This window comes from Variovorax sp. RCC_210, from assembly GCF_041355175.1.
Taxonomy (GTDB): domain Bacteria; phylum Pseudomonadota; class Gammaproteobacteria; order Burkholderiales; family Burkholderiaceae_C; genus Variovorax.
Window position 1 is genome coordinate 1,303,854 of sequence record NZ_JBFUPJ010000001.1, and the last position, 111,559, is coordinate 1,415,412.

106 protein-coding genes and 1 tRNA gene (2 of these 107 only partly in view) are annotated in these 111,559 nt (G+C 67.5%); 52 read left to right on the plus strand and 55 right to left on the minus strand.

The window, feature by feature from the left end; all coding sequences use genetic code 11:
• On the minus strand, positions 1–1,161 hold the 5' portion of the coding sequence (locus AB6807_RS06125; protein WP_371083893.1) for an ATP-dependent DNA helicase. It extends 1,290 nt beyond the left edge of the window; 1,161 of the gene's 2,451 nt are visible here — the first part of the coding sequence; its start codon is at positions 1,159–1,161; its stop codon lies beyond the left edge, outside the window.
• 156 nt (positions 1,162–1,317) lie between these two features.
• On the opposite strand from AB6807_RS06125, the gene AB6807_RS06130 reads away from it, so the two are divergent.
• From AB6807_RS06130 to AB6807_RS06185, 12 genes are all read left to right on the plus strand, one after another.
• On the plus strand, positions 1,318–4,830 hold the full coding sequence (locus AB6807_RS06130) for a response regulator (protein ID WP_371083894.1): 3,513 nt from the start codon (positions 1,318–1,320) through the stop codon (positions 4,828–4,830).
• Complete coding sequence (locus AB6807_RS06135; RefSeq protein ID WP_371083895.1) at positions 4,827–5,732, plus strand: protein-glutamate O-methyltransferase CheR; 906 nt, start codon at positions 4,827–4,829, stop codon at positions 5,730–5,732. The genes AB6807_RS06130 and AB6807_RS06135 overlap by 4 nt, the downstream gene beginning before the upstream one ends.
• Entirely contained in the window at positions 5,729–6,334 is a 606-nt protein-coding gene (locus AB6807_RS06140) for a chemotaxis protein CheB (RefSeq protein ID WP_371083896.1), read from the plus strand. The genes AB6807_RS06135 and AB6807_RS06140 overlap by 4 nt, the downstream gene beginning before the upstream one ends.
• Complete coding sequence (locus AB6807_RS06145) at positions 6,324–7,595, plus strand: ATP-binding protein (RefSeq protein WP_371083897.1); 1,272 nt, start codon at positions 6,324–6,326, stop codon at positions 7,593–7,595. Before AB6807_RS06140 ends, AB6807_RS06145 begins: the two co-directional genes overlap by 11 nt.
• 73 nt (positions 7,596–7,668) lie before the next feature.
• Positions 7,669–8,028 carry a response regulator gene (locus tag AB6807_RS06150; RefSeq protein WP_116907642.1) on the plus strand — a complete coding sequence of 120 codons (360 nt, stop codon included), beginning with the start codon at positions 7,669–7,671 and terminating at the stop codon, positions 8,026–8,028.
• 223 nt (positions 8,029–8,251) lie between these two features.
• Complete coding sequence (locus AB6807_RS06155; protein WP_371083898.1) at positions 8,252–8,995, plus strand: FadR/GntR family transcriptional regulator; 744 nt, start codon at positions 8,252–8,254, stop codon at positions 8,993–8,995.
• A 123-nt stretch (positions 8,996–9,118) separates the two neighbouring features.
• Positions 9,119–9,949 (plus strand): ABC transporter substrate-binding protein, encoded by an 831-nt coding sequence (locus tag AB6807_RS06160; RefSeq protein ID WP_116907640.1) that lies wholly within the window; start codon positions 9,119–9,121, stop codon positions 9,947–9,949.
• A gap of 31 nt (positions 9,950–9,980) precedes the next feature.
• Entirely contained in the window at positions 9,981–10,646 is a 666-nt protein-coding gene (locus AB6807_RS06165; RefSeq protein ID WP_116907639.1) for an amino acid ABC transporter permease, read from the plus strand.
• The gene (locus AB6807_RS06170; protein WP_371083899.1) at positions 10,646–11,305 is read left to right on the plus strand and encodes an amino acid ABC transporter permease; all 660 of its coding nucleotides are present in this window, start codon (positions 10,646–10,648) and stop codon (positions 11,303–11,305) included. The genes AB6807_RS06165 and AB6807_RS06170 overlap by 1 nt, the downstream gene beginning before the upstream one ends.
• Positions 11,305–12,072, plus strand: a complete 768-nt coding sequence (locus AB6807_RS06175) for an amino acid ABC transporter ATP-binding protein (RefSeq protein ID WP_371083900.1) — start codon at positions 11,305–11,307, stop codon at positions 12,070–12,072. The genes AB6807_RS06170 and AB6807_RS06175 overlap by 1 nt, the downstream gene beginning before the upstream one ends.
• A 46-nt stretch (positions 12,073–12,118) precedes the next feature.
• Positions 12,119–13,330 carry a D-mannonate dehydratase ManD gene (manD, locus tag AB6807_RS06180; protein WP_116907636.1) on the plus strand — a complete coding sequence of 404 codons (1,212 nt, stop codon included), beginning with the start codon at positions 12,119–12,121 and terminating at the stop codon, positions 13,328–13,330.
• Between the two features lie 11 nt (positions 13,331–13,341).
• Positions 13,342–14,844 carry a mannitol dehydrogenase family protein gene (locus AB6807_RS06185; RefSeq protein ID WP_371083901.1) on the plus strand — a complete coding sequence of 501 codons (1,503 nt, stop codon included), beginning with the start codon at positions 13,342–13,344 and terminating at the stop codon, positions 14,842–14,844.
• A 17-nt stretch (positions 14,845–14,861) separates the two neighbouring features.
• Here AB6807_RS06185 and AB6807_RS06190 read toward each other — a convergent pair whose 3' ends face one another.
• The 5 genes from AB6807_RS06190 to AB6807_RS06210 all read right to left on the minus strand — a co-directional run bounded on the left by AB6807_RS06190 (position 14,862) and on the right by AB6807_RS06210 (position 20,212).
• Complete coding sequence (locus AB6807_RS06190) at positions 14,862–15,212, minus strand: hypothetical protein (protein WP_371083902.1); 351 nt, start codon at positions 15,210–15,212, stop codon at positions 14,862–14,864.
• Between the two features lie 5 nt (positions 15,213–15,217).
• On the minus strand, positions 15,218–16,678 hold the full coding sequence (locus AB6807_RS06195) for a DUF1501 domain-containing protein (protein ID WP_371083903.1): 1,461 nt from the start codon (positions 16,676–16,678) through the stop codon (positions 15,218–15,220).
• Positions 16,679–16,700: 22 nt separating this feature from the next.
• Entirely contained in the window at positions 16,701–18,518 is a 1,818-nt protein-coding gene (locus tag AB6807_RS06200) for a DUF1800 family protein (RefSeq protein ID WP_371083904.1), read from the minus strand.
• Between the two features lie 237 nt (positions 18,519–18,755).
• Positions 18,756–19,106 carry a hypothetical protein gene (locus AB6807_RS06205; RefSeq protein WP_371083905.1) on the minus strand — a complete coding sequence of 117 codons (351 nt, stop codon included), beginning with the start codon at positions 19,104–19,106 and terminating at the stop codon, positions 18,756–18,758.
• 158 nt (positions 19,107–19,264) lie between these two features.
• Complete coding sequence (locus AB6807_RS06210) at positions 19,265–20,212, minus strand: adenylate/guanylate cyclase domain-containing protein (protein WP_116907631.1); 948 nt, start codon at positions 20,210–20,212, stop codon at positions 19,265–19,267.
• A 438-nt stretch (positions 20,213–20,650) separates the two neighbouring features.
• Between AB6807_RS06210 and AB6807_RS06215 the strand changes: the two genes are divergently transcribed.
• Positions 20,651–20,896, plus strand: a complete 246-nt coding sequence (locus AB6807_RS06215) for a hypothetical protein (protein ID WP_371083906.1) — start codon at positions 20,651–20,653, stop codon at positions 20,894–20,896.
• A gap of 69 nt (positions 20,897–20,965) precedes the next feature.
• Here the strand turns inward: AB6807_RS06215 and AB6807_RS06220 are convergent, their stop codons facing one another.
• From AB6807_RS06220 to AB6807_RS06255, 8 genes are all read right to left on the minus strand, one after another.
• Positions 20,966–21,958, minus strand: coding sequence for an LD-carboxypeptidase (locus AB6807_RS06220; protein WP_371083907.1), 993 nt, complete (start codon positions 21,956–21,958; stop codon positions 20,966–20,968).
• Entirely contained in the window at positions 21,955–23,082 is a 1,128-nt protein-coding gene (gene tadA / locus AB6807_RS06225; protein WP_371083908.1) for a tRNA adenosine(34) deaminase TadA, read from the minus strand. Before tadA ends, AB6807_RS06220 begins: the two co-directional genes overlap by 4 nt.
• The gene (locus AB6807_RS06230; protein ID WP_371083909.1) at positions 23,072–23,308 is read right to left on the minus strand and encodes a hypothetical protein; all 237 of its coding nucleotides are present in this window, start codon (positions 23,306–23,308) and stop codon (positions 23,072–23,074) included. Before AB6807_RS06230 ends, tadA begins: the two co-directional genes overlap by 11 nt.
• A 1-nt stretch (position 23,309) precedes the next feature.
• Positions 23,310–23,942 (minus strand): FMN-binding negative transcriptional regulator, encoded by a 633-nt coding sequence (locus AB6807_RS06235; RefSeq protein ID WP_371083910.1) that lies wholly within the window; start codon positions 23,940–23,942, stop codon positions 23,310–23,312.
• A gap of 47 nt (positions 23,943–23,989) precedes the next feature.
• Positions 23,990–24,700 carry an ankyrin repeat domain-containing protein gene (locus AB6807_RS06240; protein WP_371083911.1) on the minus strand — a complete coding sequence of 237 codons (711 nt, stop codon included), beginning with the start codon at positions 24,698–24,700 and terminating at the stop codon, positions 23,990–23,992.
• Positions 24,700–25,227, minus strand: coding sequence for a heme-binding protein (locus tag AB6807_RS06245; RefSeq protein WP_116907624.1), 528 nt, complete (start codon positions 25,225–25,227; stop codon positions 24,700–24,702). Before AB6807_RS06245 ends, AB6807_RS06240 begins: the two co-directional genes overlap by 1 nt.
• Positions 25,228–25,381: 154 nt before the next feature.
• A complete protein-coding gene (locus AB6807_RS06250; RefSeq protein WP_371083912.1) occupies positions 25,382–26,020 on the minus strand; it encodes a response regulator transcription factor in 639 nt (212 codons plus the stop codon).
• Positions 26,017–27,507, minus strand: coding sequence for a sensor histidine kinase (locus tag AB6807_RS06255; RefSeq protein ID WP_371083913.1), 1,491 nt, complete (start codon positions 27,505–27,507; stop codon positions 26,017–26,019). Before AB6807_RS06255 ends, AB6807_RS06250 begins: the two co-directional genes overlap by 4 nt.
• Before the next feature lie 62 nt (positions 27,508–27,569).
• Here AB6807_RS06255 and AB6807_RS06260 point away from each other — a divergent pair, with 62 nt between their 5' ends.
• On the plus strand, positions 27,570–28,658 hold the full coding sequence (locus AB6807_RS06260; protein ID WP_371083914.1) for a DUF72 domain-containing protein: 1,089 nt from the start codon (positions 27,570–27,572) through the stop codon (positions 28,656–28,658).
• Between the two features lie 16 nt (positions 28,659–28,674).
• Here the strand turns inward: AB6807_RS06260 and AB6807_RS06265 are convergent, their stop codons facing one another.
• From AB6807_RS06265 to AB6807_RS06295, 7 genes are all read right to left on the minus strand, one after another.
• Positions 28,675–29,166, minus strand: coding sequence for a RidA family protein (locus AB6807_RS06265; RefSeq protein WP_371083915.1), 492 nt, complete (start codon positions 29,164–29,166; stop codon positions 28,675–28,677).
• 86 nt (positions 29,167–29,252) lie between these two features.
• Complete coding sequence (locus AB6807_RS06270; protein ID WP_093122176.1) at positions 29,253–29,573, minus strand: non-heme iron oxygenase ferredoxin subunit; 321 nt, start codon at positions 29,571–29,573, stop codon at positions 29,253–29,255.
• Between the two features lie 34 nt (positions 29,574–29,607).
• The gene (locus AB6807_RS06275) at positions 29,608–30,591 is read right to left on the minus strand and encodes a tripartite tricarboxylate transporter substrate binding protein (RefSeq protein WP_286515945.1); all 984 of its coding nucleotides are present in this window, start codon (positions 30,589–30,591) and stop codon (positions 29,608–29,610) included.
• A complete protein-coding gene (locus AB6807_RS06280; protein WP_116907618.1) occupies positions 30,588–30,956 on the minus strand; it encodes a chorismate mutase in 369 nt (122 codons plus the stop codon). Before AB6807_RS06280 ends, AB6807_RS06275 begins: the two co-directional genes overlap by 4 nt.
• Positions 30,957–30,967: 11 nt before the next feature.
• The gene (locus AB6807_RS06285; RefSeq protein WP_371083916.1) at positions 30,968–31,450 is read right to left on the minus strand and encodes an aromatic-ring-hydroxylating dioxygenase subunit beta; all 483 of its coding nucleotides are present in this window, start codon (positions 31,448–31,450) and stop codon (positions 30,968–30,970) included.
• Positions 31,447–32,709 carry an aromatic ring-hydroxylating dioxygenase subunit alpha gene (locus AB6807_RS06290; RefSeq protein WP_371083917.1) on the minus strand — a complete coding sequence of 421 codons (1,263 nt, stop codon included), beginning with the start codon at positions 32,707–32,709 and terminating at the stop codon, positions 31,447–31,449. The genes AB6807_RS06285 and AB6807_RS06290 overlap by 4 nt, the downstream gene beginning before the upstream one ends.
• 51 nt (positions 32,710–32,760) lie before the next feature.
• The gene (locus AB6807_RS06295; protein WP_371083918.1) at positions 32,761–33,759 is read right to left on the minus strand and encodes a 2Fe-2S iron-sulfur cluster-binding protein; all 999 of its coding nucleotides are present in this window, start codon (positions 33,757–33,759) and stop codon (positions 32,761–32,763) included.
• Positions 33,760–33,888: 129 nt separating this feature from the next.
• On the opposite strand from AB6807_RS06295, the gene AB6807_RS06300 reads away from it, so the two are divergent.
• On the plus strand, positions 33,889–34,803 hold the full coding sequence (locus AB6807_RS06300) for a LysR family transcriptional regulator (RefSeq protein WP_116907615.1): 915 nt from the start codon (positions 33,889–33,891) through the stop codon (positions 34,801–34,803).
• A gap of 36 nt (positions 34,804–34,839) precedes the next feature.
• Here AB6807_RS06300 and AB6807_RS06305 read toward each other — a convergent pair whose 3' ends face one another.
• On the minus strand, positions 34,840–35,988 hold the full coding sequence (locus AB6807_RS06305) for a PepSY-associated TM helix domain-containing protein (RefSeq protein ID WP_371083919.1): 1,149 nt from the start codon (positions 35,986–35,988) through the stop codon (positions 34,840–34,842).
• Complete coding sequence (locus tag AB6807_RS06310; RefSeq protein WP_371083920.1) at positions 35,975–37,981, minus strand: TonB-dependent receptor; 2,007 nt, start codon at positions 37,979–37,981, stop codon at positions 35,975–35,977. Before AB6807_RS06310 ends, AB6807_RS06305 begins: the two co-directional genes overlap by 14 nt.
• 155 nt (positions 37,982–38,136) lie before the next feature.
• On the opposite strand from AB6807_RS06310, the gene AB6807_RS06315 reads away from it, so the two are divergent.
• Positions 38,137–39,093, plus strand: a complete 957-nt coding sequence (locus AB6807_RS06315; protein WP_371083921.1) for a helix-turn-helix transcriptional regulator — start codon at positions 38,137–38,139, stop codon at positions 39,091–39,093.
• A gap of 39 nt (positions 39,094–39,132) precedes the next feature.
• Here AB6807_RS06315 and AB6807_RS06320 read toward each other — a convergent pair whose 3' ends face one another.
• Positions 39,133–39,594, minus strand: coding sequence for a 2'-5' RNA ligase family protein (locus tag AB6807_RS06320; protein ID WP_371083922.1), 462 nt, complete (start codon positions 39,592–39,594; stop codon positions 39,133–39,135).
• A gap of 345 nt (positions 39,595–39,939) precedes the next feature.
• On the opposite strand from AB6807_RS06320, the gene AB6807_RS06325 reads away from it, so the two are divergent.
• Positions 39,940–40,557, plus strand: coding sequence for an outer membrane beta-barrel protein (locus tag AB6807_RS06325; protein ID WP_371083923.1), 618 nt, complete (start codon positions 39,940–39,942; stop codon positions 40,555–40,557).
• Positions 40,558–40,607: 50 nt separating this feature from the next.
• Here AB6807_RS06325 and AB6807_RS06330 read toward each other — a convergent pair whose 3' ends face one another.
• Complete coding sequence (locus tag AB6807_RS06330) at positions 40,608–41,282, minus strand: nitroreductase (protein ID WP_371083924.1); 675 nt, start codon at positions 41,280–41,282, stop codon at positions 40,608–40,610.
• Positions 41,283–41,570: 288 nt separating this feature from the next.
• Positions 41,571–42,446, minus strand: coding sequence for a LysR family transcriptional regulator (locus AB6807_RS06335; RefSeq protein ID WP_371083925.1), 876 nt, complete (start codon positions 42,444–42,446; stop codon positions 41,571–41,573).
• A gap of 122 nt (positions 42,447–42,568) precedes the next feature.
• Between AB6807_RS06335 and gstA the strand changes: the two genes are divergently transcribed.
• Entirely contained in the window at positions 42,569–43,174 is a 606-nt protein-coding gene (gene gstA, locus AB6807_RS06340) for a glutathione transferase GstA (protein WP_371083926.1), read from the plus strand.
• A gap of 240 nt (positions 43,175–43,414) precedes the next feature.
• Here the strand turns inward: gstA and AB6807_RS06345 are convergent, their stop codons facing one another.
• The 6 genes from AB6807_RS06345 to guaB all read right to left on the minus strand — a co-directional run bounded on the left by AB6807_RS06345 (position 43,415) and on the right by guaB (position 49,286).
• Complete coding sequence (locus AB6807_RS06345) at positions 43,415–44,365, minus strand: nucleotidyl transferase AbiEii/AbiGii toxin family protein (protein WP_371083927.1); 951 nt, start codon at positions 44,363–44,365, stop codon at positions 43,415–43,417.
• Positions 44,349–45,170, minus strand: coding sequence for a type IV toxin-antitoxin system AbiEi family antitoxin domain-containing protein (locus tag AB6807_RS06350; RefSeq protein ID WP_371084158.1), 822 nt, complete (start codon positions 45,168–45,170; stop codon positions 44,349–44,351). The genes AB6807_RS06345 and AB6807_RS06350 overlap by 17 nt, the downstream gene beginning before the upstream one ends.
• Before the next feature lie 250 nt (positions 45,171–45,420).
• Entirely contained in the window at positions 45,421–47,037 is a 1,617-nt protein-coding gene (gene guaA, locus AB6807_RS06355; protein WP_371083928.1) for a glutamine-hydrolyzing GMP synthase, read from the minus strand.
• Between the two features lie 10 nt (positions 47,038–47,047).
• Positions 47,048–47,482, minus strand: a complete 435-nt coding sequence (locus AB6807_RS06360) for a type II toxin-antitoxin system VapC family toxin (protein ID WP_165840264.1) — start codon at positions 47,480–47,482, stop codon at positions 47,048–47,050.
• A complete protein-coding gene (locus AB6807_RS06365; RefSeq protein WP_116907605.1) occupies positions 47,479–47,727 on the minus strand; it encodes a type II toxin-antitoxin system Phd/YefM family antitoxin in 249 nt (82 codons plus the stop codon). Before AB6807_RS06365 ends, AB6807_RS06360 begins: the two co-directional genes overlap by 4 nt.
• 89 nt (positions 47,728–47,816) lie before the next feature.
• Positions 47,817–49,286, minus strand: a complete 1,470-nt coding sequence (gene guaB, locus AB6807_RS06370; protein ID WP_116907604.1) for an IMP dehydrogenase — start codon at positions 49,284–49,286, stop codon at positions 47,817–47,819.
• 138 nt (positions 49,287–49,424) lie between these two features.
• Between guaB and AB6807_RS06375 the strand changes: the two genes are divergently transcribed.
• Entirely contained in the window at positions 49,425–49,943 is a 519-nt protein-coding gene (locus AB6807_RS06375) for a DUF4124 domain-containing protein (RefSeq protein ID WP_371083929.1), read from the plus strand.
• A 15-nt stretch (positions 49,944–49,958) separates the two neighbouring features.
• Here AB6807_RS06375 and AB6807_RS06380 read toward each other — a convergent pair whose 3' ends face one another.
• Both AB6807_RS06380 and AB6807_RS06385 read right to left on the minus strand, forming a co-directional pair.
• Positions 49,959–50,303 (minus strand): RnfH family protein, encoded by a 345-nt coding sequence (locus tag AB6807_RS06380; protein WP_371083930.1) that lies wholly within the window; start codon positions 50,301–50,303, stop codon positions 49,959–49,961.
• Between the two features lie 16 nt (positions 50,304–50,319).
• Positions 50,320–50,766 (minus strand): type II toxin-antitoxin system RatA family toxin, encoded by a 447-nt coding sequence (locus AB6807_RS06385; protein WP_371083931.1) that lies wholly within the window; start codon positions 50,764–50,766, stop codon positions 50,320–50,322.
• 63 nt (positions 50,767–50,829) lie between these two features.
• On the opposite strand from AB6807_RS06385, the gene smpB reads away from it, so the two are divergent.
• The 6 genes from smpB to AB6807_RS06415 all read left to right on the plus strand — a co-directional run bounded on the left by smpB (position 50,830) and on the right by AB6807_RS06415 (position 55,187).
• Positions 50,830–51,306 carry an SsrA-binding protein SmpB gene (gene smpB / locus AB6807_RS06390; RefSeq protein WP_371083932.1) on the plus strand — a complete coding sequence of 159 codons (477 nt, stop codon included), beginning with the start codon at positions 50,830–50,832 and terminating at the stop codon, positions 51,304–51,306.
• Positions 51,307–51,403: 97 nt separating this feature from the next.
• Positions 51,404–51,781, plus strand: coding sequence for a hypothetical protein (locus AB6807_RS06395; protein ID WP_116907599.1), 378 nt, complete (start codon positions 51,404–51,406; stop codon positions 51,779–51,781).
• A 32-nt stretch (positions 51,782–51,813) separates the two neighbouring features.
• A complete protein-coding gene (locus AB6807_RS06400; RefSeq protein ID WP_371083933.1) occupies positions 51,814–52,329 on the plus strand; it encodes an RNA polymerase sigma factor in 516 nt (171 codons plus the stop codon).
• Positions 52,330–52,339: 10 nt separating this feature from the next.
• On the plus strand, positions 52,340–53,158 hold the full coding sequence (locus tag AB6807_RS06405) for an anti-sigma factor (protein WP_371083934.1): 819 nt from the start codon (positions 52,340–52,342) through the stop codon (positions 53,156–53,158).
• A 90-nt stretch (positions 53,159–53,248) separates the two neighbouring features.
• On the plus strand, positions 53,249–53,641 hold the full coding sequence (locus AB6807_RS06410; RefSeq protein ID WP_116907596.1) for an ATP-binding protein: 393 nt from the start codon (positions 53,249–53,251) through the stop codon (positions 53,639–53,641).
• A gap of 103 nt (positions 53,642–53,744) precedes the next feature.
• A complete protein-coding gene (locus tag AB6807_RS06415; RefSeq protein WP_371083935.1) occupies positions 53,745–55,187 on the plus strand; it encodes a hypothetical protein in 1,443 nt (480 codons plus the stop codon).
• 124 nt (positions 55,188–55,311) lie between these two features.
• Here the strand turns inward: AB6807_RS06415 and typA are convergent, their stop codons facing one another.
• The 11 genes from typA to AB6807_RS06470 form a co-directional block, all read right to left on the minus strand.
• Positions 55,312–57,150, minus strand: coding sequence for a translational GTPase TypA (gene typA, locus AB6807_RS06420; protein WP_116907595.1), 1,839 nt, complete (start codon positions 57,148–57,150; stop codon positions 55,312–55,314).
• Positions 57,147–58,115: a tRNA pseudouridine(55) synthase TruB gene (truB, locus tag AB6807_RS06425; RefSeq protein ID WP_371083936.1), complete on the minus strand. Its 969-nt coding sequence runs from the start codon at positions 58,113–58,115 to the stop codon at positions 57,147–57,149. The genes typA and truB overlap by 4 nt, the downstream gene beginning before the upstream one ends.
• Before the next feature lie 2 nt (positions 58,116–58,117).
• A complete protein-coding gene (gene rbfA / locus AB6807_RS06430; RefSeq protein WP_093122236.1) occupies positions 58,118–58,489 on the minus strand; it encodes a 30S ribosome-binding factor RbfA in 372 nt (123 codons plus the stop codon).
• A gap of 21 nt (positions 58,490–58,510) precedes the next feature.
• Positions 58,511–61,519, minus strand: a complete 3,009-nt coding sequence (gene infB / locus AB6807_RS06435; RefSeq protein WP_371083937.1) for a translation initiation factor IF-2 — start codon at positions 61,517–61,519, stop codon at positions 58,511–58,513.
• Positions 61,520–61,543: 24 nt separating this feature from the next.
• Positions 61,544–63,037, minus strand: coding sequence for a transcription termination factor NusA (nusA, locus tag AB6807_RS06440; RefSeq protein ID WP_116907592.1), 1,494 nt, complete (start codon positions 63,035–63,037; stop codon positions 61,544–61,546).
• A 16-nt stretch (positions 63,038–63,053) separates the two neighbouring features.
• Positions 63,054–63,701 (minus strand): ribosome maturation factor RimP, encoded by a 648-nt coding sequence (rimP, locus tag AB6807_RS06445; protein ID WP_371083938.1) that lies wholly within the window; start codon positions 63,699–63,701, stop codon positions 63,054–63,056.
• Between the two features lie 176 nt (positions 63,702–63,877).
• A complete protein-coding gene (locus AB6807_RS06450; RefSeq protein WP_371083939.1) occupies positions 63,878–65,077 on the minus strand; it encodes a YbfB/YjiJ family MFS transporter in 1,200 nt (399 codons plus the stop codon).
• A 16-nt stretch (positions 65,078–65,093) separates the two neighbouring features.
• Positions 65,094–66,725: an ABC transporter ATP-binding protein gene (locus AB6807_RS06455; protein ID WP_371083940.1), complete on the minus strand. Its 1,632-nt coding sequence runs from the start codon at positions 66,723–66,725 to the stop codon at positions 65,094–65,096.
• On the minus strand, positions 66,725–67,744 hold the full coding sequence (locus tag AB6807_RS06460) for an ABC transporter permease (protein ID WP_371084159.1): 1,020 nt from the start codon (positions 67,742–67,744) through the stop codon (positions 66,725–66,727). Before AB6807_RS06460 ends, AB6807_RS06455 begins: the two co-directional genes overlap by 1 nt.
• 70 nt (positions 67,745–67,814) lie before the next feature.
• The gene (locus AB6807_RS06465; RefSeq protein ID WP_371083941.1) at positions 67,815–68,855 is read right to left on the minus strand and encodes a microcin C ABC transporter permease YejB; all 1,041 of its coding nucleotides are present in this window, start codon (positions 68,853–68,855) and stop codon (positions 67,815–67,817) included.
• 39 nt (positions 68,856–68,894) lie between these two features.
• On the minus strand, positions 68,895–70,715 hold the full coding sequence (locus AB6807_RS06470; RefSeq protein ID WP_371083942.1) for an extracellular solute-binding protein: 1,821 nt from the start codon (positions 70,713–70,715) through the stop codon (positions 68,895–68,897).
• Positions 70,716–70,752: 37 nt separating this feature from the next.
• Between AB6807_RS06470 and fabI the strand changes: the two genes are divergently transcribed.
• A complete protein-coding gene (gene fabI / locus AB6807_RS06475) occupies positions 70,753–71,535 on the plus strand; it encodes an enoyl-ACP reductase FabI (RefSeq protein WP_116907586.1) in 783 nt (260 codons plus the stop codon).
• Positions 71,536–71,599: 64 nt separating this feature from the next.
• Positions 71,600–72,442 (plus strand): DNA ligase, encoded by an 843-nt coding sequence (locus AB6807_RS06480; RefSeq protein WP_116907585.1) that lies wholly within the window; start codon positions 71,600–71,602, stop codon positions 72,440–72,442.
• Between the two features lie 25 nt (positions 72,443–72,467).
• Here the strand turns inward: AB6807_RS06480 and AB6807_RS06485 are convergent, their stop codons facing one another.
• On the minus strand, positions 72,468–74,765 hold the full coding sequence (locus tag AB6807_RS06485) for an arginine/lysine/ornithine decarboxylase (RefSeq protein WP_116907584.1): 2,298 nt from the start codon (positions 74,763–74,765) through the stop codon (positions 72,468–72,470).
• A 214-nt stretch (positions 74,766–74,979) separates the two neighbouring features.
• On the opposite strand from AB6807_RS06485, the gene AB6807_RS06490 reads away from it, so the two are divergent.
• The 5 genes from AB6807_RS06490 to AB6807_RS06510 all read left to right on the plus strand — a co-directional run bounded on the left by AB6807_RS06490 (position 74,980) and on the right by AB6807_RS06510 (position 77,550).
• Positions 74,980–75,405, plus strand: a complete 426-nt coding sequence (locus AB6807_RS06490) for an NfeD family protein (protein WP_371083943.1) — start codon at positions 74,980–74,982, stop codon at positions 75,403–75,405.
• A 33-nt stretch (positions 75,406–75,438) separates the two neighbouring features.
• Positions 75,439–76,368, plus strand: coding sequence for an SPFH domain-containing protein (locus AB6807_RS06495; protein WP_116907582.1), 930 nt, complete (start codon positions 75,439–75,441; stop codon positions 76,366–76,368).
• A 25-nt stretch (positions 76,369–76,393) separates the two neighbouring features.
• A tRNA-Ser gene (locus tag AB6807_RS06500) sits at positions 76,394–76,484 on the plus strand.
• A gap of 220 nt (positions 76,485–76,704) precedes the next feature.
• Positions 76,705–77,061 carry a hypothetical protein gene (locus AB6807_RS06505; protein ID WP_116907581.1) on the plus strand — a complete coding sequence of 119 codons (357 nt, stop codon included), beginning with the start codon at positions 76,705–76,707 and terminating at the stop codon, positions 77,059–77,061.
• A gap of 99 nt (positions 77,062–77,160) precedes the next feature.
• Positions 77,161–77,550 carry a response regulator gene (locus tag AB6807_RS06510; protein ID WP_116907580.1) on the plus strand — a complete coding sequence of 130 codons (390 nt, stop codon included), beginning with the start codon at positions 77,161–77,163 and terminating at the stop codon, positions 77,548–77,550.
• A gap of 96 nt (positions 77,551–77,646) precedes the next feature.
• Here the strand turns inward: AB6807_RS06510 and AB6807_RS06515 are convergent, their stop codons facing one another.
• The 4 genes from AB6807_RS06515 to AB6807_RS06530 form a co-directional block, all read right to left on the minus strand.
• Entirely contained in the window at positions 77,647–78,861 is a 1,215-nt protein-coding gene (locus tag AB6807_RS06515) for a branched-chain amino acid ABC transporter substrate-binding protein (protein ID WP_116907579.1), read from the minus strand.
• Positions 78,862–78,995: 134 nt separating this feature from the next.
• Positions 78,996–79,400 (minus strand): hypothetical protein, encoded by a 405-nt coding sequence (locus AB6807_RS06520; RefSeq protein ID WP_116907578.1) that lies wholly within the window; start codon positions 79,398–79,400, stop codon positions 78,996–78,998.
• Between the two features lies 1 nt (position 79,401).
• Positions 79,402–79,842, minus strand: coding sequence for a DNA polymerase III subunit chi (locus tag AB6807_RS06525; RefSeq protein ID WP_371083944.1), 441 nt, complete (start codon positions 79,840–79,842; stop codon positions 79,402–79,404).
• Positions 79,839–81,416: a leucyl aminopeptidase gene (locus AB6807_RS06530; RefSeq protein WP_371083945.1), complete on the minus strand. Its 1,578-nt coding sequence runs from the start codon at positions 81,414–81,416 to the stop codon at positions 79,839–79,841. Before AB6807_RS06530 ends, AB6807_RS06525 begins: the two co-directional genes overlap by 4 nt.
• A 21-nt stretch (positions 81,417–81,437) precedes the next feature.
• Here AB6807_RS06530 and lptF point away from each other — a divergent pair, with 21 nt between their 5' ends.
• The 6 genes from lptF (at position 81,438) to AB6807_RS06560 (ending at position 86,687) form a co-directional block, all read left to right on the plus strand.
• Positions 81,438–82,559: an LPS export ABC transporter permease LptF gene (gene lptF, locus AB6807_RS06535; protein ID WP_116907576.1), complete on the plus strand. Its 1,122-nt coding sequence runs from the start codon at positions 81,438–81,440 to the stop codon at positions 82,557–82,559.
• Complete coding sequence (gene lptG, locus AB6807_RS06540) at positions 82,556–83,668, plus strand: LPS export ABC transporter permease LptG (RefSeq protein ID WP_371083946.1); 1,113 nt, start codon at positions 82,556–82,558, stop codon at positions 83,666–83,668. The genes lptF and lptG overlap by 4 nt, the downstream gene beginning before the upstream one ends.
• Positions 83,665–84,048 (plus strand): sirohydrochlorin chelatase, encoded by a 384-nt coding sequence (locus tag AB6807_RS06545; RefSeq protein WP_371083947.1) that lies wholly within the window; start codon positions 83,665–83,667, stop codon positions 84,046–84,048. The genes lptG and AB6807_RS06545 overlap by 4 nt, the downstream gene beginning before the upstream one ends.
• A gap of 62 nt (positions 84,049–84,110) precedes the next feature.
• On the plus strand, positions 84,111–85,052 hold the full coding sequence (locus tag AB6807_RS06550) for a CysB family HTH-type transcriptional regulator (protein ID WP_013541245.1): 942 nt from the start codon (positions 84,111–84,113) through the stop codon (positions 85,050–85,052).
• Positions 85,053–85,208: 156 nt separating this feature from the next.
• On the plus strand, positions 85,209–86,375 hold the full coding sequence (locus tag AB6807_RS06555; RefSeq protein ID WP_371083948.1) for a pyridoxal phosphate-dependent aminotransferase: 1,167 nt from the start codon (positions 85,209–85,211) through the stop codon (positions 86,373–86,375).
• 153 nt (positions 86,376–86,528) lie between these two features.
• Positions 86,529–86,687 (plus strand): DUF3309 family protein, encoded by a 159-nt coding sequence (locus AB6807_RS06560; RefSeq protein WP_093122295.1) that lies wholly within the window; start codon positions 86,529–86,531, stop codon positions 86,685–86,687.
• A gap of 81 nt (positions 86,688–86,768) precedes the next feature.
• Here the strand turns inward: AB6807_RS06560 and hrpA are convergent, their stop codons facing one another.
• On the minus strand, positions 86,769–90,551 hold the full coding sequence (gene hrpA / locus AB6807_RS06565; protein ID WP_371084160.1) for an ATP-dependent RNA helicase HrpA: 3,783 nt from the start codon (positions 90,549–90,551) through the stop codon (positions 86,769–86,771).
• Positions 90,552–90,897: 346 nt separating this feature from the next.
• On the opposite strand from hrpA, the gene argA reads away from it, so the two are divergent.
• Both argA and AB6807_RS06575 read left to right on the plus strand, forming a co-directional pair.
• Positions 90,898–92,244: an amino-acid N-acetyltransferase gene (gene argA / locus AB6807_RS06570; protein WP_116907571.1), complete on the plus strand. Its 1,347-nt coding sequence runs from the start codon at positions 90,898–90,900 to the stop codon at positions 92,242–92,244.
• Positions 92,245–92,279: 35 nt separating this feature from the next.
• On the plus strand, positions 92,280–92,918 hold the full coding sequence (locus AB6807_RS06575) for a LysE family translocator (RefSeq protein ID WP_371083949.1): 639 nt from the start codon (positions 92,280–92,282) through the stop codon (positions 92,916–92,918).
• A gap of 35 nt (positions 92,919–92,953) precedes the next feature.
• Here the strand turns inward: AB6807_RS06575 and AB6807_RS06580 are convergent, their stop codons facing one another.
• Positions 92,954–93,961: a zinc-dependent alcohol dehydrogenase family protein gene (locus tag AB6807_RS06580; RefSeq protein WP_371083950.1), complete on the minus strand. Its 1,008-nt coding sequence runs from the start codon at positions 93,959–93,961 to the stop codon at positions 92,954–92,956.
• Positions 93,962–94,056: 95 nt separating this feature from the next.
• On the opposite strand from AB6807_RS06580, the gene AB6807_RS06585 reads away from it, so the two are divergent.
• The 8 genes from AB6807_RS06585 (at position 94,057) to AB6807_RS06620 (ending at position 103,141) form a co-directional block, all read left to right on the plus strand.
• Positions 94,057–94,947: a LysR family transcriptional regulator gene (locus AB6807_RS06585; RefSeq protein WP_371083951.1), complete on the plus strand. Its 891-nt coding sequence runs from the start codon at positions 94,057–94,059 to the stop codon at positions 94,945–94,947.
• A 31-nt stretch (positions 94,948–94,978) separates the two neighbouring features.
• Positions 94,979–96,187, plus strand: a complete 1,209-nt coding sequence (gene dapC / locus AB6807_RS06590) for a succinyldiaminopimelate transaminase (protein WP_371083952.1) — start codon at positions 94,979–94,981, stop codon at positions 96,185–96,187.
• A gap of 67 nt (positions 96,188–96,254) precedes the next feature.
• Complete coding sequence (gene dapD, locus AB6807_RS06595) at positions 96,255–97,088, plus strand: 2,3,4,5-tetrahydropyridine-2,6-dicarboxylate N-succinyltransferase (RefSeq protein WP_371083953.1); 834 nt, start codon at positions 96,255–96,257, stop codon at positions 97,086–97,088.
• Positions 97,089–97,152: 64 nt separating this feature from the next.
• Positions 97,153–98,301 (plus strand): PilT/PilU family type 4a pilus ATPase, encoded by a 1,149-nt coding sequence (locus tag AB6807_RS06600; protein WP_371083954.1) that lies wholly within the window; start codon positions 97,153–97,155, stop codon positions 98,299–98,301.
• 25 nt (positions 98,302–98,326) lie between these two features.
• Positions 98,327–99,505, plus strand: coding sequence for a succinyl-diaminopimelate desuccinylase (gene dapE / locus AB6807_RS06605; RefSeq protein WP_116907565.1), 1,179 nt, complete (start codon positions 98,327–98,329; stop codon positions 99,503–99,505).
• On the plus strand, positions 99,502–100,446 hold the full coding sequence (prmB, locus tag AB6807_RS06610) for a 50S ribosomal protein L3 N(5)-glutamine methyltransferase (RefSeq protein ID WP_371083955.1): 945 nt from the start codon (positions 99,502–99,504) through the stop codon (positions 100,444–100,446). Before dapE ends, prmB begins: the two co-directional genes overlap by 4 nt.
• A gap of 148 nt (positions 100,447–100,594) precedes the next feature.
• Entirely contained in the window at positions 100,595–102,619 is a 2,025-nt protein-coding gene (locus AB6807_RS06615; RefSeq protein ID WP_371083956.1) for an ABC-F family ATP-binding cassette domain-containing protein, read from the plus strand.
• A gap of 18 nt (positions 102,620–102,637) precedes the next feature.
• Positions 102,638–103,141, plus strand: a complete 504-nt coding sequence (locus tag AB6807_RS06620; RefSeq protein WP_116907562.1) for a hypothetical protein — start codon at positions 102,638–102,640, stop codon at positions 103,139–103,141.
• 187 nt (positions 103,142–103,328) lie between these two features.
• Here AB6807_RS06620 and AB6807_RS06625 read toward each other — a convergent pair whose 3' ends face one another.
• Entirely contained in the window at positions 103,329–103,568 is a 240-nt protein-coding gene (locus AB6807_RS06625) for a transcriptional regulator (RefSeq protein WP_371083957.1), read from the minus strand.
• Positions 103,569–103,660: 92 nt separating this feature from the next.
• Here AB6807_RS06625 and AB6807_RS06630 point away from each other — a divergent pair, with 92 nt between their 5' ends.
• Complete coding sequence (locus AB6807_RS06630; protein WP_371083958.1) at positions 103,661–104,353, plus strand: helix-turn-helix domain-containing protein; 693 nt, start codon at positions 103,661–103,663, stop codon at positions 104,351–104,353.
• Between the two features lie 198 nt (positions 104,354–104,551).
• Here the strand turns inward: AB6807_RS06630 and AB6807_RS06635 are convergent, their stop codons facing one another.
• Positions 104,552–105,112, minus strand: a complete 561-nt coding sequence (locus AB6807_RS06635; RefSeq protein ID WP_116907559.1) for a fasciclin domain-containing protein — start codon at positions 105,110–105,112, stop codon at positions 104,552–104,554.
• 337 nt (positions 105,113–105,449) lie between these two features.
• Between AB6807_RS06635 and AB6807_RS06640 the strand changes: the two genes are divergently transcribed.
• From AB6807_RS06640 to AB6807_RS06650, 3 genes are read left to right on the plus strand one after another with little or no spacing between them, the layout of a single operon-like run.
• Complete coding sequence (locus AB6807_RS06640) at positions 105,450–106,994, plus strand: efflux transporter outer membrane subunit (RefSeq protein ID WP_371083959.1); 1,545 nt, start codon at positions 105,450–105,452, stop codon at positions 106,992–106,994.
• A gap of 45 nt (positions 106,995–107,039) precedes the next feature.
• Positions 107,040–108,209: an efflux RND transporter periplasmic adaptor subunit gene (locus AB6807_RS06645; RefSeq protein ID WP_371083960.1), complete on the plus strand. Its 1,170-nt coding sequence runs from the start codon at positions 107,040–107,042 to the stop codon at positions 108,207–108,209.
• Between the two features lie 10 nt (positions 108,210–108,219).
• Positions 108,220–111,327 carry an efflux RND transporter permease subunit gene (locus AB6807_RS06650; RefSeq protein WP_371083961.1) on the plus strand — a complete coding sequence of 1,036 codons (3,108 nt, stop codon included), beginning with the start codon at positions 108,220–108,222 and terminating at the stop codon, positions 111,325–111,327.
• Between the two features lie 84 nt (positions 111,328–111,411).
• On the opposite strand, the gene AB6807_RS06655 is transcribed toward AB6807_RS06650, so the two are convergent.
• Positions 111,412–111,559: the 3' portion of a putative bifunctional diguanylate cyclase/phosphodiesterase gene (locus AB6807_RS06655; protein ID WP_371083962.1), read on the minus strand. It continues 1,994 nt past the right edge of the window; the window shows 148 of its 2,142 coding nt (coding positions 1,995–2,142); the start codon falls outside the window, past its right edge — the gene reads right to left on this strand; the stop codon is at positions 111,412–111,414.

Sequence of the window (111,559 nt, forward strand, 5' to 3'; positions counted from 1 at the left end):
CACGCGCCAGTCGGCGTCGCGCATGGTGGCGTACAGGAAGGCGCTGCTGTCGAAGTAATAGTTGTAGTCGCCCACGATGGCGTCGGCCCAGTGCGTCATTTCCTGCGCGAGGAAATAGGGGCACACCTCGTGCACCAGGGCGATGTCGCGCAGCGCCTGCCGGTCGAGCCAGGCCACCTGCGCGGCCTGCTCGCGCGCGGCGGGCAGGCGGTCGTAGAAGCCGCGCGCCAGCGGGCAGGCGTCGCCGTGGCAGGCGCGGTCGGGGTACTCGCACACCTTCTCGCGCGCCGCGAGCTCCAGCACGCGCAGGCGGCCGGCGCCCTGCCCCTTGTCGAGCACGCGCAGGGCATCGAGCGCCACCGGGCGGCCCGAGGTCTTGGCGGTGAGGAAGAAGACCTTGTCGATCTTCTGCGCCGCGCGCGCCTTCAGCAGCGGAAACAGCGTGGCCAGCGTCTTGCCGATGCCCGTGGGCGCCTGCGTCATGAGGCAGCGCCCGCCCACGCCGGCGCGGTACACGGCCTCGGCCAGTTCGCGCTGGCCGGCGCGAAAGCTGCGGTACGGGAACTCGAGCTGCGCCAGGGTCTGGTCGAGCGCGGCGCGGTGGCCGGCCTCGCTCGCGGCCCAGGCGCTGTAGCGCGCGCACAGCGCCTCGAAGTGTTCGCGCAGTGCGTCGCGGGTGTGGTGCTCTTCGAGCACGGTTTCATCGCCGGTGGCCAGGTCGAGGTACACCAGCGCCACGGTCATGGCGGCGTGGCCGTCCAGCTCGCACAGCATCCAGCCGTAGCTGCGGGCCTGGGCCCAGTGCAGTGCGCGGTGGTTGCCGCGGATGGCGTCGAAGTCGCCGCGGAAGGTCTTGATTTCTTCCACGCGGGCCTCAATCACCTCGCTCCCCCTGCCCCGGCGCAGCTCGTAGCCGTCGGCCCGGCCGCGCACCCGCAGCGTGCCGCAGGTGGTGTCCAGCGCCACCTCGCTTTCGTAGCCGTCGCCGCGCCGGTGCTGCACCAGCGCGTGGCCGGCCATGCCCTCCTGGGCGCTGGGCGCGGGCACGAAGCGCAGGTCGAGGTCGCCCGCCTTCGCGCCGAAGGCGCACAGCGCCTTGACGGAAACGACGTGGGTCACGGCAACGGGCGCCGCGGGCGGGTTGGAAAAGGCAGTACCCATTGCGGGCCATTTCTGGCGTGGACTGTATGGATTTACAGTATAGCCAGCCCTGCCGAAGGGCAGTACCCCTGTTTCTTGCCCTGTCGGGGCCTTCTCCGACAGGGCGACCGGCGTTTTTCGGCAAAACTTGACAAGTTTTGCTTACAAATGCGTCCGATGAATACACCCACTGCGATCGACCCCGAAGACTTTGAACGCCTGCTGAGCCGCAACATCAAGCTGCCCCTGATCGGCGGCGTCTTCGGCGCCGTGGTGTTCGTCGGGCTGATCCTGTTCCTGCTCAACACCATCGGCTGGGTCGAGCATACCGACCGCGTTACCCGCGCGGCCAGCGAACTGCAGCGCCAGAGCATCGACATGGAAACCGGCATGCGCGGCTTCCTGATCACCGGCGACGAAAGCTTCCTGGAGCCCTACCAGAGCGCCCTGCCCCGCATGAAGGGCGACACCGCCGCGCTGCGCGCGCTGGTGGCCGACAACCGCCAGCAGGTGGAGCGCGTCGACCGCATCGCGGGCATCCAGGCGACCTGGCAGGAATTTGCCCGCAGCCTCATCGCCGCGCGCCGCGCCGGCGAAGACGCCCAGGCGCAGGTGCGGCTGGGCCGCGGCAAGCGGCTCACCGACGACATGCGCACCGAATTCAACGCGCTCATGGACACCGAGCAAACGCTGCGCTTCCAGCGCAACAACGACGCCAACCGCACCGCGTGGTGGACGGTGGGGCTGTTCCTGCTGTTCACGGTCGGCTTCACCGGGCTGGTGGCGTACTTCGGGCGGCGCCAGCTGATGCGGCTGTCGGACAGCTACGACGTGGTGCTGAAGGAGCAGGCCGCCCATGCGGAACGGCTCGCGCACGAAGCCTGGCTGCGCAGCGCGCAGACCGAGCTGGTGGGCGAACTGGTGGGCGAGCTGAGCGCGCCCGACATGGGCCGCAAGATACTGGCGTTCTTCTCGCGCTACCTGGGCACGGCGGTCGGCGCCATCTATGTGCGCGAGCGGCACGGCCCGCTGCGCCGGGCGGCGAGCTACGGCTTCTCCAGCGCGGCGGAAGCCACGCCGCAGGTGTTCTCCCCCACCGAGAGCCTGATCGGCCAGGCCGCGGCCGAGCGCCGCCGCATGCTGATCGACCCGGTGGACGCCGACTACCTGAAGGTCAACTCCGGCCTGGGCCAGATGTCGCCCAAGGCGGTGCTGCTGCTCCCGGTGACCGACGGCGGCATGGCCAACGGCGTGGTCGAGCTCGGCCTGCCGGGCCCGCTGGACGAGCGCGGCAACCAGCTGCTGGACGTGGTGGCCGACGACATCGGCACCTCGCTGGCGGCCGCGCGCTACCGCGAGCAGCTGCAGGACGTGCTGGCCGAAACCCAGCAGCTGAACGAAGAACTGCAGGTGCAGCAGGAAGAACTGCGCACCGCCAACGAAGAGCTCGAAGAGCAGTCGCGCGCCCTGCGCGCCTCGCAGGCCATGCTGGAGAACCAGCAGGCCGAGCTGGAGCAGACCAACAGCCAACTGTCCGAGCGCACCGAGGCGCTCGACCAGCGCAACACCGCGCTGCGCCGCGTGCAGCGCGACCTCGAAGACCGCGCCGACGAACTGCAGCGCGCCAGCCGCTACAAGTCGGAGTTCCTGGCGAACATGTCGCACGAGCTGCGCACGCCGCTGAACAGCGCGCTCATCCTGGCCAAGCTGCTGGGCGACAACCCGCAGGGCAACCTCTCGCCCGAGCAGGTGAAGTTCGCGGACTCCATCTACTCGTCGGGCAACGACCTGCTGGTGCTGATCAACGACATCCTGGACATTGCCAAGGTCGAGGCCGGCAAGCTGGAGGTGGTGACCGAAGACATGTCGCTCGCCAAGCTGGCGCAGAGCCTGGAGAGCACCTTCAGCCCGCTGGCGATGCAGAAGAACCTGAGCTTCCGCCTCGAGATCGGGGCCGACGCGCCGGCCACGCTGGTCACCGACCGCCAGCGCGTGGAACAGATCCTGAAGAACCTGCTGTCGAACGCGCTGAAGTTCACCGACCGCGGCGAAGTGGCCGTGGTGGTCTCGCCCACGGCGGACGGCGGCGCGGCCTTCGCGGTCTCCGACTCGGGCATCGGCATCGACGCCAAGCAGCACGAGCTGATCTTCGAGGCCTTCCGCCAGGCCGACGGCACCACCAGCCGGCGCTACGGCGGCACCGGGCTGGGGCTGTCGATTTCGCGCGACCTCACGCAGCTGCTGGGCGGCACGCTGACGGTGCAGAGCACGCCGGGCCAGGGCAGCACCTTCATCCTGCAGCTGCCGGCGAAGGCGCCGCAGGCTTCGGGGGCGTCTTCGTCTACATCGAACTTTCCTTCGTCATCGAATTCGTTCGCGCCCGCTGCGCACTCGGTCGTCTACACGCCCAAGGCCGTGCCCACGGCCCCGCTGGCACCGCAGGCGCCCTCCCCGGTGCCCGCCCCGCAGTTCGCCGACGACCGCACCATTCCGCGCGACCAGGTGCGCCGCGTGCTGGTCATCGAGGACGAACCGCAGTTCGCGCACATCCTCTACGACCTGGCGCACGAGCTGGGCTATCGCTGCCTGGTGGCGCACGGCGCGGCAGACGGCTTCGATCTGGCCACGCAGTTCCTGCCCGACGCCATCCTGCTGGACATGCGCCTGCCCGACAGCACCGGGCTGGACGTGCTTCAGCGCCTGAAAGATTCGCCCCACACGCGCCACATTCCCATCCACGTGGTGTCGGCCGCCGAGAACGCGCAGGGCGCGGCGCTGCAGATGGGCGCCATCGGCTACGCGCTGAAGCCCGCCACCCGCGACGAGCTCATGAAGGTGTTCGGCCGGCTGGAAGAAAAGCTCACGCAGAAGGTGAAGGTGGTGCTGCTGGTGGAAGACGACGAGCTGCAGCGCGAGAGCGTGATCCGCCTCATTGGCGACGACGACATCGAGATCGTGGCGGTGGGCTCCGGCGAAGAGGCGCTGGAGCTGCTGCGCACCCGCGTGTTCGACTGCATGATCACCGACCTGAAGCTGCCCGACATGCAGGGCAGCGAGCTGCTCAAGGCCATGGCGGCGGAAGAGATCGTGTCGTTTCCGCCGGTCATCGTGTACACCGGGCGCAACCTCACGCGCGACGAAGAGACCGAGCTGCAGCGCTATTCGCGCTCCATCATCATCAAGGGCGCGCGCTCGCCGGAGCGGCTGCTCGACGAGGTGACGCTGTTCCTGCACAAGGTGGAGGCCGAGCTGTCGACCGAGCGCCAGGGCATGCTGAAGACGGCGCGCGGGCGCGACCGCATCTTCGAGGGCCGCACCATCCTGCTGGTGGACGACGACGTGCGCAACATCTTCGCGCTGACCAGCGCGCTGGAAGCGCGCGGCGCCATGGTCGAGATCGGCCGCAACGGCCGCGAGGCGCTCGAAAAGCTCGACCAGGTGAGCGACATCGACCTGGTGCTGATGGACGTGATGATGCCGGAGATGGACGGCCTGGAGGCCACGCGCCGCCTGCGCGCCAACCCGCGCTTCGAGAAGATGCCCGTGATTGCCATCACCGCCAAGGCCACCAAGGACGACCGCGAGCAGTGCCTGGCCGCCGGCGCCAACGACTACCTGGCCAAGCCGGTGGACCTGGAGCGCCTGTTCTCGATGCTGCGCGTGTGGATGCCGAAGATGGAGCGCCTATGACACCACCCCCTGTCAACCGACCGCCCCTGCCCGCGCCGATCTCCCCCGTGTCCTCGTCCGGCCTGCCCCCCACGCCGCCGCACCCGCTGAGCGACACCGAGATCGAGCTGCGCCTGCTGATGGAGGCCATCTACCTCAAGTACAGCTACGACTTCCGCAACTACACCGTGGCCTCGCAGAAGCGCCGCGTGCTGCATGCGCTCGACCAGCTCGGGCTGCCCAGCATCTCGGCGCTGCAGGACAAGGTGCTGCGCGACCCGGCGCTGTTCGGGCGGCTGCTGCAGTTCCTGACGATTCCGGTGAGCGAGATGTTCCGCGACCCGGCGTACTTCCTGGCGCTGCGCCAGCACGTGGTGCCCATCCTGCACACCTACCCTTCGGTGAAGGTGTGGGTGGCCGGCTGCAGCACCGGCGAAGAGGTGTTCTCGCTGGCCATCCTGCTGCGCGAAGAAGGCCTGCTGGCGCGCACGCAGATCTACGCCACCGACATCAACCCGGCCTCGCTCGAGAAGGCACGCCAGGGCATCTTTCCGCTGGAGGCGATTCGCGGCTACACCACCAACTACCAGCGCGCGGGCGGGCGCAGTTCGTTCTCCGACTACTACACCGCCGCCTACGACGCCGCGCGCTTCGACCCCTCGCTGTGCGCCGACGTGATCTTTGCCGACCACAGCCTGGCCACCGACAGCGTGTTCGCCGAAACGCAGCTGGTGTCGTGCCGCAACGTGCTCATCTACTTCAACCGCCAGCTGCAGGACCGCGCGCTCGGGCTGTTCCACGAGTCGCTGTCGCACCGCGGCTTTCTCGGGCTGGGCTCGAAGGAAAGCATCGACTTCTCGGGCTACTCCGACCGCTTCGACACGCATGCGCGCGCCGAGCGCATCTACCGCAAGCTGGCATGAGGAAACGCCTGCGTTCGTCCATCCAGAAGCGCGTGGACGCGGTGGTGCTGGGCGCCTCGGCCGGCGGCATCGACGCGCTGTACACGCTGCTGCACGAGTTGCCCGCCACCTGGCGGCTGCCCATGGCGGTGGTGCTGCACCTGCCCGAGGACCACGAGAGCCACCTGGCGGAGATCTTCGCGCAGCGCCTGCCCATCGCGGTGCGCGAGGCCGCCGACAAGATGCCGCTGGCCGGCGGCAGCCTGTACTTCGCGCCGCCGGGCTACCACCTGTCCATCGAGCGCGAGCGCACCTTTTCGCTCAGCTGCGAACCGCCGGTGCTGTTCTCGCGCCCGTCGATCGACGTGCTGATGGGCTCCGCCGCCGATGCCTACGGCCCCGCGCTCGCGGGCTTCCTGCTGACCGGCGCGAACTACGACGGCGCCGAAGGCCTCCACCGCATTCACCTGGCCGGCGGGCTCACCGCCGTCCAGGAACCGACAGAAGCACAGATTCCCACCATGCCCCAAGCCGCCATCGCGCGCCACGCTCCCGACTACGTGCTCCCCTTGCGCGAACTGCGCGAGCTGCTGCTCCAACTGGAGACCGCCCATGAACATTGACATCGAAAGCAAGCTGCTGATCGTCGATGACCTGCCGGAAAACCTGCTGGCGCTGGAGGCGCTCATTCGCGCGCCGGGCCGCGTGGTGTACCGCGCGGCCTCCGCCGAGGCGGCGCTGGCGCTGCTGCTGGAGCACGAGTTCGCGCTGGCCATCGTCGACGTGCAGATGCCGGGCATGAACGGCTTCGAGCTGGCCGAGCTGATGCGCGGCACCGAGCGCACGCGCCACATTCCCATCATCTTCGTGAGCGCCGCGGGCCGCGAGCTGAACTACGCCTTCCAGGGCTACGAGAGCGGAGCGGTCGACTTTTTACACAAGCCGCTGGACCCGCACGCGGTGGTCAGCAAGGTGAACGTGTTCGTCGACCTGTACCGCCACCGCAAGGCGCTGCGCCACGAGATGGAGTCGCTGGCCGCCGCGCACCGCAAGCAGGAAGAGCTTGTGCAACAGCTGCAGCACACGCAGGGCGAGCTGGAGCGCGCGGTGCGCATGCGCGACGACTTCATGTCGATGGTGTCGCACGAGCTGCGCACCCCGCTGAACACGCTGTACCTGGAGGCGCAGCTGCGCCAGCTGCACCTGTCCAAGGGCAACCTCGCGAGCTTCGCGCCCGAGCGGCTGCCCGCCATGATCGAGCGCGACCAGCGGCAGATTCGCAACATGGTGCGCCTCATCGACGACATGCTCGACGTGACGCGCATGCGCCGCGACGCGCTGTCGATACAGACCAAGCCGGTGGACCTGGCCGCGCTGTCGCGCGCGGTGGTCGAGAACCTGCACCAGCAGGCCGAGGCCGCGGGCTCGGTCATCACGCTGCATGCGCCGGCCGAGCTGCGCGGCGTGTGGGACGAGTTCCGCATCGAGCAGGTGCTGACCAACCTGCTGACCAACGCGCTGCGCTATGGCGGCGGCAAGCCTGTGGAGATGGTGGTGCGCCAGATCGACGAGACTGGCAAAAACGGCGGCAGCGCAGGCGTGGCGCAGGTGGCCGTGCGCGACCAGGGCATCGGCATCGCACCCGAAGACCAGGGCCGCGTCTTCGAGCAGTTCGAGCGCACCGCCGACAGCCACAAGCATGCGGCCGGCCTGGGGCTGGGGCTGTACATCACGCGCAAGATCGTGAGCCTGCACGGCGGGCGCATCGGCGTGCAGAGCGCGCCGGGCGAAGGCTCGCGCTTCGTGGTCGACCTGCCGCTGGACGCGACGGACGCCACCGAAGTGCAAGGCAGCGACAAAGAGAAGGAAGGCACGCAAACGTAGGCATGCTCCTACCGCGGCGCCCGCGCGGCGCCGCGATACTGCTCCATTCGACTTACTTGAAAGAGAGCTCTCCGTGAATGTGCTGATCGTCGACGACAACGAAGCGGCGGCCGACCTGTTGCAGGAACTGCTGACGCTGCAGGACCACACGGCGCGCTGCACCTACACGGCCCGCCAGGCGCTGGAAGCAGCGGCCAACGAAAGCTTCGACGCCGCCCTGATCGACCTTACGCTGCCCGACCTGCCCGGCACCGAAGTCGCGCGGCAGCTGCGCGCGAGCACGTCGCCGGGCACGCCGAAATTGCTGGTGGCCATTTCGGGCTTCTCGCAGCAGGACGCCGGTGGCCAGTCGGCCGCGGGCCTGTTCGACCACCACCTGCAAAAGCCGATCGACATCGACAAGCTCGATCGCATCCTGGCCCAGACGCTGTAGCGCAGCGCAGCGCCGCAGGCCTCAGCGTCAACGCGAGGCTGGCGCTTCTTTTCTCCCCCCGCTTTTCCTTCTGATCGCAGCGACGCGCCAGCCGTCGCGGCGCGAGCCGTCGCGGCGCGAGCCGTCGCGGCGCGAGCCTGCGCGCCTGCGTGGGCGGCTTTGCCCTACTGGTAAACCAGAGGCCATAAATTGGTGAACCACTTTTAAACTGGCTCACCAAATCATGGCGACCCTCACTGAAACCCCCACCGCGCCCAACGCTCCAGCGACCGAGCTGGAGTCCGACCGCTCGTACCAGAAGCTCGCGGCCCGCATCGCGGAGCTGATCGCCGGCGGCGAATTCAAGGTGGGCGACCGCCTGCCGTCGGAGCGCGCGCTGGCCGAGCGCTTCAACGTGAGCCGCACGCTGGTGCGCGAGGCCATCATCGTCCTGGAGATCCAGGGCGCGGTCGAGGTGCGCGGCGGCTCGGGCATCTACATCAGCGCGCCGGCCACGGGCACGGCCGCGGCGCCCGCCTCCGCCTACACGCTGTCGCCCGGCCCGGGCCCCTTCGAGCTGCTGCGCGCGCGCAGCCTGATCGAGGGCGAGATCGCCTCGGTGGCCGCGGAAAACCGCAAGGACAGCGACATCGACCGCATCTACGCCGCGCTGGCCGCGATGCGCGAGCACATGCAGGACAAGGCGGCCAACGAGGCGGCCGACCGGCTTTTTCACCTGCGCATTGCCGAGTCGACCGGCAACAGCGTGCTGCTGCAGATGGTGACCGGCCTGTGGGACCACACGCGCGCGCCGATCTGGTCGCAGATGGAGGCGCACTTTCACACGCCCGAGCTGCGCCGCGCCTCGCAGGACGACCACCAGCGCGTGTTCAACGCGCTGCTCGAGCGCAACCCCGCCGAGGCCCGCGCCGCGATGCGCGCGCACATCGACCGAGTGATCGCCGAGTTCGCGCAGGCATGGCGCTGAGCCTCACGGCGCTGTCGCCACCCCGTGCCTTTTGCGCCCCTGCCGCACCCGCGCCCCGCCCGCTTTTTTCCTTGTGTTTTCCCTCCGCCCGATCCGGGTGATACCTAGAACTGGAGACTGAAGATGACGACTACGAAGACCCTGCTCGCCGCCTTGCTGGCCGCGGCGTTCGTCGGCCAGGCCGCCGCGCAGACCGTGCCGCTGCCGGCGCCCGGCACCAGCGCGCGCATCGACGCCATCAAGAAGTCGGGCGTGCTGCGCGCGGCCGTGCTGTCGAACCCGCCGTGGCTGGTCGAGAACACCACCGGTTCGGGCGACGCCTGGGCCGGCCCGGCCTGGCTGCTGGCCAACGAAGTGGCCAGGCAGCTCGGCGTGAAGCTGCAGGCCGTGCCCGTGTCGCACGAGACCAAGGTGCCGGTGCTGGCGTCGAACCAGGCCGACATGACCATCTCGCCGCTGTCGGTCACGCCCGAGCGGCTGAAGGTGGTCGACTTCGTGACGTACTCGCGCACCGCGCTGTGCGTGTTCGGCCGCGCCGACAACCCGAAGGTGGCCAACGCCAAGTCGATCGACGAGTTCAACAACCCGAACATCACGGTGGCCTACTTCACCGGCGGCGGCGAAGAAAACTGGGTGAAGAAGCGCTTCCCCAACGCCAAGCTGCGCGGCGTGTCCACCGCCGGCACCGCGGCGCCGGTCGAAGAGATCATGGCCAAGCGCGCCGACATCACGCCCATCAACCGCGTGCCATGGCAGGCGCTGAACCGCAAGGTGAAGGGCCTGAAGGCGCTGCCCGAAGGCAACAACTGCCAGGACTCCGCCGAGATGGCCACGCCCATCGGCCTGGCCATCGACAAGAACCAGCCCGAGTACCTGAACTGGCTCAAGGCCGTGAACGACCAGATGAAGCCCAAGCTGGACGCGGACGAGGCCCGCATCATCAACGCGATGTGACCTGCGGCCCCGGCCGCAGCCATTCGACTTCATGGATCTCGACTTTTCCCCCCTGCTCGACAGCTGGCAGTACCTGCTCGGCGGGCTGGGCGTCACGCTGCTGCTGTCGGTGCTCACCGCCGTCGGCGCGCTGGTGCTCGGCACCGCGCTGGGCCTGGGCCGCGTCTACGGCGCGGCCTGGCTGCGCATACCCATCGTGTTCTACATCGACACCCAGCGCGCCATTCCGGTGCTGGTGATCCTGGTGTGGTTCTATTTCGCGGTGCCCATCCTCACGGGCATCAGCTTTCATCCGTTCTGGGCCGCGCTGATGGCGCTCACGCTGCACATTGCCGCCTACGTGGCGGAGATCGTGCGCGCGGGCATCGAGTCGATCCGGCCCGGGCAGATCCGCGCGGCGCTGGCGCTCGGCATGTCGCGCGTGCAGATCGTGCGCAAGGTGGTGCTGCCGCAGGCGCTGGTGCGCATGCTGCCGGCCTTTGGCTCGGTGCTGTCGATCACCATCAAGGACACGGCCATTGCCACGGTGATTGCCGTGCCCGAGCTCATGAAGCGGGCCGAAACCATCGCGGGCCAGAGCTACCGGCCCATCGAGGTGTTCACGGTGGTGATGGCCATCTACTTCATCATCTTGTTCCCCGGAACACGGCTGATCGATGCGCTGTACAAGCGCGTTGCGCACCTGGGGAGGTCGTGATGAACCTCGACTGGAACATTGTCTGGGTGCACCGCTACGACCTGCTGCACGGCGCCGGGCTGACGGTGCTGCTCACCGTGCTGACCATGCTGGTGGCGGTGCCCGCGGGCATCGTGCTGGCGCTGATGCGGCTGTCGAACAGCAAGGTGCTGGCCGGCGCGAGCCAGGTGTTCGTGGAATTCTTTCGCAACCTGCCGCTCATTTTGGTCGTGTACTGGGCCTTCTACGTGATGCCGGTGCTGATGCACATCGAGTTCTCGGCTTTCACCACCGGTCTGGTGGCGCTGTGCCTGAACGTGGCGGCCTACAACGCGGAGACCTTTCGCGCGGGCATCAACTCCATCCGCAAGGGCCAGATGGAAGCGGCCATCGCGGTCGGCATGAGCCGCTGGCAGGCCATGCGCAAGGTGGTGATCCCGCAGGCCTGGCGGCGCGTGCTGCCGGTGCTGGCGAGCACCTGGGTGTCGCTGTTCAAGGACACCTCGCTGGTGTCGGTGATCGCGGTGGGCGAGCTGGCGCACGTGGCGCTGCAGATTCGCTCGTCGAGCTTTCGCGTGCTGGAAATGCTCACGGCCATGGCCGTCATCTACTGGCTCATGGGCTACCCGCAGGCCAAGCTGGTCGACTGGATACAGAAGAAATTCGAGGTCAAGGAATGATGAACGGCGAACGCAAGTCCGCGGGCCAGGCGCCCGTGGTGGTGTACGACAACGTGCGCAAGCTGTACGGCAGCTTCGTGGCGCTCGACGGCGTGACGGTGCAGGTCAACAAGGGCGAGGTGATGTGCCTCATCGGGCCCTCGGGCTCGGGCAAGTCGACGCTGCTGCGCTGCACGAACGCGCTGGAGGCCATCGACGGCGGGCGCGTGCTGATCGACGGCGTGCCGCTGCCAACCGACGAGCGCGCCGCGCGCAAGGTGCGCCAGCGCATGGGCATGGTGTTCCAGAACTTCGAGCTGTTCCCGCACAAGAACGCGCTGGACAACGTGGCCATGGGCCCCGTCACCGTGCTGGGCATGAGCGAGGCGCAGGCGCGCGAGCGCGCGATGAAGCTGCTCGAGAAGGTGGGCCTGGCCAACAAGGCGCTGAATTTTCCGAGCGGGCTTTCGGGCGGCCAGCAGCAGCGCGTGGCCATCGCGCGCGCGCTGGCCATGGAGCCCGAGGTGATGCTGTTCGACGAGCCCACCTCGGCGCTGGACCCCGAGACCATCGGCGAAGTGCTCAACGTGATGAAGAAGCTGGCAGACGAGGGCATGACCATGGTCGTGGTCACGCACGAGATGGCCTTTGCCAAGAGCGTGGCCGACTGGGTCGTGGTGTTCGACCACGGCAAGGTGGTCGAGCAGGGGCCGCCCCGGCAGATCTTCGAGGCGCCCACGGCCGAGCGCACGCGCGACTTCCTGGGCCACCTCGGCTGGCACGGCTGACACAGCCAGGCGCCACCCACCCTCTCCCCACACAACGACACACACCATGAAAATCACCAATGCCCGCGTCATCGTCTGCAGCCCGGGCCGCAACTTCGTCACCCTGAAGATCGAGACCGACGAGGGCCTCACCGGCATCGGCGACGCCACGCTCAACGGGCGCGAGCTGTCGGTGGCCGCGTACCTCACCGAGCACGTCATTCCCTGCCTGATCGGGCGCGACGCGCACCAGATCGAGGACATCTGGCAGTACCTGTACAAGGGCGCCTACTGGCGCCGCGGCCCGGTCACCATGACCGCCATCGCCGCCGTGGACACCGCCCTGTGGGACATCAAGGCCAAGGCCGCCAACATGCCGCTGTACCAGCTGCTGGGCGGCAAGAGCCGCACCGGCGTGATGGTGTACGGCCACGCCAACGGCCGCGACATCGAGCAGACCGTGGACGAGGTGCTGCGCTACAAGGAAGAAGGCTACCTGGCCATTCGCGCGCAAAGCGGCGTGCCGGGCCTGGAGAAGGTGTACGGCGTGGGCCGCGGCACCATGTTCTACGAGCCGGCCGACGCCGACCTGCCCAGCGAGCACGACTGGTCGACCGCCAAGTACCTGGCGCACACGCCCAAGCTGTTCGACGCGGTGCGCAGCGCCGTGGGCCCCGACATCCACCTGCTGCACGACGTGCACCACCGGCTGACGCCCATCGAGGCCGGGCGGCTGGGCAAGTCGCTGGAGCCCTTCAACCTGTTCTGGATGGAGGACGCCACGCCGGCCGAGAACCAGGACGCCTTCAAGCTCATTCGCCAGCACACCACCACGCCGCTGGCCGTGGGCGAGATCTTCAACAGCATCTGGGACTGCAAGGACCTGATCCAGAACCAGCTGATCGACTTCATCCGCACCACGGTGGTCCACGCGGGCGGCATCACGCAGCTGCGCCGCATTGCCGACCTGGCCTCGCTCTACCAGGTGCGCACGGGCTGCCATGGCGCCACCGACCTGTCGCCGGCGTGCATGGGCGCGGCGTTGCACTTCGATTTGTGGGTGCCCAACTTCGGCATCCAGGAGTACATGCGCCACACCGACGAGACCGACGCGGTGTTCCCGCACGCCTACAGCTTCGCCAACGGCATGCTGCACCCGGGCGAGGCGCCGGGCCACGGCGTGGACATCGACGAGAAGCTGGCCGCCAAGTACCCGTACCAGCGCGCCTACCTGCCGGTGAACCGGCTGCAGCACGACGGCACGCTCTGGAACTGGTGAGCGTGCGAGACATGGCGCGCCTTCACCCCGACACCCTCGCCCACCTGCCCGCTGGCGTCGAACGGCCCCGCTACCGGCGCGACGCGCTGCAGGCCGGCATCGTGCACCTGGGCGTGGGCGCCTTCCACCGGGCGCACATCGCGGTGGTCAACGAGGCCGCGCTGCACGCGAGCGCCGACCTGCGCTGGGGCACGGTGGGCGTGTCGCTGCGCGCGGCCGACACGCGCGATGCGCTGCGCCCGCAGGCCGGCCTCTACACCCTTGCCCTGCGCGACGCGGCCGACGACGGCAGCCCGCGCGAGGCGCTGCAGGTGGTCGGCAACCTGCTCGATGTGCTTGTGGCGCCCGAAAACCCGCAGGCCGTGCTGGCGCGCATCGCGCACGCCGACACGCGCATCGTGAGCCTCACGATCACCGAGAAGGGCTACCACCACGACCCGGCCACCGGCGCGCTGCGGCTGGACGCACCCGACATCGTTCACGACCTGGCCCACCCCGGAGCGCCGCGCACCATGCCCGGCTTCGTCGTGCATGCGCTCGCCCTGCGCCGCGCGCGCGGGCTGGCGCCGCTCACCGTGCTGTCGTGCGACAACCTGCCCGCCAACGGCGACACGACGCGCGGCATCGTGCTGGCGTTCGCGCATGCGGTGGACGCCGGTTTGCGCGACTGGATCGCCGCGCACTGCACCTTTCCGAATTCGATGGTCGACCGCATCGTGCCGCGCACCACCGACGCCGACCGCGCGCGCATCTCGGAGCGCCTGGGCGTCGACGACGCGTGGCCGGTGATCGGCGAACCCTTTCTCGAATGGGTGGTGGAAGACAGCTTCGCCAATGGCCGGCCCGACTGGACCGCGGGCGGCGCCCGCTTCGTCGCGCATGCGCAGCCCTATGAAAAGCTCAAGCTGCGCATGGTGAACGGCGCGCATTCGGCGCTGGCCTACCTGGGCGCGACGGCGGGCTTTCGCACGGTGGACCGCGCCATGGCCGAGCCCGCGCTGCGGGCGTTCATCGACGCGCTGATGCGCGAAGAAATCGCGCCCACGCTGCCGGCCATGGAAGGGCTGGACCTGGACGCCTACCGCACGCGGCTGCTGCAACGCTTTGCGAACCCCGCGCTGCAGCACCAGACGAAGCAGATCGCCATGGACGGTTCGCAGAAGCTGCCGCAGCGTTTGCTAGGCACGGTGCGCGACCGGCTGGCCGCGGGGCGGCCCATCGACCGGCTCGCGCTGGCCGTGGCCGGATGGCTTCACTACCTGCGCGGCGTGGACGAGACCGGTGCCACGCACGAGATACAAGACCCGCTCGCTTCAGCGTTGGCGCAGCGTTTGGCGCAAGCCGGTGCGGCTTCGTCGATGCAGGACCGGGTGGCGTTCTTCACCGGCTTCGCGCCGGTGTTCGGGGAGCTGGGGAGCGAGCCGCGTTTCGTGGCGGCTGTGGCGCGCGCGCTCGGCGTGCTCGAAGCCCACGGCGTGCGTGGCGCCCTTGCCGCCAGCGAGCCGAACGCCTGAGCGTTCAGCCTTCCAGTTCAGCGGCTCCTGCTGCGCCTCGAATAGCTGCGCATGGCCTCGTAGCGGTACACACGAAAGCCGTCCTTCTGCAGGAAGCTCACCGGCTCCCAGCCGCGGGCCAGCGCGGTGTCGGTGATCTGCGCCATCTGCACGCCCAGGTAGTCCTGCAGGCTGTCGGACACGGCAAGCTCGAACTTGCGCAGCTCGCGGTCCAGCGCCTCGATGGCCGCGATGGCGGCCTCCACGTTGCCGAAGGGGCGCACGTGCGTCACCGGGTTGCTGCGCACCATGCTGCGCGGTGCCACGGGCTCCGCGCCAAAGTTGACGCTGGCGCCGCCGTCCATGCCGTTCAGGCCGCCGATGCTCATCGATGTCATTCCATGAACCCCATGTTGCGCAGGTAGGTCTGGCCGCTGGGCGCGGTCACGTTGTTGAAGTTCTTCAGGTTGGGCAGGATGCCGTCGAGCTCCGCATCCGGCACGCCGAACCACCGCGCCAGCGTGGCGGCGTACTGGTCGACCGAGGTGGTCGGCAGCAGCCGGCCCTGGCCCACGTGCCACTGGTCGTCGTCGGCGGCGCTGCTGCCCACGCTCACCGGTGGGGCCGTGCCGTACAGCGCCTTGCCCTGCACCGCGCCGCCGACCACGAAGTGGTGGCTGCCCCAGCCGTGGTCGGACCCGTTGCCGTTGCTCGACAGCGTGCGGCCGAAGTCCGAGGCGGTGAAGGCCGTGACACTTTTCTCGATCTTGAACAGCTCCATCTGCCGCTGGAACGCGGCCATGGCGTACGACACGCGCTTCATCAGGCCGCCCTGCTTCGTGTCCAGGTCGTCGTGCAGGTCGAAGCCGCCCATCGACACGAAGAACACCTGGCGCTTGACGCCCAGCGAGGCGCGCCCGCGAATCAGGCGCGCGACCATCTTGAGCTGGTTGGCCAGGTAGTCGTTGCCCGAAAAGGTGGCGTTCAGGTCGTCCGCCATGATGGCGCTGGTGATCTTGCCCTCGGCGCTGGTCGCGCGCGCGGTGACCTTGTTGTATTCGTTCTCCAGCGTGTGGCCGCGCGGCTGCTGCGCAAGCTGCTGCATGGCCGCCTTCACCGCCGACGAGCCGTACACGTTGCCGCTGGCCGTGCTCACGCTGTTGATGCGCACCGCGCCGCCGGTGCCCACCTGGTATTGCTGCGCCTCGTCGCCCGACAGGAACACGGTGTTGCCCGACACCGAGATGCAGGTGAACAGCGATGCGTTCTTCTGCCCCGACAGCACCAGGTCGCCCAGGTTGCCGCCCCAGCCGATGGTGGAGCCCTCGGGCGACGACGACTGCCACACCGACTGCTGGTCGTTGTGCGAGAACAGCTTGGGCGGAACCGGGTAGTCGCGGCGGTTCGAGCCGTTGTACTGGGCGCGCGTGAGCGGCTTGACCAGCGGGCCGACGTTCATCTGCACCGCCATCTTTCCCAGGTCGAACAGCGCGGCCAGTTCGGTCATGGACGGGTTCAGCGCGTACTTGCGCCCGCCCGGCAGCGCCACCGTGGGCTTGAGCTCGGTCTTCGCCAGGTCGGCATCGAACGGCAGCGCGATGGCGCCGCGAATGTCGCGGTACTTGGCGTAGCTGTCGGCGTCGTAGTTGACGAGCGTGTTGGCGTAGTCGTTGCCGCCGTACATGAAGACGCACACCAGCGCCTTGTAGTCGTCGGCGGGCGCGCCCTGCGCGGCGGCTTCGCCCATGGCGGCGAGGTTGAGCGCGAAGGGCGTCGCGGTGCCCGCGATGGCCAGGTGGCCCGCGCGGCGAAGGAAGGCGCGGCGGCTGTGTTCCGCAGGGTTGATCAGGTACATGTGCGTCTTGCTCCCGCGTTCTTTATTTCTGCACGAGGTATTCGGGCGAGCCCATCACCAGCAGCACCCCGGCGCACACCAGGCTCAGCCGACCGGCGTCGGTGCTCGGGTTGGCCAGCGGCGGCTGCGACAGCGCGCCGGCAATCAGCGCCACCGTGGCGGCCGAGAGCTGGTTGGCCGCCAGCAGCAGGTTCAGCCGGCGCACCAGCGCGGCCGGGTCGCCGGCCAGCGCGCGCTCGTTCACGTAGGTGGCCATCACGTCCTGGTTGTCGAAGCCGCTCGGCAAGATGCGCTGCAGAAAGTTGAGGTAGCCGCCCACGCTGGTCTCGTTGACCAGCTGGAACTCGGGCGCCACCATCTTGTTGCTGGCAATGGCGGTCGCGGGGGGCACGTAGCCGGGTCTGAAGAAGTTGAACACCGAGGGCGAGCGCAGCGGGCTCTGGCCCAGGTCCTGGCTGCTGTCCGAGGTATTCCTGATGTTCCACGTGTCGCCGGTGGAGCGCACGCCGAACGTGCGGCCCCATTGCACCAACCGCAGCATGGGCTCGCGCAGGTGCCCGAAGTTGGCGTCGGCCAGGCCCGCGGGGCCGCGCGCCTCGTCGTCGAGCAGCACGGCCGCGAACACGCTCTTCATGTCGCCGCGCACGCCCGCGCCGTTGTTGGCGAACACGTCGGATACGCGCTTCAGGTACGCCGGGCTGGGGTTGCTCGTCACCAGCCGCTGGATCAGCTGGCGGCCGATGAAGGGGCCGACGTTCGGGTGGTTGAAGAGCGCGTCGAGCGCCGTCTTCAGTGCCTCGGGGCCGGCCGTGCCGGCGGGCACCGTGGTGCCCAGGAAGCGCGCCTCGAGCATCGAATGGTTGCGCGCGGTGAACGCCATGGGGCGCGTAGTCCACTGGTTGCTCTCGATGGTGTAGCTGGCGCCCTCGGGGCGAAAAGCGTTGAACTCCGCCGTGCGAATGTCGAGGTTGTAGCCGGTGAACACGCGCGCCAGGTTCGACACGTCGCTCTGCACGTAGGTCTCCTGCGGCTGGCCGTCGGCGCCGGTCTTCAGCGAGCCATCGGAGTTCAGCTGGTACAGCCCGATGGTCATCAGCTGCATCACCTCGCGCGCGTAGTTCTCGTCGGGCTGGCGGCCCGAGTTGTCTTCCTTGCGGTTGTCGCGCGTGTTCAGGTAGAAGCCCATCGCCGGGTTGAGCGTGACGTCTTCCAGCAGCTGGCGAAAGTTGCCGGTGACGCCGCTCACCAGCATGTCCCAGTACTGCGCCATCATGGCCGTGGGCCAGCTCGAGCCGATGTCGGTGGACGAGACCACGAAGATCTCGCTGAACGCCAGCGCCATGCGCTTGCGCACCGGGTCGGCCGAGGTCATGAGCTGGCGCCAGGCCATGGCGTCGACATCGACCTTGCCGTAGGGCTTGCTGTTGACCCACTCCCATGCGGTGGGCTCGCGCGGCGCGCCGAACTGCTCGGCCAGCCACGGCATGTAGCCCTTGGCGCGCACGTCGGCGATGTCCTTGTCCGACGCAGCGAACTGGGCTTGAAGCAGGAAGCGCGCGGCCTCCTCGTCGGTCTTGGCCTGCGGGTAGTGGTACGGGCCGGTGTCGATCTGCACCGGGTCGACCGCGGCCTCGGGCGCGGCGCCTGCGCCGGGGAGGAACACGCCGCCGGCACTGCCTCCGCCCCCGCCGCCGCCGCCACCACAGGCGGCCAGCGCGGCAGCCATCGAAAAGACGGCCGCGGCCTTCACGGGCTGTGAAGCGTCGGCCTGCCCTGCCTGCGCCGGCCGGGCTGCCTCCATGGCCAGGTCTTCGCCGGCCTCCAACTGTTCTTCCACCATGTACCTCGCTCCTGCGGCGCTCCAACGCCGGTCGGAGCACACAAGGCAAGCCGCATGCCTTCGAGGTGACCCATGGGAAACGCGGACTCCGGTATGCAAAACGGGCCGACGAGCCACACAAATGTGAATTAATGTGACTTTTTCGTCACCTCCTGAAACAAAAATGGCATGCCAGGCGGCATGCCATCGTTTCAGCAATCGCTCAGCCGACGAGGCGGCGAGCAGGTGCTACCGGGTTCAATCGCGCTCGTCGTCCCAGGCGTTCGGCGGACGGTACGGGTAGCCGGGCCCGTAGTACACGCGGCCGGGCGGCGGTGCGTAGACCGGTGCGGGCCGGTAGTACACCGGCGGCGGCGGACGGTAATAGACCGGCGGCGGTGCCTCGTAGTAGATGGGTGCCGGGTACGGGTACACCGGCTGCGGCGCGTAGTAAGGCTGCGGGTAGGCGCCGACGGCCAGGCCGGGCGTGCCGATCTGCACCGACCAGCTTCCGCGCGCGCTGGCCGCGCCGGCGGACAACAGCGCACCGGCCGCGACCGCGCCGATCGCGAGCCATTTGAAAACAGAAGACTGATGTTGGATGTTCACTGAGGCTCCGGGGCCGGGGACGGACATCGTCCGGGTGTGTACGCAACGCCGCAACGCGGCGCGCGGTGCACCCGAAGGTGCATTTGCTGGTAGCCAAACGTGAGAGCTGAGAGCGTCGTCCTGAGCCACCGCCCACGCCCGATCCCGCGCCTTGCAGCTCAGCGCGCGATTTCTCGCCGCGACAGCATCACGTCGCCGCTGGTGGTGTTGAACGCGATGGTCGGCGCGCTGAAGTCGCTCAGCGGCGCGCCCAGGCCGATTTCGCCGCGGCCGTGCAGCACGCACTCTTCACGGCGCAGCGCAATCTCGGTGCTGGGCCCGCCGTTGCCATGAAAGCGCACCCAGGTGCCGTAGGTGCTGACGTCGATCAGCACGCAACTGCCCTGGCGCAATTCGATGCGCGCATGCAGCCGCGACACGCGCGGGTCGTTCACCACGAACTGCGCGTCGTCGACGCGGCCCAGGTGAATCGGGAGCTGCTCGGTGCGGAACATGGAGCGCACGTCGAGCCACGCCAGCTCGATCTGCCCGAAAGACGAATCGGGCATGCGCGTGGGCGCCAGCGCGGCCGGCACGGTCAGGAACGAGGTCACGTCTTCCTGCCAGTCGATGCGGTGCACCACCGACATTTCGCTGCGCCCGCGGATGTTGATAAGGCCCAGGTCGCGGTGCTGCACCGAGCCTTCGTGGAGCTGGGAGATGACCGCGTCGGTCACCCAGATCTGGCCGGGGCCCGCGAGGTCGCTGAGCCGCGAGGCCAAGTTGACGGCGTCGCCGTAGCAGTCGCCCTCCACCTCGACCACTTCGCCGCTGGCCACGCCGATCTGCAGCGCCATGCGCAAGGGCACCGGCCACGCGAGCAGGCGCTTCTGGTGGTAGCGCTGCAGCTCGATGACCGCGTGCGTCGCGGCGGCGCCGCTCGAAAAGATGGCGAACACCCCGTCGCCCAGCGACTTGACCACCCGCCCGCCGTGCGCCTGGCACACGCCGCCGATCCATTGCGTCAGCCGCGTGACTGTTTCCGTGGCCCGCGCATTGCCCATGGCCTCGAAGACCCTCGTACTTCCCGTCAAGTCCGCGAAAACGACTGTGGCGTTTACACCCATGTTGTTCTGATTCTCGATTTCTAAGATCGCTGTGTATGAATGTCTGAGGTGCTCACCTTACCCTGCAAACTATTCCCGATGTTTGTGAACATTGCCGCAAAAATGGAACGGCTTGCACCCTATGTTTGTTGACGTTACATGTATACGCGACTCGAAACACCACAGATGCATGCACGGCGCATTTTTGTATGTAGTACTTTAGAAAACAAAAAGAAATCGCTTCTGAAAACGTGAAGTAAAGCGTGTTGTTTACAAACAAGAAACGTTGTTCCGGATCTTGTGCAATGGTTAACTGACGCTTAAGGTATGGGTCGTCACTGCTTCCAGCAATACGCTTTTTGTCCCATGCTTCTCCGTCGAATTCTTCGTCTGCTGAACGTGCCCGGGTTCGGTTCCCGCCAGGCAGCAGAGAGCCAATTGGGGCGCATCCGCACTGCGATGCTCTCGGTGCTCCAGAGCCACGGCGGCAATTCGGTGCAGCGCGTGAGCCAGCGCGTGCGCTTTGCGGTCGATGTCGAGGCCCTGTGGTACCTGCGCCAGGACGTGTTGATGGCCATCAGCGCCATCGACGGCGAAACCGCCGCGCGCCGCCAGATGAAAGACATCAACGGCATGTTCAAGGGCGGCCTGCCCGGCTCGATGGGCCCCCGGGCCCACCAGCGCTTCACCAACAACCAGGGCTGAAAAGCCTTCGTTGAACCACAAAACAGAGCGGCCCTTTCGGGCCGCTTTTTTTGCGCCTTTCAGGGCCGATCAATGCGAGTGATCGTGCCCATGGTGGTCGTGGTGACCGTGGCCGTGAGCGTGCGCATGGTCGTCGCCGGCACCGTGCCGGTGTCCCCAGACCAGGAACACGTCGCGCCCGTCGGCGGCCATCGACACCTTGGCGCCCACTGGAAGTAATACTTTGGTGGGCACATGCCCGAACGGCAAACCGGCCAGCACGGGTACCTTCAACGAGGTACGCAGCCGGTCGATCACGGTGTTGATGCCGAAGCCGCGGTCGTAGCCCGGCACCTTGCGCACGCCGGTGAACTGGCCGAACACGATGGCGCGCTGCCGCGCCAGCACGCCGGCCATCTTCAGCTGGTCGAGCATGCGTTCGATGCGGTACGGGTGTTCGTTGGTGTCCTCGATGAAGAGCACGCCCTTGTCGATCGCCGGAAAGTACGGCGTGCCGAGCAGGCTGGTCAGCACGCACAGGTTGCCGCCCCACAGCACGGCGTCTTGCAGCGGCTTGAACTTCAGCTCGGCATCGCGTGCCGGCATGCGCCAGCCGGTGCCTTCGCCCTGCCCCGTCACGAGGTCGTCGAAGCAGGCTTCCATGATGTCGTCGGGGCCGTCTTCGGCACCGAAGTCTTCGCCGACCGCGGGGCCCGACCAGGTGGTGGCGCCCGTCTTGGCGAGCAGCGCGTTCTGCAGCGCGGTGAAGTCGCTGCAGCCGACGAACTCGGTGCCCTTGTCGATGGCCTTGGCAAGGGCCTTGTACGGCAGCGCATCGAGGATGCGCGTGAGGCCGTAGCCGCCGCGTGCGATGAGCGCCACGTCGGCGCCGCTGGCGGCCGCGCGCGAGATCGCGGCGAGCCGCGTGGCGTCGTCGCCCGCGAAGCGCTGGTGCACCGACAGTGCCGCGTCGTCGACTTCGACCTCATGGCCCAGCGCCTTCAAGCGCTTCACGCCGCGCCGGAAGGCGGCCTTGTCGCGAATGGCACTGGAGGGGGAATAGATGTAGATGTGTTTGGTCACGTGGTCGAGTATCCCATTGCGTTGCGCGCCTGAAGCGCGAGCGCCTGCGCCTGCAGCGGTGTCGGCCCCGAGGCCGACGCGAGGGGCCCGAGCGCGCGCAACGCGGCCTCGTAGCCGCGGTCGGGGAACGGCGTGCGCCATGCGGCCTTGATGCGTTCGTCGCCATTGTCGTTTTCTGGTGCGCGCAGTGTCGCGGTGAAAAGACCGGGCATTGCGGCCTGCAACAGCGCCGCGAGTTCGGTGGCCTTTGCGCTGTGCACGAGCACCATCGGCCCCACCTGCATGCTGCTCAGCCATTCGCGCAGCACTTCGCAATGCCAGGCCAGCGTGTGCGGGGTTTCGCGCTTGGGCTTGTCGCTCTTGCCGAAGCCGATCAGGTCGGGCACCAGCGTGCGCAGGCCCGGCTGGCCCACGAGGTGGCGGAAGAAGTAGCCCCACTCGCCGGGGCCGTGGAGGCACAGGCAGGTCGCGACACCTTTTTCGTCTTTGCCTTCGTCGATGAAGTGCATGCGCCAGCCGTGCAGCGCCGCCAGGTCCTGCGTGTAGTGCGGCGCGAAGGCGTGGTCGTGCAGCCCGGCGAAGCGCTCGGCGGGCGTGCGCAGCGCGTCGTCGCGCAAGGGTTCGGCCTGCGCGCGCGCGGCGCTTCGGCGCTGCTGGAAGAAAGCCTGCAGCACCGACGCGCACTCGTCGGCCAGCACGCCGCCCTGCACCTGCGTGCGGTGGTTCAGCCGGGGCTCGGCGAACAGGTCGAGCACCGACCCGGCCGCGCCGGTCTTCGCATCGGCCGCGCCGTACACCACGCGCGCCAGGCGCGAATGCAGCATGGCACCCGCGCACATCGCGCAGGGCTCCAGCGTGACGAACAGCTCGCAGCCGTCGAGCCGGTAGTTGCCGAGCGCGGCCGCGCCGGCGCGCAAGGCGTTGATCTCCGCATGCGCGCTCGGGTCGTGCTGCGCCACGGGCGTGTTGCGGCCGGTGGCGATGCGCTGGCCGTTCTTCACCAGCACGGCGCCGACGGGCACCTCGCCGGCCTCGGCCGCCAGGCGCGCCTCGGCCAGCGCGAGCGACATCCAGTGCGCGTCGGCTTCGGGGCCGGAGTTCGACGGGACCATCTCAGTTGTCATCCGGCATCTGCCGCGTCTTGGCCGCGGCGTCGAGCGCGTCCTTGACCTGTTGTTGAACGCGTTGGGCCTGGTCGCGCGCGTTGTCTGCAGTACCCGCCTTGTCCGTGGTCATCTCGCCCGTCACGGTCGGCAACACCGGCGCCGCCACGCTGCCCATCTGCTTCTTCGCGACGAGCCCGACCACCAGCAGGGCCAGCACGAGGCCGATCAGTCCGAGTCCGCGCATCTCAGGCACCCTCCGCGGCGGGCATGCCCAGCCGGTCCATCCACCCCGCCAGCGCCTGCTCGTCGGGCGTGCCCGCGCTGTACATCGCGTGCATCGCGCCGTGCGATTCGCGCCGGTGCTGGTTGAGCTTGACCTTGCATTGCAGCGACGTCACGCGCAGCTCGAAGCCGACGATGCCGGCCAGCATCTTCAGTTGAAACTCCTCGCCCAGCTCGCGCCATTGCTGCGCATAGGCGGGCTCGTGGTCGCCGATGAGTTTCTTCAGCAGCGCGTCCTTGCCCGCGGCGTCTTCGATCAGCCTGGCCTCGACGGTGCAGTGCACGGCCAGGTAGTTCCAGGTCGGCACGCGCGCCAGGTCCGGATACACCGAGGGCGACAGGTACGCGTGCGGGCCCAGAAAGGCCACGACCGCCCGGGGCCTGGCCTGCAGGTAGCGCCAGTGCGGGTTGGGCTTGGCGCAATGGCCCCACAGCACCAGCGCGTCGCCCTCTTGCGGCTCGGCCACCAGCGGCAGGTGCGAGACATACGGCAGGCCGTCGTCGTCGGTCGAGACGAGGCTGGCGAACGGGTGCGAACGCATCAACTCCAGCGCGATGGCCGGGTCCTTGGCGTTGAACTGCGGGGGCATGTACATGGGGCGGGGTCCTCTTCGGGGAGAGGTCCGATTGTCCCCGAGCCGACCTACCTTGCGCGCGGTGTCTCCAGCAGCTTCACCATGGCGGTGTAGCCGCGCGCCTTCGCCAGTTGCAGCGGCGTGTTGCCCTGCCGGTCGGCAAGCTTCAGGCTCGCGCCCGCATCGACCAGAGCGGCCAGCGTGCGCTGGTGGCGCGGGCCGCCGTCGCCGAGCACGATGGACTCGATCACCGCCGTCCAGTGCAGGTTGTTGACGTGGTCCAGCGGCGCGCCGGCCGCGATGAGCCGGCGGACGACCTCGTCGTGGCCGAGGTGGGCGGCGGCGATCAGCGCCGTGCCGTCGTAGCGGCTGGTGGTCTGCCCGGCATTGGCGCCGAGCGACAGAAGAAGAGACAGCGTGGCAGCGTCGTCGGCCACAGAGGCGATGGTGACCGCGTCGTAGCGGTCGTCTTCCAGCAGGTCGAGGTTGGCGCCGGCCTTGGCCAGCAGCTTGATGGCCTCGCGCTGGCGCGCATGCGTGGCGACCTGCAGCGGCGTACGGCCGCGCGGGTCGCGCGCGTCAAGGTTCGCGCCCGAGGCGACCAGCGCCTTCAGTTTCGGCAGGTCGCCCTGCCATGCGGCCTGGTGCAGCCCGTCGTAGGCCAGCACCTCGGCCGCGAGCGGCGGCACCTGGGCGCGCGCGCCGCTCACGGCACCCAGGCCGAGCACGGCCCCGAGCGCGATGACGGACACGCCCGACCCGATACCGCGCGCGAACATCAGAGCAGGCCCTTGACCTTGTCGATGGCCGCGTTGGCGCACTGCTCGTCGAGGTGGCCGCCGGGCGCGCCGCCCACGCCGACCGCGCCGATCACTTCGTTGCCCGACTTCACCGGCACGCCGCCGCCCAGCAGCAGCACGCCCGGCAGGTACACCAGGTTGGCGCCGCCCGGGTTCTTCTGCGAGCCTTCCATCATGGCTTGCGTGGGCGCCTTGGACGAGGCCGAGGTCCAGGCCTTGCGCTCGCTCGATGCCAGCGTGTGCGGGCCGGCGTTGTCGGCGCGCTGCACGGCACGCACGGTGCCGGCGCGGTCGACCACGGTGGCCGCCACGTTGTAGCCGTTGGCGGCGCAGGCGGCCACGGCTTCGGCGGCGATCTGGTTGGCCAGCGCGAGCGACATGTTCTTTTCGGTGCGAACGGCGGAGGCGGCCGATGCCGCTGGTGCCGGCGCCTGCGCGTGGGCAACAGAAGCGATGGACGCGGCGACCAGCACGGCGAGGCTGCCGAGGCGAAGAGTGGTTTGCATTGTTTGTTTTCTCCAGTGGATTCAGGCGGATTCAGGTAGTTGCGCCGGCTGTTTCCGGCGGCTGCGCCACTGTAGAAAACCTGGCCGCCGCGAGCCATTCGTACGGCTACGCGCGGCGCTCCGTAGAACTACGGAGCAGCGAGGCGCGAACGCGTCACGAGGCGTTGTCGACCAGCACCGCGTAGCGCCGTATCAGCTGGGCCAGCGAATCGCAGCCGAGCTTGGCGAACAGGTTGGCGCGGTGCGTTTCCACCGTGCGCGGCGACAGCGCGAGCGTGCGCGCGATCTCCTTGTTGGTGAGCCCCTGCACGATGAAGGCGAGCACCTCGCGCTCGCGCTCCGACAGCTGCGCCACCTGCTCGCGCGCGGCGTTGTCGGCCTGCGAGCGCTCGCGCGTTCGCACGTGCTGGCGCACCGCGTGCTGCAGCGCCTCGAGCAGTTGCTCGTCGTCCACCGGCTTCTCCAGGAACTCGGCCGCGCCGGCCTTGAAGGCGCGCCGGCACATCTCGACCGTGCCGTGGCCGGTCAGCATGATCACGGGCTGGTCCACGCCCTGCGCCACCAGCCGGTCGAGCACGGTGAGCCCGCTGATGCCGGGCATGCGCACGTCCAGCACGATGGCGCCCACGCTCGCGCGGTCGAAGCCGTCGATGAAGGCCTGCGGGTCGGCCCAGGCCTGCACGCGCAGCCCGACCGTGCCGATGAGCAGCGAGAGGCCGTCGCGCACCGCCTGGTCGTCGTCGATGAGATGAATCAACGGCGATTGCGGTTGATGTGTGGCGTGGATGTTCATGAGGCCGGCGCCACCAGCGGCAGCAGCAAGGTGAAGCGCGCGCCGCGCGGCAGGACGTTGGCCGCGCCCAGGCTGCCGCCCATGCCGCTGGCCAGCGTTTCGCTCAGGCTCAGGCCGAGGCCCAGGCCGCCTTCGCGCGTGCTGAAGAAGGGTTCGAACAGGCGCGGCAAGGCCTCGGGCGCAATGCCGCGCCCGTTGTCGGTCACGGTCAGCACGCCTTCCTGGCCATTGCGCCCGACCGACACCACCAGGCGGCGTTCGGCGGCCGGCACCAGGTCGAGCGCCTGCAGCGCGTTCATCAGCAGGTTGTGCACGATCTGCTCCAGCGCCACCGCCTCGGCCTGCACGCGCACCGGCGCCTGCGCGGCAGCGTCGAACTGCGCGGCGACACCGCGCTGCGTGAACTCGGGCGCCAGCAGGTGCATGGCGCTGCGCACCACCTCCTGCAGCACCAGCGGCCTGACGTCGCCGCCCGCCTCGGGCCGCTCGATGACGCGGCGCAAGCGCCCCACCACGCCCGCCGCGCGCCGCGCCTGCTCCACGGCCTGGCCCATGGCGTCGCGGGCGGTGGCCAGGTCGGGCGGCTCGTCGTCGAGCAGGCGGCGCGCGGCCTGCGCGTTGGCCAGCACCGCGGTCAGCGGCTGGTTGAGTTCGTGCGCCAGCCCGGCCGACAGCTCGCCCAGCGCATTGAGCCGCGCGACCTGCCCGAGCCGCAGCAGCTCCTCGGCACGGCGCCGCGCAATGCGTTGCCGTTGCGCGGCCCACAGGCCGGCCAGCAGCGCGGCCATGGCCACCGCCCAGCCGCCGATGCCGCGCCACGGCAGTTCGCCCCACCCCACCTGCCGCTCGGCCACCACGTCGAAGGGCTGGCTCGGCGACGCCAGGGCCTTCGTCAGCCCGAAGCGCCAGCCGTTGGCCGCCGGCACGCCCGGCTGCAGCACCAGCTCCTGCCCGTCACGCTGCAGGCTCAGGCGCACGGGGCTGCGCTGCGGGTTCATCGGCCAGTCGCGCCAGGGCACGGAGCCGGCCAGGTCGATGTCCAGCGCATAGCTGAACGGCGCCGCGCCCATCACGAGCACATAGCGGCCGTGGGCCAGGTCGAGCGTGGCGAGGTCGGCGCGGTGCTGATCGCGCGAGCGTGCCTCCGCCGCGGCCAGCGCCTGGGCGGTGGTGCCCATCTGCGGGGTGTCGGGCCAGGCCTCGTCGCGGTCGCGGCGCTGCACCCGCAGGATCGACGAGTACACGGAAGGCAGCCGCTGCTCCGGGTGGTCGGCGCCGTTGCTGGGCTCCAGCAAGGCCAGCGTGGCCAGCACGGCGTCGTACTGCACCATCTGCTGGCTCAGCAGGCGATGGGCGATGCGCACGTCGGTCTCGAAGTCCTGGTGCATCTGCGCGAGCTCGGCGCGCGCGATCCACACCGCGCCCACGGCGGTGAGCACCAGCCATGCCAGCCACCAACCGCCCCGCGTACGCAACCACTGTTTCATGGCGCGGATTGTGCCCGCCACGCCGCGCGTGTTCGATGTTGGCCGAGAATGCCGCCCCAGACATGGCCGAAGTACAGGACTCTCTTTTCCCCGAGCTGCCGCCGCCCGAAGAGGCGCCCGCGGTGGCAACGCTGCCTTTGCCGCCCCCATCGAAGGCCGACCCCGAAGCGCCCGCAAGAAAGAAGTCGCGCACCGGCACCGTCGAGCCCGCGCCCACCGACCCAGCGCTGGTCGAACTGGCCGCCGCGCTGCCGCCCACCCTGCGCCTGGGCACCTCGTCGTGGAGCTATCCGGGCTGGGCGAACCTGGTGTGGGACGGCGAATATGCCGAGAGCGTGCTGTCGAAAAACGGCCTGCACGCGCTCGCGAAGCACCCGCTGTTCCGCACCGTGAGCCTGGACCGCAACTTCTACCGCGCCCTTACCGCGAGCCAGTACGCGCGCTACGCGGCCATGGTGCCCGACGACTTCCGCTTCGTGGTGAAGGCGCCCAGCCTGGTGACCGATGCCACCGTGCGCGACGAGAGCGGCCGCGGCATGCAGGCCAACCCGGTGTTCCTGAGCCCGGAAATCGCGCGGCAGGAGTTCGTGCTGCCCGCGCTCGAAGGGCTGGGCCATCGCATCGGCGTGCTGGTGTTCCAGCTGAGCCCGATTCCGGGCCACATCCTGGCCGACCAGCCCGCGCTGCTCGCGCGCATCGCCGAGATGATCGACGCGCTGCCCGGCCTGAAGCAGACCGCGCCCGACGCCGTGATCGCGGTGGAAGTGCGCGACCCGCAGTTGCTGAACCCCGCCTTCGCCGACATGCTGCGCAGCGTGGGCGCCACCTTCTGCATGGGCCTGCACGCGAAGATGCCGCCCATCGAAAACCAGCTGCCGATGCTGCGCGCGCTCTGGCCGGGGCCGCTGGTGTGCCGCTGGAACCTGCACCGGCGCCACGGCCGCTTCGGCTACGAGGACGCCGAAAAACTCTACGGCCCGTTCGACAAGATCGTCGACCCCGACCCGCAAACGCGCGCCGCCCTCGCCAAGGTGATCGCGGGCACCACCCGTGCGGGCCAGAACGCCTTCGTCACCGTGAGCAACAACGCCGAAGGCTGCGCGCCGCTGACCATCGCGCAGCTGGCGCGCGACCTCACGGGAACACGCTGAATCCGGTCCGGCCGATTCAGCCGATGTTCTGCTTCGCCGCGACCGTCATCTCGACCTCGACGCTCGCGTTCTTCGGCAGCTGATACACACCGACCGCCGTGCGCACGTGCACGCCGGCTTCGCCGAACACGCGGTGCAGCAGGTCGGAGGCGGCATCGGCCACTTCGCTTTGCTGAGTGAAGTCGGCCGTGCATTGCACGAACACGCACACGCGCAGCACCTTCTCGATGGCGTCGAGCGAGCCGAGCGCGCGGCGCAGCAGCGTGAGGCTGCGCAGCGTGGAAATCTGTGCGCCCTCGCGCGCCTTGTCGAGCGACGTCGCGTCGCCCACGCGGCCGGTCACCACCACCGTGGTGCCCACGCGCGGCACCTGGCCGCTCAGGTACACGGTGCGCCCGTCGCGCACCAGCGGCACGTAGTGGCCGCCGGCAATGATGTCGCCGTCGAAGCTGTGGCCCAGCTCGGCGGCAATCTGGTCGGCGATCTGGTCTCGGGTCAGTTGAGTCATGGCGGTTCCGTGAAAAGGGCTGTCATTGTCGCCAGCCCACCCTCATCGCAACAGATACAGACAACACCCTTCCAGACCGGAACAGATCAGCCCTCGAACGCCAGGAACACCCGGCCGCCCTCGATCTTCACCGGGTAGCTGCGCAGGTCTTCGGTCAGCGGCGCGCACATGGCCTTGCCGGTGCGCACGTCGAAGCGGCCCTGGTGCAGCGGGCACTCGATTTCGTGCCCTTCCAGGAAGCCGTCGCACAGCCGCGCGTGGCCGTGCGTGCAGATGTTGTCGGTGGCGTGGATGCCATCGTCGGTGCCGTAGAGCGCGATGTCGCGCCCCTGCACCTCGATGCCCACCACGTCGTCGGAGGGAACGTCGTCGACCGCCGCGGCGTCGACCCAGGTCATCGTGCTCATCGTGTGTTTCCTTGTCTTCCTTGCCGCGTGGGCATCAGTTGTCGGGCTTGATGCCGGCGCGCTCGATCACCGGCTTCCACCGGCGCAGCTCCTCGGTCATGAACTTGTTCAGCGCCTCGGGCGTGCTGCCCACGGGGTCGAAGTACGCGGTCTGCAGGCGCTTGACGGTCTCGGGCTCTTTCAGCGCGGCGGCAATCTCGCGGCTCATGCGCTGCACGATGTCGTTCGGCGTGCCCTTGGGCGCCATGTAGGCGAACCACGGCACGGCCTGGATGTCGGGCAGGCCCGACTCGCGCAGCGTGGGCAGCTCGGGCAGCAGCGCCGAGCGCTCGGCCGACGTGACCGCCAGCGCCTTCAGCCGCCCCGCCTTGGCCTGCGGCATCACCGTGACCGGCGGCAGGCAGGCGTACTGCACGTCGCCCTGGATGATGGCCGTGACCGCCTGGCCCGACGACGCGTAAGGAATGTGCACCGCGAACGAATTGGTCTTGGCCTTGACCAGCTCCACGCCCAGGTGCGAGATGGAGCCGTTGCCGGTGGACGCGAAGTTGAACTTGCCCGGGTTGCGCTTCATGGCGTCGAGCCAGCCCTTGACCGAGTCGACGTTCATCGAGTTCGACACCGCGCACACGTTGGGCGTGGTGGCCGCGAGCGACACCGGCACCAGGTCCTTGAACGGGTCGTACGGCAGGTTCTTGTAGAGGATGGTGTTGTAGACCAGCGGCGCGTTCACCGACAGCAGGAAGGTGTAGCCGTCGGGCTGCGCCTTGGAGACCTGGTCGGTGCCGGTGTTGCCGCCCGCGCCGGGCTTGTTGTCGACGATGAGCGGCTGGCCGATGCGCGCGGCGAGCTTGTCGTTGACGATGCGCGCGAGGATGTCGGGCGACGAGCCGGCCGCGAACGGCACCACGATGCGAATGGGGCGCTGGGGCCAGTCCTGCGCGTGGGCCGACATGGCCGTGACGGCCATCGCGACCGCGGAGAACGCAGTGCCGAAGCAAAGGCGAGCGAGGGTCATGCCTTCGCCTCCACCGCGGCCATGCCCAGGTGGTCCTGCTGCTCGCGCGCGATGAAGCCCGCGATGAGCGCGCGGTACGCCGCCTCCACCACTTCGGGGTAGGCGCCCTTCTCTTCGGCCAGCGCCTTCACCTTGTCGATCACCTCCTGCTGGCGCTGCGGCGCCGACACCTGGAAGGCGTCGCGCTTGAAGCGCGCCGCGTCTTTCACATAGCGCCCGCGCTCGGCCAGCAGCGCGACGATGTCTCGGTCGAGCCGGTCGATGTTCTCGCGCACCTCGGCAAGGTTGGCGCACAGCGGCACGTAGGCCGGGTCGGTGAAACGGCGCAGCGGCGCGCCGTGTGTCTCTGGTTCTTTTTCTGGCATGGCTCTGGTTTTCAGATGGGATAGATGATGGAGTTCGGGATCATTTCGCTGTCGAACACGCACAGGCGCGACGCGAACTTCAGGCCTTCGGGCGTGGGCACGACCTTGTCGATGTAGCGCCCCACGTTGAACACCGTGGAAGGGCCGTCGAGCTTGGTGCGGAACACCGCGTAGTTGGCCTCGCTGTGGATCGCGCCGTCGTCGTCGACACGGTGCACCAGCGGCAGGCCGACCACGTGACGCTGGTAGTAAGGGTCGTGGAACAGCGTCTCCTTGATGCCGTACACACGGTCTTCCAGCATGCCGCGGCTCTCGAAAGACAGCGTGGCCAGCGGCAGATTGCGCTCGTGGTTTTCGCGCGGCTGCAGGCGGTAGCTGCACTGCGCGATGAAGAAGGCGGGCCACAGCTCCCACTGGCCGGAGTCGACCGCGTGGGCGTATTCAGCGTACAGGCGCGACAGCGCGAGGTAGGCGTTGGCGTCGAGCGTGTTCATGCTTCCATCACCTCGCGCCAGTAGCGGTACATGCCGCGAATCAGGGTCTCGGTCACCATGTGGTCGGTGTTCTCGACCTCGCGCCCGCCCAACTCGGCAAGCGTGCGGTGGTAGGGCTTCTGCTCGAAGCCCTGCTGCGAGAACTCGATGACCTCGCCATCGTCGGCCGACACGAAACCCGCCGGGCCGAACAGGTTGGCCTGGCGCAGGCGGCGCTGCGTCATCTCTTCGGTGTCGTCCTCGAAGCCGAAGTGCGTCCACACGAAATCGAAGGCGTCGTGGCCCACCGGCTGGATGTGGCGCGTCGACACGCTGTTGACCTGCTGCTGCAGGATGAGGCTGGGAAACAGCGTCATCAGCACCGCCGTCGGGCCCTTCCACCAATCTTCCTGCACGATGTCGAGGAAGCGCGGGTCCTTGAGCTGCATGCTCTCCTTGAAGCTGGACACCTGCGTGACCTGGGCGACCTGCGCCGCCTTGCCGCCGGTGCCGCGGGTGGAAATCATGGCGGCGTGGCGCCCGCGCGCGTCCATCTTCAGCTCCGACTTGTTGTCGGCGCGCCAGAGCCCGAAGGTCACGAACCAGGTGTGCAGCAGGCCCGGGTGGTACGGGTCCTTGATGTTCTCCTGCATCAGCTTCCAGTTGCCCGGAATGCGCTGGCGGCTGTACCCCAGGATGGTGAGCTTGCGGCCGTCGAACAGCCGGTCGAAGTAGTGAAGGATGTCGGGGCCGAGAAAGTCTTCGAGCGGCTCGACCTCATGGTCGAACGACGCGAACACCACGCCGCCGCGCGAGGCCACCTTGAGCTTGTTGAGCCCGTGCTCCTCGGTCTTGAAGTCGGCAGGCATGCCGCCGTTGACCTTGCCGTCCTGCTTCACGCCGCGGCGAAACGGCACGCCCTGCAGGTCGCCCTTCAGCGTGTAGTTCCACTGGTGGTAGGGGCAGACGAACTCCTTCTTGTTGCCGTGGCGCTCGCGGCAGAACTGCATGCCGCGGTGCGCGCAGACGTTCTCGAACACGTGGATCTCGCCCTCGGCGTCGCGCGACAGGATGACCGAGCGCTCGCCGATGGCGGTGCGCTTGAAGTCGCCGGGGTTCGGAATCTCGGCCTCCAGGCCGACGTAGCACCAGTGCTTTTCGTAGAAGAAGCGCTGCAGCTCCTTCTTGTGCAGCGCCTCGTCGGTGTAGGCCATGAAGGGAATGCGGCTGCTCTTGTCGCTCTCCCATTTGAGCTCGATGGGGAACACTTGCGTGGTCATCGCGGGTCTCCTTTTCTTGTGGGTCTGTTTTCTGTGCAGGTGTCTTTGTTTTCAGGTGCCTTGCAGGTAGAAGGCATCGGCATGCGTCTGCTCGGGCGCCAGGCCCCTGCCCCGCACCAGCTGCGTGACGGCCTCCACCATCGGCGGCGAGCCGCACAGGTAGGCGCGCCAGCCGTCGAGCTGGGCGGGCCAGTCGGCACGAATGGCGTCGGTGATGAGGCCCACGCGCTGCCCGTCCCGCGCCGGGCCGGTGACGACCACCACGTGCACGGCCAGGCCGGGGTGTTGTGCCTGCAGCGCGCGCAGTTCCTGCAGGCCGTACACGTCGGCATCGGAGCGCACGCCCAGGTAGACATGCATCGGCTGCGCCATGCCGCCGGCGATGGCGCCGCGCACGATCGACAGGATGGGCGCGAGCCCCGTGCCGCCCGCGGCGCACAGCATCGGCCCGCGGTGCCTGGTGCGCAGATACGCCGTGCCCAGCGGCCCGCTCACGCGCACCGAATCGCCCAGCTTCAGCTGCTCGAAGATGTGCGCCGTCACGCGCCCGCCGGGCACCCTGCGCACATGGAACTCGAGCTCGGCGTCGCGGCTGAGCCCGGCCATCGAATACGGCCGCGCCAGGTCGGGCGCGAACTGCAGCTGCGCGTACTGCCCCGGAGAAAACTCCAGCGGCTTGTTCGGCTTCAGGCGCAGGCGGCGGATGTCGTGCGTGAGCGTATCGATGCCCGTCACCGTGGCCTTCAGGATGCGCGCCGGATGCACCACGACCTCGTCGGGCTCCGGGATCTCGATGGCGCAGCTCTCGGTCAGCGTGGCCTGGCAGGCCAGCACGTAGCGCTCGCCCTGGCCGTCGGCGCCGTCCGGGCGGATGGCGTCCTGCCCGCCGTCGAGTACCTGGCCCGACACCACCTTGCAGCGGCAGGTGCCGCAGCGCCCCGACATGCAGCTGTACGACACCGGCACGTGGTGCTCGCGCAGCACTTCGAGCAGGTTCGCGCCGGGGCGAACCTCGAGGGTGCGGGCAAGGGGGTGAATGTGCAGGTCCATCGTGGTGTTCTCTTGCGCCGGTGCGTGGGGTCCGGCTTGTCTCTTGGCGCCGATGATGCGCGGCGGCCGCCGATTGACCAATAGAATTTGGTGAATCCTCTTCATCACTGCGCTGAATAAAGGTGCGCCATGCAACTCAAGGACATCGACCTCAACCTGCTGCTGGTGTTCGACCGCATGCTGGCCGAAAAGCGCGTCTCCGCCGTGGCCGCCTCGCTCGGCCTGTCGCAACCGGCCATCAGCAACGCGCTGGCGCGGTTGCGCAAGCTGCTGGGCGACGAACTGTTCCTGCGCACCGCGCGCGGCATGGAGCCCACGCCCTTCGCGCTGCAGCTGGCCGAGCCGGTGGCCTACGCCATGGGCGCGCTGCACACCGCGCTCAACCAGCAGGTGGTGTTCGACCCCGCCAGCAGCACGCGCGGCTTCACGCTGGCCATGACCGACATCGGCGAGATCTACTTCACGCCGCGGCTGATGGAGGTGCTGTCTGAAGCCGCACCGGGCGTGACCATCAGCACCCTGCGCAACAACACCGCCACCAACCTGCGCGAGGAGCTGGAGGCGGGGCACGTCGACATCGCCATCGGCCTGCTGCCGCAGCTGAAGGCGGGCGTGTTCCAGCGGCGGCTTTTCCTGCAGCGCTACGTGTGCATCTTCTCGAAGGAACACCCGCTGGCGCGCAAGCGCAGCGTGTCGCTGAAGGACTTCAGCGCGGCCGACCACGTGCAGGTGCTGGCCGCCGGCACCGGCCACGGCAAGGCCGACGACGTGATGGCGGCGCAGGGCATCCAGCGGCGCATTCGGCTGCGGGTGCCGCACTTCGTGGCCATCGGCCACATCCTGCGCTCCAGCGGCATGATCGCGACCGTGCCCGAGCGGCTGGCGCAGAGCATCGCCGAGCCTTTCGGGCTGGTGTGGCGCCCTCACCCGGTGGCGCTGCCGCAGATTGCCATCAACCTGTTCTGGCACGCGAAGGTGCACCGCGACCCGGGCAACCAGTGGTTGCGCGGGCTGCTGTTCGACAGCTTCGCGGATGCCGATTGAGGGCCGATTGAAACCCGCTAGAGGATCGATGGCGGGCTAGAGCCCCGCGCGCCGCCGGCGCCTGCGCATCGCCAGGCCGGTGAAGAAGAACACCGCCGGCAATAGCCCCGACAGCAGCGCCAGTACCTGCCCCGGCACGCCGAGGATGGTGCCGCCGTGCAATGACTCCAGCACGCCCAGCAGGTGCTGCATGCCTTCGCGCTCGCCCTCGTGCCGCTCCTTCAGCACGCGGCCCGAGAAGGCGTCGATGAACACCTCGACCTTGCCGCCCTGCAGCGGCCCGGTGCCCGGCACCAGGTCGACACGGAACACGCCGCCCTCGGTGAACGGCGCCATGATGAGCCGCGTGTGCGCGTTCGGGTGGCGCGCGTCGGCCACCTGCCAGGCCTGGCGCAGCGTGAGCCGTGTGGCGGAACCGGTGCCCTCGGCAGGCGCTTCGGAGCGGTAGCCGAAGGCCGGGTCGAGCACGGTCTCGAACTGCAGCGCCAGCCCGCTCGCCAGCAAGATGCCCAGCACCAGCGCCGCCACCGCGCCCAGCCGGCGGTGCCAGCGCGCGGGCGACGAATCGACGATCTGCGACGCCGGCTTGCCGCGCAGCGCCCGCATGCGGTTCGCCAGCGTGACCACGCCCGCCACCAGCAGCAGCAACAGGAACACCGCCGAAACAGCCTGCAGCAGCTTGCCGACCGCGCCCAGCGTCAGGCTGGTGTGCAGCGCGTACAGCAGGCCGATCAGGTCCTGCCGCTTGAACGACCAGGCGCCGTAGGCCATGACCGTCACCGCCTCGCCCGTGCCCGGGTGCAGCCGCGCGAGCCAGTAGCGCCGCTCGCTGGGAATCAGCGGGTCGGGCGTGGGCCAGAAGCCGGTGGTGAGCCGGCCGGCGTCGTCGATCTGCGTGATGCCGATGCCGACCGCGCCGGGGTGCTCGCGCTCCAGTGCGTCGGCCATGTCCACTAGCGGCACGCGGCGCCCGGCGGGCACGTCGAGCTCGGGGTTGAGCCATGCGTCCAACGGCGCCGACAACACCAGCAGGCTGCCGCTGAGCCCCTGCACGATGAAGAAGGCGCCGAAGACGTACGCCAGCCACCGGTGCAGCGAGCGCCAGCGAGCGGGCCCTCGCGCGGGGCTGCGTGCGGGGCTGCGCGCAGGGTCAGGCGCCGGGCGGGTTCGCTCAGAACCTGACATTCACCCGCACGCCGCTCGTGCGCCCCTTGCCCAGCTGGTACACGGTGCCGTACGGACCGGCCGCGAAGCCGTACACCGCGTAGACCTTGTCGGCCGCGTTGTCGACATAGAAGTCGGCCGACAGGTTCTTGTCGACCTGCCACGAGACGCCCACGTCGACCAGCGTGTAAGCCTTCTGGCCCGTGGTGTTGAACTCGTTGAAATAGGTCTTGCCCACGTGCGTGAGGCCGATGCGCGGCACCAGCCGGCGTTCTCCGCCGCCCAGCGGAATGACGTACTCCGCGACCAGGTTGGCCGTGACCGGCGGCGCATACGGCACCTTGTTGCCGGTGAGGTCGGTGCCGGGGTTGGCCGGGTTGCGGTACTTGCTGAACCAGCTGTCGTTCAGCGCGAGACCGCCGCGCAGGTAGAGCTGGCGCGTGGCCTGGAACTTCGCGTTGAGGTCGAGCCCCCTGGTCTTCACCGTGCCGACGTTCTGCAGGTACTGCCCCTCGACCGGGCCGACCGAGAGCTGGTAGTCGCCGGTGCGCACCAGGTAGGCGGCCGCGCTCAGCTCCAGCCGGTTGTCGAGCAGGCCGGCCTTGGCGCCCACTTCGAGGTTGCGGGAGTTCTGCGGCTCGTAGGTGAAGCCGATGTTCTGCGGCGTCACGGCGCGGGTGAAGCCGCCCGCCTTGAAGCCGGTGCTGTACAGCGCGTACACGTTCAGCGCGTCGCTCACCCGGTAGTTCAGCCCGAGCTTGGGCGAGGTGGCGTCGAACTTCTTCTCGCCGGCCATCGCGGTGGTGGCGTAGCGGGTGTCGGCCTTGGCGCGCTCCTGCTCGAAGCGCAGGCCCGGCGTGACGTCGAGCCGGTCGGTGGCGTGCCAGGTGAACTCGCCGTAGGCCGCGTACGAGCGAAGGCGCTGCTGCGAGCCGAGCGTGGCGGCCGGCACCGCGCGCTGGAAGTCGATGTCCTGAAAGTACAGCCCCGCCACGTAGTCGAAGGCCTGGCCCGGCGCGGGCCTGGAGGCCACGCGGAATTCCTGGCTGAAGGTTTTCTGCGTCTCGGGCGTGTAGCTGCCGAACACGGTGCGGTCGAAGTCGCGGTCCTGGTAGCCGCTGAGCGACGACAGCACCACGGGGCCCAGGTCGTACGACGCGGTGAGCCCGTAGCTGCTGGTCTTGAGCTTGTAGTGCGAAGGCATGGGCAGCGCGCGGCGCGCCGCGAGGTCGGGGCCGAGCACGAAGTACTCCTCGTCGGAGCGAAGCACGTCGCGCGCGGCGGTGAACATCACGTCCAGCGGGCCGCCCGTGGGCGCGTAGCGCAGGCGCAGACGGCCGTTGGCGTCTTCGCTGTCTCCGAGCCGCGCGCGGGTGTCCATGTCCTTCATGTCGCCGCGTTCCTTGCGCGTGCCGATGGCGATGTCCGCATACAGCGCGTTGTCCACCAACGGCGCGTTCAGCAGCAGCTGGCCCGTGCGGCCTTGCGAGGTCATGAGGGCGGTGGCGTCCAGGCGCAGCTTGTTGTCGGGCTTGCGCGTGACCACGTTGATGATGCCGCCCACCGCGCCGCGCCCGTACAGCGTGCCTTGCGGGCCGTAGAGCACCTCGACCTGCTCCAGCCCCTGCGGCAGCATCTGCGCGAACAGTGCCTGGTCCTGCGGCAGGCCGTCGACGTACAGCTGCGCCGTGGGGTTGTAGAAATCGACCGACGACTGGCCGCGGATGGTGACGCTGGAGTACGCTCGGCTCGAACGCGGGCGAATGTGCACGTCGGGGAACACGCGGTCGATCTGGTCGACGCTCTGCAGGCCGCGCGCGGCCAGGTCGTCGCGCGCGGCGGTGTCGACCAGGCCCGCGATGTCGGCGGCCTTCTGCTCGCGCTTGGTGGCGCTGATGTTCACGGTCGGCAGGGCCGCCGATGCGTCCCCGGCCTGTTGCGCCGACGCGCCCTGCACCATGGCGTTGCTGGCGCACAGCGCCAAGCCTGCCCAGCAACGTGCTGCGGTTTTCATGAATGTCTTGTCCTCTTCCGGGTGTGCTTCAAAGGCGTTGAAGGTAGGAGCTTTCGAGGGACCGAAAAAACACCATCGGGCGCGAAAGAGCAGCATGCGGCAATAGAATGCGAACGATTCTTATCTGGCGACATCGCAGGTCGCCCTCCTCCGTCTTGCGCACGCCCATCCGCCGCCTCGTCATTCCGCAACATGCCCGGCAAAGCAATGCGCTGGTCGGCGCAACCTGGAGCGACGCGCACGAGGCGGTGCGCGTCGGCCTGGTCGACCGCCATGTCGAGCAGGACCTGGTGCTGCCTTCGGCCGGCGTGCCACCGCACCTGTCGCTCGTGCTGCTGCTTGAGGGCAAGGGCCATTTCCTGATGGGCGGGCGCAGCCGGCCGTGCGAGTTCCTGGACGGGCATTGCCTGCTGAGCTGCGGCTGGGAGCCCTTCGACGGCGAAGACTTCATTCCGGCGCACGCGCGTTTCAGGGCCGTGCTGCTGCACTACCCGCTGGCGCTGCGCAAGGTCTTCGGCACCGCCGTGCCGGTCTCGCGTGGCGACTTCGAGGTGCATGCGCCCGTGCACGCCAAGGCCTGGCTCGCGAGGCTGCCGATGGACGCGTGGCTGACGCAGTTCGCGCGCACGTTGTCGGAGCGCGGCCTGCCGCAGGAGCCGCTGCCGCTGCTCGAACTCGAGTGCCACGCGCTGCAGGCGCTGCACGGCGTGGCCAGCCGGCTGACGATGGCGGCCGAGGCCGCCTCACCCACCGCGGAAGAAAACGCCGGCGCCGCGTTGACGGGCCGCGACCGCCGCCGATTGCTCGCGGCGCGCAGGCACATCGACAGCCACCCCTCGCAAGCGCTGCGCGTGGCCGACATCGCGCGCGTCGCCGGCCTGAGCGAAACCGCGCTCAAGCAGGGGTTCAGGGCGTTGTTCGATATGAGCGTGTACGCGTACGTGCTGCAAAGCCGCTGCCGCCTTGCGGAAAAGCTGCTGCGCGACACGGCGCTCACCGTGGAGGAAGTGGCGCTGCGCTGCGGCTTCTCCAACACCAGCCACCTGGCGCGGCAGTTCCGGCGCGAGTTCGGGACCACGCCGCTGCAGTACCGGCGACGCGGGGGCCAGTGAGGCGGAGGCTGGTAACGCGGGGGTTAGTGACCCGGCGCGTCAGGCCGCCACGGCTTCGGGCCAGCGGCCCAGCACTTCATGCACGCCCTCGCCCACATGGCTGTCGATCAGCACGAGCGTGCCGGCGGCCCAGCGCACGGGCGCTTCGAGCGCGTGCTTCTCCAGCTTGCGCCGTGCGTAGGCGATGGTCATGTGCGGCGTGAACGCGCGCGCGGGCTTCAGGCCCGCATCGGCCAGCGCTTCGCCCAGCCGTTGCCTGTAGGCCCGGAGGGCCGAGACGTTGTCTTCCGCGTCGGCGCACAGCACCAGCGCGCCCTTGGCGTAGCTCACGGCCTTTTCGAAGACCACGTCGAAGGTGGGTGCGGCGACCGAAGCCGCCGCGTTCGAAGCCTGCGCGACCTTGTCGGCCGGCACCTGCGCGTAGTCGCCCAGATCGAACAGCGTGACATGCAGGCGGTGCGCCTCGACCAATGTTCCCTTGAGTGCGTGTTGCGAATTCATGCGCTCGCCGAGCGCACCCACCGTGGCGGCATCTTGTGTGTGGGGAAGCAGTGCGAGAAAGAGCGAATGCGGCTGCGGTTCCTTGCGCTGCACCTTGTTGCGAGGGCGTGGCAGGGGCCGCGGCGGGGGAGCGATACCGGGGAGAAGAAACTGTTCTGACATCCCTCGATCATCGCCCATGGGCCGCGCGCTTCATGTGTTCTTCAGCATCCGCCAAGCAGGTCTTCAGGCTGGAATTTCAGAATCGTCGCACGCCGGTGAACAGGCCCTGCACGCCTCAAATGGCCCTCGGCTGCCGCTCACCTGCCACATCGATCCCGACGACTCCCAACAGGAAATTTCATCTTGAAGCATTCGCAAGCCAGCACCCTCCTCGCCGCACTTCTGCTCGGCACCTTCGCCATGGGCGCACACGCCGCGGGACCCGACCAAGAGTCCCCCTTATCCCCCTTCTATGCGGGCGGTGCCATCGGCCGCTCGAGCTTCAGCCTCTCTTCGGGCAACGGCGTTCCCGTGCCCTGGGGCGGCGAAAAGGCCAGCAAGGCCGGCACCGCCTTCAAGCTCTACGGCGGCTACCGGTTCACGCCGAACTTCGGCGTGGAAGCCGGCTACGCGCGCCTCGGCCGCGTGAGCCAGTGGACCTCGGCCTACGGCATTTCGACGCTGCAGAGCGGTTCGGGCCAGGCCGTGTACGCGGCGGCGACGGCGCGGCTGCCGCTGGGCGATGCGTTCGCGGTCAATGGCCGGCTGGGCGTGGCTTATGGGCGCATCTCTGGCGGTGACAACTGGGCGACCGGCAACCAGCGCTTCTCGGGCGGCTCCACCGGGCTCATGGCGGGCTTCGGCGCGGAGTACCGCGTGACGCAGAACCTGGCGATCACCGCCGACTACGACTACTTCGGCAAGCTGTCGAAGCAGGTCAAGGGCGGCATGCTGACGGTGGGCGTGAAGGCGAGCTTCTGATCCCCTGACCCAATGACTCGCTAACCCGGCGCCGCGCCGGGTCGCATCGTTCACTGTGCCGGTGCGAGATCGGCCTGGCCAGTGCGATCAGCCTGGTCCACGCGGGCGGCTTCGCCCGTCCATTCGCGCACGAACCCTTCAGGCGCATGCCGCGCGGGCGCCGGCGTGCGCTCCTTCGGCGTGCCCATATAGAGAAAGCCCAGCAGCCGCTCGTTGCCCTGCAGGCCCAGCGCCTGCTGCACATGGCGGTCGTAGCTGTTGAGCCCGGTCGCCCAGAAGCCGCCGTAGCCCAGCAGGTGCAGCGCATTGAGCATGTTCATTGCCGCGGCGCCCACCGCGAGCACCTGTTCAGACTCCGGCACCTTGTGCGGCGACTGCACGCGCGCGCAGATCGCGACGAGCACCGGCGCGGCCATGGCCTTGCCGCGAAAGCGTTCGCCGTCGTCCAGCGGATCGCGCAGCCGCGCGGCTTCGGCAAAGACCTTGCCCAGCGCCACGCGCGCGTCGCCGCGCACGACCACGAAACGCCAGGGCTGCAGTTGCCCGTGGTCGGGGGCACGCAGCGCGGCCTGGAACACCAGGTCGAGGTCTTGCGCGGAGGGGGCCGGCTCGGTCAGCGGCCAGGGGGAATGGCGCGCCATCAACAGGTTCAGCGCGTGGCGCGCGTCGGCGTGGTTGGAATGGTCGGCGTGGCTGGGGTGCAGCGTAGAGGTGTCCGGGTGCATGTCGGCGTCCTTCGAGAAAGTGAAAGGCCACCCCACGGCAGATGGTGGGCGCTGGAGTTGCTTCAGTGGCGGGCTGGCTCGCAACGAACTGCGAGGTGGCTGGCATCCGGTGCTTCGTGCATCTCGCAAGAGATAGCGGGGATCGAGGCGATCGAGGGGCGAAAAGCGAAGCCGGTGCACCATCGTTCGACGGGGCGACGAACAGAGGCGGCGATGGTATGCGATGGGGCATGTCCACGCCCCCGGTGCGTGTAAACGGTGTGTGTAAACGGCGGGTGCTGAAAGCGATCAGCCCTCGCCCTGCCGCAGCCCCTTCAGCAAGGCCTGCACCGCATCCGACGACGCACCCGCGCGCGAGCACACCAGGCCGAACACGCGTTGAATCGGCTCGGCCAGCTGCATCACGCGCAGCCCGCGCCGGTCTTCCGGCAAGGCCGATTCGGGCACCAGCGCCACGCCCATGTCTTCCCTCACCAGCACGCAGGCGCTGACCCAGTCGCGCACCGTGACCCGCACGTCCGACAAGTGGAGGCCCGCCGCCTGCGCCAGGCTCTGCGCATTCACCGCGCAGCCGCCGGTGGCAAGAACGAAAGGCTCCGACACCAGTTCAGCCAGGCTGACCGAGCCGTCGCTGGAGCGGCGCCCCAGCCGGTTGCTCGCAGGCACCACGCCCACCCACGCGTCACGCCCCAGCCTCACCGCATGCCGCTGCGGCGCCGGGTTCATCACCACGCCGACATCGACCGTGTCCGCCAGCAGCCACGCTTCGACTTCTTCGTCGGTGCCTTCGAGCGCCACGACCTCGATGCCGGGGTGGCGCCGCTGAAAGGCCCGCACCAGCGGCGGCAGCACGGTCGAGATCACCGACGGAAAACTCGCGAAGCGGATGCGCCCACTGCTCAAGCCCTTGCCCTCGGACGCCAGCAGCCGGATCGCGTCGAAGCTGGACACCATCGCGCGCGCCTGCTCGACCACCCGCTCGCCCAACGCCGTCACGCACAACTGCCGCCGCTCGCGTGCGAACACCTGGATGCCGAGCGCCGACTCCAGCTGCGCAATCGCCTGGCTCGCACCCGACTGCGTGATGCCCACGTGCTCCGCGGCCCTGGACACATTGCCGAGATCGGCCACAGCGACCAGCAGGCGCCAATGCTGGAGATTCATCATCGAGTTCAGTAGCCGGGCTAATGGCGAAATGTTTGAGGATTAATTTTACGAACGAGGAGCGGATGCACAGACTGGCGGGCATCACAGCTTTCCGCTCTGTATCCCTTTATTTTTTTCTCATGAAGCTCTACTACGCCCCCTACACCTGCTCGCTGTCGCCGCACATCGTTCTGCGCGAACTCGGCCTGCCCTTCGAACTCGTGAAGGTCGACAACAAGACCAAGCGAACCGCCGACGGACGGGACTTTCTGGCGATCAACCCGAAGGGCTATGTCGCCGCACTGGAGCTGGACGACGGCCAGGTGCTGACCGAGGGCCCGGCCATCGTGCAATACCTCGCGGACCTGAAGCCACAAGCCGGGCTCGCACCGCCCGCCGGCAGCTGGCAGCGCGTGCGGCTGCAGGAGTGGTTGAACTTCATCACCAGCGAGATCCACGCGGGCTCGGCGCCACTGTTCGACGAGACGCTCGGCGAAGACGCCAAGGCGATCTTCAGGAACAAGCTGTTCAAGCGGCTCGACGTGCTGGAAGGCAGGCTCGGGGCGAATGAATTCCTGATGGGAGATGCCTTCGGCGTGGCCGATGCCTACCTGTTCACGGTGCTGGGGTGGTTCAGCTTTTTTTCGATCGACCTGGGGCGATGGCCTGCGTTGGCGGGTCATGCCAAGCGGGTCGGGGGGCGTGCGGCGGTGAAGGAGGCGTTGCGCGCGGAAGCGGTGCCGTAAGGCGCACGTGGTGGATGCGCGAGCGCGACCGATCAGCCGGCGAGCCGGAACGCCGCGGCCATCCGCGCCTGCCTGCTCGCACTGAGCTTCAGGCTGCCTACGATCTTGGGCAACTGCCGCACGACGGTTCAAACAACCAGCGCGCGCCTGGTCACCGCACCTTAGCGGCGTTTCCGGCTGCGCAGGTCACAGCTTCAGCTGGCGTTCGATTTCGACGATGAGCTGCCCTTGCGATCGGATTCATAGCGAACCAAGGATTCGCGCGAGCGTCTCTTCCAACTGCCCGCGGTCTGCGATGCGCTTGGCATCGATGCGCTGGCCCAGGTTGTGCAGCTTGCGCCGCACGGCCGGCAGCTCGGCCGCATGCGGAAGTCCTATCAAGCCGAAGTCCGGTCGTTCGCCTTCCACGGACCGCAGGAATTCGCATGACGGCTCGTCCAGCCACCCGGCGACACGCGCGAGCAAGCGCTCTCGGCTGTCCAGCAGCTTCTCTGCGGCAATGGGCTCGGCCGTCATGCCCTTGAAGTGCGCATCGAAGGTCGCGGAGAAGTCCGCCGGAGCGCGAGGCGCGAGCATTTCCCAGGCGGGCTTGGGGCTGCAGGTCAGGTAGACAAGAAAGGTCCGCCAGAGGGTCTGGTCGGCCCGTTCGTCTCCCAGCAGCAGCCCGACATCGAACAGATCGCGCGGATGCTGCCGCGACAACGCCGCAGCCAGCTTGCCGGCATAGAGGTCGGCGAAATCCAGCACCTGCACCTCGGCGAAGCCGAAGGCTTCCTCGACCCTCGGACGCACGACCATGCTGCGCACCGGGTGCACCGTACCGCGCATGACCGGCGTCGTCTCGATTTGCACACGCGCACGGCCGCGGCTGGCGACCAGGCGCGTGACCGTCCCCGTGAACTCGCCTGCCGACAGCTGCACCTGCAGTTGCAGCGGCTTGGCGCGCAATACCTCGGCCAGTTGCCCGAGCGCCTGCGCGATCAGCTTGGCGTCCTCGGCAAAGTCGTGCACCGGCAGCCAGGCCAGATCGATGTCCACCGACAACCGTGGAAGGTCGTGTTCGAAAAGATTGATGGCCGTGCCGCCCTTGAGCGCGAAGCGCGGCTCCCGGGCCAGCACCGGCAGGATCTCGACCAGCAGCCGCACCCGGTCGGTGTAGCGCCGGTCCCATCGATCAAGCCAGGTGCTCATCGAGATCTCCCGGCAGCGTGATCTGATAGGTCGGGTGCAGGCGCCCACCAGGCACCAGAGCGCGCTTGCCCCGGCCCAGATCGACGTCATCGAGCGACACATGGGGGAGCCATGCGTGCCGATGGCGCTCGGCCAGCGCCAGGAACAACCGCTTGGCCTTGATGCTGCGGCAGTGGCGCAGCAGCATGCCGACTCGTTGCGGCCTCAGCGTGGTCATGGCCTGCATCAACGCGTCGGCTTCGTAGACGCGTGCGGCATCCGAGACGCCATCGCACAGCTCGAGCATGGCCCGCTCGGGTGTAGAGCAGATTGGCGCGTCGGCGCCTGAACCAGTCTGATGTCGCGCCAAGCCCTGCTTCGCCAGGACGGACTCGGAAACCTCGCCTGTGAATTCCACGGACGGCAGATCGAACGGCCCCTTGCCCTCGAACTCGAATCGCTCGTTCAACTGAAGCTTGGCTACCCAGCCTGGTGGGCGCTCCGGCCCATACAGGGTGATCGTGCCGGCGTCGCCCAGGCGCAGGTAGTGCTCATGCCCTTGCAGAGCCAGTGCGAAGCGGCCTCCGACATGCAGTGGAAGCCCTTCTCCCGCTTGCAGGCTGCCGACCACTCCCTCCCATTGCAGGCGACCACCCTTGCGCATGTAGACCCCGCGCGCTGGCGACGTCAACCAGCCACTGCTTACATAGCGCGAGACGAGGCTGGTGGCGTAGTCGTGCGCTCGCAGCCATCGGCTGGAAACCAGGCGCGTGTCTCCCAACTCGGCCAGTAGGCGGTTTATTTTTCCTGCGTTTTGATCACCCATAGTGCTCAAAATACAGATTTTTTGAACTTCCGCCAAGCCCTTGCGGTTTAGAAAACCGGAAAAATAGCCACTTTGGGTGATCTTTTCAGGCCGAAGATGAACCGCCCGCCCAGTTGCCGAAGGGCTGTCCAACGTGAAGCGACGCGCTTGTCGAACCGCCGCCAAACCGCCGCCAGAACGCCAATTTTCAAGAACCAGCGACTCGCGGCGATTTTTCAACGGCTGGAGATCGTCCCCGAAGGGACTGATCTCACTCCCACTCGATCGTCGCCGGCGGCTTGCTCGACACGTCGTACGTCACGCGGTTGATGCCGCGCACTTCGTTGATGATCCGCCCCGACACCTTCTTCAGGAGCGCATACGGGAGCTCGGCCCAGTCGGCGGTCATGAAGTCGCTGGTCTGCACCGCACGCAGCGCGACGACGTAGTCGTAGGTGCGGCCGTCGCCCATCACGCCCACGCTCTTCACAGGCAGGAATACGGTGAAGGCCTGGCTGGTGAGGTCGTACCAGGTCTTGCCAGACTCGTCGGTGAAGTTGCGCAGCTCCTCGATGAAGATCGCGTCGGCGCGGCGTAGCAGGTCGGCGTATTCCTTCTTCACTTCGCCGAGGATGCGCACCCCCAGGCCTGGGCCGGGGAACGGGTGGCGGTACACCATCTCGGGCGGCAGGCCCAGCGCCACACCCAGCTCGCGCACTTCGTCCTTGAACAGGTCGCGCAGCGGTTCCAGCAGCTTCAGGCCGAGTTGCTCAGGCAGGCCGCCGACGTTGTGGTGGCTCTTGATGGTGACTGCCTTCTTGCTCTTGGCGCCGCCGCTCTCGATGACGTCGGGGTAGATGGTGCCCTGCGCGAGAAAAGTAGCGCCCTTGTGACCACCGTCGCCTGCTTTCAGCTTGGCAGCCTCCTGCTTGAACACGGTGACGAACTCGCCGCCGATGATCTTGCGCTTGGCCTCGGGGTCGCTTACGCCGGCGAGCTTGCCCAGGAACAGGTCGCTGGCGTCCACGCGAATCACCTTCGCGTTGAGCTTGCCCTCGAACATCTCCATGACGAGGTCGCCTTCGTTCAGGCGCAGCAGGCCGTGGTCGACGAACACGCAGGTCAGCTGGTCGCCGATGGCGCGGTGGATCAGCGCGGCAGCCACGCTCGAATCGACACCGCCCGACAGGCCGAGGATGACTTCTTCGTCGCCCACCTGTTCGCGGATCTTCTGCACGGCCTCGGCGATGTGGTCACGCATGACCCAGTCGGGCTTGGCGCTGCAGATGCCGAGCACGAAGCGCTCGAGCAGCGCCTTGCCCTGCACGGTGTGCGTGACTTCGGGGTGGAACTGCACACCGTAGTAGCGGCGCGCCTCGTCGGCCATGCCGGCGATGGGGCAGCTGTCGGTGCTGGCCATGAGCTTGAAGCCAGGCGGCAGTTCGGTGACCTTGTCGCCGTGGCTCATCCACACGTTGAGCATGCCGTGGCCTTCGGGCGTGGTGAAGTCGGCGATGTCCTTCAGCAGCGCGGTGTGGCCGTGCGCGCGCACGGCGGCAAAGCCGAACTCGCGCTTGTGGCCGCCTTCGACCTTCCCGCCGAGCTGGTGGGCCATGGTCTGCATGCCGTAGCAGATGCCGAGCACGGGCACGCCGAGGTCGAACACGGCCTGCGGGCACTTGTCGGTGGTTTCCTCGTACACGCTGGCGTGGCTGCCCGAGAGGATCACGCCCTTCAGGTGGCCGTCGGCGGCGTATTCGCGCACCCATTCGTCGCTGACGTCGCAGGGGTGCACTTCGCTCAGCACATGGGCTTCGCGCACGCGGCGTGCGATGAGTTGCGTGACCTGCGAGCCGAAGTCGAGGATGAGGATCTTGTCGTGTTGCATGGGCGTGGACTCAGAGCGTTGAAATGTCGAACAGCTTCACGCCCGCCTTGGGCGCTGCCTGGATGAGTTGCTCGTCGAAGGTGGCGAGCGGGAGATTGAGCGACTTGGCGAGCCAGAGGTAGCCCGCGTCGTAGAGCGAAACACCGGCGTCGATGGCCACGGCGAGCACGGCCTTGTGCTGCGCGGGCGCGAGCTCGTGCAGCTCCACGCGGTGGCGGATGGCATCGAGCACGCTCCACAGCCCTTCGACCGCGGACGACGGAATGCGGCCGCTGCGCACGCCGTTGGCCAGGATGTTGGCGCATTCCCATTGCCAGGCGTTGGGCGCCTGCGGCTCGACCTCGTCGCGGCGGATGGCGGCGTAGAGCTTGCGGGTGTGTTCGCTGGACTGGTCGGGCAGCAGCCACGCGGCGGTGACCGAGGCGTCCATGACGAAGGCGGTCATGGCTGGCGCCCTTCTTCACGCAGGGCACGCAACGACAGGCCGGGTTGGATGGTGGCGTGCAGCGCGTCGATCTGGCCGAGCTCGCGCTGGATCTGCTCGTCGGTGATGACCGGCTTGCGGCGGACCGGGAGCATGCGCACGACTTCCTTGCCGTGGCGGGTGATGCGAACTTCTTCGCCCTTTTCGACCAGGTCGATCAGGGCGGAGAAGTTGTTCTTGGCTTCAGCGACGCCGATGGATTGCATTTGGGCCAGAAAAATTGAATCTGGCCCAAATTCTAAACCGAGTCTGGCCTGACTTTCAAGGTCTGGCCAGAATGAGCTTGTGCAGCTCTTTACTCAGCCCGGTAGTTCGGCGCTTCCTTCGTGATCTGCACGTCGTGGACGTGGCTCTCACGGATGCCGGCCGTGGTGATCTCGACGAACTCGGCCTTGTTCTGCATGTCGGCGATCGTCGCGCAACCGCAGTAGCCCATGCTGGCCCGCACGCCGCCGGCCATCTGGTAGACGATGGAGACGATCGAGCCCTTGTAGGGCACGCGGCCTTCGATGCCTTCGGGCACCAGCTTGTCGGTGTTGGGGTTGCCGGTGGTCGATTCCTGGAAGTACCGGTCGGCACTGCCCTGCTGCATCGCGCCGATGGAGCCCATGCCGCGGTAACTCTTGTAGCTGCGGCCCTGGTACAGCACGATTTCGCCCGGTGCCTCTTCGGTGCCGGCGAACATGCTGCCCATCATGACGGTGCTGGCACCGGCGGCGATGGCCTTGGCGATGTCGCCCGAATAGCGCACGCCGCCGTCGGAAATCAGCGGAACGCCCGTGCCTTGCAAGGCGGTGGCGACGCTGTCGACCGCCATGATCTGCGGCACGCCCACGCCGGCCACGATGCGGGTGGTGCAGATGGAGCCCGGGCCGATGCCGACCTTGACCGCGTCGGCGCCGACGTCGGCCAGCGCGCGCGCGGCGTCGCCGGTGGCGATGTTGCCGCCGATGACGTCGACCTGCGGATAGTTCTTCTTGACCCAGCGCACGCGCTCGATCACGCCGGCGCTGTGGCCGTGCGCGGTGTCGACCACGATGGCATCGACGCCGGCTTTCACCAGCGCTTCGACGCGCTCTTCGGTGCCCTCGCCCACGCCCACCGCCGCGCCCACGCGCAGGCGGCCGCTCGGGTCGCGTGCGGCGTTGGGGAAGCTGGTTTGCTTGGTGATGTCCTTGACGGTGATGAGGCCCTTGAGCTCCCAGTCGCTGTTGATGACCAGCAGGCGCTCGAGCTTGTGCTTGTTCAGCAACGCCTTGGCCTCGGCCAGCGTGGTGCCGTCGGGCACGGTGATGAGCCGGTCGCGCTGCGTCATGATTTCGCTGACGGGCACGTCGTAGCGGTTCTCGAAGCGCAGGTCGCGCCCCGTGACGATGCCGACCACCTTGCCGGCGTCGACCACCGGGAAGCCGGAAATGCCGAGCTGGTCAGACAGCGCCATCACCTGGCGCACGGAGTGCGTCGGGGTGATCACCACGGGGTCGCGCAGAACGCCCGACTCGTAGCGCTTCACCCGAGCCACTTCGGCGGCCTGCTGCTGCGCGGTGAGGTTCTTGTGCACGATCCCGATACCGCCTTCCTGCGCGATGGCGATCGCGAGGCGGGCTTCAGTCACGGTGTCCATGGCCGCAGAGACGAGCGGCAGGTTCAGCGTGATGTTTCGGGAGAATTTGGTGGCGAGGGAAGTGTCCTTGGGCAGGACCTGGGAGAACGCTGGCACCAACAACACATCGTCGAAGGTGAGCGCTTTGCCGAGAAGGCGCATGGGTGAAGCTCCAAAAGACGGATTGTAACGAGGCCCCCGACCTGTTTGCTGGCCCGGGCTTTTTGCGCGCGTTGCAAAACCACCCAATCCACGTGCCGGCGGATGTTGCAAAAAGTAAGGCGCGGCTAAACTTCGGGGATGAAATTCGTGCACTGGCTGGTACTGGGATGTGTCGTGGCGCTGCCGCTTTCCGCAAGCGCGCAATGGCAATGGCTCGACAAGAACGGCAAGAAGGTCTTCAGCGACCAGGCGCCGCCGCCCGACGTTCCCGAGAAAAACATCCTGCGCCGCGTCGGCCCACCACCGGTCGCGCGCTCGACCGCGAACCCGAACGTCGATGCCGCGCCCACCGAAGGCGCGGCCGATGCCCCGCCGAAGTCCGCGGCGCCGAAGCCTTCGGGCGTGGACAAGGAACTCGAAGAGAAAACCAAGAAGGCCGAGGCCGACGAAAAGGCCAAGCAGGCCGCCGAAGCCGCCAAGGTCGCGAAGGCCAAGGCCGACAACTGCGCACTCGCCCGCCAGGGCAAGGCCACGGTCGACAGCGGCGTGCGCCTCGCGAAGGTCAATGCGAACGGAGAGCGCGAGATCATGGACGACTCGGCGCGCGCGGCCGAGCAGAAGCGCATTCAGTCGGTCATCGACAGCGACTGCAAATAACGCGGTCGACGGGGGTCAGTAGCCGGCCGCGCTGCCCTTGCGGCGGTTCGCGAACAGCCCGGTGCCGCGCGTCCCCTGCCGCTGGAAGCGCTCCCGGCGCGCCACCTTCGGGTCTATCTTCAACGGGCGGCACAGCTCGATGCGGTCGCCCTCCTTCAGCGGCTGGTCCCACTCGACCACCTTGCCCCACACACCGGGCGTCATCGCGTGGCGCCAATCCAGTTCAGGATAAGTCGCGGACAAACCACTGGCCTTCACCGCATCGGCCAAGGTGGTGTCGGGTGCAAGCTGCAGAAGCTGCTCGAACACCTCGCGCGCCGCGGGCGAGCAGCTCAGGGCGACCTCGATGACGCGGGTCATGGGTGCTGCGCGTGCATCAGGCGGCCCCGTAGACCTGCTCGGCGCGCTTGACGAAGGCCTCGACCAGGCTCGAAGCGATGGTGTCGAACACCGGCCCCACCAGCGCCTGCAAGGCGAAGTTGCTGAAGCCGTAGCTCAGGTGCAGCTCGACGCGGCAGGCGCGCTCGCCTTCCTCACCGACGGGCACGAACTTCCATTTGCCGTCGAGGTTGGAGAACGGCCCGTCGACCAGCTTCAGCTGCACCTCGCGACCCGGCACATGGGTGTTGCGGGTCGTGAAGCTCTTGTGCAGGCCGCCGAACGAGAGACCGACTTCCGCGGTCATGCCGGCCTCGTCCTGCTCGATGACGCGCGACTTGTCGCACCAGGGAAGAAACTGCGGGTACTTGGCCACATCGGTGACCAGCGCGTACATTTCTTCGGCGCTGTACCAGATGAGGACGGACTTGTTGACTGTTTTCATAGAATCGGCACAGCGTGCGCGACGGATTGTATTGAAGCCATGCAGCCCCAACATTCCTGAGTCATGGCCACAAAGAAACAAGATACCTCCTCCCGCATTGCCGACAACAAGAAGGCCGCCTACAACTATTTCTTCGAAGAGCGCTTCGAGGCCGGCCTGGTCCTCGAGGGCTGGGAAGTCAAATCGCTGCGCGAAGGCAAGGTGCAGCTCACCGACGGCTACGTCGTGATCCGCAACGGCGAGCTGTTCGTGGTGGGCCTGCAGATCAATCCGCTGAAGAGCGCGTCGACCCACGTCAACCCCGACTCGATCCGCACCAAGAAGCTGCTGCTGCACAAGGAAGAAATCCGTCGCCTGGTCGGCAAGGTCGAGCAAAAGGGCTACACGCTGGTTCCGCTCAACCTGCACTGGAAAGCCGGCAAGGTGAAATGCGACATCGCACTGGCCAAGGGCAAGGCCGAGCACGACAAGCGCGACACCATCAAGGACCGCGAAGGCAAGCGCGAGGTCGAGCGCGCCATGAAGAGCCGCAGCCGCTGAATCTTTTTTCGCGGGCCATGGAATAAACAGTGCACCGCGGGCGTTTGTGCGTATGTCACCGGACGAGCCGGTGCCATCACAACCCAGGAGCCCTTCCATGTCGCTGTCCTTCCGCCCGCTTGCCACTTCCGCCGTCCTGCTGGGCGCCCTGCTCACGCTGCCGGCCTTCGCCCAGCCCAAGCCCGCCGACGGCGCGCTCGTCGGGCCCAACGGCATGACGCTCTACACCTTCGACAAGGACACCGCCGGCAACGGCAAGTCGGCGTGCAACGGCGGCTGCGCCACCAACTGGCCGCCGTTCATGGCCGCAGAGACCGACAAGCCCGCCGGCGACTTCACCCTCGTCACCCGCGACGATGGCAAGAAGCAATGGGCCGCCAAGGGCTGGCCGCTGTACTACTGGGCCAAGGACAGCAAGCCCGGCGACAAGACCGGCGACGGCGTCAACGGCGCCTGGAAGACCGCCAAGCCCTGAGCGTTGCAACCTGCACGAGATTTCCGCCTTCCATGGACGCCCGACTCCTGGTCGAACACATTCCCAGCCTGCGCCGCTATGCGCGCGCGCTCACGGGCAATGCCTGGGCGGCCGACGACCTGGTGCAGGACACGCTCGAGCGCGCGTGCAGCAAGTGGCGCCTGTGGGTGGTGGGCAGCGACCTGCGCGCCTGGCTGTTCACGGTGATGCACAACATCTTCGCCAGCCAGGTGCGGCGCACGCCACCGCCGCATGCCGTGGTGTCGCTCGACGACGTGCCGCACGAGATGCAGGGCGGCATCGACCCGGGCCGCGACCAGGGCACCGGCCTCGACCTGCAGCGCTGCCTCATGCAGCTGCCTGAAGACCAGCGTGCCGTGCTGCTGCTGGTGACGCTGGAAGACCTGTCGTACACCGAAGTGGCGAAGGTGCTCGGCATCCCCGCGGGCACCGTCATGTCGCGCCTGTCGCGTGCCCGTGTGCGCCTGCAGGAACTGATGGACGGCGCGTCGGCGCCCGTTCGCCCCGGCCTGCGCCGCCTCAAATGAAACTTGCCCCATGAACCGCCCCGCCCCGCCCCCCACCGACGACGAGCTGCACGCCTGGATCGACGGCCAGTTGGCCGCCGAGCGCCATGGCGCGGTCGAGGAAGCCATTGCGCGCGACCCCGCCGTGGCAGCGAAGATCGCGGCGTGGCACACCCTGCGCGACGCCTTGCGCCGGCTGCATGGCGAACTGCTCGACGAACCCGTTCCCGCGACGTTGATGAGCGCGCTGGAGCGCCACCAGCCGCGGCAGGCGCAGCGCGTCTCGTGGATGCGCTGGGGCGGCATGGCGGCCGGTGTGCTGGTCGCGTTCGCGGCCGGCTGGCTCGGCAACGCCCAGTGGTCCGCATCGGGCCGCGGCACGCAACTGGCCAAGGCGCCGGCGGTGCGCGAGTTCGTGCACGACGCGTCCATTGCGCACGTCGTCTATGCGCCGGAGAAAAGGCATCCCGTCGAAGTGGCCGCCTCCGAGCAGCAGCACCTGGTGCAGTGGCTCTCCAAGCGCCTCGATCGGCCGCTGAAGGTGCCCGACCTTTCCACGCAGGGCTACACCCTGGTCGGCGGCCGCCTGCTGCCCGGCGAGAGCGGCGCGCGCGCGCAGTTCATGTTCGAGAACGCCGCGGGCGAGCGCGTCACGCTCTACATCGGCACGCTGGACGCCAACGCCGCCGGCGCGGATGCCGCGCGCGAAACCGCCTTTCGCTTCGCCTCCGAAGGCCCCGTGCCCAGCTTCTACTGGGTCGACCAGGGCTTCGGCTATGCGCTCGCGGGCAAGCTGCCGCGTGAACTTCTGCTCAAACTTGCGACGCTGGCCTACCGCGATTTGTCTTGATGAACGCATAAACTGCCGGCTCGCGCATTCATCCCGCCCGGCCCGTCACCGGGCTTGCATTCGCGATTTTTCAACTGAAGGAGAAACTGCATGAAATTGCTCAGCGCCTCGATCCTCGCGGCGGCCCTGCTTGCCGGCTGCGGCAGCATGTCCCCGACCGCCAAAGCGCCCGACACGCCCACCCGCACCGCCGACGGCGTATTGGTCGGCCCGAACGGCATGACGCTGTACACCTTCGCCAAGGACACGGCCGGTGCCGGCACCTCCGCCTGCAACGCCCAGTGCGCCACCAACTGGCCGGCGCTCGGCGTGGCCGAAGCCGCCAAGCCCATCGGCGGCTACACCATCATCATTCGCGAAGACGGCAAGCGCCAATGGGCCTACAAGGGCTGGCCGCTGTACTACTGGTCGAAGGACGCCAAGGCTGGCGACAAGACCGGCGACGGCGTGGCCAACGGTGCATGGAAGGTCGCTCGCCCCTGATTCCCCCAGGGCCCAGCGCAGACAAACGCCGGCAGCTGCCGGCGTTTTTTTTGTCCGTTTCGGCCGACGCGGTGCACTGCGGCCTCACGGCAGAATGCCCCGCATGACTTCTGACGCCAACCCGGACGCGTTCCTCGCGCTGCTGACCCAGGGCCTGATCACCGATGCCCAGCACGACGCCGTGCTCGCGCACCCCGAGACACCCCGGCTTCCCCCTCTTCCCGGCCCGGCGCATGCGCTGGCCTGGATGCGCGTGCGGGGCCTGATCACCGAAGACGAACAGAACGCCGCGCTCGACCGCGTCTACGACGCGGTGCCCGAGAACCCCCATGCGGGCGACGCGGCCGACAGCGCCATCGACGCGGACGACCTGATGGAGCTGGCCGAACAGGGCATCACGCACGAGGCGCTCCAGGCGCTGCACGGCGACGGCCTCATCGACACCGTCACGCGCGACATCGCGTTGCAGGAAGCGCCCGTCGTCGGCACCGTGCCGCCCGCACTGCCCGCCACGCTGGCCTGGCTGGTGAGCGAGGAACTGCTCGACAAGAAGGACTTCGACGCCTTGCGCGCGCAGGTCGCCGCCGAGCCGGCCTTTGCCATGGCCGCCGAGCGCCAGCGCATCGTGAACGAGGCGCAAGCGCTGATCGATGCCGACGCACAGGCGATGAACGCCTGGCAATCACGCTCGCAACGCTCCCGACGTGTCGGTGCATTGAAATTCATGCTCGGCGTGCTGGTGATCGGCGGTGGCCTCGGCTGGTACTTTCTCTGGCCGGACAGCGTACCGGCCTGCGACGCCGCCTCCACCCGCAAGACGCTCGACAGCCTGATGGTCCGCGTGGCCATGGACGTGCGCATGCGCACCATCGACCCCGAGAAACGCGCTGAAGTCCGCACACCGTCCGTCAGCAGCATGCGCGAAATCGGCTATCGCAAGACCGACCGCGTGCGTGGCTGCGCGGCCGTGATGACGCAAGACGACAACAGCGACGAAATGGCCTACACCATCGGCCCGGTCTCGCCCGAGAGCGACAAGATGGTCGTGCGCGGTGCCGACCTGGCCATCGTGCAGGCTCGCTTCGGCAACCTCGACGCCAGCGGCAAGCCTCGCTACAACGCCGAGCCCATCGGCCGCGCGGCGCTGGAGAAAGCATTCCGTGCAGGGGCCGCGCCATTGAGTGCATCGGGCGCATCGGGCGCGCGTTCGGCGGCGTCGCGCCTGCGCCCGAACAACGACCTGAGCATGATCGAGCGGGACCCGGACCGCTCACGCGAGATCGCCGAGATCGAGGTCGCCGGGCCCTGCCGTGCGCTGGAGAACGAAGCCGTCCAGGCCTGTCCGCTGGTCGTCGAATACAACGACCGGCTGTTGAGCGCCATCGGCGGCGACACCACCACGCTTACGCTGGCCGGAGACTTCAACTTCGTCGAAGACAACGGCAGCTGGCGCGTGAGCGATGATTTTCCGAAGACCTTCACGCGCAGGGTGCTCGAGGCGCGGCTGAAGAGCATGGGCGTGGCCGACGCGGCCATGCCGCAATAGAGCCAAGCGCCCTGCCCCAAATGAAAAAAATCACCCCCGGTTTCAGCTTCGCGAAGAAGCTGCACCGGAAGGTGATTTTTGGACCGCACACCCTCGCCTGAAGCGAGGGCGGGTGGCTGGCTTATCAGCCTTGCGAGGTGTCGCGGCCGGCGCGCTTGCGCTCGTGTTCCTTCAGGAAACGCTTGCGCAGGCGAACGCTCTTGGGCGTGATTTCGACCAGCTCGTCGTCTTCGATGAATTCCACGCCGTATTCCAGCGTGAGTTCGATCGGCGGCGTGATCTTGATTGCGTCTTCCTTGCCCGACACGCGGAAGTTGGTCAGCTGCTTCGTGCGCGTGGCGTTCACCACCAGGTCGTTGTCGCGGCTGTGGATGCCGACGATCATGCCTTCGTACACCGGGTCGTTGGCGCGCACGAACATGCGGCCGCGGTCGTCCAGCTTGCCCAGGGCGTAGGTGAAGATTTCACCGTCGTCCATGGAGATCAGCACGCCGTTCTTGCGGCTGCCGATGTCGCCCTTGTGCGCTTCGTAGCTGTCGAAGATGTTGCTGATGAGGCCGGAGCCGCGCGTCAGGTTCAGGAATTCGTTGGTGAAGCCGATCAGGCCACGCGCCGGAATGCGGTACTCCAGGCGCACGCGGCCGCGGCCGTCGGGTTCCATGTTGACCAGTTCGCCCTTGCGCTCGCCCAGTGCCTGCATCACGCCGCCCTGGTGCTGGTCTTCGATGTCGGCCGTCACCAGCTCGATGGGTTCGTGCTTTTCGCCGTTCACGGTGCGGAACACCACGCGCGGCTTCGACACGGCCATTTCATAGCCTTCGCGACGCATGTTTTCCAGCAGGATGGTCAGGTGCAGTTCGCCGCGACCCATCACTTCGAAGATGCCTTCCTCGTCGGTCTCGTTCACGCGCAGGGCCACGTTGTGCTGCAGTTCCTTCTGCAGGCGGTCCCAGATCTGGCGGCTGGTGACGAACTTGCCTTCGCGGCCGGCCAGCGGGCTGGTGTTCACGCAGAAGTTCATGGTCAGGGTCGGTTCGTCGACCTTGAGCATAGGCAGCGGTGCCGGGTTGGTGGGGTCGGTCACGGTCACGCCGATGCCGATGTCGGCAATGCCGTTGATCAGCACGATTTCACCCGGGCCGGCTTCGGTCGACTGCACGCGGTCCAGGCCCTGGAAAGTCAGCACCTGGTTCACGCGGCCCTTGATGGCCTTGCCGTCCGGACCTTCCATCACGACCACGTCCGTCATCGGACGCAGCGTGCCCTGGCTGATGCGGCCCACGCCGATGCGGCCGACGAAGGTCGAGAAGTCGAGGGCGGAAATCTGCAGTTGCAGCGGTGCGGCCGGGTCACCCTTTTGCGAAGGCACGTGCTTCAGGATGGTGTTGAACAGGGCCGACATGTCGGGACCCCACTGCTCGCCGGGCGCGCCCTCTTCCAGCGACGACCAGCCGTTGATGCCCGAGGCGTACACCACGGGGAAGTCGAGCTGTTCGTCGGTGGCGCCGAGCTTGTCGAACAGGTCGAAGGCGGCGTTCACGACCTTGTCGGGGTTCGCGCCGGGCTTGTCGACCTTGTTCACCACCAGGATGGGCTTCAGGCCGAGGGCCAGCGCCTTCTTGGTCACGAAGCGCGTCTGCGGCATCGGGCCTTCCTGCGCGTCGATCAGCAGCACCACGCCGTCGACCATCGACAGCGCGCGTTCCACTTCACCGCCGAAGTCCGCGTGGCCCGGGGTGTCGACGATGTTGATGTGCGTGCCTTCCCAGGTCACGGCGCAGTTCTTGGCCAGGATGGTGATGCCACGTTCTTTTTCGATGGCGTTGTTGTCCATCACGGTGTCGACGACCTTCTCGTGATCGGCGAAGGTGCCCGACTGGCGCAGCAGCTGGTCGACCATGGTGGTCTTGCCATGGTCCACGTGGGCAATGATGGCGATATTGCGGATTTGCTTGGTACTCATGGTGTCGCTTCGGTCTGTTGTGCGTTCAAAAGAATTTGCTGGATTTCGATGGGGTTCAGCAAGCGCCCCGGGATCAGTTCGCCGGCCGTGACGTGGGCCGTGCCCAGGAAGGCCGCGGGCTCGGTGCCGAACACGGCCACCTCGCTCGCGTCGGCCCAGGCGCCACGCCGGCGCAGGCCCGAGAGAAAACGTGCCGCATCTTCCGCGCCCAGCGTGACGCGGCTGTGGCCGTCCACCAGCGCTTCGGCAGGCAAGAGCTGCGCCAGGCGCTCCTCTTCGTCCATGGCCTCCAGGGCCTCGAGCGTGATGCACTGCGCCTCGACGAAACCGCCGGTTGCCGTGCGCCGCAGCGAGGTCAGGTGCGCGCCGCATTCCAGCGCCTCGCCGATGTCCTCGCCAAGCGTGCGAATGTAGGTGCCCTTGCTGACGCTTGCTTCGATCTTGATAGCAAACTGTCCTTCAGGGGCGGCGGTGTCCGCCAGCTTGAGCCGGTGGATTACGACGTCGCGCGGTGCCCGCTCGACCTCGATGCCTTCACGGGCGTATTCGTACAGCGCCTTGCCATCCTTCTTGAGCGCGCTGTGCATCGGCGGCACCTGGCGAATGGGCCCGGTGAACTGCGCCTCGGCGCGCGCCAGGTCTTGCGGCGTGACATGCACCGGTCGCTCGGCAATGACATCGCCCTCGGCATCGCCGGTGGCGGTCTTCACGCCCAGGCGGGCCGTGGCCACGTAGGTCTTGTCCGCGTCCAGGTGCAACTGGCTGAATTTGGTGGCCGCGCCAAAGCAAAGCGGCAGGACGCCCGTCGCGAGCGGATCGAGCGTGCCGGTATGGCCCGCTTTTTCCGCGCGCAGCAACCACTTGGCCTTCTGCAAGGCCTGGTTGCTGGAGAGTCCCAGCGGCTTGTCGAGCAACAACACCCCATGCACAGGGCGCCGCTGCACCCTTGTGCGTGGCGCGTTCATGGCTATTCGTCTTTCGAACGCGATGCGACGGCTTGCGCGATGAGCGCGTTCATGTCGGCCGCACGCTCGGTGGTGCGGTCGAACAGGAAGTGCAGCGTGGGCACCGTGTGAATGTGCAGGCGCTTGAACAGGCCGTTGCGCAGGAAGCCCGCGGCCTGGTTCAGCGCTTCGGTGGTCTCGTCCACGTCGCCCGTGAGCAGGCTGAAGAAGATCTTCGCGTGCGCATAGTCGGGCGTGACCTCGACGGCCTGGATCGTGACCATGCCCACGCGCGGGTCCTTCAACTCGCGCGCGATCAGCTCCGTTAGATCGCGCTGGATCTGGTCGGCAACCTTGAACGCGCGGTTGGGGGCGGCGGCTTTTCTTTTCGGCATGGACTCTCTCGCTTCGAACGCTTACAGCGTCCGGGCGATTTCCTTGATCTCGAAGAATTCGAGCTGATCGCCTTCCTTGATGTCGTTGTAGTTCTTGAGCTTGATACCGCACTCAAAACCTTCGCGGACTTCGCGGACATCGTCCTTCATGCGCTTGATCGAATCGACTTCGCCGGTGTAGATCACCACGTTGTCGCGCAGCAGGCGGAAATGCGCGCTGCGGTTGACCGAGCCGGAAGTGACGTACGAACCCGCCACCGTACCGATCTTCGAGGCCACGAACACCGTGCGGATCTCGGCCGAGCCGATGATCTCTTCGCGGCGCTCCGGTGCCAGCATGCCCGACATCGCAACCTTGATCTCGTCCACGGCGTCGTAAATGATGCTGTAGTAGTTCAGTTGCACGCCGTTGTTCTCGGCCAGCTTGCGCGCGCCGGCATCGGCACGCACGTTGAAGCCGATCACGACAGCCTTCGAGGCGATGGCCAGGTTAATGTCGCTTTCGCTGATACCACCCACGCCGGCGTACACCACCTGCACCTTCACTTCTTCCGTCGCCAGCTTGAGCAGCGATTGCGCCAGCGCTTCCTGCGAGCCCTGCACGTCGGCCTTGATGATGATGCGCAGCGTCTGCACTTCGCCCGCCGACAGGTCGGTGAACATGTTCTGCAGGTTCGCGGCCTGCTGCTTCGCCAGCTTGGTGTTGCGGAACTTGCCTGCACGGTAGGTGGCGATTTCGCGCGCACGGCGCTCGTCGCTCATCACCATGAATTCGTCGCCCGCTTGCGGCACTTCGGTCAGACCCTGGATTTCCACCGGGATCGACGGACCCGCCGACTTGGTCGACTTGCCGTCTTCGTCCAGCATGGCGCGCACGCGGCCATAGGTCGAGCCGGCCAGCACCACGTCGCCGGTCTTGAGCGTGCCGGACTGAACCAGCACGGTAGCGACCGGGCCACGGCCCTTGTCGAGCTGAGCTTCGATGACCAGGCCCTTGGCGGCGGCATCCACCGGCGCCTTGAGTTCCAGCACTTCGGCCTGCAGCAGCACTTGCTCGAGCAGGTCGTCGATGCCCTGGCCGGTCTTGGCCGACACGGGCACGAACGGCACGTCGCCGCCGTACTCTTCAGGCACGACCTCTTCGGCGACCAGTTCCTGCTTCACGCGGTCCAGGTTGGCGTCGGGCTTGTCCACCTTGTTGATGGCAACCACGATCGGCACACCCGCCGCCTTCGCGTGCTTGATGGCTTCCTTGGTCTGGGGCATGACGCCGTCGTCGGCCGCCACCACCAGGATCACGATGTCGGTGGCCTGCGCACCGCGGGCACGCATGGCCGTGAAGGCCTCGTGACCCGGGGTGTCGAGGAACGACACCATGCCGCGCGCGGTTTCCACGTGGTACGCACCAATGTGCTGCGTGATGCCGCCGGCTTCGCCCGCGGCCACCTTGGCACGGCGGATGTAATCCAGCAGCGAGGTCTTGCCGTGGTCGACGTGACCCATGACGGTCACGACCGGTGCGCGCGGCAGGGCCTCGGCAGTTTGCGCCGACACGTCGTCGTCGGTGAAAGCTTCGGGGTCGTCCAGCGCGGCAACCACCGCGGTATGGCCCATTTCTTCCACCAGGATCATGGCGGTGTCCTGGTCCAGCGACTGATTGATGGTCGCCATCTGGCCGAGCTTCATCAGTTGTTTGATGACCTCTTGCGCCTTGACGGCCATCTTGTGCGCGAGCTCGGCCACCGTGATGGTTTCGGGCACGTGCACTTCGAGAATGCGCGCCTCGACCGGTGCGGCCGGTGCGTGCTGCTCGTCGTGACCGCCGCGGTCGTTGCCACGGCGACCGCGCGGGCCTCCGCGCCAGTTGCCGCGACCGACACCACCGCTGGCATCGCCGCGGGTCTTGATTTCCTTCTTCTTGGCAGGATCGCCAGCCCAGCTCGAAGAGAGCTTCGCGGACTTGACTTCCTTGCCTGCACCGGCGGCGCCGGGTGCTGCTGCGGTGCCGGGTGCGGCAGGCGCACCGGGACGCGCGGCGGGCGTGGCCGGCTTGTGCAGCGTGCCCTTGACCGCGGCCTTTTCGGGCTGCGGCTTCTCGGGCGCCTTGTGCGGCACCAGCACGCGGGCCGGCGCATTCATCATGGCGCGGATGGCTTCAGCTTCGGCGAGGGCCTTGCGGCGACGCTCGTCGAGGTCCTTGGCGCGAGCGGCTTCTTCGTCGGCGCGGGCCTTCGATTCGGCGGCGGCCTTGGCCTTTGCGTCTTCCTTGGCTTGCGCGGCGGCGTTCTGCGCGGCGAGCTTGTTGTCGGCGGCTTGCTGTTCAGCGGCGGCGGCGGCAGCTGCCGCGGCGACCGCTGCGGGCGCAGGTGCGGAAGCAGGCTTGCTGTGCGCGTCGCGGTTCGCTGCGTTCACTGCCGCGGCCTCCGCGATGGCGGCAGCCTTCTTCTCGGCAGCGATACGCACGGCGTCCTGCTGGGCTTGCTGGGCCTGTTCAGCCTGTTCGGCGCGCTCGGCCTTTTCAGCCTGTTCGCGTTCGCGGGCTTCGGTTTCTTCGCGCAGGCGACGCTTCTCGGCCAGTTCTTCTTCCTGGCGACGGATCAGCTCGGCCTGGCGGCGCGCTTCTTCCTCGCGGCGTGCCAGTTCGGCTTCGTCGACCTGGGGCACGGCGGGTGCCGGCGCCGGGGCCTCGGCCACGTGCTGTGCCGATTCCGGCGTGGCCGGGTGACCGTCCTCGCGCTGGATGAAGGTGCGCTTCTTGCGCACCTCGACCTGGATCGTGCGCGCACGGCCGGTGGCATCGGCCTGCTTGATCTCGCTGGTCGACTTCTTGGTCAACGTGATCTTCTTGCGTTCGGGCTCGACGGTGCCGTGGCTGGCCTTGAGGTGGCCGAGCAGGCGCTGCTTGTCAGCCTCGGTGAGCGCGTCGGTGGCGGCCGCTTTGGGCACACCTGCACTCTTGAGCTGGTCAAGCAAGGTTTCGGGAGTCTTCTTGAGCTCGTTCGCGAACTCGGCGACAGTGGTACTGGACATATTGGTTTCGTGCCTCCATGACCGTCACTCTTGGCCGGCGAACCAATGTTCGCGGGCTTTCAAGATGAGGGTTTTGGCGTCATCGGCGCTGTGGCCGGTGATCTCGGTGAGTTCATCGACCGCGAGGTCGGCAAGATCGTCACGGGTGTTCACACCCGCTTCGACCAGCTTGGGAATCAGCTCGGGGTCCAGGCCCTCGAGGTCATGCAGGTCTTGCGACACTTGCGGCTGAGCCTCGACACCCTCTTCCTTGGCGATTTCCATGGTCAACAGCGCATCCTTGGCGCGCGTGCGCAGCTCATTGATGGTGTCTTCGTCGAATGCCTCGATTTCCAGCATTTCGGAGATCGGCACGTACGCCACCTCTTCGAGGCTGTTGAAACCCTCGGCGATCAGGATGTCGGCGATTTCCTCGTCGACGTCGAGCTTTTCCATGAACAGCTTGCGGCTGGCATCCGTCTCGACGGCCTGCTTCTGCGCCGACTCGTTGGCGTCCATGATGTTGATCTTCCAGCCGGTCAGGTCGGAAGCCAGGCGCACGTTCTGGCCGCCGCGGCCGATGGCGATGGCGAGGTTTTCCTCGTCGACCACCACGTCCATGGCGTGCTTTTCCTCGTCCACCACGATGGACGACACGTTGGCCGGGGCCAGGGCGCCGATCACGAACTGGGCCGGGTCTTCGCTCCACAGCACGATGTCCACGCGCTCGCCGGCGAGTTCGTTGGTCACCGCGTTGACGCGGGTGCCACGCACACCGACACAGGTGCCGATCGGGTCGACGCGCTTGTCGTGCGAGAGCACGGCGATCTTGGCGCGCGAGCCGGGGTCACGGGCGCAGCTCTTGATTTCGAGCAGGCCCTGCTCGATCTCGGGCACTTCCTGGCGGAACAGCTCGATCATGAATTCAGGGGCCGAGCGCGACAGGATGATGGGCGCGCCGCGCAGCGTCAGGTCGACTTCCATGATCATGGCGCGCACGCGGTCGCCATTGCGCAGGTTTTCCTTGGCGATCATTTCGCTGCGGCGCAGGCGGCCTTCGACGCGGCCGGCCTCGACGATGATGTCGCCCTTGTCCAGGCGCTTGACGGTGCCCACGAAGATCTTGTCGCCGCGCGACATGAAGTCGTTGAGCAGCATCTCGCGCTCCGCGTCGCGGATCTTCTGCAGGATGACCTGCTTGGCGGCCATGGCGCCGATGCGGCCGATGGGCACCGAGTCCACCGCTTCCTCGATGTACTCGCCGACCTCGATGTCCGACATTTCTTCCTTGGCCTCGAACAGGAGGATTTCCTGGTCGGGCAGCTGCAGGCCTGCCTCATCGGGAACGACGTGCCAGCGGCGGAAGGTTTCGTAGTCACCGCTGTCGCGATCGACCGAGACGCGGATGTCCACGTCGCCCTGGTGGAGCTTCTTGGTGGCCTGCGCCAGTGCGGATTCGACCGCGCCGAAGACCACGTCGCGTTCGACGTTCTTCTCGCGCGAGATCGCATCCACCAACATCAACATTTCGCGATTCATGCCACCACTCCTCTAGTCAGTCCGGAACCTGCGTTCCGTCGTCAATATCCGAAAAACCCGGTTGGGTTTTGGCCTTGCGGCCCTTGAAATCCACAATGGGCGCGAGCCGCGCGTCGCGCAGCTCGTCCAGAACGAAGCCCAGCGCATGCAACGGTGCAGGCGCGCGCTTCTTGCTCACTTTTTGTCCAGGCTTGGATTCGGGCGCATCGCTCCACACGATCTGCCAGCCCGGGGCGCCAGCCGCGCCCTCCACCTGTGCCACACGCTCCAGCGTGCCGCGAAATTTCTTGCGATTGGCGGACACCTGGCCCGCCGCTGCCGCACCCATGGGGGCCTTGAGCGTGATGTCGATCACCTCGCCCACGAAACGCTCGAAATCCTGCTCGTTGCGCAACGGACGGTCGATACCGGGCGAGGACACCTCGAGCCGCTTGTAGTCGACACCATCCACTTCCAGCGCGAATTGCAACTGACGTGTCACCTTCTCGCAGTCTTCGACCGTCACGAAGGGTTCCGGCACGCCGGCAGCCACAGCTTCCGATGTGGGGGCCGTCCAGGGCAAATCAATCGTCACGCGCAGCGTTCCACCGGCCGAGCGCTCGATCTCGACCAGGTCATAGCCGAGACCGGCCACGGTTTGTTCCACTATTTGCTGCAATGCCACGTGTTCGAAAGTGCCTTTTAAATACGGTACCTGTGTCACCCGCCCGCCACGGATGCCAGATCTCTGGAATGTTCAGAATGCACAGACCAAAAAAAACGGGCGGTTGGTACCCGCCCGTTTGGTCGTGAGCCTCGAATTATATGCTATTCGTGTAATAAATGAAGGGGCTTGGGCGCTCAATGCGCCATTGCACGGCGAGATTTCGCCCAAACCAATGCAAATAAGACCGCGCCGAGCGCCAATGCGGCCGCGGCGACCAGCAAAGGCAGCTGGAAAGACCCGGTCCGCTGCGCCAGCGGCGCCGCGAACAGCGGCCCGATGATCTGCCCCACCCCGTAAGACGCCGTCGCATAGCCGATCAGCCCCGCCGCCGCATTGCCGCGCAGCCGCCGCGCATCTCGCATCGCAAAAAGAGTGATGGCGGTGAACGGCATGCCCAGCAGCAGGCTGCCGAGCGCGAAGCCGCCGATGGTCGGCCACGCCACCGACAGCACCACACCCAGCGCCTGCAGCGCATAAGCCCCGGCGAGCAGCAGGCGGTTGTCCCAGTGCGTGGGCGCCCTCGCCCCGATCAGCGCGCCCGGGATGATGGCCAGCCCGAACAGCGGCCAGAACAGGTCCGGCCACGGCGAACCGGGCAGCGCCTGCCGCGCGATCACAGGCAGGAAGGTCGCGGTGATGATGTAGCCGAACCCCGCCAGCCCGTACAACGCCACCAGCCAGATCGCGTCGCTGCGGTCGGCTGCCGAGGCACCCGGGCGCGCGATGGCCACCGGTGGTGTCGATGCCCCGCCGGCCGGCGCCCGCTCCGTGTCGTCGAACACCCGCCAGATCAGCGCGATGAGCACCAGCGCCAGCAGGCCCAGCCCGATCCACCCTGCCTCCGAACCCCAACGCCCGAGCGCTCCGCCCAGCAGCCCGGTCATCGCGATGCCGATGCCCGGACCCGTGTAGATGACCCCGGCCAGCGTGGGCGAGTTCGTCTCGGCCAGGCGCCGCAGCCCCCAGCCGGACGCGAACACGAACACCCAGGCGCTCATCACGCCGGCGGCCGTGCGCAAGATGCCCCAGCTCGTGAAGCTGTGCAGCAGCCCCATGCCGACCAGCAGGGCCGCCGTCGCCAGCAGCCCGCCGCGCACCATGCTCGACGCCTTGATGCCGATGGCCGCGCAGCTGACTGCGCCGACAAAGTAACCAAGGTAATTGAGTGAAGCCAGCAAGCCGCCGGCCGCCAGCTCCAGCTTGCCCTCGTGCAGCATGATGGGGAGCATGGGCGTGAACGCGAAGCGCCCCAGGCCCATGGCCACCGACAGGGTGACCATGCAGGCCAGCGCCGCGCGCCACGCCCCGCGCCGGTCGCGTCCGATTTCCGACATTGCTTGCACTCTCCGTTTATTCCAGCAGCGCGGCGGCCACCAGTTTTTTTGTATAGGGATGCTCGGGTTCGTCGAGCACCCGCTCCACCGCCCCGGTTTCGAGGATGGCCCCGTCCTTCATCACGATGACCTGGTGCGCCATCGCGCGGATCACCTCCACGTCGTGCGTGATCAGCAGGTAGCTCAGCCCGCGCTCGCGCTGCAGCCGCTGCAGCAGCGCCAGCACCTGCTTCTGGATGGTCACGTCGAGCGCGCTGGTCGGCTCGTCGAGCACCAGCAATTGCGGATCGACGATCAGCGCCCGCGCAATCGCCAGCCGCTGGCGCTGGCCGCCCGAGAACTCGTGCGGATAGCGGTCGAGCAGCGACGGAAACTGCGCCTCGCTCAGCCCGACGTCGGCCAGCGCCGCGAGCGAGCGCGTCCGGCGCGCCTGCACATCCAGCTGCGGCGCATGCACGCGCAGCCCCTCCCCCACGATCTGCTCGACCGTCATGCGGGGCGACAGCGACGAGAACGGGTCCTGGAACACCACCTGCATCACGCGGCGCAGGCCCAGGTCGGACGCGCGGTCGACCGCCCAGTCCTTGCCCGTGACCTTCAGCGCGCCCTGGTGGCGCAGAAGCCCCAGCGCCGCCAAGGCGAGCGTCGACTTGCCCGACCCCGACTCCCCGACCACGCCCAGCGTCTCGCCCGGCGCGATGCGGAAATCGGCGCCCTGCACCGCCACGAACTCGCCCTTGCGAAACCATCCGCCGATGCCCGGCCTGGGCACCGGATAGATCACCCGCAGCGCCTTCGCTTCGAGAATCGGCGCGCCGCCGCTGGCCGCCACCGGCGCCACGTTGCGCTCCGGATGGCTGTCGATCAGCTTGCGCGTGTAGGGGTGCTGCGGCGACTCGAACACCGTCGCGACCGCGCCGTGCTCGACGATGTGCCCGTTCTCCATGACCGCCACGCGATCGGCGAAACGGCGCACCAGGTTCAGGTCGTGCGTGATCAGCAGCACCGCCATGCCGTGCTTGCGCTGCAGCTCGGCCAGCAGCTCGAGGATCTGCGCGCGCACGGTCACGTCGAGCGCGGTGGTCGGCTCGTCGGCCAGCAGCAGTCGCGGCTTGCAGGCCAGGGCCATGGCGATCATGGCGCGCTGGCGCTGGCCGCCCGAGAGCTGGTGCGGAAACGCCTGCGCGCGCCGCGCCGGCTCCGGAATGCCGGTGTCGGCCAGCAGCTGCACGGCGGCCGCATGCGCGGCGCGGGCCGACAGCCCCTCGTGCAGCTCCAGCACCTCGGCAATCTGGTCGCCCACGGTGTAGAGCGCGTTCAGCGCGGTCATCGGCTCCTGGAAGATCATCGCGATCTCCTTGCCGCGGATGCCGCGCAGCTGCCGCTCCGGCAGCGAAATCAGGTCGCGCACGTCTTGCGCACGCTCGCCGCCGTACAGCTTTGCAACGCCTGCGACATCGGCGTTCTGCACCAGCCGCAGCAGCGACAGCGCGGTCACGGTCTTGCCCGAGCCCGATTCGCCGACCAGCGCCAGCTTTTCGCCAGCGCCGATCTGGAAGTCGATGCCGTGCACCACCTCCTTGTCGCCGAACGCCACGCGCAGGCCCTTCACGTCGATCAGGGGGAGATTCACCGGGGTGCCGCTCATCACTTGTCCGCCTTGCGTGGGTCGAGCGCATCGCGCAGCGCGTCGCCCATGAAGGTCAGCAGCATCAGCGTGACGACCAGCACGCCGAAGGTGGACAGGGAGATCCACCAGGCGTCGATGTTGGCCTTGCCCTGGCTCAGCAATTCGCCTAGCGACGGCGTGCCCGGTGGCACGCCCAGGCCCAGGAAGTCGAGCGAGGTCAGCGCCAGGATGGCCGCGCTCATGCGAAACGGCAGGAAGGTGACGACCGGCACCATGCTGTTAGGCAGGATGTGGCGCCACATGATCTGCAGGTTGCTCACGCCCAGGGCGCGGGCGGCGCGCACGTAGTCCATCTGGCGGTTGCGCAGGAACTCGGCGCGCACGTAGTCGGCTAGGCCCATCCAGCCGAACAGGCTCAGCAGGATGAGCAGCAGCGCCACGCTGGGCGCGAAGATGGCGCTGAAGATGATGAGCAAATACAGCTCGGGCATCGAGCTCCAGATTTCGATGAAGCGCTGGAACGCCAGGTCGATCTTGCCGGCGAAGTAGCCCTGCACCGCCCCCGCCGCCACGCCCAGCACCGTGCCGATGGCCGTGAGCGCCAGGCCGAACAGCACGCTCACGCGAAAGCCGTAGATGAGTTGCGCGAGCAGGTCGCGGCCGCGGTCGTCGGTGCCGAAGAAGTTGTCGCCGGTCGGCGCCGCCGGGCTGGGCGACTTGGCGAAGTAGTTCAGCGTCTTCGGGCCGTAGGGGTTGGGCGCGTAGACAGCCCAGTTGTCGCCCTGCGTGATGCGCTCGCGGATGAACGGGTCGAGGTAGTCGGCCGGCGTCTCGAAGTCGCCGCCGAAGGTCTTCTCGGAGTAGTCGCGCAGCACCGGAAAGTAGGTGTGGCCGTCGTAGCGCAGCACCAGCGGCTTGTCGGTGGACAACACCTCGGCGAACAGGCTCAGCACCACCAGCACGGTGAAGATCACCAGGCTCCAGAAACCGAGCCGGTTGCGCTTGAAGCGCAGCCACGCGCGGCGCCCGGGCGAGATGTGCGCGGCCTTGGCCGCCGGTGCGGCCTGTGCCTCCAGGCCGCCCGCGACGGCGCCGCCGATGACGCCCTCAGTCGAATTTGACACGCGGGTCCACCCATACGTAGCAGAGATCGGAAATCAGCTTGGTCACCAGGCCGATCAGCGTGAAGAGGTAGAGCGTGCCGAGCACCACCGGATAGTCGCGGCGGATCACGCTCTCGTAGCCCAGCAGGCCCAGCCCGTCGAGCGAGAACAGCGTCTCGATCAGCAGCGAGCCGGCGAAGAAGGCGCCGATGAAGGCCGAAGGCAACCCCGTGATGATCGGGATCAGCGCATTGCGGAACACATGCTTCCACAGCACCTGCCGCTCGCCCAGGCCCTTGGCCCGCGCCGTCAGCACGTACTGCTTGCGGATTTCCTCGAGAAAGGCGTTCTTGGTGAGCATTGCCGTCACGGCGAAGCTGCCGAGCACCATCGCGGTGACGGGCAAGGTGATGTGCCAGAGGTAGTCGGCGATGCGCGCGCCCCAGCTCAGTTCGTCCCAGTTGGCCGAGGTGAGCCCGCGCAGCGGAAACCACTGCAGCTGCCCGCCGAACACAACGAGCAGCGCCACGCCAAGCACGAAGCCCGGAATGGCATAGCCGACCAGCACGATCAGCGTGCTGATCAGGTCGAAGCGCGTGCCCGCCCGCACCGCCTTGGCCACGCCCAGCGGCACGGCCACGCCGTAGCTGATGAAGAAAGTCCACAGGCCCAGACTGATGGAGACCGGCAGCTTCTCCAGGATCAGCGTCCACACGTCCTTGTTCTGGAAGAAGCTCTTGCCGAGGTCGAAGCGCGCGAACTGGCCGAGCATCTGCAGCAGGCGCTCGTGCGGCGGCTTGTCGAAGCCGTAGAGCGCCTTGATCTGCTCCAGCCGCTTGGGGTCCACGCCCTGGTTGCCGCGGTAGCTGCCGCCGCCGGACTCGAAACCGCCCCCGCCACCGCCCCGCCCCGCCGTCTTGGCTTCGGCCAGGTACTGCTCCACCGGGCCGCCAGGCACGAACTGGATCACGAGGAACGTCACGAGCATCACGCCGAGCAGCGTCGGAATGAACAGCAGCAGGCGCTTGAGGACATAGGAGAGCACGGCCGGTTTCCTTCTCTTCTATTTCTGTTCTGTTTCTGCCTAGGGGGCAGACTTGCGCGGCGGCTTGGCCCACCACGTGCCCATGACCCAGTCCTCCCCGTTCGAATACGGCGGCATGGGCGACTTGAACGCAAGCCGCCAGTCGTCGTACACGATGCGGTGCGAGGTCAGCGTCCACTGGGGAATCAGGTAGTGGCTGTGCATGATCACGCGGTCCAGCGCACGGCAGGCGGGCATCAGTTCGGCCTTGGTGTCGGCGTCGACGATGTCCTTCAGCAGCGCATCGACCGCGGGCGTGGACACGCCCATGTAGTTGCCCGAACTCTCGGTCTTGGCCGCCTTGCTGCCGAAGATCTCGAGCAGCTGCTGGCCCGGGTTGTTGGTGCCCGGAAAGTTGATGGTCGTGACGTCGAAGTCGAAGCGGTCGAGCCGTTCCTGGTAGAGCGCGAAGTCGACGGTCGCGAAGTTCAGCGTGATGCCCAGCTTCTCGAGGTTGCGCATCCACGGCGACACGGTGCGCACGCCGCCTTCCTTGCTGTCGAGGTACTCCAGCGTCATGGCCTCGCCCTTGGCGTTGCGCAGGGCGCCATCACGGTACTCCCAGCCAGCCTCTTTCAGCAGGTCCCGCGCGCGGCGCAGGTTGCTGCGCAGCGAGCGGCCTTCGCCTTCGGTGACGGGCGGCGTGTACATGGGGCCGAAGCTCGCGTCGGGGATCTTGCCCCGCCAGGGCTCGAGCAGCGCTTTTTCTTCAGTCGACGGCAGGCCCTGGGCCTCGCAGTCGGTGTTGCCGAACAGGTCCTTCACGCGCGGATAGCCGTTGTAGAACATCTGGCGGTTCATCCACTCGTAGTCGAGCGCCAGGCCCAGCGCTTCGCGCACGCGCGCGTCGCTCAGCTTGCCGCGCCGGCTGTTGAGCACGAAGCTCTGGAAACCCGAGGGCTTCTTGTGCGCGAACTCGTGCTTGACGAGCTCGCCGGTGTTGAAGCGCTTGCCGTTCACCCGGCGCGCCCAGTCGCCAGCCGAATAGAAGCTCATCATGTCGAACTCCCCGGCCTTCAGCGCTTCGAGGCGGGCCGTGTTGTCCTTGTAGATCTTGATGGTGATGCGGTCGAAGTTGTGCGTGCCGCGGTTCACCGGCAGGTCGCGGCCCCAATAGTTCGCATCGCGCACGTAGGTGATGTCCTTGCCGAAGCGCACCGGACCGATCTTGTAGGCGCCGCTGCCGATCGGAATGTCCATCACCACCTGGTCGAAGGGCTTGGCCTTGCCGTTCTCCATGCCCCATGCGCGGCTGAAGACCGGCAGGCTGCCCACGATCAAGGGCAGCTCGCGGTTGACGGTCTTGAAGCGAAAGCGGATGGTGCGCGCGTCTAGCACGTCGGCACCGTCCACCTCCTGCAGCAGCGTCTTGTAGCCCGGCGAGGTGAAGGGGCCGATGAGGGTGTCGTAGCTGTGCTTCACGTCGGCCGCCTCGACCGGGCTGCCGTTGTGGAACTTTGCCTCGGGCCGCAGGCGGAAGGTGACGCTGCGGCGGTCGGGAGCCACGGTAACGTCTTCAGCCAGCAGGCCGTAGCCTGAAGCGGTCTCGTCCATGGAGCCGGTCAGCAGCGTGTCGAACAGCAGGCTGTCGAGGTAGGCCGGCGCCGCACCCTTGATCGTGAAGGGGTTGTACTTGTCGAAGGTGGACACGCGCAGGTTGCTCACCAGGCGCAGTTCGCCGCCCTTGGGGGCGGCCGGGTCGACGTAGTCGAAGGCCTGGAAGCCGGGCGCGTACTTGAGGTCGTCCCAGAGCGCATATCCATGCGCGGCCCACGCGGGAACCGCACACACCATCAACCACCAGACCCGGAGAAACCGCATGCGAGAATTCTGCCCAAGATTTTCACGAGGCAACTTCATGGGCTTTCTTTCCGGCAAAAAACTGTTGATCACCGGCGTGTTGAGCAATCGCTCCATTGCTTATGGCATTGCCAAGGCCTGTCATGAACAGGGCGCGGAGCTCGCCTTCAGCTATGTCGGCGAGCGATTCAAGGACCGTATCACCGAATATGCCGCAGACTTCGGCTCCAAGCTGATTTTCGATTGCGACGTGAGCGACGACGCGCAGATCGACAAGCTCTTCGCCGACCTCGCGCAGACCTGGCCCAAGCTCGACGGCTTCGTGCACAGCATCGGCTTCGCGCAGCGCGAGTCGATCTCCGGCGACTTCCTCGAAGGGCTGTCGCGCGAGGGCTTCAAGATCGCGCACGACATCAGCGCCTACAGCTTCCCGGCCATGGCCAAGGCGGCCCTGCCCTACCTGAACGACAAGTCGGCCCTGCTCACGCTGACCTACCTGGGCGCGGAGCGCGCGCTGCCCAACTACAACACCATGGGCCTGGCCAAGGCCTCGCTCGAAGCGTCGGTGCGCTACACCGCCGCGTCGCTGGGCCCGAAGGGCATGCGCGTGAACGGCATCAGCGCCGGCCCGATCAAGACGCTCGCGGCCAGCGGCATCAAGGGCTTCGGCAAGATGCTCGCGGCCGTGGCCGACGCCTCGCCGATCCGCCGCAACGTGACCATCGAAGAGGTCGGCAATGTCGCCGCGTTCCTGCTGAGCGACCTGGCCAGCGGCGTGACGGCGGAAATCACCTACGTCGACGGCGGCTTCAGCAACGTCGTCGGCGGGATGGCCGAGTAACCGCCCACCAGACCCTGCACGCGACCGCCCGCCGGTCGCCCTCAGCTATTTATTTCATAGCATCTTGCTGAACCGACGCTCCCTCCTGCTTGCCGCTTTCGGCGTGATCGCGGCACCCGCCGCATGGGCGCGCGAAGCCGCGCCGTCGCTGATGCTCGCGGACGTCTACCGCCCGGGCATGTCGCTCGCCGACTACTGGGTCAGCGAGAAATACGACGGCGTGCGCGGCTACTGGGACGGCAAACAGCTGTGGACACGCGGCGGTGAGCGGGTCGTGGCCCCGGCGTGGTTCACCACGCCGCTGCCCAGGCAGCCGCTCGACGGCGAGCTGTGGGCGGGGCGCGGGCGCTTCTCGCATGCGGTTTCCACCGTGCGCAGCCAGACCCCGAACGATGCCGCCTGGCACGAGATGCGCTTCATGGTGTTCGACCTGCCCGCGCAGGCCGGCGATTTCACGACACGCCTGGCGGCGTTGCGCAAGCTGCTGCCCATCACCGACGCTCCGTGGGCTGTGGCCGTGCCGCAAGAGCGCGCCACCACGCACGAAGACCTGCAGGCGCTGCTGGACAAGACGGTGAAGATGGGCGGCGAAGGCCTGATGCTCCACCGCGGCAGCTCGAGCTATCGGGCCGAGCGCAACAACGACCTGCTGAAGGTCAAGCCCTACGACGACGCCGAGGCCCGCGTGATCGAGCACGTGCCCGGCAAGGGCAAGCACAGCGCCCGGGTCGGCGCGCTGGTGGTCGAGACGGCCGACGGCAAGCGCTTCAAGCTCGGCACCGGACTCACCGACGCCGAACGCGAGAACCCGCCCGCGATCGGCAGCTGGGTGACCTACCGCTACAACGGCACCACGGCCAAGGGCCTGCCCCGCTTCGCCCGCTTCATGCGGGTGCGCGAGGGCTAGGCCCCCGCTTCTTTTTTCGGTTCGGCTACTTCACTTCCCGGACGCAGTCCGCGTAGTAGCGCTTCTTGCCCGTCTCGTCGACGCGCGCCACGAGGCCGTGGATGTCGGTCTCGAAGCCCGGGCACTGCAGGTTGAACTCGCGCGAGAACCGAAGGTAGTCGACGATCTTCTTGTTGAACACTTCGCCCGGAATCAGCAGCGGAATGCCCGGCGGGTACGGCGTGATCAGGCTGGTGGTGATGCGGCCTTCGAGCTCGTCGATTTCCACGCGCTCGGTCTTGCGGTGCGCGATGTGGGCGAAGGCGTCGCTGGGCTTCATGGCCGGCGTGAGGTCGCTCAGGTACATCTCGGTCGTCAGCCGTGCCACGTCGTAGCGCGCATACAGCTTGTGGATGTGCTGGCACAGGTCGCGCAGGCCGAGCTTCTCGTAGCCCGGGTGCTGCTGGCAGAACTCCGGCAGGATGCGCCACATCGGCTGGTTGCGCGCGTAGTCGTCCTTGAACTGCTGCAGCGCCGTGAGCAGCGTGTTCCAGCGGCCCTTGGTGATGCCGATGGTGAACATGATGAAGAAGCTGTACAGGCCGGTCTTCTCCACGATCACGCCGTGCTCGGCGAGGAACTTGGTCACCACGCTGGCCGGAATGCCGGTCTCGGCGAAGTTGCCCTCGAGGTCGAGGCCCGGCGTGACGATGGTCGACTTGATCGGGTCGAGCATGTTGAAGCCGTCGGCCAGGTCGCCGAAGCCGTGCCAGTTGCGCGGCGACTTCTTGGTCTTGCGCTTGGCATCCTTCTCGCCCTTCATGATCCAGTCTTCGGCGCGGCCGATGCCTTCGTCGACGAGCTTCTCGGGGCCCCACACCTTGAACCACCACTCGTCCTTGCCGAACTCTTCTTCCACCTTGCGCATGGCGCGGCGGAAGTCGAGCGCTTCCAGAATACTTTCTTCCACCAGCGCGGTGCCGCCGGGCGGCTCCATCATGGCGGCGGCCACGTCGCAGCTGGCGATGATCGCGTACTGCGGGCTGGTCGACGAGTGCATCAGGTAGGCCTCGTTGAACAGGTCGCGGTCGAGCGCACGGTTTTGCGAGTCCTGCACCAGCACGTGGCTGGCCTGGCTGATGCCGGCCAGCAGCTTGTGCGTCGACTGGGTGGCGAACACCAGCGAATCCTTGGGGCGCACGCGGCGCTTGCCCATGGCGTGGTAAGCGCCGTAGAACGGATGGAAGGCGGCGTGCGGCAGCCAGGCTTCGTCGAAATGCAGCGTGTCGACGTAGCCGTCGAGCATGTTCTTGATGGTCTCGGTGTTGTAGATCACGCCGTCGTAGGTCGACTGGGTGAGCGTCATCACGCGCGGCTTGACGGTTTCGGGGTCGACGTGCGCGAGCAAGGGGTTGGCCTTGATCTTGGCCTTGATGGCGCTCTGCTCGAACTCGCTCTGCGGAATCGGGCCGATGATGCCGAAGTGGTTGCGCGTGGGCTTCATGAACACCGGAATCGCGCCGGTCATGATGATCGCGTGCAGGATCGACTTGTGGCAGTTGCGGTCGACCACCACCACGTCGTCGGGCGCCACGGTGTGGTGCCACACCATCTTGTTGCTGGTGCTGGTGCCGTTGGTCACGAAGAAGCAATGGTCGGCATTGAAGATGCGCGCCGCATTGCGTTCACTGGCCGCCACCGGGCCGGTGTGGTCGAGCAGCTGGCCCAGCTCTTCCACCGCATTGCAGACGTCGGCGCGCAGCATGTTCTCGCCGAAGAACTGGTGGAACATGCGGCCCACCGGGCTCTTCAGGAACGCCACGCCGCCCGAGTGGCCCGGGCAATGCCAGGAGTACGAACCGTCTTCCGCGTAGTCGATCAGTGCCCTGAAGAAAGGCGGCTGCACGCCTTCGAGATAGCTCTTGGCCTCGCGGATGATGTGGCGCGCCACGAACTCCGGCGTGTCCTCGAACATGTGGATGAAACCATGCAGCTCGCGCAGGATGTCGTTCGGGATGTGGCGCGCGGTCTTGGTCTCGCCGTAGATATAGATGGGCACGTCCGCGTTCTTGCGGCGCACTTCGCCGATGAAGGTGCGCAGGTTCAGCACGGCGGGGTCGAGGTCGGGGCCGACCGTGAATTCCTCGTCGTCGATCGACAGGATGAAGGCGCTGGCGCGGCTTTGCTGCTGCGCGAACTGGCTCAGGTCGCCGTAGCTCGTGACGCCCAGCACCTCGAAGCCCTCGCTTTCGAAGGCCTGCGCGAGCGCGCGAATGCCGAGGCCCGAAGTGTTTTCGGAGCGGAAGTCCTCGTCGATGATGACGATGGGAAAGCGAAATTTCATGAGCGGGGCTCCGGACAGCAGGGAGACAAACAGGCAATGAGACGAGGCGCGAAGTGTACGGAATTCGGATGACGGATCCGGTCGGCTTTTCGCAAGACATTCGGGGGCTGTCAGGCAAGCCCTCGCCCCCGGCGCCAGTACCCCTACGCAGGACAAGCGCTTGGGCTTCATGCATCAGAATGGCGCGCATCGAACAACGAGAAGAGGAGTTGACATGGCGAATTCCACCGTCTGGTGGCTGATTGCGGGAGCCGCCATCGTGGTCGAGCTGCTCTCGGGCACCGTCTACCTGCTGCTGCTCGCCGCCGGCTTCGCGGCCGCCGCCATCGCGGCGCACCTGGGCTTCGGCACGGTCACGCAGTTGATCGTGGCAGCGGTGATCGGCGTGGGGGCCGTGCTGGTCTGGTACTCCATCCAGCGCAAGCGCCCTGCCGCCCCGCCGACGGGCACCAACCGCGACGTGAACCTCGACATCGGCGAGAGCGTGCATGTCGACGCCTGGAACCCCGACGGCACGGCCACCGTGCGCTATCGCGGCGCGCAATGGACGGTGATGCTGCCCGCGGGCCGCATCCCGTCCCCCGGCGAACACCGCGTGGTCGAGGTGATCGGCAGCCGCCTCGTGGTCGACAAGGTTTAGTCAGTCCATAAAACTCAGAAAAGGAAGCGCACCATGGAATTTTCGGTCCCTCTCATCATCCTGGTCATCGCGATCATCTTCATCAGCCAGTCGGTCAAGTTCGTGCCGCAACAGAACGCATGGGTGCGCGAGCGCCTGGGCAAGTACCACGGCACCATGACGCCCGGCCCCAACTTCCTGATCCCGTTCATCGACCGGGTGGCCTACAAGCACAGCCTGAAGGAAATTCCGCTCGACGTGCCCAGCCAGATCTGCATCACGCGCGACAACACGCAGCTGCAGGTGGACGGCATCCTGTACTTCCAGGTGACCGACCCGATGCGCGCGAGCTACGGCTCGTCGAACTACATCGTGGCGGTGACGCAACTGGCCCAGACCTCGCTGCGCAGCGTGATCGGCAAGCTCGAGCTCGACAAGACCTTCGAGGAGCGCGACGTGATCAACGCGCAGGTGGTCGCCGCCATCGACGAGGCCGCGCTGAACTGGGGCGTGAAGGTGCTGCGCTATGAAATCAAGGACCTGACGCCGCCGAAGGAAATCCTGCTGGCCATGCAGGCGCAGATCACGGCCGAACGCGGCAAGCGCGCGCTGATCGCGGCCTCTGAAGGCCGCCGCCAGGAGCAGATCAACATCGCCACCGGCGAGCGCGAAGCCTTCATCGCCCGTTCGGAGGGTGAAAAGCAGGCGCAGATCAACAACGCGCAGGGTGAGGCCGCCGCCATCACCGCGGTGGCCACGGCGACCGCGGACGCCATCGAGCGCGTGGCGGCAGCCATTCGCCAACCGGGCGGCGAACAGGCCGTGCAGCTCAAGGTGGCCGAGCGCGCTGTCGATGCCTACGGCAAGGTCGCGGCCGATTCCAAGACCACGCTGATCGTGCCGAGCAACATGAGCGAGACTGCCGCGCTCATCGCATCCGCGATGCGCATGGTTCAGGCGGGAAAACCGTCGAATCCGAGCTGATCTCACTGCTATACTCATGGACTCAGGAGCGGTGGATGAGCGGTTTAAGTCGCACGCCTGGAAAGCGTGTGAGGGTTAATAGCCCTCCGCGGGTTCGAATCCCGCCTGCTCCGCCAGAGATTGATTGTTCGTAACCGTTCGCGAACATGACGAAAGCACAGGAAGCCCAAGTTGCCACAAGCACTTGGGCTTTTTTGTTGCCTGGCGCCTGGGCCTGCTGTCATCTTGCCGCCCGGTCCAGGCGTTGCTTTGCAGCAACTGGACAACGCATGCCGGACACTTTCGTCTGGCGTACGATCCAAACGTTTTAGTTTCAAGCCCGCAAAAGGAAGCTCGATGGCCGGACAACCGCAAACCATGCAGCGTGGCACGACACCGCTGGACCGCACCCTGCAAAAGAGCGAACAGGTGGCTGCGGACGTGCAACGGGCCTCCGACAACCTGGCTGTCGTCAGCACCGTGCTCGAGCAGGAACTGCCCGAGGAAGTACAGGTCGGCGAGGTGGCCCAGGCCATCGAACACACGAGCCAGCTCGAGCAAAAGCTGGCCAAGTCGGCCGAGAAGTTGGCCGAGGTCAATGCCGCGCTGAGCGAGGAAATCGAGAAACGCCTCGAGGCGACCGCCGAGCGCGACGAGAGCATTGCAGAGGCCGAAGAGCTCAAGGCCCGAATCCGCGCCCAAGGTTCGGATTGACGGTTCGGCGTTGCCACCTCGCTCAGTCCGTATCCTTTCTCCTACGCTGAGACAGCGTCAGGCACGCTACGCTATTGGTTCTCAAAGCGAAACCACGGCATGGCCCTCATCACGTTCCTCGTAGAGGACAACAAGACCATCAGGGACAACCTGGTCCCGGCACTCGAGGACCTCGTCAATGGCCAAGTGGTCGGCTTCGCCGAGACCGAGTCCGACGCGCTCGCCTGGCTCGACACCCACCCGGACGACTGGCAGTTGCTCATAGTCGACCTGTTTCTCAAGGAAGGCTCCGGCCTGGGCGTGCTGGCCGGCTGCAAGACGCGCAAGCCGACCCAGCGCGTGGTGGTGCTGAGCAACTACGTCACAGTCGACATCCGCGCGCGCTGCGCCGCACTCGGCGCGGACGCGGTGTTCGACAAGTCGCGCGACCTCGACGCCTTCATCGAATACTGCAATACCGACCGCCCCTCCGGCCTCGCGCCGCTCTGAACCAGAAGCTGCGCGCAAAGCGCCGGCATTCGCCTGCGCAGCAGGCATGAAAAAAGGGCCCGAAGGCCCTTTTCTCTTTTTGGCTGATGCCGATGATCAGCGAACCACGGCGATCTGCGTGCGCGCGCCACCCTTGTAGGTGTACAGCGTCAGCGCGCCGTTCTTGATGTCGCCCTTTTCGTCGAAGGCGATCGGGCCGGTCACGCCCTTGTATTGCACCTTGCCGACTTCCGGCAGGTACTTTTCGGGGTCGGACGAACCGGCCTTGACCATGGCTTCGGCCAGCACGTTGACCGCGTCGTACACGTACGGTGCATAGATCTGCACGTCCACGCCGTTCTTGGTCTTGAACTTGGCCTTGAAGTCTTCCAGCGGTTGCTTGAAGTCGCCGTCCACGCCGCCGGCTTCAGCGCACACCACCATGTCTTCGCCGATGGCATCGCCAGCGAGCTTCGGCAGTTCGCCGGTGCACAGGCCGTCGCCGCCCATGAACTTGACGTTCAGGCCGAGTTGCTTGACCTGCTTGAGCATCGGGCCGCCGACAGCGTCCATGCCGCCGAAGAACAGCACGTCGGGCTTGGAAGCCTTCAGCTTGGTCAGGATGGCGTTGAAGTCGGTCGACTTGTCGGTGGTGAACTCGTGGCCCACGATGGTGGCGCCGGCGGCCTTGGCCGACTTCTCGAACTCTTCGGCAACGCCCTGGCCGTAAGCGGTGCGGTCGTCGATCACGGCAATGTTCTTGCCCTTGAGCGTTTCGACTGCGTACTTGCCCAGCGTGCCGCCGAGTTGCGTGTCGTCAGCCACCACGCGGAACGTGGTCTTGAAGCCTTGGCGCGTGTATTTGGGGTTCGTGGCCGAAGGCGAGATCTGCGGAATGCCAGCGTCGCTGTACAGCTTGGAAGCGGGAATGGTGGTGCCCGAGTTCAGGTGGCCGACCACGCCGTTGACCTTCTCGTCGACCAGCTTCTGGGCGACGGCGGTGCCTTGCTTCGGATCGCCGGCGTCGTCTTCTGCAACCAGTTCGAACTTGGCGGTCTTGTCACCGATCTTCAGGCCCTTGGCGTTCAGGTCTTCGATGGCCATCTTGGCGCCCATTTCGTTGTCCTTGCCGAGGTGGGCAATGGGACCGCTGGTGGGTGCGACGTGGCCGATCTTGACGACCAGGGTTTCTCCGGCAGGTGCGGGTGCGGGTGCAGCCGGGGCCGCAGCCGTTGGCGCGGGCGCTGCAGCGGGCGCAGCGGCTTCTTCCTTCTTGCCGCAAGCCACGAGCGTGAGTGCAGCCAGTGCGACCGCAGTCCATTTCAATTGCATGAGAACCTCCAGAACTTGGATAAAGAATAAAAAACCGGTCGTGTGATCCGGGCGCGCAGACCTCGCAAGTTTCGCGCCGCAGACCAGCGGCACCCTCACGCCCTTCCGACCTGCGGCGCAGTTTAGCCGAGGATTTAGGCGCCGGAAGCTGGCGTAGACCCTGTGTTTTCCGAGAGTTCGGCGGCCATTGCCTCGATCACCAAAGCACGCAAAACGGCTTCGATTTCATGGCGCAAACGCGGCACCATTGCATCGAGTTGATGCTGAACGGCAGCTGACACCGTGTCGCTCAAACGCTCTTCCAGCGACAGGTCCACGCGCTGCAGAACGCGGTGCAGAAGCTGCTCTTCGAGGCTGACGATTTCGGCCTGCGACAGCTGCGCGGCCGGGGGCAATGCCATGGCATTCGCCGGGTCGGCGGGGCCGGGTTGAGACACCTGCTCGACCGGCGGTTCAGGGCTTGCGGGCTCCGCCGGAATTTCCAGCACCGTGGTCAGCGTGGGAACGAACCGGGGCGGTGTGCGCAGCGTGCTGGCCATGTCAGGAACTCTTTGCGAAGTCGTGCGGCTGGATGGTGTAGCCGCGGTCGGCGTAGTGGCGCCACCGCGAGCGGCCGACCTGCCGGTCGTTGGTCTCGTCGCTCACGATGTCGATCATGCGTTCGTAGCGCTCGAAGCCCGCCGGCACTTCGAGCCCGAGATTCACCAGCATCTCGCGGTGGGGCAACGATGCCGCGTCGGCGCCTTCCACGGACAGCACGACGGGCGAGCGCGCGACCACGTGCGCCGGCGCGTCGCTGCGGCAGTGCGCCACGAAATCGACCGGCGACAGTTGCCACAGCGCGGCGTCCACCGCCTCGAGCGCTTGCGCGTCGCCCACCACCACCACGCGCAGGCCGCGCGCGTTCACGGCCTTGCGAACCAGCCGGCAGGCGTAGTTCAGCTTGTCGGGCGCGTTGTAGTGAAAGCCGATTTCAGTCACTTCGCGGACCGGGCCTTCGGCGTCGAGTTCTTCGGGGCTTTGCCAGTCTTCACGTCGGCGCCTGCCTTGGCGGACTTGGCCGACTTGGCTTTCGGCGATGCCTCAGCGCTGGCCGCAACGGCCGAGACAGCCACACTGGCCGCGCGGGTCGTCAGATACGACACCAGCAGGCCCACCGGCCGGCCAGTCGAGCCCTTGGCTGCCCCGCTCTTCCAGGCGGTGCCTGCGATGTCCAGGTGAGCCCAGGCGAAATCGGCGGCGAAGCGCTGCAGGAACTTGGCCGCGGTGATCGCGCCACCGGCGCGCCCGGCGATGTTGGCCACGTCGGCGAAGTTGCTCTTCAGGCCTTCGGCGTACTCGTCGTCCAGCGGCAGGCGCCACACGCGGTCCTGCGCGGTTTCGCCGGCCGCTTCCAGGGCGCCGGCCAGCGCTTCATCGCTGGAGAACAAGCCGCTGCGCACGCCGCCGAGCGCCACCACGCAGGCGCCCGTGAGCGTGGCAATGTCGATCACGGCCGCGGGCTCGAAGCGCTTGGCATAGGTCAGGGCGTCGCACAGCACCAGCCGGCCTTCGGCGTCGGTGTTGAGCACTTCGATGGTCTGGCCGCTCATGCTGGTGACCACGTCGCCCGGCTTCACCGAACGCCCGTCGTTCATGTTCTCGCACGACGGAATGAGGCCGACCACGTTGATGGCCGGCTGGATGTCGCCGAGCGCACGGAAGGTGCCCAGCACGCTGGCCGCGCCGCACATGTCGAACTTCATTTCGTCCATTTCGGCGGCCGGCTTGAGCGAAACGCCGCCGGTGTCGAAGGTGATGCCCTTGCCGACCAGCACCACGGGCGCCTGGTCCTTCGGTGCGCCCTGGTAGCGCAGCACGATGAAACGCAGCGGTTCGGCCGAGCCTTGGGCCACCGCGGCGAACGAGCCCATGCCGAGCTTCTCGACTTCCTTCGGGCCCAGCACCTCGCACTTGATGTTCGCCAGCTTGGCCAGGCCCTTGGCGGCCTCGCCGAGCAGCGTGGGCGTCGCGTGGTTGGCGGGCCGGTTGCCCCATTCCTTGGCGAACTCGATGCCGTTGACGGTGGCACGCGCGTCGTTGAAGGCGCTGGTCACGCTGGCGGCATCGGCCACGCCCAGCGTTACGTTGCGGATGCTGCGCGGCTCGGCCTTCGACTTGGTGCTGGTGTAGACATAGCTGGCATCGGCCACCGCGGTGACGGCGCAGGCCACGGCGGCGGCATCGGCCGACTGGGCGAACACCACGGCCACGCGCTTTGGCGCGTGGGCCTTGGCGGCGGCGACTGCGGCAGCCACGCCGGTGCGCACCGCGGCGGGCTTGCCGTCGCCGATGGCGGCGAACACCACGCGGGACGCCACGACGTCTTCGGGACGGTACAAGGACAGCAGCTTGCCGGCCTTGTCGGGCAGGTCGCCGGCCTTGCGGGCACTGGCGGCCAGCACCGAGAGCGGGTCCTTGGCGGTGAGGGGGGCGCTGCCGACGAGCACGATCAGGACATCGGATTTCTCGGCTGCAGCCTGGGCGACGGTGAGGGTCTTGAGTTGAAAGTCCATAATCCTTTTTTTCCTCGAACGATGTTATTCCATTCTTCCTTACGCAAGGAGCTGTCCCGCAGCTTCGGAGCAACCCTCGTGGTCCTGGTCACCATCGTGATGACCATGATGCTCATCCGTACCCTCGGGCTTGCCTCCAAGGGCAGTGTGAACCCGCAGGAGGTGTTCCTGGTCATGGCCTACACGGTGCTCGGCTACATGCCGACCATCCTGAGCCTGAGCCTGTTCGTCGCCATCGTCGGCACGCTCTCGCGCATGTACCGCGACAGCGAAATGGTGATCTGGTTTTCCAGCGGCCGCGGGCTCATGGACTTCATCAAGCCCACCTTCCGCTTCGCCTGGCCGGTGCTGATCCTTGTCGCGGTGATGGCGCTGGTGGGCTGGCCCTGGGCCAACTCGCAGACCATCGGCATGCGCCAGCAGTACGAGCAGCGCAGCGACATCGAGCGCGTGGCGCCCGGCGAGTTCCGTGAATCGGCCGGCCGCGTGCGGGTGTTCTTCATCGACAAGGACACGCCGGACAACTCCAAGGCCACCAACGTCTTCATCTGGTCCATCGAGCGCAACCTGCAGATCACCACTTCGGCGCGCAGCGGCAGCATCGAGAACATCGGCAACTCCCGCTACCTGCTGCTCAACAACGGCCAGCGGCTGGAGCAGCCACTGGCCAACACCGGCCTGAAGATCAGCGAATTCAAGACCTACGGCACCCGTGCCGGCGGCAGCGACGCCGCGGTGAACAGCGCCACGCCGCCGCGCGCGCGCACCACCGTGTCGCTGCTGGCCGACCCGAGCAGCCCGAGCCGCGGCGAACTGGCCTGGCGCATCGGCATGCTGCTGACCGCCATCAATTTCGTGCTGCTCGCGCTGAACGTTTCCAGCGCCAACCCGCGCGTTGGGCGCAGCGGCAACCTGTTGCTGGCGCTGTTCGCCTTCGTCGTCTACTACAACATGCTGAACATCGGGCAGAGCTGGATCAGCTCGGGCCGCTTCAGCATGGCCGGCTTCATGGTGACGCTGCACGGCGGCGTGCTGCTGCTCAACCTGGTGTGGCTGAGCGCGCGCCAGAACAACTGGGGCCGCCGCACCCGGCGCAGTCGCGCCGCCGCGGTGCCCACACCCCACATCGAACCCACCACGTGAAAACGATAAGACGCCTGATCTACGCGGAGGTGCTGAAGTCCGTCGCGTTCGTGACGCTCGGCTTCCTGAGCCTCTTCTTCTTCTTCGACTTCGTCGACGAGCTGCAGTCCATCGGCAAGCCCGACAGCCTCAACTACGGCCCCGTGCAGGCGCTGATCTACGTGCTGCTGCTGGTGCCCAGCCACCTGTACGAGCTGCTGCCGATCACCGTGCTCATCGGCGCCATCTTCGTGATGGCGCGGCTGGCGCAAAGCTCGGAATACACCATTCTTCGCACCAGCGGCCTGGGCCCGTGGCGCGCGCTGCGCACCCTGCTGCTGCTGGGCTTGGGCTTCGTCGTGCTGACCTTCGCCATCGGCGACTACGTGGCCCCGGCCTCGGAGCGCACCGGCCAGCTGCTCAAGGCCAAGTACCAGGGCGTGTATTCGCTGGCCGGCAACACCGGCGCCTGGCTGAAGGAAAAGCGCGGCAACGTGTCCTTCGCCGTGAACGTGCTGTCCATCGACCGCAAGGGCGCGCTGAAGAACCCCCGCATCATCGAGTTCGACGACAACGGCTACATCAGCACCCAGCTCACCGCGGGCTCGGCCGTCATCGGCAACGACGGCCACTGGATCCTGAGCGACGTCGAGCAGCAGAAGTACGACACGCGCAGCTCGTCCGAGCAGGCCCACATCGTCACCAGCCGAATTCCGCAGCTGAACTGGCCGACCTCGCTGACCGGCGAGATGGTGTCCGTGGCGTTGCTGCGCCCGGACCGCATGAGCACGATCGACCTGTTCGACTACATCCGCCACCTGGACGCCAACGGCCAGACCGCGCAACGCTACGAGATCGAGTTCTGGCGCAAGGTGTTCTACCCGCTCTCGTGCCTGGTGATGGTGGTGCTCGCCCTGCCCTTCGCCTACCTGCACTTCCGCCAGGCCGGCATCACGACGTACGTGTTCGGCGGCGTGATGATCGGCATCAGCTTCTTCCTGCTGAACAACGTGTTCGGCTACCTGGGCAACCTGAGCAACTGGTCGCCATGGCTCACGGCGGCGGCGCCGGGGCTCATCTATTCGGTGATGTCGCTCACGGCCTTCAGCTGGCTGGTGTTGCGACGATGACGACCCCCTCGGCCAAGCAGGCGCGCGGCATCGTGTTGCTCGCGCACGGCTCGCGCGACGAGCGCTGGCGCGAGCCCATCGAAGCCGTCGCGGCCCGCGCCACTGCGCGCGCGCCCGATGCGCTCGTGGTCTGCGCCTACATGGAGCTGGCGGCCCCCGACCTGGCGACCGCAACGGCGGCGCTGATCACCGCCGGCGCTCGCGCGGTGCGCGTGGTTCCGCTCTTCCTCGGCATGGGCAAGCACGCCCGCGAAGACCTGCCGCACCAACTTGAAGCGCTGCGCCAGCGCTGGCCCCACATCGACATTTCGCTCGCCGGCATCGTGGGCGAAGAGCCCGAACTGGTCGACCTGCTGGCCAAAATTGCCATCAAATCCTGAAATGCGGCAATTACGATAGATTCCGAAGGCATAATGAATTCCGCAATAAGACGGAATTTGATATGAATCTGCATCAGTTCAAGTTTGTTCAGGAAGCCGTGCGGCGCAACCTGAACCTCACCGAGGCGGCCAAGGCCCTCCACACCTCGCAACCCGGGGTGTCCAAGGCCATCATCGAGCTCGAGGAAGAACTGGGCGTCGAGATCTTCGCGCGCCACGGTAAGCGCCTGAAACGCGTGACCGAGCCCGGCCAGCACGTCATTGCGAGCATCGAGCTGATCATGCGCGAGGTGGGCAACCTGAAGCGCATCGGCGAGCAGTTCAGCGCGCAGGACAGCGGCACCCTCTCCATCGCCACCACCCACACCCAGGCGCGCTACGTGCTGCCGGTGCCCGTGGCCAACCTGCGCGAGGCCTACCCCAAGGTCAACGTGAGCCTGCACCAGGGCTCGCCCGACCAGGTGGCACGCATGGTGATCGATGAAATCGCCGAGATCGGCATCGCCACCGAGTCGCTGGACGGCTACGCCGAGCTCGTGACGCTGCCCTGCTACGAGTGGCAGCACGTGCTGGTGCTGCCCAAGGACCATCCGCTGGCCGCCAAGGAGCGCATTTCGCTCGAGGACCTGGCGCTGGAACCCATCATCACGTACCACCCCTCGTTCACCGGCCGCACGCGCATCGACCATGCGTTCGCGCAGAAAAAGCTCACGCCGCGCATCGCGCTCGAAGCCATCGACTCCGACGTGATCAAGACCTACGTGCGCCTCGGCCTGGGCGTGGGCATCGTGGCCGAAATGGCGGTGCGCGACGAGTCGAATGCCGACCTCGTGGTGCGCCCCATGGGCCATGTGTTCGGCCAGAATATCGCGCGGGTCGCGTTCAAGCGCAGCGCCTATCTGCGCAACTTCGTCTTCAAGTTCGCGGAGCTGCTGTCCGACCGCCTCGACCGCAACCTGATCGCCAAGGCCTTGAGCGGCCACCAACAAGACTACGAACTGTAAGCAGGATCACCCCCAGTCTTCGCGCACTTCGTGTCGATCCGCCAACCCCCTTCCGGGGGCAACACCAGCGGCCCGGCAAAGCCGGTTCCGCGGTGTTCCTGGAAGGGAGACGAGAGGTGGGTTGCGCGCGGCGCAACAAGCAAAATCACGAACATCATGAGCACGTCACCACGCACGCCCGACGTCGGCACCAAGCTGCCCTCCGTCGGCACCACCATCTTCACGGTCATGTCGACCCTGGCCGCCGAGAAGAACGCGGTCAACCTGGGCCAGGGCTTTCCGGATTTCAACTGCGATCCGAAGCTGCTCGAAGACGTGACGGCCGCCATGGCCGCGGGCCACAACCAGTACCCGCCGATGCCGGGCATTCCGGCGCTGCGCGACGCCATCGCCGCAAAGATCTTGGCGCTGTATGGCCACACGTACAGCGCCGCCAGCGAAATCACCGTCACCGCCGGCGCCACGCAGGCCATCATCACGGCCATCCTCGCGGTGGTGCGCCCGGGTGACGAGGTGATCGTGCTGGAGCCCTGCTACGACAGCTACGTGCCCAACATCGAGCTGGCCGGTGGCAGCGTGGTGCGCGTGCCGCTCGTGCCCGGCACCTTCCGCCCCGACTTCGACAAGATCGCCGCCGCGCTCACGCCGCGCACGCGCGCCATCATCATCAACACGCCGCACAACCCGAGCGCCACGGTCTGGACCGAGGCCGAGATGCGCAAGCTCGAAGAGCTGCTGGCGCCCACCGACGTGTTCGTGATCAGCGACGAGGTGTACGAGCACATGGTGTTCGACAGCGCCCGCCACGAAAGCGTGGCGCGCTTCGCGGGCCTGGCCGCGCGCAGCTTCATCGTGAGCAGCTTCGGCAAGACCTACCACGTCACCGGCTGGAAGGTCGGCTTCGTGGCGGCGCCGGCACCGCTGATGGCCGAATTCCGCAAGGTGCACCAGTTCAACGTGTTCACCGTGAACACGCCCATGCAGCATGCCCTGGCGCGCTACATGGCCGAGCCCAAGCCCTACCTGGAGCTGCCGGCTTTCTACCAGCGCAAGCGCGACCTGTTCGCCGCCGGCCTGGCCGAGAAGACGCGCTTCAAGCTGCTGCGCAGCGAGGGCAGCTACTTCCAGTGCGTCGACATCTCGGCGGTGAGCGACCTGTCGGAAGCCGACTTCTGCCTCTGGCTCACGAGCGAGATCGGCGTGGCCGCCATCCCGCTGTCGGCGTTCTACGGCAACGGTTTCGACCAGCGCGTGGTGCGGTTCTGCTTCGCCAAGAAGGACGAGACCTTGCTCGCGGCGTTGGAGCGGCTGGCGCGGCTCTGACGCGCCACGGGTTCAGCGCCGACGGCTCCCGGCCCCGGCAATGACGCGGCGGTAGGACGTTGGCTGACCGCCGAAGGGGCCGCTCTCCGGCGATCCAGGCGACGGGGCGGGAGGAGCATCAAGGCTCATCACAACAACTGCCCTGGAGAAACCATGTCGCTCTCGTTCATTCTGCTGATCGTCCTGATCCTGATACTGATCGGCGCGCTGCCGAGCTGGGGTTACAGCCGGTCCTGGGGCTACGGACCCAGCGGCGGCGTCGGCCTGATCGTCGTCATCATCGTCATCCTGGTGCTCATGGGTCGCATATAGGCCCGGCGAGCAGCCCATGAAAAAGCCCGCGAAAGCGGGCTTTTTTTTGTTTGCGCGCGTCGGCATGAACAGCGCCGCTTCTCAGGCCTGCAACTGCCCCCACGCCTTGTCGAGCCGCTTCACGCTCACCGGCTGCGGCGTGCGCAGCTCCTGCGCGAAGAAGCTCACGCGCAGCTCCTCGAGCAGCCAGCGGAACTCGAGCATGCGGTCGTCCACCACGCCCTTGCGCTCGGCCACCAGGCGCCAGTAGCGCTGGTCCTGCGGCTTCAGCTCGGCCAGCTTGGCGGCGTCGCGCGCCGGGTCTGCGCGCAGCTTGTCCAGCCGCAGCACGATGGCCTTCAGGTAGCGCGCAAAGTGCTGCAGCTGCGTCCACGGCGCATCGGCGATGAAGCGCTTGCCGACCAGGCGCTGCAGCTGCTGTGCGGCGTCCTGCACGGCATCGGGCTGGATCTTGGTGTCCTTGATCTTGCGCGCGGCCGCGGCGTACTCCACCAGGATGGTCGAGGCCAGCCGCGCCACTTCGTTGGCGATCAGCGTGAGGCGGCCGCGGCCCTCCTCCAGCCGCTTCTTGAAAGCGAACTCGTCGGTGGGCAACGGCTCCTGCAGGAAGGCGCGGTCGATGGCCACGTCGATGATCTGCGTGCGCAGCTCTTCCGACGTGCCCAGCGGCATGTAGGCCACCGACATCTTCTGCAGGTCGGGGATGTTCTTCTCGAGGTACTTGAGCGCGTCTTTCAGCTGCAGCGCGAACAGCCGGCGCAGGCCTGCGCGGTGCTTGGCCGCGGCCACCGCGGGCTCGTCGAACACCTCGATGGTCACGGCGTCGCCCTCGTCGCGCAACGCCGGAAAGCCAATGAGCGACTGCGCGCCGCGGCGCACTTCCATCAGCTCGGGCAGCTCGCCGAAGGTCCAGGCCGTGTAGCGCTGGCCCGCGGGCAAGGCGGCCGGCGCGGGCGCGCTGGCGGCCTTGGCGGGCGCCTTCGCGCCCTCGTCGGATGCGTCGGCCTTCTTCTCGGGCGACGCCTTCACATTCAGCCCCGCCAGCGCCTGGAACGCGCCACGTGCCTGCGCGCCCAGCTCGGCCTTCAGCGCGCCCAGGTTGCGGCCCATACCCAGCTGGCGACCATGCTCGTCGACGACACGCAGGTTCATGAACAGGTGCGGCGCCAGCATGTCCAGCTTGAAGTCGGCGCGCTTCACGTCGATGCTTGTCATGTCGCGCACGCGCTTGAGCAGCACGTCGGTCAGCGAGCCGGTGCCGAACAGCTCGGGCTCTGACAGCGCCTCGGCCAGCTTGGTCGCCGACTCGGGCAGCGGCACCAGCCGCGAGCGCGGGCGCTGCGGCAGGCTCTTGAGCAGCGCCTGGATCTTGTCCTTGAGCATGCCCGTCACCAGCCACTCGCAGCGCTCCTCGCTCACCTGGTTCAGCACGAAAAGCGGCACGCTGACCGTGAGGCCGTCCTTCGCGTCGCCGGGTTCGTGCAGGTAGGTGGCGGCGCAGTCCACGCCGCCCAGGCGCAGCGTCGCCGGGAACGACTGCGTGGTGATGCCCGCCGCCTGGTGGCGCATGAGCTCTTCACGCGTGAGGAACAGCAGGCGCGGCTGCTCCTTCGTGGCCTGCCGGTACCAGTGCTCGAAGGTGATGCCGCTGGCCACGTCGGCGGGCAGCTGCGCGTCGTAGAAGGCGAAGATCAGCTCGTCGTCGACCAGCACGTCCTGCCGGCGCGACTTGTGCTCCAGCCCCTCGACCTCTCGCACCAGCTTGCGGTTGGCCTGCAGGAAGGGAAATTTCGTTTCCCACTGCCCGGCGACCAGCGCCTCGCGAATGAAGATCTCGCGCGCCGCCACCGGGTCGACCTTGGTGAAGTCGACGCGTCGCCCGCTGTACACCACCAGGCCGTACAGCGTGGCGCGCTCCAGCGCCGAGACCTGCGCGCCCTTTTTCTCCCAATGCGGGTCGAGCAGCTGCTTCTTCAGCAGGTGGCCGGCAATCTGCTCCAGCCACTGCGGCTCGATGTTGGCCACGCCGCGCCCGAAGAGCCGCGTGGTCTCCACCAGCTCGGCCGCGACGATCCAGCGGCCCGGCTTCTTCTTCAGGTGGGCGCCGGGGTGCTTGTAGAACTTGATGCCGCGCGCGCCCAGGTAGGCCTCGTCGTCTTCCAGCTTCCAGCCCACGTTGCCCAGCAGGCCGGCCAGCATCGACAGGTGCAGCGGCTCGTAGCCCGCGGGCTCGCTGTTGAGGCGCCACTTGTGCTCGGTGACGACCGTGAGCAGCTGCGAATGAATGTCGCGCCACTCGCGCACGCGGCGGATGTTGATGAAGTTCTGCCGCAGTAATTGCTCGTACTGGCGGTTGCTGAGCTTGTGGGTGTCGCCATGCCCGCCGCGTGCGTCGGCAATCCATTTCCACAGCCGCAGGTAGCCGCTGAACTCGCTCTTGTCGTCGTCGAACTTCGAATGCGCCTGGTCGGCCTGCTGCTGCGCTTCCATCGGCCGGTCGCGCACGTCCTGCACGCTCAGGGCCGACGCGATGACCAGCACTTCTTCGAGCGCGCCGCGCGAGCGGGCCTCCAGGATCATGCGGCCCACGCGCGGGTCCAGCGGCAGCCGCGACAGCTCGGCGCCGGTCTGCGTGAGCTCGTTGGCGTCGTCGACCGCGCCCAGTTCGTTGAGCAGCTGGTAGCCGTCGGCGATGGCGCGCGGCGACGGCGCCTCCAGGAACGGAAAGCGCGCCACGTCGCCCAGGCGCAGCGACTTCATGCGCAGGATGACGCCCGCGAGCGACGAGCGCAGGATTTCGGGGTCGGTGAAGCGCGGGCGGCCGTCGAAGTCTTTCTCGTCGTACAGCCGGATGCAGATGCCGTTCGCCACGCGCCCGCAGCGCCCGGCGCGCTGGTTGGCCGCGGCCTGGCTGATCGGCTCGACCAGAAGTTGCTCGACCTTGCTGCGAAAGCTGTAGCGCTTGACGCGCGCCGTGCCGGTGTCGATCACGTAGCGGATGCCCGGCACGGTGAGCGAGGTTTCGGCCACGTTGGTCGCCAGCACGATGCGCCGGCCGTTGTGGCTTTCGAAGATGCGGTCCTGCTCGGGCCCCGAGAGCCGCGCGAACAGCGGCAGCACCTCGGCGCTGCGAAACAGCGGCTGGTGGCTGACGTGGCGGCGCAGGTGGTCGGCGGCCTCGCGGATCTCGCGCTCGCCGGGCAGGAAGATCAGGATGTCGCCCGCGTTGTGCGGGTCGCGCCACAGCTCGTCGACCGCGTCGGCAATGGCGTCGTTCAGGTCGTGCTCGCGCGACTCCTCGAACGGCCGGTAGCGCTGCTCCACCGGAAAGGTGCGCCCCGACACCATGATGGTCGGCGCCGGGCCCTTGGCCGAGGCGAAGTGCTGCGCGAAGCGGTCGGCGTCGATGGTGGCCGAGGTGACGATCACCTTCAGGTCGGGCCGGCGCGGCAGGATCTCGCGCAGGTAGCCCAGCAGGAAGTCGATGTTCAGCGAGCGCTCGTGGGCCTCGTCGATGATGAGCGTGTCGTAGGCCTTCAGCAGCGGGTCGGTCTGCGTCTCGGCCAGCAGGATGCCGTCGGTCATGAGCTTCACCGAGGCGTCGCGGCTCAGCCGGTCCTGGAAGCGCACCTTGAAGCCGACCACGTCGCCCAGCGGCGTCTTCAGCTCCTCGGCGATGCGCTTGGCCACCGAGCTCGCGGCAATGCGGCGCGGCTGCGTGTGGCCGATGAGGCGGCCCTTGCCCGGCTCGGCGTTCAGCTTGCCGCGGCCCAGCGCGAGCGCGATCTTCGGCAGCTGCGTGGTCTTGCCCGAGCCCGTCTCGCCGCAGACGATCACGACCTGGTGCGCCTGGATGGCGGCCATGATCTCGTCGCGCCGGCCCGAGACGGGAAGCGATTCGGGGAACTCGATGCGCAACGGGGTCGAGCGTGCCGGAGGGGATGGCACTGGCGCCGATGGCGCCGGGGGTGCGGAAGGGGTCGTGGTCGTCAAGGGAAGGCAGTCTTCGGTCGGGAGCGTCCGGCATGCCGGGCATGCATGAAGGCGAACCGCGGATTATCGGCCCGCGCGGCCGAGCCCGTGTCGGCCCGCACGGCCGAGCCCGTGCTCTGGACGGGCAAGGCCGAGGCCGTGCGGGCTGCGGCGGCGCTCGGCCACAAGCAGCTCGAGGTCAGGCAAACGACGCGTCATGAATGCACAATCACGCCCCATGTCCACCGTCTTCAATTTCACCTTCGTGCCGTGGTTCCGCTCGGTCGCGCCCTACATCCACACGCATCGCGGTAAGACTTTCGTGGTCGGCCTCGCGGGCGAGGCGATCGCGGCGGGCAAGCTGCAGAACATCGCGCAAGACCTGGCTTTGATCCAGAGCATGGGCGTGAAGATCGTGCTGGTGCACGGCTTTCGCCCGCAGGTCAACGAGCAGCTCGCGGCCAAGGGCCACGAGGCGCGCTACTCGCACGGCATCCGCATCACCGACGAGGTCGCGCTCGACTCCGCGCAGGAGGCCGCCGGCCAGTTGCGCTACGAGATCGAGGCCGCCTTCAGCCAGGGCCTGCCGAACACGCCGATGGCCGGCTCCACGGTGCGGGTCATTTCGGGCAACTTCATCACCGCGCGCCCCGTGGGTGTGGTCGACGGGGTCGACTTCAAGCATTCGGGCCTGGTGCGCAAGGTCGATTCGGCCGGCATCCGCCGCACGCTGGACTTCGGCGCGATGGTGCTCATGTCGCCCTTCGGCTTCTCGCCCACCGGCGAGGCCTTCAACCTGACGATGGAAGAAGTGGCCACCAGCGTGGCCATCTCGATCCAGGCCGACAAGCTGATCTTCCTGACCGAGATCCCGGGCATCCGCATGGACAGCGAGCTGCCCGAAAGCGAAGACAACCCGATCGACACCGAGCTGCCGCTGGACGCCGCCGAGAAGCTGCTGGCCTCGCTGCCGCCCGCGCAGAAGCCGACGGACACCGCCTTCTACCTGCAGCACTGCGTGAAGGCCTGCAAGGCCGGCGTGGAGCGCAACCACATCCTTCCGTTCGCGCTGGACGGCTCGCTGCTGCTGGAGGTGTACGTGCACGACGGCGTGGGCACCATGGTGATCGACGAAAAGCTCGAAAGCCTGCGCGAAGCGTCGGTGGACGACATCGGCGGCATCCTGCAGCTCATCGAGCCTTTCGAGCGCGACGGTACGCTGGTCAAGCGCGACCGCACCGAGATCGAGCGCGATGTGGGCCACTACACGGTGATCGAGCACGACGGCGTGATCTTCGGCTGCGCGGCGCTCTACCCGTACCCCGAGGCCAAGACCGCCGAGATGGCGGCGCTGACCGTGTCGCCGCTGTCGCAGTCGCAAGGCGACGGCGAACGCATCCTGAAGCGCATCGAGCACCGCGCCAAGTCGATGGGGCTGGAAAGCATCTTCGTGCTCACCACGCGCACCATGCACTGGTTCCTGAAGCGCGGTTTCCAGCAGGTCAACCCCGACTGGCTGCCCGAGGCGCGCAAGCGCAAGTACAACTGGGACCGCAAGAGCCAGGTGCTCGTGAAGAAGATCTGAAGCACTTCTGACGCCCTCAAGAAGGAGACCGCCCGATGACGCTCGCCACCGCCCTGCTCTTCGCCCTCGTCGCCTTCGCCGCCATCGCCACGCCCGGCCCCACGGTGCTGCTGGCGCTGAGCAACGGCTCGCGCCACGGCGTGCGGCGCGCGCTGCCGGGCATGCTGGGGGCGGTGCTTTCTGACTTCGTGCTGGTCGGCGCGGTGGCCCTCGGCCTGGGCGCGCTGCTGGCGGCGTCGGAGTTCTGGTTCTCGATGCTCAAGTGGGTGGGCGCGGCGTACCTGGCGTGGCTGGGGCTGCGCATGCTGCGCTCCAGGGGCGGACTGCAACTGCCGCTCGCGGACGCCGCCGCATCGGTCACGGCGCACGAAAGCCGGCGCATCTTCTTCAAGTCCTTCTTCGTGGCGGTGACCAACCCGAAGGGCTACATCTTCTGCTCGGCGCTGCTCCCGCAGTTCATCGACCCGACGGCCGCGCAGGCGCCGCAGTACCTGGTGATTGCGCTGATCTTCGCGGCGCTCGACATGACGGTGATGCTGGCCTATGCCTTCGTCGGCGCCCGGGCGATCCGGCTGCTGACCGTGTCGGCCACGCGCTGGATCGACCGCGCCTGCGGCGGCATGCTGCTGGCGCTGGCCGGCTCGCTGGCGTTCTACCGGCGCAGCGCGGCCTGAACCAGCGGGCCTCGGGGGCGGTCCTCGGTCCTCGTTCAGGCCACGATGTCGACCACGATGCGGCCCTGGGCGTTGCCGGCTTCGATGGCCTCGTGCGCCGAAGTAGCCTGCGCCAGCGTGAAGCGGCGCGCATCCATCAGCGGCAGCAACCGGCCGGCTTCGGCCAGCCGGCTCGCCGCTTCCAGGATCTCGCCGTGGTGCGCCCGGCCGCGGCCCGTGATCATCGGCAGCAGCGTGAACACGCCCGAATAGGTCGCGGCACGGAACGACAGCGGCGCCAGCTTGTGGGTGCCCCAGCCCAGGCAGCTGACCACGTGGCCGCCGTAGCGGCGCGCGGCGCTGAAGGACGCGTCTAGCACCGCGCCGCCCACGGTGTCGTACACCACGTCGAAGCCCTCGCCGGCGGTGTGCTGCGCGACGTAGTCGTCCACCGAGGCCGTCGTGTAGTCGATCGGTGTTCCGCCCAGGCGGCGGATGGTCTCGGCCTGCGCGGGGCTGCCGGTGGCGAACACCCTGGCGCCCAGCGAATGCGCGAGCTGCACCGCCATGTGCCCGACGCCGCCCGCCCCGCCATGCACCAGCACCGTCTGGCCGGCCTGCGTCTTCGCGCGGTCCACCAGCCCTTCCCAGGCCGTGATGAACACCAGCGGAATGCCCGCGGCCTCGCGCATGCTGAGGTTGTGGGGCTTCAGCGCCAGCAGGTCGGCGCCGACCGCGGTGTATTCCGCGAGCGTGCCCTGCAGCCCGCCGATGCCGCCGGCCAGGCCGTAGACCTCGTCGCCGCGCCTGAACTTCTTCACGCCCGGGCCGAACGCCTCGACCACACCGGCCAGGTCCATGCCGAGCACCGAGGGAAGCGGCTGTTGCGCGTGGGCCGCCTGGCCGGCGCGGATCTTGGTGTCCAGCGGGTTCACACCGGCGGCGTGGATGCGCACCAGCACCTGGCCCTCGGTGGGCACGGGCCGGGTGAGTTCGGTGATGCGAAAGGGCTGGCCGGCGGCATCGAGCACGGCGGCGCGCATGGTGGGGAGAGACGTTGTCATGGCGGAATTCCTTGGTTGTGGTGAGTCGATGGATCGATTGTTCGATCAACACAACTGCAAGTAAATTGACATAAATGAAGTCTTATCATTCAAAAATGAATGACAACGCACAAGCTTCCAAGCCGCTGGCGCCGATGGAATGGAGCGACATCCGCGTGTTTCTCGCCATTGCCCGCACCGGTACGCTCATGGCGGCCGCGCGGCAAACCGGCCTGTCGCAACCCACCATGGGCCGCCGGCTGAAGGCGCTGGAGGCCAGCCTGTCGCTCACGCTGTTCCAGCGCACGCCGGACGGCTTCGTGCTCACGGCCGAGGGCGAATCGGTGCTCGGCCACGCGGAGCGCATGGAAGAACAGGCGCTGGCCTTCCAGCGCGAGCTCGCGGGCAGCGGGCAGCAGCTCGAAGGCTCGCTGCGGGTGTCGTCGTCGGACTGGTTCGGCGTGCATGTGCTGTCGCCGGTGCTGGCCGGGTTTCTCAAGCAGCATCCGGGCGTCAGCGTCGAGCTGCTCACCGACGCCCGCCTGCTGAACCTGGCGCGCCGCGAGGCCGACCTGGTGTTTCGCATCCAGCCCTTCGACGAGCCGTACATCCTGCAGCGCAAGCTGATGCACATGCGCTACGCCCTGTATGCCGCCATCGGCCAGCCGCATCCGGTGGCGGGCGACGGCGAAGGCAGCGTGCTGGTCACGCTCGACAGCGCGTACCGCGACTTTCCCGACATGGCCTGGCTGCGCCGCATGCTGCCCAAGGCCCGCACCGCGTTCGGCAGCAACAACCGCGAGGTACAGGCGCGCCTGTGCGCCGCCGGCATCGGCCTGGCCGTGCTGCCCGTGGCGCTGGGCGACGCCATGCCGGGGCTGGTGCGCGTGGACCTGGGCGAAGCGCCACCGGGGCGCGACGTGTGGCTGGGCTACCACCGCGACCTGCGGCGCCTGGCGCGGCTGCGCGCGCTGGTCGAGGCCACCACGCAGGCACTGGCGTCATGAGGGCGCCACCCCGTCGCCGATAATCCCGGGCATGAATCCCTTGCTCTCCAGGTTGCAGCCCTATCCCTTCGAGCGGCTGAAGCAACTGTTCGCGGGCGTCACGCCCAACCCCGAATTCCCCGCCATCAGCCTGGGCATCGGCGAACCCAAGCACGCCACACCGGCATTCATCAAGGAGGCGCTGAGCGCCAGCCTCGGCGCCCTGGCCGCCTACCCGGCCACCGCCGGCGACCTGAAGCTGCGCACCGCCTTCACCGACTGGCTGCGCACGCGCTACAGCCTGTCGCTCGACCCGGCCACGCAGGTGCTGCCCGTCAACGGGTCACGCGAGGCGCTGTTCTCGCTGGCGCAGACCGTGATCGACCCCACCGTGTCGCCCCCGCCGGTGGTGATTTCGCCCAACCCGTTCTATCAAATCTACGAAGGCGCGGCCCTGCTCTCGGGCGCCGAGCCGTACTACGTGCCGAGCGTGCCCGCGCGCAATTTCGCGGTCGACTGGGACAGCGTGCCCGAGGCCGTCTGGGCCCGCACGCAGCTGGTGTTCGTCTGCTCGCCCGGCAACCCCACGGGCGCGGTGATGGCGCTGGACGAGTGGAAGAAGCTCTTCGCGCTGTCGGACCGCCACGGCTTCGTGATCGCGGCCGACGAGTGCTACAGCGAAATCTATTTCCGCGACGAGCCGCCGCTGAGCGGCCTCGAGGCCTCGGTGCAACTGGGCCGGCCCGACTTCAGGAACCTGATCGCGCTGACCTCGCTGTCCAAGCGCAGCAACGTGCCCGGCCTGCGCAGCGGCTTCGTGGCCGGCGACGCGGCCATCATCAAGAAGTTCCTGCTCTACCGCACCTACCACGGCAGCGCCATGAGCGGCACCGTGGGCGCGGCCAGCATCGCGGCCTGGGGCGACGAGGCCCATGTGGTGGAGAACCGCGCCAAGTACCGCGCCAAGTTCGCGGCCGTCACGCCGCTGCTGGAGCCGGTGCTCGACGTGCGCCTGCCCGACGCCAGTTTCTACCTCTGGGCCGGCGTGCCCGAAGTGTGGGCTGGCGACGACGAGGCCTTCGCCCGCGCGCTCTACGCTCAATACAATGTCACGGTTTTGCCGGGGAGCTATCTGGCGCGCGACACCGACCACAGCGCCAACCCCGGCCGGGGCCGCATCCGCATGGCGCTGGTGGCTGAAACGGCCGAATGCGTCGAGGCGGCCGAGCGCATCGTGCGGTTCGTCAAGGACGGCCGCTGAACCCACGGGCCCACCGGTTGGCCGTTCCGTTTTCCCCTGCACCCATTTTTCACCCGAGACTTTCTCCATGACCCAGCAACTGCAACAAATCATCGACGCCGCGTGGGAAGACCGCGCCAACATCTCGATCTCCGCCGCCCCTGCCGAAGTGCGCGACGCCGTGGAGCACGTGATCACCGAGCTCAACAACGGCAAGCTGCGCGTGGCCACCCGTGAAAGCGTGGGCAAGTGGACGGTGCACCAGTGGATCAAGAAGGCCGTGCTGCTGTCGTTCCGCCTGAAGGACAACGAGCAGATCCAGGCCGGCTCGCTCGGCTTCTACGACAAGGTGCCCACCAAGTTCTCGCACCTGTCGGCCAACGAGCTGAAGGAATCGGGCGTGCGCATCGTGCCGCCGGCCGTGGCCCGCCGCGGCAGCTTCATCGCCAAGGGCGCGATCCTGATGCCCTCGTACGTGAACATCGGCGCCTACGTGGGCGAAGGCACCATGGTCGACACCTGGGCCACCGTGGGTTCGTGCGCGCAGGTTGGTGCCAACGTGCACCTGTCGGGCGGCGTGGGCCTGGGCGGCGTGCTCGAGCCCCTGCAGGCCAACCCGACCATCATCGAGGACAACTGCTTCATCGGCGCGCGCTCCGAAGTGGTCGAAGGCGTGATCGTCGAAGAAAACTCGGTGCTGGGCATGGGCGTGTACCTGGGCCAGAGCACCCCGATCTTCAACCGCGACACCGGCGAAATCTCGTACGGCCGCGTGCCGGCCGGCAGCGTGGTCATCAGCGGCAACCTGCCCAAGAAGACCAAGTCGGGCCAGGACTACAGCAGCTACGCCGCGATCATCGTGAAGACGGTCGACGCGCAAACGCGCTCCAAGACCAGCCTGAACGACCTGCTGCGCGACTGATCGCGCCGCGCTCGGCGCAATCGCTTTTCCCCAGAGAACAACAGCACCCCGAGGAGAGAGACCGATGAACATGATGGAGCGGATTCTTCGCCTGATGGCCGAACGCAAGGCGTCGGACATCTACCTCTCGGCTCACTCCCCGGTGCTGATCCGCATCAACGGCAACTGCGTGCCCATCAACGCGCAAGTGCTGCCGCCCTCGGCACCGCTGGCCCTGCTGGCCGAAGTGGTGCCCGCCGCGCGCATCCAGGAACTGGAAAGCACCGGCGAACTGAACATGGCCGTCGCACTCGAAGGCGCCGGCAACTACCGCGTGAGCGCCATGCGCCAGCGCGGCAGCTACGCGGTGGTGGTGCGCCACATCAGCGGCACCATTCCGAGCTTTTCCGAACTGAACCTGCCCGACATCCTGAAGACGCTCATCATGGAAAAGCGCGGGCTGATCCTGATGGTGGGCGCCACCGGCGCCGGCAAGACCACCACGCTGGCCTCGATGCTGGACTACCGCAACGAGAACGCCAGCGGCCACATCCTCACGGTCGAGGAGCCGATCGAGTACACCTTCACCAACAAGAAATCGGTGGTGAACCAGCGCGACGTGGGCAGCGACACCGACTCGATGCACATCGCGCTGAAGAACGCGCTGCGCCAGGCGCCCGACGTGATCCAGATCGGCGAAATTCGCGACCGCGAGACCATGACGGCCGCCATCGCCTATGCGCAGTCTGGCCACCTGTGCGTGGCCACGCTGCACGCCAACAACAGCTACCGCGCGCTCAACCGCATCCTGAGCTTCTACCCGGTCGAGGTGCGCTCCACCCTGCTGGGCGACCTGGGCGGCGCGCTGCGCGCCATCGTGTCGCAGCGCCTGCTGCGCACGCCCGCCGGTGCGCGCGTGCCGGCGCTGGAGGTGCTGCTGAACACCGCGCTGGTGGCCGAGCTGATCGAAAAAGGCGACTTCTCCGCCGTCAAGGAGGCCATGGAGAAGTCGATGGCCGAAGGCTCGCAGACCTTCGAGGAAGACATTGCCCGCCTCGTCATCGACGAGCGCGTGAGCCGCGAAGAAGGCCTGGCCCAGGCCGACTCGCCCACCAACCTCATGTGGCGCCTGCAGAACCGCGCCGCACCCAAGCAGCAAGTCGACGACCGCGCCCTGACGGACCAGGTCGACGAACCCACCTTTACCGACATCACGCTCGACGTGAAGTTCTGAACACCGCCTTTGCGGCTTTTTTTCGATGTCCCGTACCCTCCAGCTCGCCGAACAACTCATCTCGCGCCCCTCCGTCACCCCGGACGACGCGGGCTGCCAACAGATCCTCGGCGAGCGGCTGGCGGCACTGGGCTTCACGCTGGAGACCATCGAGAGCGGCCCGGCCGACTTTCGCGTGACCAACCTGTGGGCGGTGCGCCGCCCCGCGAACGGTGCGGCCGCAACCAGGACGCTCGTGTTCGCCGGCCACACCGACGTGGTGCCCACCGGCCCGGTCGAGCAATGGACCAGCCACCCCTTCACGCCCACGCACCGCGACGGCAAGCTGTACGGGCGCGGCGCCTGCGACATGAAGACCTCGGTGGCGGCCTTCGTGGTGTCCATCGAGGAGTTCCTGCAGGCCGTGCCTGAGCCCCGGCTCACGCTCGCGCTGCTGCTCACCAGCGACGAGGAAGGCCCCGGCGTCGACGGCACCGTGGTGGTGTGCAACGCGCTGGCCGCGCGCGGCGAGGTGATCGACTACTGCATCGTCGGCGAACCAACCGCGGTGGAGCGCTGCGGCGACATGATCAAGAACGGCCGCCGCGGCACCATGAGCGGCAAGCTCACGGTGAAGGGCGTGCAGGGCCACATCGCCTACCCGCACCTGGCGAAGAACCCGGTGCATTCGGTGGCGCCCGCGCTGGCCGAACTGGTGGCGCTGAACACCGCCGGCGGCTGGGACGCGGGCAACGCCTACTTCCAGCCGACCAGCTGGCAGATCAGCAATTTCCATTCGGGCACGGGCGCGAGCAACGTGATTCCGGGCAGCGCGGTGATCGACTTCAACTTCCGCTTCTCGACCGAGTCGACTCCCGAGTCGCTGCAGCAGCGCGTGCATGCCGTGCTCGACGCGCACCAGGTCGACTACACGCTGGCCTGGACCATCGGCGGCCTGCCCTTCCTGACGACGCCCGGCGAGCTGGTCAGCGCCGTGCAGGGCGCCATCCGTGAAGAAACCGGCATCGAGACCGAGCTGTCGACCAGCGGCGGCACCAGCGACGCGCGCTTCATCGCCAAGATCTGCAAGCAGGTGGTGGAGCTGGGCCCGGTGAACGCCAGCATCCACAAGATCGACGAGCACATCGAGGTGGCCGAGATCGAGACGCTGAAGAACATCTACGTGCGCACGCTCAAGCAGCTCGATGCTGCGCTCGCGGCATGAGTACCGTCATCGCACTGATCGAGGCCGGCGCCAAGCGGCTCGAGGACGCCGGCGTGGCCTTCGGCCACGGCACCGCCAATGCCTTCGACGAAGCCGCCTGGCTGGTGCTGTGGCGCCTGAAGCTGGCGCTGGACGACATCGACGCCGTGGCCGACACCCCGGTGTCGCCCGCCGACGCCGCCAAGGTGAGCGCGCTGATCGACGAACGCATCGCCACGCGCAAACCCGCCGCCTACCTCACGAAGGAGGCCTGGCTGCAGGGCGTTTCGTTCTACGTGGACGAGCGCGCCATCGTGCCGCGCAGCTTCATCGCCGAGCTGATTGCGGACGGCAGCATCGACTACTGGCTCGGCGAGCACACGCAGCGCGTGCTCGACCTGTGCACCGGCAACGGCAGCCTGGCCGTGCTGGCCGCCCTGACCTACCCGGACGTGACCGTGGCCGCGGCCGACCTGTCGGTGGAGGCGCTCGAGGTGGCGGCCATCAACGTAACCCGCCACCGGCTGGACGCGCGCGTCACGCTGATCGAATCTGACGGCCTGAAGAACGTGCCCGGCACCTACGACCTGGTGCTGTGCAACCCGCCCTACGTGAACAGCGAGAGCATGGCCGCCCTGCCCGCCGAATACCGCGCCGAGCCCGAACTGGCGCTCGCCGGCGGCAGCGACGGCATGGATTTCGTGCGCCAGCTGTTCGCCGACGCGCCCGCCCACATGAGCGAGCAGGCCGTGCTGGTGCTTGAAATTGGCAACGAGCGCGATTATTTCGAGGCCGCGTTCCCGCAGCTCGAGGTGGTGTGGCTGGAAACTTCGGCGGGCGAGGACCAGGTCTTGCTTGTGACCCGCGCTGCGTTGAACACACTGAGCGCACCGGGCGCACCGACCACGCCACCCAAGTCGACCACGTCGCCCACGCCGAAGGCCGGCGCCGGCACGCGTTAGCGCCGCCCGCCCAAGCCCCCCTGCCGGTTGCCTTGCCGCGGTCTACAGCCGCGGCTTTCCAGTTTTCCGGGCGATGTCCCCGCGCCTTTGCCCCTTTTCGCCGGGGCCAAAAGTCCGGGCGGGATAATCGCCCCTACGGTTCCTCTTCATGATCACTCTCAAAAACGTCATTCTTCGCCGCAGCGCCAAGAAACTCCTCGACGGCGCCACCGTCAATCTCAACCCGGGCGAAAAGGTCGGCCTCGTGGGGCGCAACGGGGCGGGCAAGTCGTCGCTGTTCGCGCTCTTCAACGGCTCGCTGCACGAGGACGGGGGCGACTTCTACGTGCCCAAGCAGTGGCGCATGGCCCAGGTGGCGCAGGACATGCCTGAAACCGACGAATCGGCGACCGAATTCGTGGTTGGTGGCGACACCCGGCTGACCGAGCTGCGCGCCACGCTCGCCTCCATCGAGGCCGCCTACGAAGCCAACCCGGAAGACGCCGACATCGGCATGGAACTGGCGCACGCCTACACCGACCTGGCCGATGCCGGCGAGCACGACGCCGTGCCGCGCGCGCAGGCGCTGATCCTCGGGCTGGGCTTCAAGGCGCACGAGCTCGACGGTGCCGTCAACAGCTTCTCGGGCGGCTGGCGCATGCGTCTGCAGCTGGCCCGCGCGCTGATGTGCCCGAGCGACCTGCTGCTGCTCGACGAACCCACCAACCACTTGGACCTGGACGCGCTCGTCTGGCTCGAGGCCTGGCTGCAGAAGTACGCCGGCACCATGATCGTCATCAGCCACGACCGCGAGTTTCTCGACGCCGTGACCGACGTGACCCTGCACATCGCCAACGCCCAGCTCACCCGCTACGGCGGCAACTACAGCAAGTTCGAGGACATGCGCGCCCTGCAGATGGAGCAGCAGCAGGTCGCGTTCAGCAAGCAGCAGGACAAGATCGCCCACCTGCAGAAGTTCATCGACCGCTTCAAGGCCAAGGCCAGCAAGGCCAAGCAGGCGCAAAGCCGCGTGAAGGCGCTGGAGCGCATGGAGCGGGTCGCGCCGCTGCTGGCCGAGGCCGACTTCACCTTCGAGTTCAAGGAGCCGGGCAACATTCCGAACCCGATGCTGTCGATTGCCAACGCCAGCTTCGGCTACAAGCCCGAAGGCGACGCGGAAGGCGAAGCGCCCAAGACCATCCTGCGCGGCGTGAGCCGCTCGGTGCTGGCGGGCCAGCGCATCGGCATCCTGGGCGCCAACGGCCAGGGCAAGTCGACGCTGGTGAAGACCATCGCGCGCGAAATGGGCGCGCTGGCCGGCGAAGTCACCGAGGGCAAGGGCCTGAACATCGGCTACTTCGCGCAGCAGGAACTCGACGTGCTGCGCCCGCAGGACAACCCGCTCGAGCACATGGTGCGCATGGCGCGCGAACTGGGCAGCGCGGTGAAGGAAGCCACGGGCGAGCAGGCGCTGCGCGGCTACCTGGGCAGCTTCAACTTCAGCGGCGACATGGTCAAGCAGCCCGTGGGCACCATGAGCGGCGGCGAAAAGGCGCGCCTGGTGCTGGCCATGATGGTGTGGCAGCGCCCCAACCTGCTGCTGCTGGACGAGCCCACCAACCATTTGGACCTGGCCACCCGCGAAGCCCTGGCCGTGGCGCTCAACGAGTTCGAAGGCACGCTGATGCTGGTGAGCCACGACCGTGCGCTGCTGCGTTCGGTGTGCGACGAGTTCTGGCTCGTGGGCCGCGGCGTGGTCGCCGACTTCGACGGCGACCTGGACGACTACCAGCGCTACCTGCTCGACGAGGCCAAGCGCATGCGCGAAGAGGCCAAGGTCGCGACGCGCGAAGCCGGCGCGGCCACGGTCGCGGCCGCCGCTGCCGCGGCAGCACCCGCGGCGGCTGCAGCGGCTGCAGCGCCCGCTCCCCAGCAGCGCAAGCAGGACGCCCAGGAGCGCCAGCAGCGCAGCGAGCAGGCCAAGCCGATCAAGCGCGAAATCGCCCAGATCGACGAACGCATGGCCGCCGCCACCACCGAGCGCACCGCGCTCGAGGCGCGCATGAGCCAGCCGCTGCCTTCCGCCGAGATTGCCGAAGCCGGCAAGCGGCTGAAGGCCCTGAACGACGAAATCGGCCGCCTCGAAGAGCGCTGGCTGGCCCTGTCGGACCAGCTGGAAACGCTCGCGGCCTGAACCTGAAAAGGGCATTGCATGCCGTCAGCCATCGAACTTGCCGGAGGCGATGAAAAGCTCATTGCCGCGGTGCACCGCAGCCGCCGGCTCATCGGCCGCAAGGCCTTGATGGCGGCCGCGGCCAGCGCCGTGCCGCTGCCCGGCATCGACTGGGCGGCCGACGCGGCGCTGCTGTCGCGGCTGGTGCCGCAGATCAGCGCGGAGTTCGGGCTGTCGGTCACCCAGGTCGAAAAGCTCGCGCCGCAGCAGCGCGAGCGCATCCAGAAGGCGGCCACCACGGTGGGCGCCCTGCTGGTGGGCCGGCTCGTGACGCGCGACCTGCTGATTCGCCTGGCCAAGCACGCAGGCGTGCGCCTGACCGCCAAGCAGGCGACCAAGTACGTGCCCATTGCCGGGCAGCTGGTGTCGGCCGCGCTCGGCTATGCGGCCTTGCGCGCGCTGGGCGAGCAGCACATCAAGGATTGCGTGCGCGTCAGCGCCACGCTCGCCCTCGCGCCGCCCGAACCGCACGCGCGCGCCTGAGCGCCTCGCGGTCGAACAGCACCTGCGCCGCCCAGGCGGCACCGGCCAGGCCGAAGCAGGCCGCTCCGGTCACCGTTGGCCTCGCGGCCAGCAACCCGTAGACCAGCCCGCTGCAAGACAGCAGCGCCAACAGCGCGCACAAGACGCGGTCGAGCCACAGGCCCCGTGAAACGGCGAGGCGCACCCGTCAGTCATTGGGCGATGGAACCCCGAACGCGGGCGCCGGCCGCAGCGCCTGCTCCTTCTGCTCCTTGATCTGCGACTCGTAGGCTGTCAGCAAGGCCACGTAGTGGCGCGACATGACGTCGTTCACCCGTCCCAGGCCGATCTTGCTGACCGTCGGTTGTGGAATTCCAGTTTTCTGCTGGATCTGCTTCTGCGTGAGCCCCATGGCTCTCAACGCCAGTACCAACTCGCGTGGTTTCATGGCCGTCCTCCCTTTTTTTCATATTCTAGAGTCGAATTGGAATATTCTCATGGGCTTAAATCCACGCCATGGAGAGCATAGGAAAACGCGCATTGGCAGCGCGCAAAAACGCCAACATGACGCAGAAGCAGGCCCAGGCCGCCTCGGGCGTCAACCAGTCGAGCATTTCGAAGATCGAGCGTGGCGACACGGTCCGGTCGGCGAACATGCTGGCGCTCGCACGCGCCTACGGGGCCGATCCGCACTGGCTGGACTCGGGCGACGGCCCGCCGCCCTGGGACCCGGCCTACATCGCGCATGCGCGCTACCTGCTCAACGAACCGACGGGCCCGTACCGCGTGTCGCACATACCGCCGGTGAGCCCCGCGTTCAACCCGAACACGCCGGGCACGGTGCCGGTCATCACATGGGAAGACGCAGGCCATTGGGGCGTGCGCCCGGCGTCGCAGCAGAGCAAGCCCGAGCGCTGGATTCCCTGCATCGCGCACCACAGCCTGGACACCTACGCGCTGCGCATGCGCGGCAACAGCATGACCGCCAACAACGGCCAGCTGAAGAGCTATCCGCCGGGTTCGCTGGTGTTCGTCGATACGCGGCTGAAGACACCCGAGGACGGCCAACGCATCATTGCCCGCATCGACGAAACGAGCGAGGTGACCTGCAAGGTGTTCAAGCACGAGGACGGCAAGCGCTGGCTGCTGCCGTTGAACCCCCGGCACGACCCGATTCGCGATGCGTTCACCGTGCTGGGCACGGTCATCGGCAAATGGGAAGACGAGGACTGAAAAAGCGAGAGGAAGAGCGGCGCGCCAGTGTCGCAAAAAATCTTCCGCAAATTCCAGGAGGTCAGGTTGCGTGCAGGTTCACAAGCGATATTCAAGTCTCTCCCTGTGGCCTGCAATCCTCTGATCCTCCCTCCTCCAGCAGGTCACCTTCCAGCCCGCCTCGTGCGGGCTGTTTTTTTGGGCGACCCGCCAGGAAGATCACTTGGGCAGCAGCACCTTGTTGACCACGTGGATCACGCCGTTCGACTGGTACACGTTGGGAATCGTCACCGTGGCGGTGCCGCCCTTCTCGTCCGTCAGCGTGATCTTGCCGCCCTTTTCCTTGGCCACCAGCACGCCGCCGGCCACGGTCTTCAGCTCGGCGGAACCCTTGCCGGCCTTGATCTCCTTCTTCAGTTCCTTCGCGTCGAGCTTGCCGGCCACCACGTGGTAGGTCAGCACGCCGGTCAGGGCGTCCTTGCTCTCGGGCTTGAGCAGCGTGTCGACGGTGCCGGCCGGCAGCGCGGCGAAGGCGGCGTTGGTCGGGGCGAACACGGTGAACGGACCCGGGCCCTTCAGCGTGTCGACCAGGCCCGCGGCCTTCACGGCGGCGACCAGCGTGGTGTGGTCCTTGGAGTTGACGGCGTTGTCGATGATGTCCTTGGTCGGCAGCATCGGCGCGCCGCCCACCATGACAGACGCTGCAAGCGCCGAATAAGCGCCGGCGGACAGCGCGACGGCGAGGGAAACGGCGGCGATGCGATTGAATTTGATCTGCATGGAAATGCTCCTGGGTTGAAGGGGCCGCGGCAAGAATCGCCACGGTTGCGATCAATACGGCCCCCCGCGGGGAACAGATTCGGCGGCCGGCAAAAGAAAAACCGGCGCGCGTTTGGCGCCCTGCCCGTGCACTTCGCGCCGAGTAATACCAATTTCGTCGCATCGGCCTCGCGGCAAGGGTGGCGACCGGCGACATTCGGAAACAAGTCACGCATCCGGGCCGTTCCGGGTGTACAACCCCTGCCCCATGCCACATCGAAAAAACCAAGCGTTGGAGGATTCACCCTTTTCGCTGCGCGCGGCGCCCGTGCGCCGACGCCCTGGGTGGCCCATTCCTTTGATTCCCGCAGCCATGCAGGGCGCCGTGCTCGGTGCCTCGCTGCTGCTGGGCGGCTGCGCGGTCGGCCCCGATTTCAAGACACCCGATCTGCCGCCCGCCGCCCAGGGCGCCGACTACACGCCCGCTCCCATGCCCGCGCGCACCGCGCAGTCGGACGTGCCGGGCGGCCGGTCGCAGGCGCTGCTGCCGGGCCGTGACATCCCCGCGCAGTGGTGGGACGTGTTCCATTCGGAGCCGCTCGACCAGTTGATTCGCGCCTCGCTCGCGCAGAGCCCCACGCTCGCGTCGGCCCAGGCCGCGCTGCGCCAGGCCGAAGCGACTTACGACGCCAAGTCGGGCAACCTGCTGTGGCCGCAGGTCACGGGGCAGCTCGGCGCGCAGCGCGAGCGCGCGTCGGAAGTCAGCACGCAGGTGCCCGGCGGCCAGCTGCTCACGCTGTACAACGCATCGGTCAACGTCAGCTACAACCTCGACGTGTTCGGCGGCTCGCGCAGGCAACTCGAAGGCGCGCAGGCGGCCATCGAGGCGCAGCGCTACCAGGTGGAGGCGACGTACCTCACGCTCACGTCCAACCTGGTGACCACGGCCATCCGCGAGGCCTCGCTGCGCGCGCAGCTGCAGGCCGCGCTCGAGGTGCTGCAGGCGCAGCGCGACCAGCTCAACGTGATCGAAAAGCAGTTCGACACCGGCGCCATTCCCAAGTCGATCGTGCTGCAGCAGCGCACGCAGGTGGCGCAGACCACGGCCACGCTGCCACCCATCGAGAAGGCGCTGGCGCAAACGCGCCACCAGCTCGCGGTGTTCGCGGGCCGGTTGCCTTCGGAGGCGGGCCTGCCCGAGTTCGACCTGGCCAGCCTCTCGCTGCCCGACAGCCTGCCGCTGTCGCTGCCTTCCGAGCTCGCGCGCCAGCGGCCCGACGTGCGCGCCAGCGAGGCACAGCTGCACCAGGCCAGCGCGGCGGTCGGCGTGGCCACGGCCAACCTCTACCCGCAGATACAGCTGAGCGCCAGCTACGGCAACGCAGCGCTGCGCGCGCGCGACCTGTTCACCGGCCCGACCACGCTGTGGAACATCGGCGCCGGGCTCACGCAGCCGATCTTCAACGGCGGCGCCCTGCGCGCGCAGCAGCGCGCGGCGGTGGCGGCCTACGACTCGGCCGCGGCGCAGTACCGCAACACCGTGCTGGGCGCCTTCCAGAACGTGGCCGACGCGCTGCGCGCGCTCGAGCTCGATGCCACCGCGCTGCAGACGCAGGCCACGGCCGAGTCGCTGGCCCGGCAGTCGCTGGACCTGTCGACCGCGCAGTTCCGCGCGGGCGCCGTGAGCTACGTGACCTTGCTGACCGCGCAGCAGGCCTGGCTGCAGACCCACACCGCGCTGGTGCAGGCGCAGGCCGCGCGCTATGCCGACACGGCCGCCCTGTTCCAGGCGCTGGGCGGCGGCTGGTGGAACCGCGGCGCGCTGGCCGATGCGGTGATCGCACCGGGCCAGGCCGCAGCGCCACCGTTGCCCTTGCCTGAACAGGCTGCGGCCAAGAACTGAACACCTCCACAAACTCCAAGAAAAAGACGACCTATGACCCGGAGAATGATCATCATGATCGGCTGCGTCCTGCTGCTGGTCGCCGTGCTCGCGCTCGGCAAGTTCCTGCAGATCCGCGCGCTGATCGCGGCCGTGCCCAAGCCCGGTCCGCAGACCGTGTCCACGGCCGAGGTGCAGAAGATGCAGTGGCAGTCGCAGTTCACCGCCGTGGGCACGCTGAACCCGGTGCGCGGCGCCGACCTGAGCACCGAAGTGGCCGGCCTGGTGCGCAACGTGCACTTCAAGTCGGGGCAGGACGTGAAGGCCGGCGCGCTGCTGGTCGAGCTGAACGCCGACTCCGACATCGCCCTGCTGCACTCGGCCGAAGCCGCCGCCGCGCAGGCCGCCACGGTGCTCAAGCGCGACCAGGCGCAGCTGGCGATCCAGGCCGTGAGCCAGGCGCAGATCGACGCCGACACCAACGACCTGAAGGCCAAGCGCGCGCAGGTCGAGCAGCAGGCCGCGGTGGTGGCCAAGAAGTCGATTCGCGCGCCCTTCGCGGGCCGCCTGGGCATCTCGGGGCTGAACCCGGGGCAGTACGTGAACGCCGGCGACAAGCTGGTCACGCTGCAGACGCTGGACCCGATCTACGTCGACTTTTCTCTGCCGCAGCAGCAGCTCGCGGGGCTGGCGGTGGGCCAGGTGGTGAACCTGTCGGTCGACACCTTCCCGGACCAGACCTTCAGCGGCAAGATCAACGCGATCAGCCCCAAAGTCGATTCGGCCACCCGCAACGTGCAGGTGGAAGCCACCGTGGCCAACCCCAAGCAGGTGCTGCTGCCGGGCATGTTCGCCAACGTGAAGATCGACATCGGCGGCACGCAGGAGCGGCTCACGCTGCCCTCCACCGCCGTGACCTACAACCCGTACGGCTCGACGGTGTACGTGGTGAAGCAGGCCGAGGCGCCCAAGCCTGGCGCGCCAGGTGCAGCGGGTGCAGCCGGAACGCCCGCGCCCGCCACAGACGCCCAGGGCAAGCCGCAGCTCGTGGCCCAGCAGATCTTCGTGGAGACCGGCCCGACGCGCGGCGACCAGATCTCCATCGTCAAGGGCCTGGAAGCCGGCCAGGTGGTGGTCAGCAGCGGCCAGAACAAGCTGAAGAACGGCACGCCCGTCACGGTGGACAACAGCGTCCAGCCGACCAACGACGCGAACCCGAAGCCGCAGGAAAAGTGAGGCCCGCCGCATGAACTTCACCGACATCTTCATCCGCCGGCCCGTGCTGGCGATGGTGGTGAGCCTGCTGATCGTGGTGCTGGGGTTGCGCGCGTTGTCCGGCCTGCCGGTCAACCAGTACCCCAAGACCGAGAACGGCGTGGTCACCATCAGCACCGCCTACTACGGGGCCGACGCGGCCACGGTCGCGGGCTTCATCACGCAGCCGCTGGAGGCGGCCGTGTCGCAGGCGCAGGGCATCGACTACCTGTCGTCGTCCAGCAGCCTGGGCGTGTCGACCATCACGGCCACGCTGCGGCTGAACTACGACTCCAACCGCGCGCTGACCGAAATCAACACGCAGGTGAACTCGGTGCGCAACCAGCTGCCGCCGCAGGCGCAGCAACCGGTGCTCACGGTGGCCACGGGCCAGACCACCGATGCGATGTACATCGGCTTCTACAGCGACACGCTGCCCAACAACAACGTGACCGACTTCCTGGTACGCGTGGTGCAGCCCAAGCTCAACGCCATTCCGGGCGTGCAGACGGCCGAAATTTTGGGTGCGCGCACCTTCGCGCTGCGGGCCTGGCTCGACGCGCAGAAGATGGCCGCCTACGGCGTGACCGCCACCGACGTGAGCGCCGCGCTGGCCGCCAACAACTACCTGGCGGCGGTGGGCACCAGCAAGGGCCAGATGGTGAGCGTGCCGCTCACGGCCGGCACCTCGCTGCACAGCGTGGACGAGTTCAAGCAGCTGTCGGTCAAGAGCAGCAACGGCGCCATCGTGCGCCTGCAGGACGTGGCCAACGTGACGCTGGGCTCGGAGAACTACGACTTCAACGTGGCCTTCAACGGCGTGCGCTCGGTGTTCATCGGCATCAAGGTCGCGCCGGAGGCCAACATCCTCGACGTGGCCAAGCAGGTGCGCACCGTGTTCCCCGACCTGCAGTCGCAGCTGCCCACGGGGCTGACCGGCAAGATCGTCTACGACTCCACCGACTTCATCAACACGTCCATCAGCGAGGTGATCAAGACGCTGGTCGAGGCGCTGGTGATCGTGACGGTGGTGATCTACCTGTTCCTGGGCAGCTTCCGCGCGGTGGTGGTGCCCGTCATTGCGATGCCGCTGTCGCTCATCGGCACCTTCTTCGTGATGCTGGTGCTGGGCTACTCCATCAATCTGCTCACGCTGCTGGCGCTGGTGCTGGCGATCGGGCTGGTGGTGGACGACGCCATCATCGTGGTGGAGAACGTCGACCGGCACATGCGCGAGGGCAAGTCGCCCATGCAGGCCTCGCTGCTGGCCGCGCGCGAACTGGGCGGGCCCATCCTGGCGATGACGGTGGTGCTGGTGGCGGTGTACGTGCCCATCGGCTTCCAGGGCGGGCTCACCGGCTCGCTGTTCACCGAGTTCGCGTTCACGCTCGCGGGCTCGGTGGTGGTGTCGGGCATCGTGGCGCTCACGCTGTCGCCCATGATGTGCTCGCGCTTCTTCAAGCCCGAGCAGGACAGCGGCAAGTTCGCGACCTTCATCGAGCACACCTTCGAGCGCGTGCACCGGCGCTACCAGCTGATATTGCGCGGCGTGCTGAAGACCTGGCCGGTGATGATCGTGATGGGCGTCATCCTGGTGGCGCTGCTGTTCGTGATGTTCAAGATGTCGAAGTCGGAGCTCGCGCCCGAGGAAGACCAGGGCATCGTGCTGTCGCAGGTGGTGGGCGCGCCCACGGCCACCATCAACCAGATGCAGACCTATGCGGACCAGATCTTCAAGGTGGCGCACGACACGCCCGAGTACGAGCAGCTGTTCCAGCTGACCGGCGTGCCCAGCACCAACGCGGGCATTGCCGGCGTGCTGCTCAAGCCCTGGGACCAGCGCACGCGCAGCGCGCACGACATCCAGACCGACCTGCAGAAGCGCTGGAACGGCATTGCCGGCGCCAAGGTGGTGGCCTTCCAGTTCCCGGCGCTGCCGGGCGCCTCGGGGCTGCCGGTGCAGTTCGTCATCAAGACCACGGAGCCCTTCGAGAACCTGAACACGCTGGCGCAGCAGATCATGGACAAGGCGCGCGCCGACGGAAAGTTCTACTACATCGACGCCGACCTGAAGATCGACCTGCCGCAGGCCACCGTGGTGGTCGACCGCGACAAGATCGCCACGCTGGGCATCACGCAGCAGGACGTGGGCAACGCGATGGGCGCCGCGCTGGGTGGCGGCTACGTCAACTACTTCTCGATCTCGGGGCGCTCTTACAAGGTGATTCCGCAGGTGCAGCAGGTCGACCGGCTCAACCCGTCGGACGTGCTGAACTTCTACATCAAGACCCCGAACGGCGTGGTGCCCGCGAGCACCGTGGCCAGCCTGAAGTACACGGTGCAACCCGAGACGGTGAACCACTTCCAGCAGCTGAACTCCGTGACCATCCAGGGCGTGCCCAGCGGCACGCAGGGCGAGACGCTGGAGTACCTGCGCGGCGTGGTGCAGCAGCTGGCGCCCAGCGGCTACACAGTGGACTACTCGGGCCAGTCGCGGCAGTTCGTGCAGGAGTCGGGCAACTTCGCCATCACGTTCCTGTTCGCGCTAATCATCGTGTTCCTGGCGCTGGCGGCGCAGTTCGAGAGCTTCCGCGACCCGGTGGTCATCCTGGTGTCGGTGCCGCTCGCGCTGTTCGGCGCCATGATCTTCATCTTCTGGGGCTTCGCCTCGATGAACATCTACACGCAGGTGGGGCTGGTGACGCTCATGGGCCTCATCAGCAAGCACGGCATCCTGATCGTGGAAGTGGCCAACCGGCTGCAGAAGCAGGGCCTGAGCAAGCTGGACGCCATCGTCGAGGCGGCGGGCACGCGGCTGCGGCCCATCCTGATGACGACCGCGGCCATGGTGTTCGGCGTGCTGCCGCTGGTCATCGCCTCGGGCGCGGGCGCGGCGGGCCGCAAGGCGATGGGCATCGTGATCTTCAGCGGGCTGTCGATCGGCACGCTGTTCACGCTGTTCGTCGTGCCGGCGATGTACCTGGCCATCGCGGCGCGGCACGAGAAGGAAGGAAGCGAAGAGAGTGAACATGGCGCGCATGGCAGCCAAGGCGCCGCGCCTGTTCCAGCGCTGCCGGGGAGCGTGGCGCCGGAAGCCTGAACCCGTACGCTCTTTCGCTCGCTCTTTCTTTCAGCCCCGCAACACCAAGCCCGCTGCCCGCAAGGGAGCGGGCTTTTTCAACGCTCAGTGGTCGCCGCTGGCCTCGCGCCGGGAGAACCACTCGAGCAGGTCGCCCGCCGGCAACGGGCGCGAGAACAAGAAGCCCTGCAGCTCGTCGCAGCCCATGGCCAGCAGGATGTCGCGCTGCGCCTCGTTCTCCACGCCTTCGGCC

What these genes read in the sequence shown, in the direction of transcription:
- AB6807_RS06245 (WP_116907624.1), bottom strand. Translation starts at nt 25,227, where the DNA reads ATGCAAACCACTCTTCGCCTCGGCAGCCTCGCCGTGCTGGTCGCCGCG.
- AB6807_RS06400 (WP_371083933.1), top strand. Translation starts at nt 51,814, where the DNA reads ATGGACGCCCGACTCCTGGTCGAACACATTCCCAGCCTGCGCCGCTAT.
- AB6807_RS06230 (WP_371083909.1), bottom strand. Translation starts at nt 23,308, where the DNA reads ATGCGCGGACTCGGACTGATCGGCCTCGTGCTGGCCCTGCTGGTGGTC.
- AB6807_RS06310 (WP_371083920.1), bottom strand. Translation starts at nt 37,981, where the DNA reads ATGAAAACCGCAGCACGTTGCTGGGCAGGCTTGGCGCTGTGCGCCAGC.
- AB6807_RS06380 (WP_371083930.1), bottom strand. Translation starts at nt 50,303, where the DNA reads ATGACCCGCGTCATCGAGGTCGCCCTGAGCTGCTCGCCCGCGGCGCGC.
- AB6807_RS06530 (WP_371083945.1), bottom strand. Translation starts at nt 81,416, where the DNA reads ATGGACTTTCAACTCAAGACCCTCACCGTCGCCCAGGCTGCAGCCGAG.
- prmB (WP_371083955.1), top strand. Translation starts at nt 99,502, where the DNA reads ATGAGTACCGTCATCGCACTGATCGAGGCCGGCGCCAAGCGGCTCGAG.
- AB6807_RS06360 (WP_165840264.1), bottom strand. Translation starts at nt 47,482, where the DNA reads ATGACCGCCTTCGTCATGGACGCCTCGGTCACCGCCGCGTGGCTGCTG.
- nusA (WP_116907592.1), bottom strand. Translation starts at nt 63,037, where the DNA reads ATGAATCGCGAAATGTTGATGTTGGTGGATGCGATCTCGCGCGAGAAG.
- AB6807_RS06185 (WP_371083901.1), top strand. Translation starts at nt 13,342, where the DNA reads ATGGCGCGCCTTCACCCCGACACCCTCGCCCACCTGCCCGCTGGCGTC.
- AB6807_RS06165 (WP_116907639.1), top strand. Translation starts at nt 9,981, where the DNA reads ATGGATCTCGACTTTTCCCCCCTGCTCGACAGCTGGCAGTACCTGCTC.
- AB6807_RS06650 (WP_371083961.1), top strand. Translation starts at nt 108,220, where the DNA reads ATGAACTTCACCGACATCTTCATCCGCCGGCCCGTGCTGGCGATGGTG.
- AB6807_RS06515 (WP_116907579.1), bottom strand. Translation starts at nt 78,861, where the DNA reads ATGCAATTGAAATGGACTGCGGTCGCACTGGCTGCACTCACGCTCGTG.
- AB6807_RS06335 (WP_371083925.1), bottom strand. Translation starts at nt 42,446, where the DNA reads ATGAATCTCCAGCATTGGCGCCTGCTGGTCGCTGTGGCCGATCTCGGC.
- AB6807_RS06555 (WP_371083948.1), top strand. Translation starts at nt 85,209, where the DNA reads ATGAGCACGTCACCACGCACGCCCGACGTCGGCACCAAGCTGCCCTCC.
- AB6807_RS06290 (WP_371083917.1), bottom strand. Translation starts at nt 32,709, where the DNA reads ATGACCACGCAAGTGTTCCCCATCGAGCTCAAATGGGAGAGCGACAAG.
- rbfA (WP_093122236.1), bottom strand. Translation starts at nt 58,489, where the DNA reads ATGCCGAAAAGAAAAGCCGCCGCCCCCAACCGCGCGTTCAAGGTTGCC.
- AB6807_RS06160 (WP_116907640.1), top strand. Translation starts at nt 9,119, where the DNA reads ATGACGACTACGAAGACCCTGCTCGCCGCCTTGCTGGCCGCGGCGTTC.
- AB6807_RS06140 (WP_371083896.1), top strand. Translation starts at nt 5,729, where the DNA reads ATGAGGAAACGCCTGCGTTCGTCCATCCAGAAGCGCGTGGACGCGGTG.
- AB6807_RS06300 (WP_116907615.1), top strand. Translation starts at nt 33,889, where the DNA reads ATGCAACTCAAGGACATCGACCTCAACCTGCTGCTGGTGTTCGACCGC.
- AB6807_RS06200 (WP_371083904.1), bottom strand. Translation starts at nt 18,518, where the DNA reads ATGGTGGAAGAACAGTTGGAGGCCGGCGAAGACCTGGCCATGGAGGCA.
- AB6807_RS06520 (WP_116907578.1), bottom strand. Translation starts at nt 79,400, where the DNA reads ATGGCCAGCACGCTGCGCACACCGCCCCGGTTCGTTCCCACGCTGACC.
- AB6807_RS06295 (WP_371083918.1), bottom strand. Translation starts at nt 33,759, where the DNA reads ATGGACCTGCACATTCACCCCCTTGCCCGCACCCTCGAGGTTCGCCCC.
- dapC (WP_371083952.1), top strand. Translation starts at nt 94,979, where the DNA reads ATGAATCCCTTGCTCTCCAGGTTGCAGCCCTATCCCTTCGAGCGGCTG.
- AB6807_RS06450 (WP_371083939.1), bottom strand. Translation starts at nt 65,077, where the DNA reads ATGTCGGAAATCGGACGCGACCGGCGCGGGGCGTGGCGCGCGGCGCTG.
- AB6807_RS06490 (WP_371083943.1), top strand. Translation starts at nt 74,980, where the DNA reads ATGGCGAATTCCACCGTCTGGTGGCTGATTGCGGGAGCCGCCATCGTG.
- AB6807_RS06495 (WP_116907582.1), top strand. Translation starts at nt 75,439, where the DNA reads ATGGAATTTTCGGTCCCTCTCATCATCCTGGTCATCGCGATCATCTTC.
- AB6807_RS06625 (WP_371083957.1), bottom strand. Translation starts at nt 103,568, where the DNA reads ATGAAACCACGCGAGTTGGTACTGGCGTTGAGAGCCATGGGGCTCACG.
- hrpA (WP_371084160.1), bottom strand. Translation starts at nt 90,551, where the DNA reads ATGGCCGCCATCCAGGCGCACCAGGTCGTGATCGTCTGCGGCGAGACG.
- AB6807_RS06560 (WP_093122295.1), top strand. Translation starts at nt 86,529, where the DNA reads ATGTCGCTCTCGTTCATTCTGCTGATCGTCCTGATCCTGATACTGATC.
- AB6807_RS06405 (WP_371083934.1), top strand. Translation starts at nt 52,340, where the DNA reads ATGAACCGCCCCGCCCCGCCCCCCACCGACGACGAGCTGCACGCCTGG.
- AB6807_RS06580 (WP_371083950.1), bottom strand. Translation starts at nt 93,961, where the DNA reads ATGACAACGTCTCTCCCCACCATGCGCGCCGCCGTGCTCGATGCCGCC.
- AB6807_RS06505 (WP_116907581.1), top strand. Translation starts at nt 76,705, where the DNA reads ATGGCCGGACAACCGCAAACCATGCAGCGTGGCACGACACCGCTGGAC.
- AB6807_RS06195 (WP_371083903.1), bottom strand. Translation starts at nt 16,678, where the DNA reads ATGTACCTGATCAACCCTGCGGAACACAGCCGCCGCGCCTTCCTTCGC.
- AB6807_RS06550 (WP_013541245.1), top strand. Translation starts at nt 84,111, where the DNA reads ATGAATCTGCATCAGTTCAAGTTTGTTCAGGAAGCCGTGCGGCGCAAC.
- AB6807_RS06155 (WP_371083898.1), top strand. Translation starts at nt 8,252, where the DNA reads ATGGCGACCCTCACTGAAACCCCCACCGCGCCCAACGCTCCAGCGACC.
- AB6807_RS06615 (WP_371083956.1), top strand. Translation starts at nt 100,595, where the DNA reads ATGATCACTCTCAAAAACGTCATTCTTCGCCGCAGCGCCAAGAAACTC.
- dapD (WP_371083953.1), top strand. Translation starts at nt 96,255, where the DNA reads ATGACCCAGCAACTGCAACAAATCATCGACGCCGCGTGGGAAGACCGC.
- AB6807_RS06265 (WP_371083915.1), bottom strand. Translation starts at nt 29,166, where the DNA reads ATGACTCAACTGACCCGAGACCAGATCGCCGACCAGATTGCCGCCGAG.
- AB6807_RS06375 (WP_371083929.1), top strand. Translation starts at nt 49,425, where the DNA reads ATGAAATTCGTGCACTGGCTGGTACTGGGATGTGTCGTGGCGCTGCCG.
- AB6807_RS06305 (WP_371083919.1), bottom strand. Translation starts at nt 35,988, where the DNA reads ATGTCAGGTTCTGAGCGAACCCGCCCGGCGCCTGACCCTGCGCGCAGC.
- AB6807_RS06485 (WP_116907584.1), bottom strand. Translation starts at nt 74,765, where the DNA reads ATGAAATTTCGCTTTCCCATCGTCATCATCGACGAGGACTTCCGCTCC.
- AB6807_RS06190 (WP_371083902.1), bottom strand. Translation starts at nt 15,212, where the DNA reads ATGAGCATCGGCGGCCTGAACGGCATGGACGGCGGCGCCAGCGTCAAC.
- AB6807_RS06510 (WP_116907580.1), top strand. Translation starts at nt 77,161, where the DNA reads ATGGCCCTCATCACGTTCCTCGTAGAGGACAACAAGACCATCAGGGAC.
- dapE (WP_116907565.1), top strand. Translation starts at nt 98,327, where the DNA reads ATGTCCCGTACCCTCCAGCTCGCCGAACAACTCATCTCGCGCCCCTCC.
- AB6807_RS06235 (WP_371083910.1), bottom strand. Translation starts at nt 23,942, where the DNA reads ATGTACATGCCCCCGCAGTTCAACGCCAAGGACCCGGCCATCGCGCTG.
- AB6807_RS06600 (WP_371083954.1), top strand. Translation starts at nt 97,153, where the DNA reads ATGAACATGATGGAGCGGATTCTTCGCCTGATGGCCGAACGCAAGGCG.
- smpB (WP_371083932.1), top strand. Translation starts at nt 50,830, where the DNA reads ATGGCCACAAAGAAACAAGATACCTCCTCCCGCATTGCCGACAACAAG.
- guaA (WP_371083928.1), bottom strand. Translation starts at nt 47,037, where the DNA reads ATGCAACACGACAAGATCCTCATCCTCGACTTCGGCTCGCAGGTCACG.
- guaB (WP_116907604.1), bottom strand. Translation starts at nt 49,286, where the DNA reads ATGCGCCTTCTCGGCAAAGCGCTCACCTTCGACGATGTGTTGTTGGTG.
- AB6807_RS06215 (WP_371083906.1), top strand. Translation starts at nt 20,651, where the DNA reads ATGCTCTCGGTGCTCCAGAGCCACGGCGGCAATTCGGTGCAGCGCGTG.
- argA (WP_116907571.1), top strand. Translation starts at nt 90,898, where the DNA reads ATGTCCACCGTCTTCAATTTCACCTTCGTGCCGTGGTTCCGCTCGGTC.
- fabI (WP_116907586.1), top strand. Translation starts at nt 70,753, where the DNA reads ATGGGCTTTCTTTCCGGCAAAAAACTGTTGATCACCGGCGTGTTGAGC.
- AB6807_RS06330 (WP_371083924.1), bottom strand. Translation starts at nt 41,282, where the DNA reads ATGCACCCGGACACCTCTACGCTGCACCCCAGCCACGCCGACCATTCC.
- lptF (WP_116907576.1), top strand. Translation starts at nt 81,438, where the DNA reads ATGTTATTCCATTCTTCCTTACGCAAGGAGCTGTCCCGCAGCTTCGGA.
- AB6807_RS06545 (WP_371083947.1), top strand. Translation starts at nt 83,665, where the DNA reads ATGACGACCCCCTCGGCCAAGCAGGCGCGCGGCATCGTGTTGCTCGCG.
- AB6807_RS06145 (WP_371083897.1), top strand. Translation starts at nt 6,324, where the DNA reads ATGAACATTGACATCGAAAGCAAGCTGCTGATCGTCGATGACCTGCCG.
- AB6807_RS06260 (WP_371083914.1), top strand. Translation starts at nt 27,570, where the DNA reads ATGGCCGAAGTACAGGACTCTCTTTTCCCCGAGCTGCCGCCGCCCGAA.
- AB6807_RS06135 (WP_371083895.1), top strand. Translation starts at nt 4,827, where the DNA reads ATGACACCACCCCCTGTCAACCGACCGCCCCTGCCCGCGCCGATCTCC.
- AB6807_RS06410 (WP_116907596.1), top strand. Translation starts at nt 53,249, where the DNA reads ATGAAATTGCTCAGCGCCTCGATCCTCGCGGCGGCCCTGCTTGCCGGC.
- AB6807_RS06470 (WP_371083942.1), bottom strand. Translation starts at nt 70,715, where the DNA reads ATGCGGTTTCTCCGGGTCTGGTGGTTGATGGTGTGTGCGGTTCCCGCG.
- AB6807_RS06365 (WP_116907605.1), bottom strand. Translation starts at nt 47,727, where the DNA reads ATGCAATCCATCGGCGTCGCTGAAGCCAAGAACAACTTCTCCGCCCTG.
- gstA (WP_371083926.1), top strand. Translation starts at nt 42,569, where the DNA reads ATGAAGCTCTACTACGCCCCCTACACCTGCTCGCTGTCGCCGCACATC.
- AB6807_RS06395 (WP_116907599.1), top strand. Translation starts at nt 51,404, where the DNA reads ATGTCGCTGTCCTTCCGCCCGCTTGCCACTTCCGCCGTCCTGCTGGGC.
- AB6807_RS06175 (WP_371083900.1), top strand. Translation starts at nt 11,305, where the DNA reads ATGAACGGCGAACGCAAGTCCGCGGGCCAGGCGCCCGTGGTGGTGTAC.
- AB6807_RS06320 (WP_371083922.1), bottom strand. Translation starts at nt 39,594, where the DNA reads ATGAATTCGCAACACGCACTCAAGGGAACATTGGTCGAGGCGCACCGC.
- AB6807_RS06275 (WP_286515945.1), bottom strand. Translation starts at nt 30,591, where the DNA reads ATGACCCTCGCTCGCCTTTGCTTCGGCACTGCGTTCTCCGCGGTCGCG.
- AB6807_RS06270 (WP_093122176.1), bottom strand. Translation starts at nt 29,573, where the DNA reads ATGAGCACGATGACCTGGGTCGACGCCGCGGCGGTCGACGACGTTCCC.
- AB6807_RS06210 (WP_116907631.1), bottom strand. Translation starts at nt 20,212, where the DNA reads ATGGGTGTAAACGCCACAGTCGTTTTCGCGGACTTGACGGGAAGTACG.
- AB6807_RS06585 (WP_371083951.1), top strand. Translation starts at nt 94,057, where the DNA reads ATGAATGACAACGCACAAGCTTCCAAGCCGCTGGCGCCGATGGAATGG.
- AB6807_RS06280 (WP_116907618.1), bottom strand. Translation starts at nt 30,956, where the DNA reads ATGCCAGAAAAAGAACCAGAGACACACGGCGCGCCGCTGCGCCGTTTC.
- AB6807_RS06345 (WP_371083927.1), bottom strand. Translation starts at nt 44,365, where the DNA reads ATGAGCACCTGGCTTGATCGATGGGACCGGCGCTACACCGACCGGGTG.
- AB6807_RS06415 (WP_371083935.1), top strand. Translation starts at nt 53,745, where the DNA reads ATGACTTCTGACGCCAACCCGGACGCGTTCCTCGCGCTGCTGACCCAG.
- AB6807_RS06285 (WP_371083916.1), bottom strand. Translation starts at nt 31,450, where the DNA reads ATGAACACGCTCGACGCCAACGCCTACCTCGCGCTGTCGCGCCTGTAC.
- tadA (WP_371083908.1), bottom strand. Translation starts at nt 23,082, where the DNA reads ATGACAACTGAGATGGTCCCGTCGAACTCCGGCCCCGAAGCCGACGCG.
- AB6807_RS06455 (WP_371083940.1), bottom strand. Translation starts at nt 66,725, where the DNA reads ATGAGCGGCACCCCGGTGAATCTCCCCCTGATCGACGTGAAGGGCCTG.
- AB6807_RS06170 (WP_371083899.1), top strand. Translation starts at nt 10,646, where the DNA reads ATGAACCTCGACTGGAACATTGTCTGGGTGCACCGCTACGACCTGCTG.
- AB6807_RS06620 (WP_116907562.1), top strand. Translation starts at nt 102,638, where the DNA reads ATGCCGTCAGCCATCGAACTTGCCGGAGGCGATGAAAAGCTCATTGCC.
- truB (WP_371083936.1), bottom strand. Translation starts at nt 58,115, where the DNA reads ATGAACGCGCCACGCACAAGGGTGCAGCGGCGCCCTGTGCATGGGGTG.
- manD (WP_116907636.1), top strand. Translation starts at nt 12,119, where the DNA reads ATGAAAATCACCAATGCCCGCGTCATCGTCTGCAGCCCGGGCCGCAAC.
- AB6807_RS06635 (WP_116907559.1), bottom strand. Translation starts at nt 105,112, where the DNA reads ATGCAGATCAAATTCAATCGCATCGCCGCCGTTTCCCTCGCCGTCGCG.
- AB6807_RS06250 (WP_371083912.1), bottom strand. Translation starts at nt 26,020, where the DNA reads ATGAACATCCACGCCACACATCAACCGCAATCGCCGTTGATTCATCTC.
- AB6807_RS06240 (WP_371083911.1), bottom strand. Translation starts at nt 24,700, where the DNA reads ATGTTCGCGCGCGGTATCGGGTCGGGCGTGTCCGTCATCGCGCTCGGG.
- AB6807_RS06255 (WP_371083913.1), bottom strand. Translation starts at nt 27,507, where the DNA reads ATGAAACAGTGGTTGCGTACGCGGGGCGGTTGGTGGCTGGCATGGCTG.
- infB (WP_371083937.1), bottom strand. Translation starts at nt 61,519, where the DNA reads ATGTCCAGTACCACTGTCGCCGAGTTCGCGAACGAGCTCAAGAAGACT.
- AB6807_RS06350 (WP_371084158.1), bottom strand. Translation starts at nt 45,170, where the DNA reads ATGGGTGATCAAAACGCAGGAAAAATAAACCGCCTACTGGCCGAGTTG.
- AB6807_RS06385 (WP_371083931.1), bottom strand. Translation starts at nt 50,766, where the DNA reads ATGAAAACAGTCAACAAGTCCGTCCTCATCTGGTACAGCGCCGAAGAA.
- AB6807_RS06645 (WP_371083960.1), top strand. Translation starts at nt 107,040, where the DNA reads ATGATCATCATGATCGGCTGCGTCCTGCTGCTGGTCGCCGTGCTCGCG.
- typA (WP_116907595.1), bottom strand. Translation starts at nt 57,150, where the DNA reads ATGAGTACCAAGCAAATCCGCAATATCGCCATCATTGCCCACGTGGAC.
- AB6807_RS06130 (WP_371083894.1), top strand. Translation starts at nt 1,318, where the DNA reads ATGAATACACCCACTGCGATCGACCCCGAAGACTTTGAACGCCTGCTG.
- AB6807_RS06575 (WP_371083949.1), top strand. Translation starts at nt 92,280, where the DNA reads ATGACGCTCGCCACCGCCCTGCTCTTCGCCCTCGTCGCCTTCGCCGCC.